The 115,343-nt window shown below is 66.9% G+C and carries 88 protein-coding genes, 3 tRNA genes, 2 pseudogenes and 1 riboswitch (1 of these 94 running past the window's edge); of the genes and pseudogenes, 63 read left to right on the top strand and 30 right to left on the bottom strand.

Annotated elements, in window-relative coordinates; genetic code table 11:
* Window positions 1–1,292: the 3' portion of a RecQ family ATP-dependent DNA helicase gene (locus JS528_RS03090; protein ID WP_214357648.1), read on the top strand. The gene continues 703 nt to the left of window position 1, outside the view; only the last 1,292 of its 1,995 coding nucleotides appear in the window; its start codon lies off the left edge, out of view; it ends in the stop codon at window positions 1,290–1,292.
* 55 nt (window positions 1,293–1,347) lie between these two features.
* Here the strand turns inward: JS528_RS03090 and JS528_RS03085 are convergent, their stop codons facing one another.
* Complete coding sequence (locus JS528_RS03085; protein ID WP_214357647.1) at window positions 1,348–2,514, bottom strand: serine hydrolase; 1,167 nt, start codon at window positions 2,512–2,514, stop codon at window positions 1,348–1,350.
* An 88-nt stretch (window positions 2,515–2,602) separates the two neighbouring features.
* Between JS528_RS03085 and JS528_RS03080 the strand changes: the two genes are divergently transcribed.
* Entirely contained in the window at window positions 2,603–3,106 is a 504-nt protein-coding gene (locus tag JS528_RS03080; protein ID WP_214357646.1) for an S-ribosylhomocysteine lyase, read from the top strand.
* Between the two features lie 131 nt (window positions 3,107–3,237).
* Here the strand turns inward: JS528_RS03080 and JS528_RS03075 are convergent, their stop codons facing one another.
* Window positions 3,238–3,954, bottom strand: a complete 717-nt coding sequence (locus tag JS528_RS03075) for a FadR/GntR family transcriptional regulator (protein ID WP_214357645.1) — start codon at window positions 3,952–3,954, stop codon at window positions 3,238–3,240.
* Window positions 3,955–4,135: 181 nt separating this feature from the next.
* On the opposite strand from JS528_RS03075, the gene JS528_RS03070 reads away from it, so the two are divergent.
* From JS528_RS03070 to JS528_RS03055, 4 genes are all read left to right on the top strand, one after another.
* On the top strand, window positions 4,136–5,551 hold the full coding sequence (locus JS528_RS03070; RefSeq protein ID WP_240541278.1) for a GntP family permease: 1,416 nt from the start codon (window positions 4,136–4,138) through the stop codon (window positions 5,549–5,551).
* A 121-nt stretch (window positions 5,552–5,672) separates the two neighbouring features.
* The gene (locus JS528_RS03065; protein WP_240541277.1) at window positions 5,673–6,272 is read left to right on the top strand and encodes a gluconokinase; all 600 of its coding nucleotides are present in this window, start codon (window positions 5,673–5,675) and stop codon (window positions 6,270–6,272) included.
* A 39-nt stretch (window positions 6,273–6,311) separates the two neighbouring features.
* Window positions 6,312–7,253, top strand: coding sequence for a phosphogluconate dehydrogenase (NAD(+)-dependent, decarboxylating) (gene gnd, locus JS528_RS03060; RefSeq protein WP_338069766.1), 942 nt, complete (start codon window positions 6,312–6,314; stop codon window positions 7,251–7,253).
* Window positions 7,254–7,550: 297 nt separating this feature from the next.
* On the top strand, window positions 7,551–8,036 hold the full coding sequence (locus tag JS528_RS03055; RefSeq protein ID WP_214357821.1) for a GNAT family N-acetyltransferase: 486 nt from the start codon (window positions 7,551–7,553) through the stop codon (window positions 8,034–8,036).
* Window positions 8,037–8,182: 146 nt separating this feature from the next.
* On the opposite strand, the gene JS528_RS03050 is transcribed toward JS528_RS03055, so the two are convergent.
* Window positions 8,183–9,634: an amino acid permease gene (locus tag JS528_RS03050; protein ID WP_214357642.1), complete on the bottom strand. Its 1,452-nt coding sequence runs from the start codon at window positions 9,632–9,634 to the stop codon at window positions 8,183–8,185.
* A gap of 353 nt (window positions 9,635–9,987) precedes the next feature.
* Here JS528_RS03050 and alr point away from each other — a divergent pair, with 353 nt between their 5' ends.
* The 8 genes from alr to JS528_RS03010 all read left to right on the top strand — a co-directional run bounded on the left by alr (window position 9,988) and on the right by JS528_RS03010 (window position 19,707).
* Window positions 9,988–11,352, top strand: a complete 1,365-nt coding sequence (gene alr, locus JS528_RS03045) for an alanine racemase (RefSeq protein ID WP_214357820.1) — start codon at window positions 9,988–9,990, stop codon at window positions 11,350–11,352.
* Window positions 11,353–11,365: 13 nt separating this feature from the next.
* Window positions 11,366–12,646, top strand: a complete 1,281-nt coding sequence (locus JS528_RS03040; protein WP_214357641.1) for a deoxyguanosinetriphosphate triphosphohydrolase — start codon at window positions 11,366–11,368, stop codon at window positions 12,644–12,646.
* 297 nt (window positions 12,647–12,943) lie between these two features.
* Window positions 12,944–15,025: a DNA primase gene (gene dnaG, locus JS528_RS03035; protein WP_214357640.1), complete on the top strand. Its 2,082-nt coding sequence runs from the start codon at window positions 12,944–12,946 to the stop codon at window positions 15,023–15,025.
* A gap of 366 nt (window positions 15,026–15,391) precedes the next feature.
* A complete protein-coding gene (locus JS528_RS03030) occupies window positions 15,392–16,045 on the top strand; it encodes a hypothetical protein (protein WP_214357639.1) in 654 nt (217 codons plus the stop codon).
* A complete protein-coding gene (locus tag JS528_RS03025) occupies window positions 16,042–16,269 on the top strand; it encodes a helix-turn-helix domain-containing protein (protein WP_214357638.1) in 228 nt (75 codons plus the stop codon). The genes JS528_RS03030 and JS528_RS03025 overlap by 4 nt, the downstream gene beginning before the upstream one ends.
* Before the next feature lie 228 nt (window positions 16,270–16,497).
* Window positions 16,498–17,373, top strand: a complete 876-nt coding sequence (gene pdxS / locus JS528_RS03020; protein ID WP_214357637.1) for a pyridoxal 5'-phosphate synthase lyase subunit PdxS — start codon at window positions 16,498–16,500, stop codon at window positions 17,371–17,373.
* 24 nt (window positions 17,374–17,397) lie between these two features.
* Window positions 17,398–18,036 (top strand): pyridoxal 5'-phosphate synthase glutaminase subunit PdxT, encoded by a 639-nt coding sequence (pdxT, locus tag JS528_RS03015; protein WP_214357636.1) that lies wholly within the window; start codon window positions 17,398–17,400, stop codon window positions 18,034–18,036.
* A 78-nt stretch (window positions 18,037–18,114) separates the two neighbouring features.
* Complete coding sequence (locus JS528_RS03010; RefSeq protein WP_214357635.1) at window positions 18,115–19,707, top strand: aminotransferase-like domain-containing protein; 1,593 nt, start codon at window positions 18,115–18,117, stop codon at window positions 19,705–19,707.
* 167 nt (window positions 19,708–19,874) lie between these two features.
* Here the strand turns inward: JS528_RS03010 and phnX are convergent, their stop codons facing one another.
* The 4 genes from phnX to JS528_RS02990 all read right to left on the bottom strand — a co-directional run bounded on the left by phnX (window position 19,875) and on the right by JS528_RS02990 (window position 25,797).
* On the bottom strand, window positions 19,875–20,657 hold the full coding sequence (phnX, locus tag JS528_RS03005; RefSeq protein WP_214357634.1) for a phosphonoacetaldehyde hydrolase: 783 nt from the start codon (window positions 20,655–20,657) through the stop codon (window positions 19,875–19,877).
* Between the two features lie 21 nt (window positions 20,658–20,678).
* The gene (locus tag JS528_RS03000; RefSeq protein ID WP_214357633.1) at window positions 20,679–21,887 is read right to left on the bottom strand and encodes a 2-aminoethylphosphonate--pyruvate transaminase; all 1,209 of its coding nucleotides are present in this window, start codon (window positions 21,885–21,887) and stop codon (window positions 20,679–20,681) included.
* A gap of 239 nt (window positions 21,888–22,126) precedes the next feature.
* Window positions 22,127–24,991 (bottom strand): extracellular solute-binding protein, encoded by a 2,865-nt coding sequence (locus JS528_RS02995; protein WP_214357632.1) that lies wholly within the window; start codon window positions 24,989–24,991, stop codon window positions 22,127–22,129.
* A gap of 5 nt (window positions 24,992–24,996) precedes the next feature.
* On the bottom strand, window positions 24,997–25,797 hold the full coding sequence (locus tag JS528_RS02990) for an ABC transporter ATP-binding protein (RefSeq protein ID WP_214357631.1): 801 nt from the start codon (window positions 25,795–25,797) through the stop codon (window positions 24,997–24,999).
* A gap of 452 nt (window positions 25,798–26,249) precedes the next feature.
* Between JS528_RS02990 and JS528_RS02985 the strand changes: the two genes are divergently transcribed.
* The 5 genes from JS528_RS02985 to JS528_RS02965 all read left to right on the top strand — a co-directional run bounded on the left by JS528_RS02985 (window position 26,250) and on the right by JS528_RS02965 (window position 32,816).
* Window positions 26,250–27,446: an SLC13 family permease gene (locus tag JS528_RS02985; protein WP_214357630.1), complete on the top strand. Its 1,197-nt coding sequence runs from the start codon at window positions 26,250–26,252 to the stop codon at window positions 27,444–27,446.
* A gap of 161 nt (window positions 27,447–27,607) precedes the next feature.
* Window positions 27,608–28,609: a LacI family DNA-binding transcriptional regulator gene (locus JS528_RS02980; RefSeq protein ID WP_214357629.1), complete on the top strand. Its 1,002-nt coding sequence runs from the start codon at window positions 27,608–27,610 to the stop codon at window positions 28,607–28,609.
* A 336-nt stretch (window positions 28,610–28,945) separates the two neighbouring features.
* Window positions 28,946–30,160, top strand: a complete 1,215-nt coding sequence (locus JS528_RS02975; protein WP_214357628.1) for an MFS transporter — start codon at window positions 28,946–28,948, stop codon at window positions 30,158–30,160.
* Between the two features lie 28 nt (window positions 30,161–30,188).
* Window positions 30,189–31,784, top strand: a complete 1,596-nt coding sequence (locus JS528_RS02970; protein ID WP_214357627.1) for an MGH1-like glycoside hydrolase domain-containing protein — start codon at window positions 30,189–30,191, stop codon at window positions 31,782–31,784.
* Window positions 31,785–31,946: 162 nt separating this feature from the next.
* On the top strand, window positions 31,947–32,816 hold the full coding sequence (locus tag JS528_RS02965; RefSeq protein ID WP_214357626.1) for a MurR/RpiR family transcriptional regulator: 870 nt from the start codon (window positions 31,947–31,949) through the stop codon (window positions 32,814–32,816).
* A 62-nt stretch (window positions 32,817–32,878) separates the two neighbouring features.
* Here JS528_RS02965 and JS528_RS02960 read toward each other — a convergent pair.
* A tRNA-Arg gene (locus tag JS528_RS02960) sits at window positions 32,879–32,952 on the bottom strand.
* 256 nt (window positions 32,953–33,208) lie between these two features.
* Here JS528_RS02960 and JS528_RS02955 point away from each other — a divergent pair.
* The 3 genes from JS528_RS02955 to JS528_RS02945 all read left to right on the top strand — a co-directional run bounded on the left by JS528_RS02955 (window position 33,209) and on the right by JS528_RS02945 (window position 36,836).
* Window positions 33,209–33,892: an ABC transporter ATP-binding protein gene (locus JS528_RS02955; protein ID WP_214357625.1), complete on the top strand. Its 684-nt coding sequence runs from the start codon at window positions 33,209–33,211 to the stop codon at window positions 33,890–33,892.
* 206 nt (window positions 33,893–34,098) lie between these two features.
* Complete coding sequence (locus JS528_RS02950) at window positions 34,099–35,262, top strand: CARDB domain-containing protein (RefSeq protein ID WP_240541305.1); 1,164 nt, start codon at window positions 34,099–34,101, stop codon at window positions 35,260–35,262.
* Window positions 35,259–36,836, top strand: coding sequence for an ABC transporter permease (locus JS528_RS02945; protein ID WP_214357623.1), 1,578 nt, complete (start codon window positions 35,259–35,261; stop codon window positions 36,834–36,836). The genes JS528_RS02950 and JS528_RS02945 overlap by 4 nt, the downstream gene beginning before the upstream one ends.
* A gap of 42 nt (window positions 36,837–36,878) precedes the next feature.
* Here the strand turns inward: JS528_RS02945 and JS528_RS02940 are convergent, their stop codons facing one another.
* Entirely contained in the window at window positions 36,879–39,035 is a 2,157-nt protein-coding gene (locus tag JS528_RS02940; RefSeq protein WP_420838173.1) for a 1-deoxy-D-xylulose-5-phosphate synthase, read from the bottom strand.
* A 208-nt stretch (window positions 39,036–39,243) separates the two neighbouring features.
* On the opposite strand from JS528_RS02940, the gene JS528_RS02935 reads away from it, so the two are divergent.
* From JS528_RS02935 to JS528_RS02910, 6 genes are all read left to right on the top strand, one after another.
* A complete protein-coding gene (locus tag JS528_RS02935; protein WP_214357622.1) occupies window positions 39,244–40,236 on the top strand; it encodes a zinc-binding dehydrogenase in 993 nt (330 codons plus the stop codon).
* A gap of 137 nt (window positions 40,237–40,373) precedes the next feature.
* Window positions 40,374–40,871, top strand: coding sequence for a 5-(carboxyamino)imidazole ribonucleotide mutase (gene purE / locus JS528_RS02930; protein WP_214357621.1), 498 nt, complete (start codon window positions 40,374–40,376; stop codon window positions 40,869–40,871).
* Complete coding sequence (purK, locus tag JS528_RS02925) at window positions 40,855–42,090, top strand: 5-(carboxyamino)imidazole ribonucleotide synthase (protein WP_214357620.1); 1,236 nt, start codon at window positions 40,855–40,857, stop codon at window positions 42,088–42,090. Before purE ends, purK begins: the two co-directional genes overlap by 17 nt.
* A 9-nt stretch (window positions 42,091–42,099) precedes the next feature.
* Window positions 42,100–42,513: a Fur family transcriptional regulator gene (locus JS528_RS02920; RefSeq protein ID WP_214357619.1), complete on the top strand. Its 414-nt coding sequence runs from the start codon at window positions 42,100–42,102 to the stop codon at window positions 42,511–42,513.
* 256 nt (window positions 42,514–42,769) lie between these two features.
* Window positions 42,770–43,726 carry a metal ABC transporter solute-binding protein, Zn/Mn family gene (locus tag JS528_RS02915; RefSeq protein WP_214357618.1) on the top strand — a complete coding sequence of 319 codons (957 nt, stop codon included), beginning with the start codon at window positions 42,770–42,772 and terminating at the stop codon, window positions 43,724–43,726.
* Window positions 43,727–44,085: 359 nt separating this feature from the next.
* Window positions 44,086–46,164, top strand: a complete 2,079-nt coding sequence (locus JS528_RS02910; protein ID WP_240541276.1) for an LTA synthase family protein — start codon at window positions 44,086–44,088, stop codon at window positions 46,162–46,164.
* A 168-nt stretch (window positions 46,165–46,332) separates the two neighbouring features.
* Here JS528_RS02910 and purD read toward each other — a convergent pair whose 3' ends face one another.
* The 3 genes from purD to purF form a co-directional block, all read right to left on the bottom strand.
* Window positions 46,333–47,604 (bottom strand): phosphoribosylamine--glycine ligase, encoded by a 1,272-nt coding sequence (gene purD / locus JS528_RS02905; protein WP_214357617.1) that lies wholly within the window; start codon window positions 47,602–47,604, stop codon window positions 46,333–46,335.
* A 66-nt stretch (window positions 47,605–47,670) separates the two neighbouring features.
* The gene (purM, locus tag JS528_RS02900) at window positions 47,671–48,708 is read right to left on the bottom strand and encodes a phosphoribosylformylglycinamidine cyclo-ligase (RefSeq protein ID WP_214357616.1); all 1,038 of its coding nucleotides are present in this window, start codon (window positions 48,706–48,708) and stop codon (window positions 47,671–47,673) included.
* A gap of 75 nt (window positions 48,709–48,783) precedes the next feature.
* Entirely contained in the window at window positions 48,784–50,316 is a 1,533-nt protein-coding gene (gene purF / locus JS528_RS02895) for an amidophosphoribosyltransferase (protein ID WP_214357615.1), read from the bottom strand.
* Window positions 50,317–50,671: 355 nt separating this feature from the next.
* Here purF and JS528_RS02890 point away from each other — a divergent pair, with 355 nt between their 5' ends.
* Entirely contained in the window at window positions 50,672–52,324 is a 1,653-nt protein-coding gene (locus JS528_RS02890) for a Y-family DNA polymerase (protein ID WP_214357614.1), read from the top strand.
* Window positions 52,321–52,539 carry a hypothetical protein gene (locus JS528_RS02885; protein WP_214357613.1) on the top strand — a complete coding sequence of 73 codons (219 nt, stop codon included), beginning with the start codon at window positions 52,321–52,323 and terminating at the stop codon, window positions 52,537–52,539. The genes JS528_RS02890 and JS528_RS02885 overlap by 4 nt, the downstream gene beginning before the upstream one ends.
* A 12-nt stretch (window positions 52,540–52,551) precedes the next feature.
* Here JS528_RS02885 and JS528_RS02880 read toward each other — a convergent pair whose 3' ends face one another.
* The gene (locus tag JS528_RS02880) at window positions 52,552–53,529 is read right to left on the bottom strand and encodes an aldo/keto reductase family protein (RefSeq protein ID WP_214357612.1); all 978 of its coding nucleotides are present in this window, start codon (window positions 53,527–53,529) and stop codon (window positions 52,552–52,554) included.
* A 284-nt stretch (window positions 53,530–53,813) separates the two neighbouring features.
* Window positions 53,814–54,440 (bottom strand): DNA-deoxyinosine glycosylase, encoded by a 627-nt coding sequence (locus tag JS528_RS02875; protein ID WP_240541275.1) that lies wholly within the window; start codon window positions 54,438–54,440, stop codon window positions 53,814–53,816.
* A gap of 142 nt (window positions 54,441–54,582) precedes the next feature.
* Here JS528_RS02875 and JS528_RS02870 point away from each other — a divergent pair, with 142 nt between their 5' ends.
* The gene (locus tag JS528_RS02870) at window positions 54,583–56,010 is read left to right on the top strand and encodes a Na+/H+ antiporter NhaC family protein (RefSeq protein WP_214357816.1); all 1,428 of its coding nucleotides are present in this window, start codon (window positions 54,583–54,585) and stop codon (window positions 56,008–56,010) included.
* Window positions 56,011–56,154: 144 nt separating this feature from the next.
* On the opposite strand, the gene JS528_RS02865 is transcribed toward JS528_RS02870, so the two are convergent.
* From JS528_RS02865 to purT, 3 genes are all read right to left on the bottom strand, one after another.
* Complete coding sequence (locus JS528_RS02865) at window positions 56,155–59,892, bottom strand: phosphoribosylformylglycinamidine synthase (RefSeq protein WP_214357611.1); 3,738 nt, start codon at window positions 59,890–59,892, stop codon at window positions 56,155–56,157.
* A 102-nt stretch (window positions 59,893–59,994) separates the two neighbouring features.
* On the bottom strand, window positions 59,995–60,747 hold the full coding sequence (gene purC, locus JS528_RS02860) for a phosphoribosylaminoimidazolesuccinocarboxamide synthase (protein WP_214357610.1): 753 nt from the start codon (window positions 60,745–60,747) through the stop codon (window positions 59,995–59,997).
* Between the two features lie 102 nt (window positions 60,748–60,849).
* Window positions 60,850–62,157 carry a formate-dependent phosphoribosylglycinamide formyltransferase gene (gene purT, locus JS528_RS02855; RefSeq protein WP_214357609.1) on the bottom strand — a complete coding sequence of 436 codons (1,308 nt, stop codon included), beginning with the start codon at window positions 62,155–62,157 and terminating at the stop codon, window positions 60,850–60,852.
* A gap of 197 nt (window positions 62,158–62,354) precedes the next feature.
* Here purT and JS528_RS02850 point away from each other — a divergent pair, with 197 nt between their 5' ends.
* Both JS528_RS02850 and JS528_RS02845 read left to right on the top strand, forming a co-directional pair.
* On the top strand, window positions 62,355–63,551 hold the full coding sequence (locus JS528_RS02850; protein WP_214357608.1) for a pyridoxal phosphate-dependent aminotransferase: 1,197 nt from the start codon (window positions 62,355–62,357) through the stop codon (window positions 63,549–63,551).
* Between the two features lie 9 nt (window positions 63,552–63,560).
* Entirely contained in the window at window positions 63,561–64,757 is a 1,197-nt protein-coding gene (locus JS528_RS02845) for a glycosyltransferase (RefSeq protein ID WP_214357607.1), read from the top strand.
* Here the strand turns inward: JS528_RS02845 and JS528_RS02840 are convergent.
* Complete coding sequence (locus JS528_RS02840; protein ID WP_214357606.1) at window positions 64,741–65,766, bottom strand: threonine aldolase family protein; 1,026 nt, start codon at window positions 65,764–65,766, stop codon at window positions 64,741–64,743. The two genes, JS528_RS02845 and JS528_RS02840, sit on opposite strands and share 17 nt — an antisense overlap.
* Before the next feature lie 654 nt (window positions 65,767–66,420).
* Here JS528_RS02840 and JS528_RS02835 point away from each other — a divergent pair.
* The 11 genes and pseudogenes from JS528_RS02835 (at window position 66,421) to gmk (ending at window position 79,035) form a co-directional block, all read left to right on the top strand.
* Window positions 66,421–66,496: transfer RNA gene (locus tag JS528_RS02835), tRNA-His, on the top strand.
* Window positions 66,497–66,850: 354 nt separating this feature from the next.
* On the top strand, window positions 66,851–67,222 hold the full coding sequence (rpsL, locus tag JS528_RS02830) for a 30S ribosomal protein S12 (RefSeq protein ID WP_003825774.1): 372 nt from the start codon (window positions 66,851–66,853) through the stop codon (window positions 67,220–67,222).
* Between the two features lie 5 nt (window positions 67,223–67,227).
* Window positions 67,228–67,698 carry a 30S ribosomal protein S7 gene (rpsG, locus tag JS528_RS02825; protein WP_033518539.1) on the top strand — a complete coding sequence of 157 codons (471 nt, stop codon included), beginning with the start codon at window positions 67,228–67,230 and terminating at the stop codon, window positions 67,696–67,698.
* 30 nt (window positions 67,699–67,728) lie between these two features.
* Window positions 67,729–69,855 carry an elongation factor G gene (gene fusA, locus JS528_RS02820; RefSeq protein WP_214357605.1) on the top strand — a complete coding sequence of 709 codons (2,127 nt, stop codon included), beginning with the start codon at window positions 67,729–67,731 and terminating at the stop codon, window positions 69,853–69,855.
* Between the two features lie 138 nt (window positions 69,856–69,993).
* On the top strand, window positions 69,994–71,193 hold the full coding sequence (gene tuf, locus JS528_RS02815) for an elongation factor Tu (RefSeq protein ID WP_214357604.1): 1,200 nt from the start codon (window positions 69,994–69,996) through the stop codon (window positions 71,191–71,193).
* A gap of 217 nt (window positions 71,194–71,410) precedes the next feature.
* On the top strand, window positions 71,411–71,968 hold the full coding sequence (gene efp, locus JS528_RS02810; protein ID WP_214357603.1) for an elongation factor P: 558 nt from the start codon (window positions 71,411–71,413) through the stop codon (window positions 71,966–71,968).
* Between the two features lie 66 nt (window positions 71,969–72,034).
* The gene (gene nusB / locus JS528_RS02805; protein WP_214357602.1) at window positions 72,035–72,448 is read left to right on the top strand and encodes a transcription antitermination factor NusB; all 414 of its coding nucleotides are present in this window, start codon (window positions 72,035–72,037) and stop codon (window positions 72,446–72,448) included.
* A 198-nt stretch (window positions 72,449–72,646) separates the two neighbouring features.
* Window positions 72,647–73,867 (top strand): glutamine-hydrolyzing carbamoyl-phosphate synthase small subunit, encoded by a 1,221-nt coding sequence (carA, locus tag JS528_RS02800; protein WP_338069760.1) that lies wholly within the window; start codon window positions 72,647–72,649, stop codon window positions 73,865–73,867.
* 1 nt (window position 73,868) lies between these two features.
* Window positions 73,869–77,252: a carbamoyl-phosphate synthase large subunit gene (carB, locus tag JS528_RS02795; RefSeq protein ID WP_214357600.1), complete on the top strand. Its 3,384-nt coding sequence runs from the start codon at window positions 73,869–73,871 to the stop codon at window positions 77,250–77,252.
* Between the two features lie 40 nt (window positions 77,253–77,292).
* Window positions 77,293–78,222, top strand: a pseudogene (gene pyrF / locus JS528_RS02790) (orotidine-5'-phosphate decarboxylase); the annotation flags it as partial.
* A gap of 228 nt (window positions 78,223–78,450) precedes the next feature.
* Window positions 78,451–79,035, top strand: coding sequence for a guanylate kinase (gene gmk, locus JS528_RS02785; RefSeq protein ID WP_240541302.1), 585 nt, complete (start codon window positions 78,451–78,453; stop codon window positions 79,033–79,035).
* Window positions 79,036–79,223: 188 nt separating this feature from the next.
* Here gmk and JS528_RS02780 read toward each other — a convergent pair.
* Window positions 79,224–79,640 (bottom strand): annotated as a pseudogene (locus tag JS528_RS02780) (thiamine-binding protein); the annotation flags it as partial.
* A gap of 5 nt (window positions 79,641–79,645) precedes the next feature.
* Window positions 79,646–80,455, bottom strand: coding sequence for a bifunctional hydroxymethylpyrimidine kinase/phosphomethylpyrimidine kinase (gene thiD, locus JS528_RS02775; protein WP_214357598.1), 810 nt, complete (start codon window positions 80,453–80,455; stop codon window positions 79,646–79,648).
* Window positions 80,456–80,574: 119 nt separating this feature from the next.
* Between thiD and JS528_RS02770 the strand changes: the two genes are divergently transcribed.
* Window positions 80,575–81,780: an ATP-binding protein gene (locus tag JS528_RS02770; RefSeq protein ID WP_214357597.1), complete on the top strand. Its 1,206-nt coding sequence runs from the start codon at window positions 80,575–80,577 to the stop codon at window positions 81,778–81,780.
* Between the two features lie 120 nt (window positions 81,781–81,900).
* On the opposite strand, the gene thiC is transcribed toward JS528_RS02770, so the two are convergent.
* Both thiC and thiM read right to left on the bottom strand, forming a co-directional pair.
* Entirely contained in the window at window positions 81,901–84,642 is a 2,742-nt protein-coding gene (gene thiC / locus JS528_RS02765; RefSeq protein ID WP_214357596.1) for a phosphomethylpyrimidine synthase ThiC, read from the bottom strand.
* A 120-nt stretch (window positions 84,643–84,762) separates the two neighbouring features.
* Entirely contained in the window at window positions 84,763–85,686 is a 924-nt protein-coding gene (gene thiM, locus JS528_RS02760; RefSeq protein WP_214357595.1) for a hydroxyethylthiazole kinase, read from the bottom strand.
* A riboswitch (TPP riboswitch) is annotated at window positions 85,680–85,788 on the bottom strand. Its footprint overlaps the gene before it by 7 nt.
* 251 nt (window positions 85,789–86,039) lie before the next feature.
* On the opposite strand from thiM, the gene JS528_RS02755 reads away from it, so the two are divergent.
* From JS528_RS02755 to dnaE, 10 genes are all read left to right on the top strand, one after another.
* Entirely contained in the window at window positions 86,040–87,515 is a 1,476-nt protein-coding gene (locus JS528_RS02755; RefSeq protein ID WP_214357594.1) for a glycine--tRNA ligase, read from the top strand.
* Window positions 87,516–88,766: a tRNA dihydrouridine synthase DusB gene (gene dusB / locus JS528_RS02750; RefSeq protein ID WP_214357593.1), complete on the top strand. Its 1,251-nt coding sequence runs from the start codon at window positions 87,516–87,518 to the stop codon at window positions 88,764–88,766.
* Window positions 88,767–88,923: 157 nt separating this feature from the next.
* Window positions 88,924–90,297: a cell division protein FtsZ gene (gene ftsZ / locus JS528_RS02745; protein WP_214357592.1), complete on the top strand. Its 1,374-nt coding sequence runs from the start codon at window positions 88,924–88,926 to the stop codon at window positions 90,295–90,297.
* 40 nt (window positions 90,298–90,337) lie between these two features.
* Complete coding sequence (locus tag JS528_RS02740; RefSeq protein WP_214357591.1) at window positions 90,338–90,856, top strand: cell division protein SepF; 519 nt, start codon at window positions 90,338–90,340, stop codon at window positions 90,854–90,856.
* A gap of 187 nt (window positions 90,857–91,043) precedes the next feature.
* Window positions 91,044–91,325: a YggT family protein gene (locus tag JS528_RS02735; RefSeq protein WP_214357590.1), complete on the top strand. Its 282-nt coding sequence runs from the start codon at window positions 91,044–91,046 to the stop codon at window positions 91,323–91,325.
* Between the two features lie 169 nt (window positions 91,326–91,494).
* Complete coding sequence (locus tag JS528_RS02730; RefSeq protein WP_214357589.1) at window positions 91,495–92,826, top strand: DivIVA domain-containing protein; 1,332 nt, start codon at window positions 91,495–91,497, stop codon at window positions 92,824–92,826.
* A gap of 19 nt (window positions 92,827–92,845) precedes the next feature.
* Entirely contained in the window at window positions 92,846–93,376 is a 531-nt protein-coding gene (lspA, locus tag JS528_RS02725) for a signal peptidase II (protein ID WP_214357588.1), read from the top strand.
* Window positions 93,373–94,317, top strand: a complete 945-nt coding sequence (locus JS528_RS02720; RefSeq protein ID WP_214357587.1) for an RluA family pseudouridine synthase — start codon at window positions 93,373–93,375, stop codon at window positions 94,315–94,317. The genes lspA and JS528_RS02720 overlap by 4 nt, the downstream gene beginning before the upstream one ends.
* Window positions 94,318–94,480: 163 nt before the next feature.
* Window positions 94,481–95,917, top strand: a complete 1,437-nt coding sequence (locus tag JS528_RS02715; protein WP_240541273.1) for an amino acid permease — start codon at window positions 94,481–94,483, stop codon at window positions 95,915–95,917.
* Between the two features lie 72 nt (window positions 95,918–95,989).
* Entirely contained in the window at window positions 95,990–99,541 is a 3,552-nt protein-coding gene (gene dnaE, locus JS528_RS02710; RefSeq protein WP_214357585.1) for a DNA polymerase III subunit alpha, read from the top strand.
* A 3-nt stretch (window positions 99,542–99,544) separates the two neighbouring features.
* On the opposite strand, the gene JS528_RS02705 is transcribed toward dnaE, so the two are convergent.
* The 7 genes from JS528_RS02705 to JS528_RS02675 form a co-directional block, all read right to left on the bottom strand.
* On the bottom strand, window positions 99,545–100,108 hold the full coding sequence (locus JS528_RS02705; protein ID WP_214357584.1) for a DUF6466 family protein: 564 nt from the start codon (window positions 100,106–100,108) through the stop codon (window positions 99,545–99,547).
* Window positions 100,105–101,139 carry a VWA domain-containing protein gene (locus tag JS528_RS02700; protein ID WP_214357813.1) on the bottom strand — a complete coding sequence of 345 codons (1,035 nt, stop codon included), beginning with the start codon at window positions 101,137–101,139 and terminating at the stop codon, window positions 100,105–100,107. Before JS528_RS02700 ends, JS528_RS02705 begins: the two co-directional genes overlap by 4 nt.
* Window positions 101,140–101,153: 14 nt before the next feature.
* Window positions 101,154–102,251 (bottom strand): vWA domain-containing protein, encoded by a 1,098-nt coding sequence (locus tag JS528_RS02695; RefSeq protein WP_214357583.1) that lies wholly within the window; start codon window positions 102,249–102,251, stop codon window positions 101,154–101,156.
* Window positions 102,251–102,793 (bottom strand): hypothetical protein, encoded by a 543-nt coding sequence (locus tag JS528_RS02690; RefSeq protein ID WP_240541272.1) that lies wholly within the window; start codon window positions 102,791–102,793, stop codon window positions 102,251–102,253. Before JS528_RS02690 ends, JS528_RS02695 begins: the two co-directional genes overlap by 1 nt.
* On the bottom strand, window positions 102,790–103,746 hold the full coding sequence (locus JS528_RS02685) for a DUF58 domain-containing protein (protein ID WP_214357582.1): 957 nt from the start codon (window positions 103,744–103,746) through the stop codon (window positions 102,790–102,792). The genes JS528_RS02690 and JS528_RS02685 overlap by 4 nt, the downstream gene beginning before the upstream one ends.
* Window positions 103,743–104,807 (bottom strand): AAA family ATPase, encoded by a 1,065-nt coding sequence (locus JS528_RS02680; protein WP_214357581.1) that lies wholly within the window; start codon window positions 104,805–104,807, stop codon window positions 103,743–103,745. The genes JS528_RS02685 and JS528_RS02680 overlap by 4 nt, the downstream gene beginning before the upstream one ends.
* 258 nt (window positions 104,808–105,065) lie before the next feature.
* Window positions 105,066–105,764, bottom strand: a complete 699-nt coding sequence (locus JS528_RS02675) for a uracil-DNA glycosylase (protein ID WP_214357580.1) — start codon at window positions 105,762–105,764, stop codon at window positions 105,066–105,068.
* Window positions 105,765–105,895: 131 nt separating this feature from the next.
* On the opposite strand from JS528_RS02675, the gene JS528_RS02670 reads away from it, so the two are divergent.
* From JS528_RS02670 to JS528_RS02635, 8 genes are all read left to right on the top strand, one after another.
* Window positions 105,896–106,636 carry a LytR C-terminal domain-containing protein gene (locus JS528_RS02670; RefSeq protein WP_214357579.1) on the top strand — a complete coding sequence of 247 codons (741 nt, stop codon included), beginning with the start codon at window positions 105,896–105,898 and terminating at the stop codon, window positions 106,634–106,636.
* Between the two features lie 194 nt (window positions 106,637–106,830).
* Window positions 106,831–107,049: a cold-shock protein gene (locus JS528_RS02665; protein WP_214357578.1), complete on the top strand. Its 219-nt coding sequence runs from the start codon at window positions 106,831–106,833 to the stop codon at window positions 107,047–107,049.
* 299 nt (window positions 107,050–107,348) lie between these two features.
* A complete protein-coding gene (groL, locus tag JS528_RS02660) occupies window positions 107,349–108,974 on the top strand; it encodes a chaperonin GroEL (RefSeq protein ID WP_214357577.1) in 1,626 nt (541 codons plus the stop codon).
* A 281-nt stretch (window positions 108,975–109,255) separates the two neighbouring features.
* Window positions 109,256–110,068: a TPM domain-containing protein gene (locus JS528_RS02655; RefSeq protein WP_214357576.1), complete on the top strand. Its 813-nt coding sequence runs from the start codon at window positions 109,256–109,258 to the stop codon at window positions 110,066–110,068.
* Window positions 110,069–110,213: 145 nt separating this feature from the next.
* Entirely contained in the window at window positions 110,214–110,945 is a 732-nt protein-coding gene (locus JS528_RS02650) for a response regulator transcription factor (RefSeq protein WP_214357575.1), read from the top strand.
* 311 nt (window positions 110,946–111,256) lie between these two features.
* The gene (locus tag JS528_RS02645; protein ID WP_420838177.1) at window positions 111,257–113,071 is read left to right on the top strand and encodes a sensor histidine kinase; all 1,815 of its coding nucleotides are present in this window, start codon (window positions 111,257–111,259) and stop codon (window positions 113,069–113,071) included.
* 170 nt (window positions 113,072–113,241) lie between these two features.
* Window positions 113,242–113,631, top strand: a complete 390-nt coding sequence (locus tag JS528_RS02640) for a cold-shock protein (protein WP_214357573.1) — start codon at window positions 113,242–113,244, stop codon at window positions 113,629–113,631.
* A gap of 8 nt (window positions 113,632–113,639) precedes the next feature.
* Complete coding sequence (locus tag JS528_RS02635; RefSeq protein WP_214357572.1) at window positions 113,640–114,959, top strand: DUF3027 domain-containing protein; 1,320 nt, start codon at window positions 113,640–113,642, stop codon at window positions 114,957–114,959.
* Window positions 114,960–115,020: 61 nt separating this feature from the next.
* On the opposite strand, the gene JS528_RS02630 is transcribed toward JS528_RS02635, so the two are convergent.
* Window positions 115,021–115,094 (bottom strand) — tRNA-Leu (locus JS528_RS02630).
* Between the last annotated feature and the right edge of the window lie 249 nt (window positions 115,095–115,343).

The following is a 115,343-nucleotide window of genomic DNA, read 5'->3' as shown; positions in this document are numbered from 1 at the left end:
CCGGCATCGTGTACTGCGCCACGCGCAAGCAGACCGAGGTGCTCGCCGAGACGCTCAACCGGTCGGTCCCGGCGCGTCCCGGCGTCGCCGCGGGGGTCGGCGCCCCGCCGATCGCCGTCGCCTACCACGGCGGCATGAGCCCCGAGGTGCGAGGCGCCGCGCAGCGCGACTTCGTCACCGACAGGGTGCTGGTCGTCGTCGCCACCAATGCGTTCGGCATGGGCATCGACAAGTCGAACGTGCGCTACGTCATCCACCACAACATGCCCGAGTCGATCGAGGCGTACTATCAGGAGGCCGGCCGCGCGGGCCGTGACGGCGAGCCCAGCCGATGCACGCTGTTGTGGAACGAGTCGGACATCGTCACCCGCCGGCGCTTGCTCGACAACGACAACGAGAACGAGCGCATGACCCCCGAGGAGCAGGAGATCGCGCGGCGCAACCGCCGTCGCCTGCTCGACGGGATGATCGGCTACTGCCGCACCACCGAATGCCTGCACCGCTACATGACCCGCTACTTCGGTCAGGAGGACGATCCGACGAGCGGTCCGGCGGGTACGACGGGCGGATGCGTCGCATGCGCGAACTGCGAGCGCACCTTCACCACCGTCGACGTGACCGCCATCGCCCGCGCCATCAGCCAGTGCGTGCACGACGTGGACCAGCGCGTCGGCTCCGGCAAGATCGTCAAGATCCTGCGCGGATCGCAGGCGCAGGACCTCGCATGGCTCAACCCGGCGGCCATGCCCACCTTCGGCATGCTCAAGGACGAGAACGAGGCGCGCATCCGCGACGTGCTGAGTCAGATGGCCACCGACGGATTCCTCTACATCGACGCCGGCAGGCTGCCGATCGTCAGGTTCGGCCATCGCGCCGCCGAGACCGTCGCGCCCGGGTTCCACTACGAGATCAAGCGCGTCGACCGCAAATCCGAACGCGCCGGCGCGGGGGCCGGGGGAGCGCGGTCGCGCCGTCCGGGAGCCGGAATCCCGGGCTCGACCGTCTACGGCTCGGCCGGCACCACCGGCCCCGTCGACCCGGACTCCTACGTGCCGAGCGAGGAGGACGACGCCCTGTTCGAGCGTCTGCGCGCGCTGCGCCGCACGATCGCCCAGGAGATCGGCAAGCCGCCGTACATCGTCTTCTCCGACCGCACCCTGCGCGACATGGCCCGCGTCAGGCCCGTCACCGACGCCCAGTTCCTCGCCGTCAACGGCGTGGGCGAACGCAAGCTCGGCCAGTACGGCAAACGCTTCATGGAGGCGGTCGCCGCGTTCAACGCCGGTCGCTGATGGGTCGCTGACCTCTCGTCGGTCGGCGACCGGTCTGCCGGCAATCGGCCGACGGTCACCTGTCGGCGTCGTCGAGCTGCGCGTCGATGTCGGCGAGGACGTCGCTCATGATCCGGGTCGCGGTGGACCTGCCCTGGTTCTGCGTGGCCAGGGCGACCGCGGCCTTGCCGTGCGGGGTCTCGACGACCGCGAAGTAGTTCCACGTGTTGCTGATGCCCTGTCCGCGATGCGCGTGGACGGTCATGTCGTCCGGGACCGTCACGCCCTCCGCGTCGACGTCGACGTTCATCAGGTCGGCGGCCCCGGCCGCGTCCACGGCGGCGAGCATGCGCACCGCATCGAACGTCGAGCTGCGGTTCTCGTGGCCGGCGGCGCTGGCCTGCGTGTCGCCGAAGTCGCGTTCCATGGTGGTGTCCTTGTAGCCGTGCCGCGTGAGCCACGCGTTCATCGCCTCGAAGCCGCCGAGATCGGCGATCGCCCGGTTGGCCGCGGCGTTGTCCATCGTGGACATCATCGACTGCGCCTCGGTGAGCGAGTCGCCGCCGTCCGTGCGCGCCGCGAGATAGACCGGCAGGTACAGGCCCGCCGAGACGAACTTCGTGCGTGCGGCCGCCGTGTTCGCCACGTCGGCCTCCGTGTAGCTGCCGTCGTCGTTGAGGAACATCGCCGAGACGGAGACGTCGGTCGACGAGTACTTGTCGGTGATCGACGACAGCGACTTCGAATCCGGCCTCGTCGCTCCGGACTCGCTTTCCGAACCGGACGACTTCGACGAGCTTGGTGAGCCGGTCGAACCGGAATCCGTCGTATCGGACGCATCGGAGCGTCCGCCCGGGGTCGAAACGGATGAAAGTCCCGGGCGGACGACGAACGCGAACACCAGCCCCAGCACGATCGCCACCGCCGCGATCGCCGCCACGACGCCGACCCATACGCGCCTGGCCTTGGCGCCGGCGCCCGCATCGGGCGTCGTGGACGGGACCGGGGCGGACGTGTCCGAAGCGGGGAAGCGGGAAGGCTGCGGGGGATTCGGCACCGCGGGCTGCACGGCCCGCCGTTCCGACGTGCCGGGAGGCATGGGGATCGCCGGAAGGACAGGGGTCGCCGGTGCCGGCGAAGCTGCCGGCGGTTCGGGCGCCGCGTCGGACACGCGTGCGCCGCAGTGCGTGCAGAACCGGGCGTCCGGTTCGAGCTGATGTCCGCATTCCATGCAGAAACGCATGTGGTCCCCTTTCCGTGTCCTTCCCGAGCGAAGGGCTACGTCCTATTATGGTATCCGTCATTCCGATGCAACGATAAGGGGGACGATCATGACCGAGGAAACGAACGAGAAGCCGGCGAAGCCCGTCGTCGAGAGCTTCCAGCTGGACCATACGAAGGTCAAGGCGCCGTACGTGCGCTACATCGACACGGAGAAGGGGCCGCACGGCGACGTGATCTCCAACTACGACCTGCGTCTCGTCCAGCCGAACGAGAACGCGATCCCGACCGCGGGCCTGCACACCATCGAGCACACCATCGCCGTGCTGCTGCGCGAGCGCATCGACGGCTACATCGACTGCTCGCCGTTCGGCTGCCGCACCGGCTTCCACCTGCTGACCTGGGGCGAGCACCCGACCGAGGAGGTCGCCAGGGCCCTCAAGGAGTCGCTCGAGTTCATCGCGTACGAGGCCACGTGGGACGACGTGCCCGCCACCACGATCGAGAGCTGCGGCAACTACCGCGACCACAGCCTGTTCACGGCGAAGGAGTGGTGCAAGGACATCCTCGCCAAGGGCATCAGCTCCGACCCCTTCGTCCGCAAGGTTGTCTGAAGCCCGTTCGTGGCGTTTTGCTGGAAGTGAGGTGAGGGGTCGCCGCCCGCGATACCCGACCGTAAGCTTGGCCGAGCGGCCTTGAGCGTGTCGGGTATCGCGGGCGGCGACCCCTCACCGTCCCGGTTCCTCTATCGGGTCGCGATGCGCGTGATCGCGTCGTCCGATTCGTCGACGATACGGCGCATCGCGGCCTCGGCGCCCGCGCCGTCGCCCTTGCGCACGAGCGCGGCGACCTCGCTGTGGAGGTCCAGCGCCTCCTGGTTCGCGGTCTTCGGCATCAGCTCGTGCTGGGTGCGCCCCTCGAGCGTGGCGACGACGACGTCGCCCAGATTCGCGATCATCAGATTCCCGCTCGCCTCGACCAGCGTGCGGTGGAACAGGCTGTCCGCGTCGAGGTACTCCTGTTCGTCGGCGTGGTCCGAATGCGAGACCATGCCGATCGCCGCCTCGGTCAGCGCCGCCCACTGCTCGTTCGTCGCGTGGGTCGCGGCGAGGCGTGCGGCCAGCGGCTCGATCGCCGAGCGCAGCTGCGACAGCTCGTGCAGCGCGTCGAGACGGTGCCGGCCGGACAGGCGCCACCGCACCACCTGCGGGTCGAACATGTTCCACTCCCGAATCGGGTTGACGGTCGCGCCCGCCTTGCGTCTGACGCTCACCAGCCCCATCGATTCGAGCACGCGCGTCGCCTCGCGCGTGACCGTGCGCGACGGGCTCTCGCCGCCCAGCTCCGGCTCGGGCAACCGTTCTCCGGAGGCGATGTCGCCGTCGACGATCGCCATGCCCCATTCATCCAGCAGCCGGTCGTGCAGCGGACGTTCGTTCGTGTCCTTCTTCTCCGTATTCATAGGACAAGTATCTCATAGGCCTGCGTTTATGGCATACATATCCGACACGCCGGCAGCAAATCGTATTGCGTAATCCAAAACGTTGGTCTATATTGAATGTCAACATACAAAAGGAATTGGTTGACAGAGTTTCGTCATCCAATTCAACGACTCAAAGAAGAGATGGATTATGAATACCTCCATGATTCTCGCGGCGGCCGATACCGCGGTGCACCTCAACGGCACCCAGCTCGGCATCAGCGTGGTCGCCAGCATCGTCGTCCTGATCCTGCTGGTCACCGTCGCCAAGCTGCATCCGTTCGTCTCCCTGCTGATCTCCGCGCTCGTCGTCGGCATCGGCTCCGGCTACGGCCCGGTCGCCACCGTCGAGAGCTTCTCGAACACCTTCGGCTCCACGATGGCCTCCGTCGGCATCCTCGTCGGCCTCGGCGCGATGCTCGGCCGCGTGCTCATGGACACCGGCGCCGCGGACTCGATCGTCGACACGCTGCTCGCCAGGACCTCCACGAGGATGATCCCGTGGACGATGGCCCTGATCGGCGCCCTGATCGGCCTGCCGATGTTCTTCGAGGTCGGCCTCGTCGTGCTCGTGCCCGTCATCATCCTCATCACCCGCCGCTCCAAGCTGCCGCTCATGCGCGTCGCCATCCCGACCCTCGCCGGCCTGTCCGTGATGCACGCCTGCATGCCGCCGCAGCCCGGCCCGCTCGCCGCCCTGAGCTGCTTCAAGAACGGCTCCGTCGGCGTCACCATGATGTTCGGCCTGCCGATCGCCGTGATCACCGCCGCGCTCGTCGGCCCGCTCTTCTCCAAGTTCGCCGCCCAGTGGGTGCCGGTCGGCGCCCCCGAGAACTTCGACACCGGCAGGGGCCGCGTCGACGCCGACGGCAACCCCGTCACCACCAAGCCGCCGTTCGCGCTGTCCGTGCTGTGCATCCTCATGCCCGCCATTCTGATGCTCGGCAACGCGATCTTCGAGATCGCCGCCCCCGAGCAGGCCGGCTCCGACGCCCTCTACGCCCAGATCTTCGCCTTCTTCGGCAAGCCCGCCATCGCCCTCGCCGTCGCCGTCGTCTTCGCGATGCTCGTGCTCGGCCGGACCACCCACATGTCCTGGAAGGCCGTCAACGACTCCCTCAAGGCCGCGCTGCCCCCGATCGCCGGCATCCTGCTCATCGTCGGCGCCGGCGGCGGCTACAAGGGCGTCCTCGTCGACACCGGCATCGGCGACATCATCGGCAAGTTCGTCGAAAGCTCCTCGATCTCGATCTTCCTGCTCGCCTGGCTCATCGCCGCGTTCGTCCGCGTCGCCACCGGCTCCGCGACCGTCGCGATCATCACCACCGCCGGCATCCTCGGCCCGGTCGTCGACCAGATGGGCGTGACCGCCCCGGCCATCGCGCTGCTCGTCATCGCCATCGGCGCCGGCTCCGTGTTCCTCTCCCACGTCAACGACGCCGGGTTCTGGCTCATCAAGGAGTACTTCGGCCTCGAGGTCGGCGAGACGTTCAAGACCTGGACCGTGCTCGAGTGCCTGCTGTCCGTGGTCGTGCTCGCCCTCGTGATGATCGCCAGCATCTTCGTGCCGCTGGTCTAGGCCGGCAGCATCCCCTCAACCAACACCGTCGCCGCCCGGTTTCCCCTTTCCCGGGCGGTGGCACCCCCACCCCAATCGCCATCGTCCATCATCCGCACCGCTTCAACGAAGGAAGACCATCATGACCGCCACCGCCGTCGCACCCACCGCCGAAACCGCCGAGTCCACGCTCGCCGAACGCATCATCGTCGAGAACACCGTCCCGAAGGACTACTTCGCCAAGACCAAGCCGATCATCGTCCTCATGGGCGTGTGCGGCTGCGGCAAGAGCACCGTCGCCACCCACCTGACCGACCACTACGGCATGAAGTACGCCGAGGCCGACGACTTCCACCCGCAGGCCAACATCGACAAGATGGCCGCCGGCCACCCGCTGACCGACGAGGACCGCTGGCCGTGGCTCGACACCCTCGCCTCCTGGATCGACGACCGCATCGCCGCCGGCGAGCCCGCCGTCGTCACCTGCTCGGCGCTCAAGAAGGTCTACCGCGACAAGCTGCGCCGCCCGGGCGTCGTGTTCGTCTACATGAAGGGCACGTACGACGAGGTCATGGAACGGCTCTCGCACCGTGAGGGCCACTTCATGAAGCCCGAGATGCTGCGCTCCCAGTTCGACATCCTCGAGGAGCCGGGCGCCGACGAGGTCCACATCGCCGCCCACATCGGACAGGGCACCCCCGATCAGGAGGCCGCGGCCGTCGCCGGCGCGCTCGCCCTCTGATCGCCCCTCGACAATCGTCATACAAAGACGTCACCAGACATCACAAGACACCACCACCAGAACACAACACCGAAGAAGGTAACCGAAATGCAGATGGGTATGATCGGCCTCGGCCGAATGGGCGGCAACATGGTCAAGCGCCTGCGCGAGGACGGCCACGAGATCGTCGGCTTCGACATGAACCCCGACTCCGGCCGCGACGTCGACTCGCTCGAGGCCCTCGTCGCCGCGCTCGACGCCCCCCGCGTCGTGTGGGTCATGGTCCCCGCCGGCGCCCCCACCGAATCCACGATCGAGAAGCTCGGCGAACTGCTCGAGGCCGGCGACATCGTCGTCGACGGCGGCAACTCCAAGTACACCGAGGACCGCGACCATGCGGCCGCCCTCGCCAAGCGCGGCATCGGCTTCCTCGACTGCGGCGTCTCCGGCGGCGTGTGGGGCGCCGAGCGCGGCTACGCGCTGATGATCGGCGGCGGCGACGAGGACTACGAGACCGTCCTGCCGATCTTCGAGAGCCTCAAGCCCGAAGGCGAGTTCGGCCTCGTGCACGCCGGCCCGGTCGGCGGCGGCCACTTCGCCAAGATGGTCCACAACGGCATCGAATACGGCATGATGCAGGCGTTCGGCGAGGGCTTCGCCACGATGCTGCGCAGCGAATACGTCACCAACCCGGCCGAGACGATGACCTCCTGGCGCACCGGCTCCGTGGTCGCCAGCTGGCTGCTCGACCTGCTCGACAACGCCACCAAGGACGATCCCGAGCTCAAGGATGTGCCGGCCGTCGCCAACGAGTCCGGCGAGGCCAAGTGGATGATCGAGGCCGCGCTCGAACTCGGCGTGCCCACCCCGACCACCGCCGCGGCCCTGTGGCAGCGTCAGGCCTCGCGCGGCGGCGCCGACGACATCCTGCGCGTCGTCACCGCGCTGCGCGCCCAGTTCGGCGGCCACGTCACCAAGGTCGACGAGATCGCCACCCACTGACCGGATTCCCTCCCCTCGACGGTGAGGGGAGGCGATCGTGTGGGGCGCGCGTGAACCGCCGCACGCCCCGCACGTGAGCCGCGTTGCTTCTCCTTCCCCTTTCCTTTCCATCGGTTTCGGCCCTCCCGCCCCGCACGGACGGGAGGGCCGAAACGCGTTTCCAGCCGAATCACAGACTTCACCCGGCGTTTGTGAGGCGGACGTGGTAGCGTAACCGCTCAGTCACACTAATTCCCGCCTACCGTGAGGTGAACCGTGGTCTCCAATACGTCCTCCCGGCGCTTCCGCCATGCGACCATGCGCGATTTCCCGCAGATGCTCAAGATCTACGCGCATGCCCGCGAGCTGATGGCGCGCAACGGCAACCCCACGCAGTGGGGCCACACGTTCCCGCGCGAGGAGGTCATCAGGGACGACATCGCCAACCAGCGCACGATGCTGCTGGTCGACACGCAGAACGGCCACGAGCGCATCCTCGCGCAGTTCGCGCTCTGCCCCGGCGAGGACCCCACCTACAAGCACATCGACGGCGCGTGGCTCGACGACGACGCCTACGTCACCATCCACCGCATCGCCTCGTCCGGCCTCGTCAAGCACGCGGCGCGCGACTGCATCGCGTGGGCGCTCAAGCACTACGGCAACGTGCGTGCCGACACGCACCCCAACAACAGGGCCATGCAGCACATCCTCGAGACCAACGGATTCGCCCGCTGCGGCCTCATCCAGCTCATCGACCGCCCCACCGACACCACCCGCATCGCCTACCAGCGCCACGAGTGGTGAGTCGCGGGGCTCGCATAGGAGCGGGAACCGCCCCCGGTCGGCGCGAACGGCTCGCCGACGGGGCGGACAATGCGAGGACGGGCCTCTTCCGGTGGGGAAGAGGCCCGTCCTTTCGCGTATGTTGCGTATGCGCCGTCCGCAGGCGGTCACTTCGCGGCGGCCGGCTCGACCGCCGGAGCCTCGGCGCCCTCGAGCTTGGAGTGCCTGCGGCTGTAGCCGAAGTAGACGACCAGACCGATGGCCAGCCAGATCGCGAACCTCACCCAGGTCTCCCAGTTGAGGCCGGCGATGAACACCAGGCAGAAGATGATGGACAATGCCGGCACGACCGGCACACCCGGGGCCCTGAAGCCTCGGTGCGCGTCCGGGGCGGTCTTCCTCATCCACAGCACGCCGGCGGAGACGATGATGAACGCGGACAGCGTGCCGATGTTCACCAGCTCGAACAGGATGTTGATGTTGATGAAGCCGCCGGCGATCGCGGTGAGGATGCCGAAGAACCACGTGCCCTTGAACGGGGTGCGGTGCTTGGGGTGCACCTCGCTGAAGAACCTCGGGAACAGGCCGTCGCGGCCCATCGCGTAGCAGATGCGCGACTGGCCGTACAGCTGGACGAGCATCACCGTGGTCATGCCGACGAGCGCGCCGATGTTGACGATCACCGCCAGCCAGTTCATGCCGGTGTACAGGATCACGCCGGCGACCGGCGCGTCGATGAACTTCGCGAACTCCTGGTAGGGCACGATGCCGGTCATCACCAGCGTCATGATGATGTAGATCACCGTGGAGACGGCCAGCGACAGCAGGATGCCGCGCGGCAGCGTTTTGTTCGGCTCGATGGTCTCCTCGGCCGAGGAGGACACGGCGTCGAAGCCGATGAAGCTGAAGAACACGATGGACGCGGCCGGCAGGATGCCGTACGGCTGCGTGGAGCCGGGCTGGAACGTGTAGATGCCGTACGGGGAGAACGGCTGCCAGTTGGACGGCTTGACGTACCACACGGCGCAGATGATGAACAGCGCGATAATGGCGAGCTTGATCAGCACCATGATGTCGTTGGTCTTCTTCGTCTGGTTGATGCCCACGGACAGCACCCATGTGATGAGCAGCACGACGACGAAGCCGGGCAGGTTGAAGTAGGTGGTCACGCCCGGCGTGGTGCCGTAGGCGGCCGTCAGCTCGACCGGCAGGCTCAGGCCGAAGCCCTCCAGCAGCTTATTGAAGTAGCCGGCCCATCCGGCGGACACGGTGGCCGCCTGCAGGGCGTATTCGAGGATGAGGTTCCATCCGATCACGAACGCGATGAGTTCGCCGAACGCCAGATACGCGTAGGAGTAGGCGGATCCGGACACCGGCGCCATCGACGCGAACTCGGCGTAGCACAGGCCCGCGAAGCCGCAGCAGATCGCGGCCAGCAGGAACGACACGGACAGCGCCGGGCCGGCGGTCAACGCGCCCTTGCCGGTCAGGACGAAGATGCCGGTGCCGATGATGGCGCCGATGCCGAGCATCGTCAGGTCGAAGGTACGCATCGTGCGCTTGAGAGGGGTGGAATCGGCGACAAGCTGATCCACCGTTTTCTTACGGAACAGATTCATGGTCTTCTCTCATGAATGAAGTGGAATGGGCTTGACCGGACGGAATTCCGGGACCCCGACACGCCTCAACGCCGGGAGTCTTGAAGTTACGGATATTGTTGCCCCCGCATATTACGGGCGGGAAAACGGCAAGCGAACCGTGTGAAGAGCGAGTGTACATGGACTGTCGGAGAAGCGGCGCGTCGCGTCTCATGATGCGTCGCCGCACGTGGACGCGCCCGACGCGCCGGCGCAGGGCGTACACGGCCGGAACCGCGCCGGTCCGCCGGCCGGCGGTGCGGCGCGTACGGGTCGACATGTGGCCGCGCCCGCGGACACGTCATGCTCGCGCGCCACAATAGGGCGTCATGACTATGCATGCAGCTGTGAGTGCAGCACCAGCAATCGAATTCAGCTCGGAACAGGGCAGGGCCAACTACGCGGCCGCCCGCCGTCGCTACCCCGCGCAGGCCATCGTCGACATGAGGGCCCTGCGCGACAACATGGCGCATCTGGTGAGCGTCGTCGGCGGGCCGAACTCCGGCACCGCCGTGATGGGCGTCGTCAAGGCCGACGCCTACGGCCACGGACTGCTGCCGGCCGCGCTCGCGGCGCTCGCCGGCGGCGCCACGTGGCTCGGCACCGCGCAGTCGCACGAGGCGCTGCTGCTGCGCAAGCTCGGCATCGGCCCCGACCGCTGCCACATCCTCACGTGGGTCTACAACGGCACCGAGGTCCCGTTCGACGAGCTCATCGCCAACGACATCGACGTCTCCGTCGGCTCCCTGCCGGGCATCGACGCCGTCGCCGAGGCCGCGCGCAGGCTCGGCAGGACCGCCCGCGTCCACGTGAAGGTCGACTCCGGCTTCGGCCGCAACGGCTTCACGCCCGCCGGCTTCGACGCCGCGCTCGCCAAGCTCGTGCCCCTCGCCAAGGAGGGGGTGCTGCACGTCGTCGGCCAGTGGAGCCACCTCGCCGTCGCCGACAGCCCCGACGTGCCCGAGTTCGTCGCCTCCACCGACCGTCAGATCGAGACCTTCAAGACGTTCACCGCCCGCATGGAGTCCGCCGGCATCGCCCCCGAGATCCGACACCTCGCCAACACGGCCGCGACGCTGGACCGCCCGGAGATCCACTTCGAGCTCACACGCCCGGGCATCGGCCTGTACGGCTACGAGCCCGACCCCGCGATGGGCACGCCGCGCGACTGGCATCTGACGCCCGCGATGCGCCTGCAGGCGCAGCTCGGCACCGTCAAGGACGTCGAGGCCGGCCACGGCATCTCCTACGGCCGCACCTACCTCACCCCCGACGACACGTCCACCGCGATCGTCCCGCTCGGCTACGCCGACGGCATCCACCGCTCCGCCTCCGGATTCGACATGCAGGGCGCCAAGCACGTGGAGAAGGAGGGCGGCCCGGTGCGCGTGATGACCACCGAGGGCCCGAAGCTCTACCGCGTCTCCGGCCGCGTGTGCATGGACCAGTTCATCCTCGACCTGCACGGCTCGGCCGCCGAACTCGGCGTGCACGAGGGCGACACGGTCGAACTGTTCGGCCCCGGCCGCGGCGAGGCGTTCGCCGAACCGACCGCCGACGACTGGGCCCGCGCCGCCGACACCATCAGCTACGAGATCTTCACCTGCCTGCGCAACCGCATCCCGCGCCTGTACGAGCACGCCGCCGAGGTGCTGCCGCCCGAGGACCTCGCCAAGCTCGACCCGGCCTCGCTGCTGTGATGTGAGCGCCCTCATGGCGGACGAGATCATCCCGGCGGGGGAGGGCTACACCGCCTTCGACGAGGAGCGGTGGGCGCCCGAACCCCCGAAATCCAAGTCGCGCACCGCGTTCGAACGCGACCGCGCGCGGCTCATCCACTCGTCCGCCCTGCGCCGCCTCGGCGCCAAGAGCCAGATCCTCGTCGCCGGCACCGACGACTTCGTGCGCACGAGGCTCACGCACACGCTCGAGGTCGCACAGATCGGCCGTCAGGTCGGCAAGCTGCTCGGCTGCGACCCGGACGTCGTCGACTGCGCCTGCCTCGCCCACGACCTCGGCCATCCGCCGTTCGGCCACAACGGCGAGCAGGCGCTCGCGCGCATCGCCAGCGACATCGGCGGGTTCGAGGGCAACGCGCAGACCCTGCGGCTGCTGACCCGCCTCGAGCCCAAGGTCATGCACCCCGACGGCCGGTCCGCCGGCGTGAACCTCACGCGCGCCTCGCTCGACGCGGCCGTCAAATACCCGTGGACGTTCGACCGGGCCGCCGAATACGCCCGGCTCAAGGGCGTCAAACCCAGCAAGTTCTGCGTCTACCCGGACGACGTCGACGTCTTCCGCTGGCTCAAGACCGACGCGCCCGAGGCGACCAGGCCGATGGAATGCCAGGTGATGGACCTGGCCGACGACATCGCGTACTCCGTGCACGACGTCGAGGACGCCATCGCCACCGGCGCGTTCAGGCCCATCGTCCTGACCGACCCGCGCATGATCGACCGCATCGTCGAATCCACGCGCGCATGGTACGGCGACGCGTGGGACCCCGATCTGCTGCTCGCCGCCTTCCGCCGTCTGCGCCGCCTCGACATGTTCCCGATGCACTTCGACGGCTCGCGCGCCTCGCTCGCCCAGCTCAAGAACATCACCTCCGACCTGATCGGCCGGTTCGCCTGGAGCGTCGAGGAGGCCACGCGCGACGCCTACGGCCCCGGGCCCCTGACCCGCTACTGCGCGAACGTCGTCATCCCCGACGAGACCGCCTACGAGATCGTCGCCCTCAAGGGCATCGCCGTCCACTTCGTCATGGCCCCGCGCCAGCGCGAGCCACTCCACATGGAGGAGCAGCGGATCGTCACCGACCTGATCGACGTGCTCATGAACGACTCGCCGCGCCCCGCCGACCTCCTCGAACCCCAGTTCCTCGAGGACTGGGACAACGCCGCGAACGACGGCGAGCGTCTGCGCGTCGCCGTCGACCAGGTCGCCTCCCTCACCGACGCCTCCGCGCTGGCATTGCACTCGATTCTGTTCTGACGTGAAGTCTGAGGCGTTGCGTTCTGTACGGTGTCCGGAATCGGCCGATAGGCATGATGCGCGACACACTCAAGGCCGTTCGGCCAAGCCTACGGTCGCGCATCATGCCTATCGGCCGATTCCTCCGTTCGTGTGAGACGTAACGTATCGCTGGAAGTGAGGTGGGGGCCGGCCCATGCGATGCGGGACCGTAGGCTTGGCCGAACGGCCTTGAGTGTGTCCCGCGTCGCATGGGCCGGCCCCCACCGGCCGCAGGGGCGCGACTGGACGGAACCGGCTGAGGTAAGGTAGGGCGTTATGGCCGGAATGATCAAGAAGGAAGACGTGGAGAAGGTGCGCGCAGCCGCGGACCTGTACGACATCGTATCGGCGAGCGTCTCCCTCAAACCCTCCGGCACCGGCACGTACGTGGGCCTGTGCCCGTTCCACGACGAGAAGACCGGCAGCTTCAACGTGCGCCCGTCCCTTGGCGTGTGGCACTGCTTCGGCTGTGGGCTCGGCGGCGACGTGTTCAAGTTCGTCGAGCAGCAGGAGAACATCGACTTCCGTGAGGCCGTGCAGCTGCTCGCCGACAAGTACCGCATCGAACTGCACTACGAGAACTCCGGCGGGGGCGGGGCGAACGAGCGCGCCGGGTCGAAGCGCGCGAGGCTCCTCGAGGCCAACGAGGAGGCGCAGCGCTTCTTCGTCTCGCAGATCATGACCAAGGAGGCGCTCGCCGCCAGGAAGCTCCTCGGCGGCCGCACGTTCAGCCAGGCCGACTGCGAGCGTTTCGGCTGCGGCTACGCGCCGCAGGGCTGGGACAATCTGGTCCGACACCTCGCGTCCAAGGGCTTCACGCAGCAGGAGATGCTCGACGCGGGCCTCGCCCGTCAGGGCCAGCGCGGCGTCTACGACTACTTCCGCGGACGCGTCACCTGGCCGATCCGCGACTCGACCGGCCGCACGCTCGGCTTCGGCGCGCGCAAGCTGTACGAGGACGACACGATCGCCGCGAAGTACATCAACACGCCGGACACGGCGCTCTATCGTAAGAACCAGGTGCTCTACGGCATCGACCTCGCGAAGAAGGCGATCGTCAGGAAGCGCCAGGTCGTCATCGTCGAGGGCTACACGGACGTGATGGCGATGCACCTGGCCGGCGTCGACACCGCGATCGCGACCTGCGGCACCGCGTTCGGCGCCGAGCACGCGAAGATCGTGCGGCGCCTGATCGCCGACGACTCGCTCGGCGCGGTCCAGCTCGTCGGCCCCCTGAAGGTCGAGGGGCAGCCGCTGAGCTCGCGCATCGTGTTCACGTTCGACGGCGACGCGGCCGGCCAGAAGGCCGCGCTGCACGCGTTCGGCCTCGACTCGGCGTTCCTGTCGCAGACGTTCGTCGCCGTCGCCGACGACAACCTCGACCCGTGCGACCTGCGGATCGAACGCGGCGACGAGGCGGTGCGCTCGCTGATCGAACACGCCAAGCCCCTGTACGACTTCGTCATCGACGCGGCGATCGGACGGTTCGACACCACGTACACGACCGGCCAGATGGGCGCGGTCAAGGCCGTGGCGCCCCTGGTCGCGCAGATCCGCGACCGCTCGCTGCTCGACATCTACACGCGCAAGGCCACGCGCCGCATCGGCGTGGACCTCGACATCATGCGCAACGAGGTCAACTCGGCCAGGCGTCGGCTGCACGTGCGCGAGGACGACGCGTACGCGCCGCGCCGCAGGTTCGGGGGAGCGGGCGGCGCCGGCGATGCCCGCGTCGAACCTGGCGCCAACCCGTACGCGAACCCGGCGCGCCGTCGTGAGCTCGAGCACCGCGACGCGACCGAGCAGACGTACTTCCGCATCGACGACGCCGTGTTCATCGCCGAACAGCAGTTCATGGCGATGCTCATCCAGGTGCCGCGCGCCGTCGACGCCAACTGGTTCGCGGCGCTCACGCTCGCGAACTTCATGACGCCGGTGTTCCGCACGCTCTACCAGGCGATCGCCGCCGCCGGCGGGCTGCCGTCGAACGACACCCCGCAGGGTCTGTGGATGCACAACCTCACCAAGGCCGGCGGGCCGATGCTCGAGCCGGTCATCAACGAGCTCGCCGTGATGCCGCTGCCGCTGCCGTCCGAAGGCCGGGGCGGCGCCGGACAGGACGCCCCGGCCGCCGACGCGCAGCTGCGCGCCCCCTCCAAGGCCGAGGTGCAGTACGCCAACGAGCTGCTCGCCAAGCTGCTCGACATGGGCATGATGCGTCGCATCGGCGCCGCCCGCCGCCGCATGGCGATGCTCCCGGACGGCGAGGAGAAGATCTCCCTTCTGGGCGAGATCACCCGGCTCGAGACCTCCCGCAAGGATCTGCAGGCCCAGGTCTACGGCAACAACGTCGGCTGAATCGTCTCCGGCCGTGCGCGTGGGCGTCCGGTTTGCCGTCGTAGTCGGTTCGTCCGCTCTGTAGTGCGCAGAGAACCGTTCTCAATAGCAAACGTGTGAGCCTTGACGCCCCGTCAATCGAACATGGAATGCGTTACAACGTTGCGGTTTCGTCGTTTTCCCCGATGTGCGGTTGTGTGTTTGTGTGCGTTCGGATCGCACGTTTGCTATTGAGAACGGTTCTCTGTTATGTATGTCCAACAGCAATAGTCGTTTAACATTAAAAAATTAACGACAAACGATAAATTATGGTATGATGGTCCCATCGGAAATCCCGATGACGGCCCATCCTTCCGGATCGGCCGCCGCGATGACGAGGAGGTCATCATGGACAGGACAACATCGAAGGCCGCGGCCCGCGGCCGTCTCGCCAAGGCGAGCTCGTTCGCATTGTTCATCGCCCGCGCCGGCGAGGTGCTCTACGTACTGTCCGCCGCGATCATGCTGATCCTCGAGGTGCTGTATTTCGCGTTGCCGGAGGCCTTCGTCGCGTCGGACGACGGATACGGCGCCTCGTATCCGATCGGCGGGGCGCGGCTCAACATCACCGGCGGGTATCTCGGCAGCGAGGTCAGACTGGCCCGATGGGGGTCGGACGGCACGACGATGGAGCTCAACCCGCCGTCGGTCATCATCGCCGGACTGACCGTCCTGGCCATCAGCGTGCTCATGGTGCTCACGTTCCACGAGGTCGCACGGATGTGCGTGGACATGCGGCGGTGGATGCGCGACCCCGACGGCACCACTCCGTTCGGTGTCGGTCTCGCGCCACGATTGATGCGCATCGGCACGTACCTCATCGCCGTGCCGGCCATCACCCTCGTCTCGGACGCGGCGTTGCTGGTCCTGACCGACATCGGCGGCAGCACGAACCCGATGGGCCTGTTCGTCTACCTGCTGCTCGGTATCCTCGCGATCCTGCTGTCGCGCGTCTTCGACTACGGCGCCGCGTTGCAGGAGGATGTGGACGGACTGCTATGACGGGCCGCATCGTATTGCGGCTCGACCGCATGATGGTGGAGCGCGGGCGGTCGCTCAACTGGCTGGCCGAACAGGTGGGCATCACCAACGTCAACCTGTCGAAGATCAAGAACAACAAGGTCTCGGCCGTCCGCTTCTCCACCCTCGCCGCGATCTGCGAGGCCCTCGATTGCCAGCCCGGCGACCTGCTCGAATACGTCGACGGCGACGCATCCGGCGACTGATTCCACGGCCCTCTCCCCGTCGGGAGGAGGGCCGTCCCCAATGTGGCCGGTCGTCGGTCGACGGTGCCGGATTGGCTGGGTGAAGAACTCCCTGATTGGCCCGGTCCAAATTGGACCGGTATGGGTGGGACTGCGGCTGCGCGTTCGATAATGAACGCCAACGGGCGTTGACCGCGAACAGCGCGGAAACGACCTCGTCCGATCATCATCTCACATGAAGGGAACACCATGACGCAGGATCGTGCGGAACTCAATCGTAATCTGGCCCAGATGCTCAAGGGCGGCGTGATCATGGACGTGACCACGCCCGAGCAGGCGAAGGTCGCCCAGGACGCCGGCGCATGCGCGGTCATGGCCCTCGAGCGCATCCCGGCCGACATCCGCGCCGCCGGCGGTGTCTCGCGCATGTCCGACCCGGCCATGATCAAGGGCATCCAGGAGGCCGTCTCCATCCCGGTCATGGCCAAGGTCCGCATCGGCCACATCGCCGAGGCCCGGATCCTCCAGGCCATCGACATCGACTACATCGACGAGTCCGAGGTGCTCTCGCCGGCCGACGACGTCTACCACATCGACAAGCGTCGGTTCGACGTGCCGTTCGTGTGCGGCGCGAAGAACCTCGGCGAGGCCCTGCGCCGCATCGCCGAGGGCGCGGCGATGATCCGCACCAAGGGCGAGCCCGGCACCGGCGACGTGATCCAGGCCGTGCGCCACATGCGCACGATGAACAAGCAGATCCGCGAGCTCGTGGGGCTTCGCGACGACGAGGTCTACGAGGCGGCCAAGCAGCTCGCCGTGCCGTACGACCTCGCCAAGTACGTGCACGACAACGGCCGTCTGCCGGTCGTCAACTTCGCCGCCGGCGGCATCGCCACCCCGGCCGACGCGGCCCTGATGATGGAGCTCGGCGCCGAGGGCGTCTTCGTCGGCTCCGGCATCTTCAAGTCCGGCGACCCGGCCAAGCGCGCCGCCGCCATCGTGCAGGCGACCGCCAACTGGCAGGACGCCGACCTGCTCGCCAAGCTCTCCGAGAACCTCGGCGAGGCGATGGTCGGCATCAACGAGGACGAGATCCAGACCATCATGGCCGCCCGCGGCGAGTGACCGTCCCCGAAAGGACAACGCATCATGGTCGTAGCCGTCCAATACATCTCCAAGGAGGAGTCCGACGACGCCGAGGCCGCGCGCCACGGCGTGACGGGCATCCTCGCCGTCCAGGGCGCGTTCGCCGAACACGCCGCAGTGCTCGACCGGCTCGGCGCCCCATGGAGGCTGCTGCGCGCCGCCGAGGACTTCGACGACTCCATCGACCGGGTGATCCTGCCCGGCGGCGAATCCACCACGCAGGGCAAGCTCCTGCGCTCGACCGGCCTGTTCGAACCGATCGCCGCGCACATCGGGGCCGGCAAACCGGTGTTCGGCACCTGTGCCGGCATGATCCTGCTCGCCCGCAAGCTCGACAACGATCCGAACGTCTACTTCGGCGCGCTCGACGCCGTCGTGCGCCGCAACGCGTACGGCCGCCAGCTCGGCAGCTTCGAGACGACCGCCGACTTCGGCGCGCCCGGCGACCCGGAGCGCATCGAGGGCTTCCCGCTCGTGTTCATCCGCGGGCCGTACGTGGTCTCGGTCGGGCCCGAGGCGCGCGTCGAGACCGAGGTCGACGGCCATCCGGTCGCCCTGCGCCAGGGCAACATCATCGCCACCGCGTTCCACCCCGAGCTCACGGACGACACCCGCATCCACGAGCTGTTCCTCGGCCTGTGACCGCGTCCGGCGCCGCCGGACTACACTGGGGGCGAATCGGCCGTTCGGGAACGACGTGACATCAAGGAGACGATCGATATGCAGCTGGATCTGAACCGGCGTTCCGGCGTGCCGATGTACCGGCAGCTCGCCGCCCAGCTGCGCGAGCAGATCGTCTCCGGCGCGCTCGCAGCCGGCTACCGGCTGCCGCCCGAACGCGAGCTCGCCGCGCGCCTCGAGGTCAACCGCACCACCGTGCTGCAGGCCTACCAGCAGCTGAAGGACGAGCATCTCATCGCCTCGCGCGTCGGCAAGGGCACGTTCGTGGCGTCCGTGGAATCCGGGGCGTCCGTGGGTCGGGAAGGGGACCCGCGGACACCCCGGACGACACGGACGCCCGCCGTCGTCCATACGATACGCGACGGCGCGGCTCCGGCCTCCGACGCGGCCGAGCCACCGGTCATCCGCCCGCCGTGGTCGGTGCTGTTCTCCGACTATTCCAACCGGTTCACCTACCATGACATCGCCGAGGCTGACCGCGCCCAGCGCGGCTCCGGCGGGCGGGACGCGCACGTCATCGACTTCGCCACCGGTTCGCCGAACCCGGCCGACATCCCCGACGACCTGCTGCGCGCCGTCAGCCTCGAGGCGTTCGCCTCCCATGAGTTCGACGGCCAGCCCGAGTCGCCGATCGAGGGCTTCGACGAGCTGCGCGACCTGCTCGCGCGCCACATGCGCGACCGGGGCGTGGGCTGCGACGCGCGCAACGTCATGGTCCTGTCCGGCTCCGAACAGGGGATCGACCTCATCGTGCGCGCGTTCGTCAACCCCGGCGACCACGTGCTCGTCGAACAGTCCACGTTCTTCCCCGCGCTGCAGACGTTCCGGTCGGCCGACGCCCGGATCGTCGGCGTGCCCGTCGACGCCGACGGCATGCGCACCGACCTGCTGGAGGGCTACTGCGCCCGGTTCCGTCCGAAGCTCATCTACACGATCCCCACGTTCCACAACCCGACCGGCACGACGATGCCGATGGAGCGCCGCCGCACGCTGATCGACGTCGCGCATCGCTACCAGTGCCTCGTCGTCGAGGACGACGCCTACGGCGACCTGTGGTACGGGTCGGCGGATGAGGGGCGTCCCGTACCGCTCGCCGGCATGGAGAACAGCGGATACGTGATGTACCTGTCCACGTTCTCGAAGACCGTCACCTCGGGTCTGAGGACCGGATGGGTCGTGGCCGACCCGCACGTCGTCGCGAGGCTGGCCGCGCTGCGGCGCATGGTCGACCAGCACACGAGCACGTCGTCGCAGCGCATCTGCCTGGAGCTGCTCAAGGAGGGGCGCATCGCCGGCCATGTCGCCGGGCTGACCCGCGCCTACCGCGCGCGACGCGACGCGACCGTCGCCGCGCTGGAGCGGTGGGCCCCCGACGGCATGCGCTGGAGCGTGCCGGCCGGCGGCTACTACGTGTGGGTCGCGTTGCCCGACGGCGTGCGCTCGCTCGATCTGCTCGCCCGTTGCCGCGCGCGGGGCGTCACGTTCATGCCCGGCGGCGTGTTCGACGTCGACGAGACCGACGACGCGCACATCCGACTCAACATGGTCCGCCCCGACGCCGCCGACGTCGCTCTCGGCGTGCGCGTCATCGCCGAGTGCACCCGGCGATGCGCAGAGAATCGTTCTCAATAACAGACGTGTGAGCATTGACGCCCCGTCAATCGAACATGAAAAACGCCGGAACGTTGCGGTTCCGGCGTTTTGCGTCGATGTGCGATTGTGCGGTTGCGTGCGATCGGCACACACGTTCGTCGTCACGGACGATTCCGTGCGCCGCCGCGCCGCCGCGGGGACGGAGCTCAGGCGATCTGACGCAGCAGCGCCGGCAGCTCGGCCATCGTATCGATGACCGCGTCGGCGCCGGCGGCGACGAACGCGTCGCGCGCCTTGGCGCGGGCCTTGGCCTTGTCCCCGTCGGACAGCGCCTCGAATTCGTCCCTGCTCAGCGCCATCTGCGAGCTGCCCTCGGTGACGCCCACGGTGAACACGCCGGCGTTCTTGCCCTCGCGGATGTCGGAGAGCGTGTCGCCGACCTTCGCGGCGCGGCGCACGTCGGTCACGCCGAGCTTCTCCAGATTGCGGAAGACCATGTACGGGTAGGGGCGGCCGAAGCCGTTCACACCGTCCGGGCTGATCCAGAAGTCCGGCGCGTAGCCGTTCTCGGCGGCCTTCGGCACGACGATCTCCATCATTTTGTCCGTGTAGCCGGTGGTCGAGCCGATCTTCAGGCCGTCGGCGCGCAGCTCGGCGACCGCGTCGACGACGCCCGGCTTCGGATCGGCGAAGCCGTCGAGGATCGACAGCAGCTTCGGCTCGAAGTGAGCGTAGACGGCGTCGGTGTCCGCGTCGGTCGGGGCGGCGCCGTGACGGTCCTCCCACGCGCGGGCGATGCGGTCCATGCGCAGCATCGTGGCGATGTGGTCGTGCTTGAGCATGCCCATGGGCTTCCTGGTCTCGGCCATCGTCGGCTCGACGCCGAACTCCTTGAACGCCTCCTGGAACGCCTTGACGGGGGCGAAGCAGCCGTAGTCCACGGTGGTGCCGGCCCAGTCGAAGATGACGGCCTCGAAACGGTTGGTCATGATTGTTCTCCCTTTCTCGGATCAGGCGGTGAGCCTGACGTTCGCCGGGGCGGCGGCCTTGATCGGCTCGCCGGCAGCGTCCATCGCGGCGATCGCCGCGGGCACGGAATCGGAGCCGGTGGCGGCGGTCAGCAGGCCGCGCTCGCCCATGTACAGGGCCAGCAGTTCGGTCACCTTCTCGATGTCATCGGTGTAGATCTCGCCGATGTTGCCCAGACGGAACGTGTCCTCGGTGGTGAGCTTGCCCGGGTAGATCGCGTAGCCGCGCTCCTTGATGAACTCGTACATGTCGTGGAAGTCGAACTTCGTGCCAGCCGGGTAGAGGAACGTGGTGATGATCGGGCCCTGGTTCGCGTCGAGGAAGGTGCGGAAGCCGAGGGCCTTCATGCGGGCGATGAGCAGGTCGTTGTTGAGCTGGTAGCGGGCCGAGCGGGCCGGGATGCCGCCCTCGGCGAACATCTCGTCGAGTGCCTTGGAGAAGGCGAGCACGACGTGGGTGGGGGAGGTGTAGCGCCACTTGCCGTTGGCCTTCTCGAGCGTGTTCCACTGGTCCCACAGATCGAGGGACAGCGAACGGGCCTTGCCCTTGGACGCCTCGAGCTTCGCCTTGTTGCAGATGATGAAGCTGAAGCCCGGCACGCCCTGGATGCACTTGTTGGCGGAGGAGACGAGGAAGTCGATGCCCCAGCCGGAGACCGGGATGTCCACGCCGCCGAAGGAGCTCATCGCGTCGACCATGAACGTGCAGCCGTGCGCCTTGGCGACGGTGGCGACCGCGGCGATGTCGTTGAGCAGGCCGGAGGTGGTCTCGGAGTGGATCATCGAGACGTGGGTGATGGACGGGTCGTTGCGCAGGTACTCCTCGACCTTGTCGGCGTTCGGGATGCGGTCGTACGGCTCGGCGTACTGCACGTAGTCGATGCCGGCGTGCTCGCAGATCTTGACCTGGCGGTCGCCGTATGCGCCGTTGGTGCACAGCAGGACCTTCTCGTCCCTGCCGATCACGGAGGTCAGCACGCTCTCGACGCCGAAGGTGCCGGAGCCCTGCATGAGCACGACGGTGTAGTCGGCCGGATCGCAGTGCGCGAGCTCGAGCAGCTGGCGGCGGATCTTCTGGGTGATCTGCTGGTAGTCCTCGTCCCACGTGCAGTGGTCGAAGAGCATCTCCTCCTTGACGGTGCGCGTCGTGGTCAGCGGGCCGGGGGTCAGCAGCTTGTATTCGTTAGCCATGATGGTGGTGTTCCTTTCCGTGGGTTCCGGAGTCCGGCTCCGGTTCGGTTGCTTGGGTTGCGTTCGTTGTTCGTGCGATGTGTTCGTTGTTCGTTCGATGCGATGCCGGTCGAAGCGGCCTGATGTCGTATCCGAGCGCCGAGTGTAGTCACGCACGTAATCGGAGAAAACTTCTACGTAGATTACGCACATGACTCGGAGTGTCGTATGTAGTTTTGTGAATCCCGTTTGCCTGGAGTTCATTCACCCTGCGCGATGCGCTTGCACTCGGACGAGAAGTCCTGGTGCTGCTGGAGCAGGTCCACCGTCAGGGGCTTGGGGAACGTCTTCGAACGCTTGGACGCGTTCGCCGGCGCCTTCTCGCCGACGTACAGCGGCGTCGGATACGTCTGCAGCAGCTCCCTGCGGCCCTTGTCGATGATGATTCCCGCCATCTTCTGCGCCTTCGGGTTGGTGGCGCGGCCCTTGTCGAGCACCGCCACCGACTCGGTGAGCGAGTAGTTGCCCTCGGTCGGGTCGACGTAGTCGATCGGCAGGCCCTTCTTCTTGTCCGCGACCGCCTGGTGGCGCAGGCCGAAGCCGATCGCCACCTCCTTGGCGCGCACGGACTTGAGCGGTCCGGAGCCGGACTGCTCAAGGTGCGGGCCGGCGTTGCGGTAGATGTCCGTGAGGATCTGCCTGCCCTTCTCGCCGGTGCCGTAGGCGTCGACGATGGCCTGGACCATCAGCCAGCCGGTGGACGAGCCCTCCATGTCGGGCACGGAGATGAGCCCCTTGTACTCGGGCTTGGCGAGGTCCGCGTAGCTGGTCGGGCGGGGCACGCCGGCGGCCTTGAGGGCCTCGGTGTTGATGATGATCGCGCCCTCCTGTGCGGTGGTCGGGGAGCGGTAGGCCGGGGCCTTCGAGTTCTCCGAGTCGCCGAGCAGCTTGGAGTGCACGTCGGTCAGGTCGGCGAACATGTGGTTGCGCTCCTGCGCCGAATCGACGTAGTAGGAGCTCATCGTGAGCATGTCGGCCTCGAGCGCCTTGCCCTCGGCGAGCATCTTGCCGCCGAGCTCGGAGGTGCCGAACTCCTGGATGATGTACTGGTCCTTGTATCCGTTGCGGTCGAGCGCGTGCTCGAAGGCGGTGACGGCCTCCTCGTCGGCGTTCGTGTAGATGACGACCTTGCCGCCGGCGGCGGCCGCGGAGGTGGAGACCGCGCCGAAGGTGACGAGCAGCGCCACGCACACGGCCGAGGCGATGCCGGTGAGGAACCCGCGGGCCCTGCGGTTGTTGTCGGTCGGCAGCTGGAACGTCGCCGCCGCGGCCGCGAGCTGGCGGCTGGGCCTGACGGTGCTGAACGAGGCCGCCACCTGCGGGGTCCTGACGGCCGCGCGCTCCTTGGCACGGGCCTTCGCGCGCTCCCTGGAGCGGTCGCGGGTGAGCAGGGCGATCAGGCCCTTGACCACGAGGTTCACGACGAGGATGAGCAGCGAGAGCACGAACACGTCGTCGAACTTGGCGATGTGCTGCAGGGCGGAGATTTTCGTGGTGATGACCTGCGTGCGGGCTCCGGTGAGGAACACGACCGCGGAGATCGTCACCATCGCGTTGACGAAGTAGTAGCCGAAGATCTGCAGCAGGGTCGGCCACGCGTTCGGCGTGACGACGCGCACCAGCGTCTTGATCCAGTTGTCGCCCATCAGCTTGGCCGTGGTCTCCCAGCCGGCATTCATCTTGGTCAGCGAGTCCTTGATCATCTGGTACGGGGTCGCGAAGTAGTGGATGATGTTCGCGATGATGAGGATCCAGAACGTGTTCTGCAGCGGCGAGCCTGAGAAGGCGAACAGGAAGGCGATGCCGAGGACCATGCCCGGGACCGTGTTGATGATCGCGGAGATCGAGTCGACCGAACGGCGTGCCCACGCGGGCAGCTTGGAGCGGGAGGTCACGAGGCCCGCGGCGTAGACGAACAGGCATCCGAAGATCGCGGTCATCGCGGCCACGTACAGCGAGTTGACGAACACCTGCGTCAGCTGGGAGTCGGTGAACAGGTTCGCGATGTGCGAGAACGTGAACCCGAGGTGGTCCGGCCACTCCTGGACGAACGGGATGAGCAGGATCACGAGGAACACCGACAGCACGCACACGAGCGTGACGACGGAGGCGATGCCGCACGCCCAGTCGCGGCGCCTGCCCTTGGGCAGGTCGACCTGCGAGATCTGCTTGTAGCGGATCGCGAAGCGCTCGAGCACGGTCATCAGGATGATCGAGATGATCGAGGGGATGAGCATGAACACGGCGATCACGGCGCCGCGGTTGAAGTTCGGGATGGAGCCGAGCATCTGGTTGAACAGCGTCATCGCCAGCACGTCGTACTCGCCGCCGACCGAGGTCGGGATGCCGTAGTCGGTGAACGCGAGGAAGAACGACTGGATGAACGCGACGGCCAGCGTGCCGACCAGCGGGCGCAGCACGGTGTTGAGGAAGGTCGTGACCGGCTTGTCGCCCATGATGTGCGAGACGATGATGAACTTCTTGTCGACGAACTGGAAGCTGTTGTTGATCAGCAGGAAGCAGGTCGGCAGCGTGTAGATCACGTAGCCCATCAGCAGGCCGTTGAAGCCGTAGATGTCGAACAGCGGATGGCCGATGAGCTGCGTGATCAGGCCGTTCTTGCCGAACGAGTAGATGATCGCGAAGCCGTACGTGATGGTCGGCAGCAGCATCGGCAGCTGGGCGAGGAGCGCCACGGCCTTCTTGAACCCGGCCGGCACGTTCGTGCAGTTGATGGTGTAGGAGAGCAGAAACGCGAGCAGGACCGCGATGAGCGCCGAGGCCGCGGAGACGGTCAGCGAGTTGACGATCGAGCGCGTGAACTCGGGGCGCGACAGGATCGTCGCGTAGTTCTCGAGCGTGCCCGCGCCGTTCGCGGTGGTGAACGAGCGGATGATCACGAGGATCATCGGCACGACGAGGAAGCCGATGAAGCACGCGGCGACGATCGCGAGCAGCGTCCACAGCTCGGTCTGCTTCGGCTTGGAGGGGCGCGCCTCGTAGTTGTGGATCTCGGGGCGGATGTTGGGCAGCTGTTTGCCAGCCTGGATGGATTCGACCGACATCGCGATCACGCCTCCTGTCCGGCGGCGGCGAGCTGGGCGTTGGCCTTGGCCGCGTCCGCGTCGCCCTCGTTGAACAGCGTGTAGATGTTGTTGCGCTTGACTTCGAGCTGGTGGAGGATGAACGTGCGCACGAAGTCGGACGCCGGGTGCTCGATGATGTTCTCCGGGGTGTCGAACTGGGCGACCTTGCCGTGGTTGATGATGAGGACCTTGTCGCTCATCGTGCAGGCCTCCTCCGGATCGTGGGTGACCATGATCGTCGTGAGCTTGTACTGCTCGACGATCTGCTTGATCTTGGCCTTGATCGACTCCTTGATCACGCCGTCGAGGGCGGACAGCGGCTCGTCGAGCAGCAGCAGCTTCGGCTTCATCACGAGCGTGCGGGCGAGGGCCACGCGCTGCTTCTGGCCGCCGGAGAGCTCGTCGATGCGCTTGTTGAGGTGCTCCTCGAGTCCGAGCAGGGAGATCAGCTCCTTGATCTCGGCCTCGGAGGAGATGCCGGGGTTGTTGCGCAGGCCGTACGTGATGTTCTCGTAGGCGGTGAGGTTCGGGAACAGCGCGTAGTCCTGGAACACGATGTTGAAGCCGCGCTTCTCCATCGGCACGTGGGTCAGGTCCTCGCCGTCGTACAGCAGCTGGCCGCTGGTCGGCTCGGTGATGCCGAGGATGATGTTGAGCAGCGTGGTCTTGCCGCCGCCGGACGGTCCGAGGATCGACATGATCCTGCCGTTGTCGAGTTCCAGGCTGATGCCGTTGAGGACGTGGGTGTCCCCGAACGACTTGGTGATGTTCTTCAGTTCGAGCATATTTCTTCGACTGCCTTCTTGGATGGCCGTGGATGGCCTTGGTGGACGCGGCTGGACCGCTTGCCGTCGATTCCATGTTCGGTCCGTTCGCTGCAGTTGCGGACAACTTCCGGGGAAAGCTCGAGGAAAGTATGGTGAACAGCGAGTGAAACTACACGGCATCCGTGTAGCCGCCGTAGTTTGGCGGGTCGCCGCCCCGCGACGGTCCTCCCCGCGAACGCTCTTCGGGGTCCCGGGACGGGGTGCATCGGGATGTAGTAATTCACTTCTCGTTCATTACCGATTCACCCGCTCCGTCGTCGAAAAGTCGGCGAACGAGCCCAATCGGCAGTAGCCGTGACGGTCGATTCGGCCGAAAACGGTCGGAAAACAGCACGCCGAGGCAACGTAGAACGGGCCGCCGGCCGGTAATATGATGACGGCAAAACCCTTGATACTCCACGGAGGAAGCGATGCGACGCTGGTTCGTCGAACTGCTCAAAAGCGAAACGATTCTGATTGTCGCGACGATACTCGCCATCATCTCCTGCTTCATCGTCCCGCCGGACGCCGACTACAAGGGCTACGTGCACACGAGCACGATCAGCCAGCTCATCTGCCTGATGCTCGTCGTGTGCGGCTTCCAGCGCATCGGCGTGTTCCGCATCATCGGCTCGCGTCTGCTGCACCACGTGAACACCGCGAGGGGGCTGGTCATCACGCTGATCTCGCTCACCTTCTTCTCCGCGATGCTCATCACCAACGACGTCGCGCTCGTGACGTTCATCCCGTTCGCGATCTCGGTGCTCATCATGGCGAACATGGAGGAGTACGCGGTGCTGGTCGGCACGCTGATGACGATCGGCGCGAACGTCGGCAGCATGCTCACCCCGATCGGCAACGCGCACAACCTGTATCTGAAGGCCCTGACCGGCATGCCCGCCGGCGAGATGATCGGCATCATGGCCCCGTACTCGCTCACCGCGGCGGTGATGCTCGTGATTATCTCGTGCGTCGTGTTCGGCTCGAAGCCGGTTTCCGAGTTCAACGCGCTCGACGGCGCCGGCATCGAGCAGGGCGTGCTCGCGCCGTCGGCCGGCAAGCACCAGCCCGACGAGATCCGCATCACCGGCTACGGCGCCGGCTACGGCGGCTGGCGCACGGTCGTCTACACCGTGCTGTTCGTCGTGTGCCTCCTCGCGGTGAGCGACTTCATCCCGCTGTGGGCGATGTGCGTGATCGTGTTCGCCGCGTTCCTCGTGTGCGACCGCAAGGTGTTCAAGAACGTCGACTGGGGTCTGCCGCTCACGTTCACGATGTTCTTCATCTTCATCGGCAACATGAAACGCGTGCCCGAGTTCTACGAGCTCGCGGCCGCGTTCGTCGGCGCCCATCCGCTCGAGGTGTCGGTCGTCTCCAGCCAGATGATCAGCAACGTGCCCACCACGATCCTCCTGTCCGGCTTCACCGACCAGTGGCGTCCGCTCATCATCGGCACGAACCTCGGCGGCATGGGCACGCTCATCGCCTCGATGGCCTCCCTGATCGGCTACAAGAACGTCACGCGCAGGTACCCGGAGAAGAAGGGCCGTTACCTCGCCGTCTACTCCGCCGTCAACGTCCTCTTCCTCATCGTCCTCGTGGGCCTGAGCTGGATCATCGAGCCGTGAGCGGGCGCCCGTCCGCGGATGGCCCCGGATGCGGCCGGGAAGCCGGCCGGCCTCTCCCCGGGGCGGGTGCGCGGACTTCGCGCCGATGATGATATAGCGTTTATGTTGTTGCGCCGGAACGTTGTTCCGGGAACGATCATCGACAGACTGGAGGGGCCGTCATGGCGACGTTGCGCGATGTGGCGAGGGAGGCCGGCGTGTCCGTCGCGACCGCGTCGGTGGTGTTGCGCGGTGAGCCCGGATTCAAGCCGGAGACCCGCGACCGCATCCTCAAGGCCGCCGAGAAGGTCCATTACACGGCCAACATCTCCGCGCGCTTCCTCAAGCAGGGAAGCAGCGGCATCATCGCGTTCGTCGTGCCCGAGCTGTCGAACCCGTACTTCTCGGACCTTGCATGGGCCATCTCCAAGGAGGCCGCCAGGCAGGGCTACCAGACCGTCGTGGTCCAGACCAACTCCTCGACCGAGTCGGAACGCGACTCCCTCAAACGGGTCAGCACGCCGATGTGCGACGGCCTGATCATCAACCTCCACAACATCCCGGAGGGCGAGCTGCAGTCGCTGATCGGCGGGCATCCGGCCGTGCTGTTCGAGGACTACGAGGACCATCCCCAGTACGACAACGTCTCCCTGCCTCTGGAGGCGTCGTTCAGGACCGCGTTCGCGTACCTCAAACAGCGCGGATACGCCCACGTGGCGATCGCCGGCGGGCGTCGCTTCGCGGCGGAGGAGTTCGCGCAGGCCGGCCGCAACACCGGTTCGATGCTGGCCGTGCGGGCGATGATCGCCGCCGGACTGGGGGAGGAGAGCGACACCATCCCCTGCGAATGGACCGTCGAGGGCGGCGCGAAGGCGGCCTCGACCATCGTGCAGGCCGATCTGGGATACGACGCGGTCTTCTGCATGAACGACCTCATCGCGTTCGGTCTGATCAGGGGATTGACGGACATGGGCATCCGCGTGCCCGAGGACAAGGCCGTCTTCGGATTCGACGGCGTGAGCCCCACCGCCTACTTCATCCCGCAGCTGAGCACCATCGCCGTCGACTTCGACGGCATGGCGCGCAGCGCGGTGTCCATGCTGATCGAGCGCATCAAGGGCGGCGACATGCCGGCCCGGCGCGAGACCGCCGGCTTCTCCCTGATCCGCGGCGGGTCCGCCTGACGTTCCTCCCCTCGTAGCCATCGTCGCCGCAGCCCGCGTCGTCGACGTGCGCGTTGCCGTGGGTCGTGGTCCCGTCTCGTCGCATTGAAGTGAAACGTTTCACTTAGATGGATTACAAGAACGTTTCAACACGCCGATTCGCATTCAAGGTCAAAAGGCCTATAAGCACTGGAATCTAGCCGCTCTTTACACGCTTATGCCTGTTTCGAGATCCAATAGTTAAACGTTCTTGTAAAACCGTGTTATGCTGAATGCGTCCACGGAAACGAAAGGAACCGCGCCCGGTGATGGGCGGCGCTCCCGTCTCCATACGGAATCGAATCCAAAGGAACAACCATGACAAAGGAAGTCAAGAAATACGGCCTCAACGTGCAGCTGGCCGTGCTGGCGGTGTCGCTGCTGCTGACCAGTTCCAACATCATCAACGGCATCCTGCCGCAGATCCGCGATGGCCTGCACGTCTCCAACGCGGCCGCCGAGCTGCTCTCCACCACGCCGTCGCTCACCGCCCTCGTCACCCTGCTGCTGAGCCCCGCGATGGCCCGCTTCTTCGGACTGAAGAACACCATCGGCCTCGGCGTCGTGCTGGTCGGCGTCTCCGGCGTGGTGCCGATGTTCGTCAACGACTACACCGTGATCCTCATCTCGCGCATCGTGCTGGGCCTGGGCCTGGGATGCTACAACTCGCTGGCCGTGGCCATCATCCAGGTGATGTGGTCCGGCGACACCCGTTCCACGCTGCTGGGCATCCGCGGCGCGTTCGAGAACATCGGCCAGATGATCCTGACGGCCTTGGTTGGCGTCCTGGCCAGCGCCTTCGGCTGGCAGGGGTCCTTCTCCGCCTACATCCTCGCGTTCGCCGCGCTCGCATGGTTCTGGATCGTGGTGCCGGACGTCAAGCTCGCCTCGGACGAGGGGACCGACGACTCCGCAGACGAGGGCGGGGACGTCTTCGCGGAGAAGTCCAACTACGTGGTCCTCACGTTGTTCGCGCTGTTCGCCGCCGGCTATCTCATCGCCATGCAGTCCGGCTTCGTGCGCTGGGCGGCCGTCACGCAGGAGGCCCTGGGCGCCGACTTCAACACGTCCACCGTCATGTCCATCGGCGTGGCCGCCGGCATCGTCTCCGGCTTCGGCTTCGGCGCGCTCAACAGGTTCCTCGGCGACATGAACACCCTGTACCTGGGCATCGCCATCGAGGCGCTCGGCTGCTTCCTCCTGTACTTCGCCGACGGCAGCTGGCCCCTGCTGGTCGCCTCGATCATCTGCTTCTACGTGCCCGGCCCGATTCTCGGACCTTGGCTGTTCAACCAGCTGCCGAAGTATGCGACCAAGTCCCAGCAGGCGTTCTGGTCCACCGCCATCATGATCGGCTTCCACGTGGGCATCTTCCTCGCGCCGCTCGCCATGACCGCCGTCGAGACGGTCCTCGGCAGCACGGACCTCGCCGTGTCCTTCCTGCCGTTCGGCGTCGCGCTGCTGCTCATCATCGTGGGCGTGTTCGTCCACACCCATATGCCGCGCCGGAAGGCCGACGGGGCCAAGGCCTAAAACCACGGAACCGCAAAGGAGACGAAACATGACCGAGGTGTACCAGCCGATCGAGGAATTCACCGTCCCCGGTCCGGTCCGCGACCCCGACGAGGTGATCGACGGCTACGTCGGCGCCTTCAACCGCAACGACGAGGAGCTGTACGTCCAGGACATCCCCGACGAGTCGGCCGCCGACTGGATGAAGCGCGAGGCGCCGTTCTTCGCATGCGCCGACCGCCTGCTGGAACGCGTCTACTGGTTCCGCTGGTGGACGTTCCGCAAGCACATCACCTCCACTCCGGAGGGGCGCATCATCTCCGAATTCCTGCCCGACGTCTACTGGGCCGGCCCCTACAACTCCATCAACTGCGCCAACGGCCACCACATCGCCGAGGCCCGGTGGCTCAGGGGCGGCCGCGACCTCGTCCGCGGCTACGCGAACTTCTGGTTCAGGGGATCCGGCGACGAACTGTCCTACTCCTCATGGGTGGTCGACGCGATCCGCCGCTACGCCGAAACCCGCGATGACGGGGACTTCGCCGTGTCGCTGCTCGACGACTTCGTACGGTTCTACCGCACGGTCGAGGAGCGCAACATGACCCGCTACGGTCTGTTCTGGTCGTACGACGACCGCGACGCGATGGAGGACTCCATCTCCGGTTCCGGCCTGCGCCCGACGCTCAACAGCTACATGGCCGCCAACGCCCTCGCCATCGCGACGATCGCCCGCTGGGGCGGTCGTGACGCGCTCGCCGACGAGTTCTCGGCGAAGGCCGCCTCGCTGACCGCGCTCATCCGGGAGGAGCTGTGGGACGAGGACGGACGGTTCTTCAAGGTGCTGCCGCTCGACGACCGGGACGGCATCCTCGCCGCGACCGACTTCGCCGACGTGGACCCGTCACGCAACGTGCGCGAGGAGATCGGCTACATCCCGTGGATGTTCGATCTTGCCGACGAACGACACGAGGACGCCTGGCGGTTCCTCGCCGATCCCGACCACTTCGGCGGCGCCGCGGGCATCCGCACCGCCGAACGGTGCCATCCGCGCTACATGAACCGCGACTCCGCCCACGAATGCCAGTGGAACGGCCCCTGCTGGCCGTTCGCCACCACGCAGACCCTCGACGCGATGATCGCCGAGATCCGCTCCGGTCGCGGCGGGGTCGCCCCGGGCGACTTCATGCGCGAACTGCGCCGGTATGCCGCGATCCACACCCGCCGGACCGCGGACGGCGAGGTCATCGACTGGATCGACGAGGACCTCGACGCCGACACCGGCGCGTGGATCTCCCGCGACCAGCTGGAGGCGTGGGAGTGGCGCGCGGACAAGGGCGGCTACGAGCGCGGCAAGGACTACAACCATTCCGCGTTCGCCGACCTCGTCATCTCCGGCCTCGCCGGCGTGCGGGTGGAGCCGGACGCATCCGGCACCGGGACGACATTGGTCGTAGACCCCATCGCCGACGGGCATGCGATGCCCTACTGGCGTCTGACCGGACTGCCGGTCGGCGGCACGACGGCCGACATCTGGTACGACCTGCTCGGCGACCACTACGGCCATGGCGCCGGACTGACCGTCATCGTGGATGGCCGCACCCATCACGACGATTCCGAACATCCGCGCATCGCCGTTCCGCTGTGACGTGCCGGACGCGCGATGCACCGGACGGGTCGGCCGGCATCCCGCAAAAGTTAACGCACGGTTCACTTTGCTGCCATCTGCAATCCGCCGCGGGCGCACCGACGTCGGTTAGGCTACGGAACTGTAGAGCATCATAGGCGTGACGTTGCAGGAGATGGGACCGTGCAGTCTTCGGTGGGAATTCGCGAGCGTATCGATCACGTGTATCCTTCGCTTCGCCCGGCCGAGCGGGCCGTCGCGCGTTACATCCGCGATCATATCGAGGAGGCGGCGGGTCTGACCGTCGGCCAGCTCGCGGAGGCGACGCACGTCAGCCAGCCCACGGTCATCCGATTCTCGCGCAAGCTCGGCTTCGGCGGCTACCGCGAGCTGCGGTACGTGCTGCGGCACCCCGAGGCGGAGCACCAGGTGACGTTCGACCCGCTCGAGGGATTCGATCTGAACCCGTGGGACAGCCCCGAGGACGTGCCCGCCAAGGCCGCCGCCGGCGCCGTCTCCCTCGTCGAGGAACTCCGTCGTTCGCTCGACGTCAAGGCGTTCCGCAGGGCGACCGCCCTGCTGGCCGACGCGCACGCCATCGATATCTACGGCGTCGAGAACTCGCTGGTCCCGGCGACCGATCTGTTCACGAAGCTGATGTATCTGGGGCTGGACTGCCGCCTCAACACGGACGCCTACCTGCAGCAGATCGGGGCCGGACACCTGCGTGACGATGACGTGGCCATCGCGTTCTCGCATTCCGGTTCGTCCGCGGACACGGTCAAGGCGCTGCGGCTCGCCAAGGCCGCCGGCGCCCGCACCATCGCGGTGACCAACCACGTCGGTTCGCCCCTCGCCGGGTCCGCCGACGTCACGCTGATCACCGGATCGAACTCCCAGACGATCTACGGCAACGCGATTTTCTCGCGCGTGGCGCACATCGCCCTCGTCGACATGCTCTACATGGGCGTGATCCTGTCCGACTACGGCCGCTTCTCGACCGCCCTCGACCAGTCCGGCCGCATGATCGCCGACCGCGAATACCGAGGCTGAGCCGATTCATCGAACGACAACAACGAAGCCCTTGGAACCTAATGATTCCAAGGGCTTTCTTGTGACCCCGGCCGGGCTCGAACCGGCGACCCTGAGATTAGAAGTCACATGCTCTATCCAGCTGAGCTACGGGGCCAAACCGGAACCATTGTAATGGCGGGGGTGGAAGGGCGCGCCGCAGCGAATCATCCCGTGGATGTATTGCGTTGTCCGAACGTATGATGCCACACTGGTGCCGAAGCGGTCCGTTTCGGATAGACTGGCGATAGAGACGGGGAGGTCCGCAACGGGACCGCGACGGGAAATGCGGGAGCGGACGAGCAGAGAACGGAGCGTCGATGGATGCGATGGCGCGGCAGCGCGACGGACAGGGCGGACGGCAAGGACGGCCGATGATCGAGGTGCGGCACCTGCGCAAGGAGTACCCCACGGCCGACGAGACCGTGGTCGCGCTCGAGGACGTGAACCTCAGCATTCCACGAGGACAGATCTGCTGCATCTACGGCGAGTCCGGCTCCGGCAAATCCACGCTTTTGAACCAGCTCGCCGGTATGGAGAAGCCCACGCGCGGAGGCGTCCGCATCGGGGGAGTGGTCGTCTCCAGGCTCGACGAGCGCGAGCTCGCCGCCTTCCGTCAGCGTCATCTGGGATTCGTGTTCCAGTCGTACAACCTGATGCCGAACCTCAACGCGGTCGAGAACGTCGCCATGCCGCTCATGTTCCGCGGCGTGCCGAAGGAGAAGCGCGAGGCCGTCGCCCGCGGCATATTGAGGCGCGTCGGCCTCGGCAAGCGCCTGACGCACTATCCGACGCAGATGTCCGGCGGCCAGCAGCAGCGCGTCGGCATCGCCCGCGCGTTCGTCGCCAAACCCGAGGTGGTGTTCGCCGACGAGCCGACCGGCAACCTCGATTCGAAGACCAAGCTCGACGTGATGGAGATGATCTGCTCGTTCGCACGCGACCTCGACCAGACCATCGTCCTGGTCACGCACGACGACAACATGGCCCGCTACGCCGACCGCATCGTCACGCTCCTCGACGGGCGCGTCGTCGACGACCGGCTGACCGGAAACTGAAACCATCGCGCGATTCCGCGCACCGCACGTCACGGGAAGACACAGGGAAGAAAGGGAACACCATGACCATCCGAGGAAAGCAGGAGCCCGCCGCGCGAGCGTCGATGGGATCGCGGGCGTCGCGCGTGGCGGCGACCGTGCAGCCGACCGTCCGCCGCGTCTCCGCGCTCGCGCACGTCGCAGTCGCCCTGCTCGCGACGCTCGCGATGACGTTCGCGCTCGCCGTCGCGTCGGCTCCGCTGAACGTCGTTGCATACGCCGACGACGCGACCACGTCCGGCGGCTCGTCGTCCGGTGCATCCGGCGGCGAGAGCGCCACGCCGATCGCCGGCCCCGTGCCCAACGTCATCATCACCAACTTCACGTACGGCGACGGATCGGTCGCCGTCGGCAGCGACTTCACCCTCTCGTTCACGTTCCAGAACAAGGGCAAGGTCGCGGTGAGCAACATGGTCGTCACCGTCGACGGCGGCGAGAACTTCGCGATCGCCGGCGGCACCAACACCTTCTACGTCGACGCGCTCTACGCCGGCCGTTCGGCCACGCAGAGCGTGCCGATGCAGGCGCTGTCGAGCGCGAAGAGCGGCGCGCAGGGCGTGACCGTGAGCTTCCGCTACGAGTACGTGGACTCCGGTTCGCGCTCCTCCGCCTCCTCGGACATCAGGATCTCCGTGCCGGTCTCCCAGCCCGACCGCTTCCAGCTCGACGACCCGGTGGCGCCCGAGGACGCGACCGTCGGCAACGAGACCACCATCACGATGAACTACGTGAACAAGGGCAAGGGCGACATCGCCAACGTCGAGGCGTCGATCGAGGGCGACGGCATCGAGACCGCCACGAAGACCCAGTACATCGGCAACGTGGCCTCCGGTGCGTCCGGTTCCATCGGCTTCGCGTTCACGCCCACCACGGCCGGTTCCCTCGAGGCCAAGCTGCACGTCGCCTACGAGGATTCCGACGGCAAGTCGCAGACCAAGGAGTTCCCCGTGACCGTGGACGTCGCCGAGGCCGCGCCGATGCCCGACGACTCCGGCATGGCCGTCGACGACCAGACGGCCGATCAGGGCGTGGCCTGGTGGGTGTGGGTCGTCGCCGCCGCGGTCGCGGTCGCGCTGATCGTGCTCGTCGTCGTGCTCGTGCGCCGCCGCAGGAAGAAGAAGGCGAAGAAGGCCGACATCGACGAGGAATGGGACGAGTGGACCAAGGACGACGGCGGGGACGATGCGAACGGCAAGGCGGGCGATGGCCCCGCGGCCGGTCCCGCGGTCGCGGCCGACCCCGAGGCCACGCAGCTGATCGTCCCGACGTCGCCCGCCTCCGCGTCCGAGACGGGCGCAGACTCCCGTCGCGCGCGCAAGGGGCGCGCATGAGATTCGCCGACATCCTGCGGCTGTGCGTGCAGAACCTGTTCCGACGCAAGTCGCGCACGTTCCTGACCGTGCTGGGCGTGATCGTCGGATGCTGCTCGATCGTGCTCATGGTTTCGTTCGGCCAGGGCATCAACGAGCAGAACGAGAAGATGCTCACATCGATGGGCGATCTGTCCATCGTCACCGTGTACACCAACGGCGGCGGCTACGGCGTGGGCATGAGCGGTCCGGGATCGTCCTCCGGTTCGAGCGAGTCCGCCAAACTCGACGACAAGGCGGTCGAGTCGTTCCGCTCGCTCGCCGGCGTCGACGGCGTGACCCCCGTGATGACGCTGCCCTACACCGTCACGGCCAAGGCCGGCGCAGGCGGACGCTACATCTACGACTCCGTGCAGATCATGGGCATCGACATGTCCCAGTTCGACAAGATGGGCTACAAGCTCAAGGACGGATCCAAGCCGGTCAAGGACGATCAGATCCTCGCCGGCGAATGGGTGACCTACGGCTTCATCGACTCGCTGCACAACGGTGCGACGCGCACGCACGCGGACGGCGGCTCCTGCACCTACAACGAGGCCACCGGCGAGTGCGAGCCGGACAAGGACGAGGAGCCGTTCTTCGATCCGCTCACCACGCCGCTCACCCTCGTCTCCGGCGCCAACTACGTCGGCGACCCCTATGTGCAGAACCTGTACGGCGGCGGCATGAGCGGCGCCGGTTCGACGGGCTCGACCTCCGGCGACTCCCAGACCGTCTCCCTCGACCTCAAGGTCACCGGCGTGGTCACCGGCGACTACAACAAGGGCTACGCCACATCGGACGGCCTCGTCATGGACCTGGGCGCGATGAAGGCGCTCATCGCGAAGATCAACGCGACCGGCTCCGGCGCGTCCTCGTCCGCGTCTTCGCCCGCGTCCTCGTCGACCTCGGCCACGAACTACGATCAGGTGCTCGTCAAGGCGTCCGACCTCTCGCAGGTGCCCGACGTCGAATCCCAGCTCAAGGCGATGGGCTACCAGACCTCCTCCTACGAGGACATCCGCAAGTCCCTCGAGGACCAGTCCCGCGCCATCCAGCTGATCCTGGGCGGCATCGGCGCGGTGTCGCTGCTCGTCGCCGCGATCGGCATCGCCAACACGATGGTCATGTCCGTCTCCGAGCGCACGCGCGAGATCGGCATCATGAAGGCGCTCGGCTGCTACGTGCGCGACATCCGCGTCATGTTCCTCACCGAGGCCGGCGCGATCGGATTCATCGGCGGCGTGATCGGCGCGGCGCTGAGCGCGCTCGTCTCGCTCGGCGTCAACATGGTCGGCATGTGGCTCGCCGGCGGATCGGGATCGAGTTTCCTGGGCTCCGGTTCGGGCGGTTCGGGCGGCGACCTGTCGTTCTGGACGCTGCTGCGGGACGCGGTCGTCGGCGGCGAGGACGTGACCCGCTACTCGGTCATCCCGTGGTGGCTCTACCTGTTCGCGGTGCTCTTCGCCACGTGCATCGGCCTGCTGTTCGGTTTCGGACCGGCCAACAAGGCCGTGAGGATCCCGGCGCTGGACGCCATCAGGAACGACCGATGAGCGGCGTTCCGCGGGGTCGACGGCCGGTCGGTCCCGCGGACGTCAGCCCCGCAGCGCCTCGCGCACGCGCGCCGCGACCGCCTCGACGGTCAGGCCGTAACGCTCGTTGAGCGTCGCGAGCGGGATGCGGTCGGTGAACTCCTTGTCCGCGCCGACGTTGATCACGCGCGGGTTCCGGTCGCCCCGGTCGCCCGTCGTGTCCGCCGTACGGTGATTCGCGTAGTACGCGGTCACCTTCTCGCCCCAGCCGCCCTCGAGCTGGCCGTCCTCCAGCGTGACGACGAGCTTATGGCCCCCGCGCAGCGACTCCAGCAGATTCATGTCCAGCGTGGTGCACTGGCGCGGATCGACGACCGTCGCATCGATGCCATCGGTACGGTCAAGCGCCTCGGCGACCCGCCACGCCAGCGGGTACGCGTTGCCGAGACCCAGGATCGCGACCTTGGATCCGTGGCGGGTCACCCGGTAGGAGAGCATGTCCCGGCTGCCGCGCCCGGCGGTATCCGCGGTCTCCGCGCCCTGCCCGGCCGCGTCCCGCGCCGCCGTGCGTCCCAGGTCCTCGCCCGCTCGCTCGGCCGCGAGGATCGGCTCACCCGGCACACGGATGACCACCGGGCCGTCCGGCGCGCCGACGGCCCCGTCCGGCGCCGTCGCCCACGTCAACGCCTCCAGATAGTCCTCGCGTGAGGTCGGCATCAGCATCGTCACCCCGGGGATGTTCGCGAACATCGCCACGTCGTACGCGCCGGAATGCGTGTTGTCCGAACCGGACAGGCCGCCGAGGAAGTCGAGGACCGTCACACGCGAGCGGTTGAGGCTCATCTCCTGGAAGAACTGGTCGTACGCGCGCTGGAAGAACGACGCGGTCGTCGCCACCACCGGCGTGCCGCCCGCCCTCGCGATGCCGCAGGCGTAGGTCACCGCGTGCGATTCGGTGATGCCGCAGTCCACGTAGTGTGCGCCCGCGCGCTCGCGGAACTCGTGCGTGATGCCGTTCGAGCCCGGTGTCGCGGGGGAGATGACCACCAGTCCAGGTTCGGTGGGGAAACGGCGTTCCAGTGCCGCCATCGCGAGCTTGCCGTAGTGCTTGCGCGGGTCCTCGGGGCGTCCGATCGCCTTGTCCGGCGTCTGCCAGTGCGACGCCTCGCACTGGCCCTCGTGCGGCGCGTGGTCGGACAGGTTGCAGTGGTCGGAGTGCCACGGCTCGCTGTGCGACACGTTGCCGGTCGCGTTGACGCCGGTGTCGGTCGCCCGCACGGTCCCGCGCCCGCCGCCGTGACCCGACGCACCGTCCGACGCGTCCGCGCCGGCGGCGAATCCCGCGCCTTTGAGCGTGTGGATGTGCACGACGACCGGATGGTCGATGCCCTTGACCTCCTCGAACGCGGCGACCAGCGCGTCCACGTCGTTGCCGTCGGCCACGTAGCGGTAGTCCAGCCCGAACGCGTTGAAGATGTTCGGCTGCGCCGTGCCGTTCGACGCCCGCAGCCGAGCCAGCGGCCCGTACATGCCGCCGAAGTCGCCGGCGATGGACATCTCGTTGTCGTTGAACACGATGATGAGGTTGCCGCCCTGCTCGGCCGCGTTGTTCAGCCCCTCGAACGCGATGCCGGAACTCAGGGAGCCGTCGCCGATGACGGCCACGACGTTGTCGATGTCCGGCCGGTCGGCGTCGGTCGGACCCGACGCGGCCCGCCCCATGTCGCGCGTCTTCGCCAGACCGCACGCCAGCGAGACCGACGTGCCGGTGTGTCCGAGCACGAACTGGTCGTGCTCGCTCTCGTCCGGGTTCGTGAACCCGGTCACCTCGTCGAACCGCGCCGGATCGAGGTATGCGGCGGCGCGGCCGGTGAGCATCTTGTGCACGTAGCTCTGGTGCGACACGTCGAAGACGATGCGGTCGCGCGGCGAGTCGAAGACGCGGTGCAGCGCGACGGTCGCCTCGACCATGCCGAGGTTCGATCCGATGTGCCCGCCGTGGGCGTGCCCGTACGCGAGCAGCGCCGAGCGGATCTCGGCGCACAGACGATGCAGTCCGGACCGGTCGAGCGCCTTGACGTCGGACGGTCCGGCGATGCGGGTCAGGACGTCGTATCCGCCGGCGTCCGCCGCATCGGCGACGTCCGCGCCGGCCGCGGACCGGGCATCCGCGACATGTCCGCCGCGCCCGCCGTCCGCACCGTCCATCGCACCGGTCATGCCCATCCCCATAAGTCAGACGCCCTTCCTGCTGTTTTCCTTGCCGACGGAAAAGCCTAGACGCATGGCCGAACTCCCCGCGCATGCCACGCGGCAATGCGCCCAACATCTCCGTATAACACGCCCGTCCCGTGCGACAATGGAACGCGGGAAGCCGCGGTGACGCCGCCGCGGCGCAGACCGCAGCACGCAAACGAAAGGAACGCCGATGAAGGCCGTATACGCTTCCACGATCGACAACGATGACCCGCTCGCCGCCCTGGCCGTGGGCGACATGCCCGCGCCCGAGGCCAGACCGTTCTGGTCGACGGTCTCGGTCAGGGCCGTGACCGTCAACCACCACGACATCTGGAGCCTCAAGGGCGTGGGTCTCGCCGCAGAGCAGACCCCGATGATCCTCGGCACCGACGCCGCGGGCGTCCTCGACGAGGACATCCCCGTGCGCAAGGGGTTGAAGGCCGGCGCCGAGGTCGTGCTCTACACGTTCGTCGGCACCGACGGCGCCGGCGTCATGCCGGGGGAGCGCCGCACGATCCTGTCGGAGAAGTATCCGGGCACGATGGCCGAGAAGGTCCAGGTGCCGTCCGCCAACGTGTTCGCCAAGCCCGCGAACCTCGACTTCGGCGAGGCCGCCGCGCTCGGCACCAGCTGGCTGACCGCCTACTCGCTCGTCTTCACATCGGCGAACGTCAGGCCCGGCGACACGATCCTCGTGCAGGGCGCGGGCGGCGGCGTCTCGACCGCCGCGATCCAGCTCGCGCACGCCGCCGGCCTCGAGGTGTTCGTCACCTCGCGCTCGTCGGACAAGCGCGAACGCGCCCTCGATCTCGGCGCCGACGCCGTCTTCGAGACCGGCGCCCGACTGCCGCGCAAGGTCGACGCCGTCATCGAGTCCGTCGGCGCCGCCACGTGGGGGCATTCGGTCAGGTCCGTGCGCCCCGGCGGCACGATCGCGGTCTGCGGGGCGACCACCGGCGACCAGCCCGGCGCCGAGCTCACGCGCGTGTTCTTCCAGGACATCCGCGTGCAGGGCAACACGATGGGCTCGCGCGAGGACTTCGCCCGTCTGCTGCGCTTCGTCGAGCACGCCGACCTGCATCCGGCGATCGACTCGACCTTCGACGGCCTCGATACGGCCCCGCAGGCGTTCGCCAGGGTGATCGGCGGCGACGTGTTCGGTAAGGTCGTGATCACGCTCTGACATCCGCCTGTCGCCCCGCGCGGCCCGTCCGCCCGCATCCGGCACCCGGCCGTCGCCGTCGCCGGCGCGGCCGGCGCGGACGGGCACATGGGGGAGTACAGTGAGACCGTATTCTCAATAACGCGGAGGTAATGATAATGACGGACATCAAGCCCGAAGTCGCCGTCGTCATGGGCTCTTCCAGTGACTGGGAGACCATGAAGCGCGCCTGCGACATCCTCGACCAGTTCGGAGTCGCCTACCACAAGCAGGTGATCTCCGCCCACCGCACGCCGGAGCTCATGGCCGACTTCGCGCACAACGCGCGCGCCAACGGCCTCAAGGTCATCATCGCCGGCGCCGGCGGCGCCGCCCACCTGCCCGGCATGATCGCCGCGCAGACCACCCTGCCCGTCATCGGCGTGCCGGTGCGCTCCCACGCCCTGTCCGGCTGGGACTCCCTGCTCTCCATCGTCCAGATGCCCGGCGGCATCCCGGTCGCCACCACCGCCGTCGGCAACTCCGGCGCCACCAACGCCGGCCTGCTGGCCGTCCAGATGCTCTCCGCGTTCGACGAGGGCCTGGCCAAGAAGCTCGAGGACTACCGCAACGAACTGAAGGAGAAGGTGGCCGAGTCCAATGCCCAGCTTGTTTGAGGAAACCCACGGCGCCACCCAGATGCTCCAGCCGGGCTCGACGATCGGCATCATCGGCGGCGGCCAGCTCGGCCGCATGATGGCCCTGTCCGCCAAGTACATGGGCTTCCGCATCGGCGTGCTCGACCCGACCCCCGACTGCCCGACCGCGCAGGTGGCCGACTTCCAGGTCGTCGGCGAGTACGACGACAAGACCGCCATCCACGATCTCGCCGAGAAGTCCGACGTCCTGACCTACGAGTTCGAGAACGTCGACGCCGAATCCATCGACGAGGTGCGCCATCTGGTCGCCGCACCGCAGGGCACCGACCTGCTGCGCGTCACCCAGGACCGCATCAACGAGAAGACGTTCATCAACAAGCACGGCATCGAGACCGCCCCGTGGCGCGAGGTCAACGACTTCGACGAGCTCGAGGCCGCCATCGACGACCTGCACTACCCGTGCGTGCTGAAGACCCGCTCCGGCGGCTACGACGGCCACGGCCAGCACGTGCTCAAAAACGACATGGACCTCGAGAAGATCCGCGCCCGCGGCGACCGCGGCGGCGGCTTCCCGCCCTCCATCCTCGAGGGCTTCGTCGACTTCGCGTTCGAGGCGTCGATCCTCGTGTCCGGCAACGGCAGGGACTACGTCACGTTCCCGATCGTGCGCAACGACCACCGCAACAACATCCTGCACATGACGATCGCCCCGGCCGAGGTCAGCTCCGAGATCGCGCGCACCGCGCACGAGATGGCCCTCGCCCTCGCCAAGGGCTTCGAACTCGCCGGCACGCTCGCCATCGAGCTGTTCGTCACCAAGGACGGCCGCGTCATCGTCAACGAGCTCGCCCCGCGTCCGCACAACTCCGGCCACTACACCATCGAGGCGTGCTCCATCGACCAGTTCGACGCGCACATCCGCGGCATCGCGGGATGGCCGCTCATCCAGCCCAAGCTCCTGAGCCCGGCCGTCATGGTCAACGTGCTCGGCCAGCACGTGCTGCCGACGCGCGCCCAGATCGCCACCCATCCCGAATGGAACGTGCACGACTACGGCAAGGCGCAGCTGCGCCACAACCGCAAGATGGGCCACATCACCGTCCTGACCGACGACACCGCCCGCACGGTCGCCGAGCTCGAGGCCACCGGCTGCTGGGACGACCTCAAGCCCTACGCGCGCCCGTTCGTGCAGCCGTCCGCGCCCGAGACCGCCGGCGCCGCCGGAACGGAGGCGTGAGCGACCCGCATGGTTGAACACATCGAACGCCAGACCAGGCAGAAGGACGCGATCCACGCGGCGCTCGCCGACTGCGACGAGTTCATCTCCGCGCAGGACCTGCACCGCCGCCTCGAGGACCAGGGCCTGAGGATCGGTCTGGCCACCGTGTACCGGCAGCTCAACGCGCTCGCCGATTCCGGCGCCGCGGACACGATCCGCCTCGACGGCCAGCAGCTGTTCCGTCTGTGCGGCGACGACGGCCATCACCATCATCTGGTGTGCCGCAAGTGCGGCAGGACCGTCGAGATCGACCCGCCCAGCGAGTCATGGCTGCGCAAGGTCGCCGAGGGCCACGGCTTCACCGTCGAGAGCCATACGCTCGAGGTCTTCGGCCTGTGCCCGGAGTGCCGCAAGGCCGGTTCCGGCGCGGCCGCCCGCTGACCGGCGGGCGCGCGTCCTTCCGCGCGTCCATGGAAAGCCCCGTCCCGTGACGGGGCTTTTTCCGTATCCGCGTCCCTTCATCCGTCCCTTCCGGGGCGTTCCTCCAGGTCCGTCCGTTTCGCATCATCTCCTCGACACGCCCATCCATTGATATTGATAACGATTCTCAATATGTGTTATGGTGGCGTACCGAAGGCCGGGCGGCATGGTCCGGCGCAATGGAGGACGGAACGTCCGAAGAGAGGAACGCACCATCATGAACCACAATCGCATCGACACGAACGCACACGGCCCGATCCGGGCCATCGCACGTCGCCTGACCGCGGCGATCGTCGCCGGCGTCGCGGCGGTCTCGCTCGCCGCGTGCGGCAACGCCGCGCCGTCGGCGTCGTCCGCCGCCTCCGGATCCGATGCCGACGGCCGCATCGAGGTCGTCGCCTCGATCAACCAGTGGGGGTCGATCGCCCGCGACCTCGGCGGCGACCACGTCGACGTCACCGACATCATGACCAGCACCAACGTGGAGGCGCACGACTACGAGCCCACCGCGCAGGACGTCGCGAAGTTCGGCGACGCCGAGGTGGCCGTCGTCAACGGCGCCGACTACGACCCGTGGGCCTCCAAGGCGGCCGGCTCCACCAAGGCCGAGCTAGTCGACGCCGCCGAGGTCGCGGGCGTGGAGGAGGGCGACAACCCGCACGTGTGGTTCTCCGCCAAGGTGCGCTCCGCGGCCGCCGACGCGATCACCGCCGCCTACCGGAAGGCCGACCCCGCCAACAAGGCCGATTATGACGAGCTCAACAAGGCATGGCACGCCAGGGAGGACAAGCTCGAGTCCAAAATCAAGGCCGTCTCCGCCACGACCAAGGGACTGCCGTACGCCGCCACCGAATCCGTCGCCTGGTACCTCGCCGACGACCTCGGCATGACGGACGCCACTCCGAAGGGCTACGCGCAGGCCTCCGCCAACGAGAGCGAGCCGACCGCCGCCGACATCAAGGCGTTCCAGGACGCTCTGAAGGCCGGCGGATCCATCAGGGCGCTCGTGCTCAACACGCAGGAGTCCAACTCCACCACCGATCGGATCGTTTCAGCCGCGCAGGAGGGGAACGTCCCGATCGTCGAGCTCACCGAGCAGATGCCGAAGGAATACGACGACCTCATCGACTGGATGGACGCGCTCGTCGACGCCTTCGCCGGCGCCGTCAAGTGACGCGGAACGGGCGCCGGGGCGGCCGGAACGACCCGCGGGGACTTCCCGCGGCGGCCGGATGCCGGAACGAATCCGTGACGAATCAGGGCGTCTCGGGGATGTCCCGGGGCACCTTCCGCATTAGAGTGGCAGGAGCGACAACGAAACGATTGGTCAGAGAATCGTGAGGAATCCTCCGTCCCTATGGTTTTCCCAAGGTTCGGGGGAGACAATGTCCGTTTGACCGTCGAACGCGGCGGTGCCGGTCGGATGATCGGACCGGCACCGGGCGTCGGCCGTCGAACGGAACGTCGAACGACAACGTCAACGGAACCGAGCGTATGGGTGAAGCAAGCAGTATGAATCAGGAATCGAATGCGATGAACGATGGGGACATGGCGGCGGGTGCCGCTCCCGCGGTGCAGCGGGATCCCGCCGATGCCGGACGACGTCGCTGGGGCATCGCCCCCAGACCGTTCCCCGGCTGGCTGTACGGCATCCTGTTCGTGCTCTTCGACGTCGCCGCCGTGGCGATCCTCGAGGTCGGCGTGAGCCTCGGCGCCTCCTCGCGCGTGACCCTGTCCAGTCCGGAGGTCGGCTGGGACTTCGTGGGCAAGATGTTCACCGACCTGAACTTCGTGTTCGTGCTCAACGTCCTGCTCGTCGGCGTGCTGTACCTCGCGCTGCTCATGCTGTTCAACCGGTTCTGGATCGCGGCGCCGGTGCTCATCGCGGCGGCCGTCATCGTCGCCGTCATCGAGCATTTCAAGATCTCGATCCGCTATGAGGCGGTGCTTCCCTCCGACCTCAACTTCCTCAAGGCCGACGCCGGCAACCTCATGGGCTTCATGCCCGCCGGCGCCCATTGGACGATTCTGGCGGCCATCGCCGTGTTCGCCGTGTTCGCCGCGCTGTTCGTGTTCCTGAACCATATCGACGCGCGCCGCGGGCGCATGTTCCGCGGCTCCGACCGACAGACCAGATCGATCAACGCGGTCGCGCGCCTGCTGCTCATCCTCGTGCCGGGCCTGTTCTTCGGCCTGTATGCGATGCAGGTGAGCACCGTCGGCTCGTGGGCGAAGAACCTCGCCACCGTCATGGGAGACAAGCCCTCGATGTGGGACTCCGTCTACGACGCGCAGCGCAACGGCCCGCTTGTCGCGTTCATGCGCCAGGTCAATCCGAAGGTGATGGACAAGCCGTCCGACTACTCCGAGGAGACGATGAAGCAGGTCGTCGCCCGATACCAGAAGGCCGCGAAGAAGATCAACGCCTCCCGCGGCAACAAGCTGACCGACTCGACCGTGATCTACGTGCTGTCCGAATCCTTCTCCGACACCTCGCGCGTGCCGGGCCTGAAGGTCAACAAGGATTCGATGCCGAAGATCCGCGCGATCAAGCAGAACACCACATCGGGTCTCATGCTGTCGTCCGGCTACGGCGGCGGCACCGCGAACCTCGAGTACATGGGGCTGACCGGCCTGTCGATGGCGAACTTCGACTCGTCGCTGACGAGCCCCTACCAGCAGCTCGTTCCCGGCGAGCACTGGACGCCGACCATCAACCAGATGTGGGGCGCCGCGAAGAACTCGATCGGCCTGCATCCGTACGAGTCGTCGATGTACTCGCGCGCCACGAACTACAAGAAGTTCGGCTTCTCGCACTTCTACACGCTCACCGGCCCGGACGTCATCTCGCACCAGGACCGCATCGACGACAGTCCGTACGTCTCCGACGCCTCCACCTACCTCAGCACCTTGGAGGAGGTGAGGAAGACCGACTCCAACCAGTTCCTGCAGGTCATCACGATGCAGAACCACATGCCCTACCACGAGTGGTACAAGGACAACGACTTCACCGCCGAATCCACCACCGGCACGCCGCTGGGCAAGGACGAGCAGGAGTCGATCCAGACCTACCAGAAGGGACAGGCGATCACCGACGAGGCCACCGCCGACTTCCTGGACGAGCTCGACAAGCTCGACAAACCGGTCACCGTGGTCTTCTACGGCGACCATCTGCCCGGCATCTACTCGTCCGCCAGCGAGGACGACGACAACTCGCTCGCCCTGCATCTGACCGACTACTTCATCTGGTCGAACAAGGCGTCCGGCGCGCAGGGCACGAAGATCAACAACGCCGCGTACTCGTCGCCGAACTTCTTCGTCGCGCAGGCGGCGCAGCACATGGATGCGAAGGTGTCGCCGTACCTCGCGTTCCTGACGATGATGCACCAGAAGATCGCCGCGATGGAACCGCCGGTCGTCAACAAGATCCAGGGCTGGGACCGCATCCCCGAAGGTCAGTCGATCTACCTCGACCACGCCGGCAACCCGATGGCCGAGAGCGACTTCGACGAGGAGACCAGACAGCTCCTCGCCGACTACAAGCTCATCCAGTACGACATCACCGACGGCCGCAACTACCTCAAGGACACCGGCTTCATGGACCTGCCGTAGCGGTTGGAGGAGCACGGATTCCCTTCCGGCGAAGGGAACCAGGTGCCCTGACATACGAAATGAGGCTCCCGGGTGGGAGCCTCATTTCATTCGTTCAGCCCATCAACGGTCCGAACGTGCGATGATGCGTGCGGCAGCAAGGCGCGCAACGCCGCTACCGCTCCTTCATCACGCGTTCAGCGCCTTGAAGCCGATGTCGTGGCGATAGAACATGCCCTTGGTGTCGAGCGCGTCGATGATCGCGTAGACCTTGTCCTGCGCGTCCTTGATGGTGGGCGCGGAGGTCTCGACGAACAGGACGCGGCCGGAGGAGGCGACGAGTTCGTCGTTCTCGTTCCTGGCGACGCCCGCGTAGTAGACGTGGGAATCCTCGTCGACGGGGATGGCGGGGATCTTCGCGCCCTTGACGACGTTGGTCGGGTAGCCGTCGGAGGCGAGGACGACGCCGAGGGTGACGCGTTCGTCGTCCCAGGTGAACTCCGGGGTCTCGCCGTCGAGGATCGCGCTGATGCCGGCGCCCAGATCGGAGGTGAGCTTCGGCAGGACGACTTCGGTCTCCGGGTCGCCGAAGCGGGCGTTGAACTCGATGACCTTCGGGCCGTCGGCGGTGGCGATGAGGCCCGCGTACAGGATGCCGGTGAACGGCGTGCCCTCCTCGGCCATGGCCTCGACGGTGGGGCGCACGATCGTCTCGATGGCCTCGTCGACGACCGACTGCGCGATCTGCGGGACGGGGCTGTAGGCGCCCATGCCGCCGGTGTTCGGGCCCTTGTCGCCGTCGTAGGCGCGCTTGTGGTCCTGCGAGATCGGCATCGGCCAGAACTCGGTGCCGCTGACGAAGCTCATCAGGGAGAACTCCTGACCCTCGAGGAAGTCCTCGATGACGACCTTGGCGCCGGCGGAGCCGAAGCGGTGGTCGATGAAGATGTCGTCGAGCGCGGCGACGGCGGTGTCCTCGTCCATCGCGACGGTGACGCCCTTGCCGGCGGCCAGACCGTCGGCCTTGACGACGATCGGGGCGCCGTGCTCGCGCACGTAGGCGACGGCCGGCTCGAGCGCGTCGAAGGTCGCGTACCTGGCCGTGGGGATGCCGTGACGCTCCATGAGCTGCTTGGCGAAGTCCTTGGAGCCCTCGATCTGGGCGGCGGCCCTGCTCGGGCCGAACGCCTTGAGTCCGGCGGCGGCGAAGTCGTCGACGATGCCCTCGATCAGCGGCACCTCGGGGCCGACGAACGCCCAGTCGTAGCCGTTGTCCTTCATGAAGTCGATCAGCGCCGCGTGGTTCGACTGGTCGATGTGCGTGGTGCGGATGCCGTCGAGCTCCATGCCCGGGTTGCCGGGGGCGACGGTCACCTCATCGACGCTGCCGCCGCGCTGCAGGGCGTGTGCGATGGCGTGCTCGCGCGCGCCCGAACCGATGACCAGAACCTTCTGTCCCATTGTCCTAAGTCCTTTCATTGATTGGGCTTCCCCGGTGAGGGGAAGCCCATGTACACGTTGTGCGAACTACTTGAGCACGATCTGCGTGCCGTCGGTGTCCTTGCCGATGCGGCCGATCACGTAGCCGGCCTCGCCGTTGGACTCGAGCAGCTTGACGGTCTCGTCGGCGCGGTCGGCGTCCACGGCCAGCACCATGCCGATGCCCATGTTGAAGATGTTGTACATCTCCATGTGGTCGATCTCGCCGGCCTTCTCGAGCACGTCGAAGATCGGCAGCACCGGCCAGGTGCCGAGGTCGATCTCGGCCGCGAGGCCGTCGGGGATCATGCGCGGCACGTTCTCGATGAAGCCGCCGCCGGTGATGTGCGCGACGCCCTTGACCACGCCCGCCTCGAACAGGGGCTTCAGGGCCTTGACGTAGATCTTGGTCGGGGTGAGCAGCACGTCGCCGAGCTTGGCGCCTCCCAGCTCGTCCAGCACGGTGTCCACGGTGTAGCCGGCCTGCTCGAACAGGGCCTTGCGCACCAGGGAGAAGCCGTTGGAGTGGATGCCGGTGGACGGCAGGCCGATGAGCACGTCGCCCTCGGCGATGCCGGAGCCGTCGACGATCCTGGACTTCTCGGCGACGCCCACGGCGAAGCCGGCCAGATCGTACTCGTCCTCGTCGTACATGCCCGGCATCTCGGCGGTCTCGCCGCCGATCAGGCCGGAGCCGGCCTGCACGCAGCCGTCGGCGACGCCGGCGACGACCTGCTCGAGCAGGGCCGGGTCGTTCTTGCCGCAGGCGATGTAGTCGAGGAAGAACAGCGGCTCGGCGCCCTGGGCGGCGATGTCGTTGACGCACATGGCCACGCAGTCGATGCCGATGGTGTCGTGCTTGTTCGCCATCTTGGCCACGACGAGCTTGGTGCCCACGCCATCGGTGCCGGAGATGAGGACCGGCTCCTTGTAGCCGAGGGAGGCGAGGTCGAACAGACCGCCGAAGCCGCCGATGCCGCCGACCACGCCCGGGCGGTTGGTGCGCGCCACGTGCGACTTGATGCGCTTGACGACTTCGTATCCGGCTTCGACGCTCACGCCGGCGTTCTCATATGCTTTGGGCATTGGGGGATTGGCCTTTCTTGGGTTCGGTGTTCGGTTGTTCTTCGATGAGGGGATTGCGGGCCGTGGCCGTCGCGCTCAGAGTTCGACTCCGGCGTCGCCGTCGGCCGACGGCTGCACGGTGTTGTACTCGTTGCCGATGTACTTGCTCTTGTACAGCGCGAACTCGGGCAGGCGCACGCGGTCCTCGGGGGTGAGGGACTTGAGGAAGTCGGCCTCGTAGTCGTCGAGGGCGGTGGGGTAGTCGCCGTTGAAGTAGGCGACGCACAGACCGCCGTACGGTGCGTCGGCGTTGAGGCCGATCGATTCGATCAGACCGTCGAGCGACAGGAACGCGAGCGAGTCGGCGCCGATGTACTCGCGGATCTCCTCGACCGACTTGTGGCCGGCGATGAGCTCGCGGGTGGTGGAGATGTCGATGCCGTAGAAGCACGGGTACTTGAGCGGCGGGGAGCTGATGCGCATGTGCACCTCGGCCGCGCCGGCCTCCTTGAGCAGCTGCACGATGCGCTTGGAGGTGGTGCCGCGCACGATCGAATCGTCGATGACGACGACGCGCTTGCCCTTGACCACGCCGCGTACGGCGGAGAGCTTCATGCGCACGCCCTGCTCGCGCAGCTCCTGCGTCGGCTGGATGAACGTGCGGGCCACGTACTGGTTCTTGATCAGGCCCATCTCGTTGGGCAGGCCGGACGCCTCGGCGTAGCCGGATGCGGCCGACAGCGAGGAGTTCGGCACGCCGATGACCATGTCCGCGTCGACGCCGGCCTCGGCGGCCAGGCGGGCGCCCATGCGCTTGCGGGCGGAATGGACGTTGACGCCGTAGATGTCGGAGTCGGGGCGTGCGAAGTAGATGAACTCCATCGAGCAGATCGCCAGCTGCGTGTTGTTCGTGTACTGCACGATGCGGTAGCCGTGGTCGTTGACGACGACGATCTCGCCCGGACGGATGTTGCGCACGAGCTCGGCCCCGACCACGTCGAGCGCGCAGGTCTCGGAGGCCAGCACGTAGGCGCCGTTCTTCATCTTGCCCAGGGAGAGCGGACGGAAGCCGTTCGGGTCGAGCGCGCCGATCATCGCGTGCTCGGTCATCAACAGGTAGGCGAAGCCGCCGTGCACCGTGTTGAGGGCCTCCTTGAGCTTGTCCATGAAGGTGCGCTGCATGGAGCGGCGGATGAGGTGCATGAGCACCTCGGTGTCCGAATTGGAGTGGAAGATGGCGCCTTCGTCCTCGAGCTTGCGGCGCAGCGACGGGCAGTTGGTGAGGTTGCCGTTGTGGCACAGGGCCACGTCGCCGTCGTGGAAGCGGAAGATGAACGGCTGGATATTGTCCGTGGTGCCCGATCCGGCCGTCGCGTAGCGCACGTGACCGATCGCATGGTTGCCCTTGAGTCGTTCGATCTCGCGCTCGTCGCCGAACACCTGGGTCAGCAGGCCCAGGCCTCGGTGGCCGATGAGGTGGCCGTGATCGTTCGCGACGATGCCGGCGCCCTCTTGGCCGCGATGTTGCAATGCATGGAGTCCGAAATAGGTGAGTCGAGCGGCGTCGGGGTGTCCCCACACGCCGAAGATGCCACATTCCTCGTGAATGTCTTCGAGTTCAGCCGACAAGCCAAAGCTCCTTCTCAAACGTGGTCAAAATGGAGTTCACTACCTGTTCACCCTACCAATCGCCGGCTACATCGGCGTGCTGGCGGACGGTCGCGCCGCGCCGCGCGTGCGGGTATCCCGCCCCGCTCCCGTCGCATCCTTCCGTCCGTGCGTCCGTCCGCTCCCTCGGTGCGGCCGGCGACACACGGAAGTCGAACATATGTTCGATTTTCTGGTATGGTGGGATGCGTTCCGATGGTGGTTTCCCCGGGCCCGCCTCCGTCGCCGATCATTCGGCCGGAGGCGCCGGCCTCGGTCGCGCCGTCGGATGCGCCGACGGTTCGTCGGCGTCCGGTCGATGGGCGGGGAGGGCGCGATGGGCGGAGGTTTCACGGTTCCTGCGCACGGTCACGTCTATATCGCCATCGACCTGAAATCCTTCTACGCGTCCGTCGAATGCCATGCGCGCGGGCTCGACCCGCTGACCACGCATCTGGTCGTGGCCGACGAGAGCCGCACCGACAAGACCATCTGCCTGGCCGTATCGCCGTCGCTCAAGGCGTACGGCATCCCCGGCCGCGACCGCCTGTTCGACGTGAGGAGCCGGCTGGCCGCCGTGAACGCCGAACGCGTGCTGCGCGCGCCCGGCCGCCGCTTCTCCGGCGAGTCGTGGAACGCGCTGGAGCTCGCCCGCGATCCCGGCCTCAAGGCGTCGATGGTCGTCGCCATGCCGCGCATGGCCGAATATCTCAGGATCAGCGCGGACATCTATGCGATCTACCTGCGGTACGCCGCGCCCGAGCACATCCACGTCTACTCGATCGACGAGGTGTTCATCGACGCGACGCCGTATCTGAAGGCCTCCGGGCTCACGCCGCACGGCATGGCCCGCGCCATCGTGTCCGACATCCTCGCCGGGACCGGCATCACCGCCACCGCGGGCATCGGCACGAACCTGTATCTCGCCAAGGTCGCGATGGACATCGTCGCCAAGCACATGACCGCCGACGCCGACGGCGTGCGCGTCGCCGAACTCGACGAGACGTCGTACCGGCGGCTGCTGTGGGACCATCGCCCGCTCACCGACTTCTGGCGGGTCGGCCGCGGATACGCGCGCAGACTCGAGAAGGCGGGCCTGATGACGATGGGCGACATCGCCCGCTGCTCGGCCGGCCGCGCCTCCGACTACTACAACGAGGAGCTGCTCTACCGCATGTTCGGCGTCAACGCCGAACTCCTCATCGACCACGCATGGGGCTGGGAGCCGTGCACGATCGCCGACATCAAGGCGTACGAGCCGGACGCGCATTCCACCAGCATCGGGCAGGTGCTCACCGGACCGGCCGACCACGCCACCGCGCTGCTCATCGTCAAGGAGATGGCCGACTCGCTCGCCCTCGAACTGACCGGCAGGGGCGTGTCCACGAACCGCGTCGCGCTCGCCGTCGGATACGACGTCGGCGCCGTGGATCCGGATCGGCTCGACGCCTGCGTCGACGATTCGTTGCGGGCCGTCGCCCGGCGCGCCGCCGAGGAGTACCGCGGGCCCGTGGCTTCGGACCACTATGGGCGCAGGGTGCCGAAGCCCGCCTCCGGCGCCATCGGATTGGGGGAGTACACCGCCTCCGCCGATCGCATCCGCGGGGCGATGGCCGCGCTGTTCGCGCGCATCGCCGACCCGTTGCTGCTCGTGCGCCGCCTCACCGTCATCGCCGTCGACCTGGCCACGCCGGCCGATCTTGCCGCCGGCAAACGCTACGAACAGCCCGATCTGTTCGCGGGCGGGCCCGTTGCGGATGGAGCGGCGGACGTCTCCGTGGGCGGGACTCCCATGATCGCCCCGCAGCCCGATCCCGACGATCGGCCGATGCGTCGTGGCGGGCGAGACCGGCGGATCGAGGACGTGCAGCGGGCGATGCTCGCCATCAAACGCCGCTACGGACGCAACGCCGTCGTCAAGGCGATGGACATGGAGCCCGGCGCCACCGGAATCGCGCGCAACGACCAGATCGGAGGACATCGCGCATGACCCTGCATGAGACCCACCGCTACGACGACATCATCGACATGCCGCACCATGTCTCGCGCCGGCATCCGCCGATGGCGCGCCGCAACCGCGCCGCCCAGTTCATGCCCTTCGCCGCCCTCGCCGGCTACGAGGACCTCATCGCGCGCACGGCGAAGAACGCCGCAACCGCGGCCGCCCTCCGGGACATGAGGGGCGACCGCGATTTCGGCGCATAGGGAACCTTCGAATCAGCCCACGTGGCGCTCGAAGCGGTGGAAGCCGGTGATCGCGTCGATCTCGGCCATCGCGTCGGCCGGGATGACGAAGCCGGCCGCCTTGAGGTTGTTCTCCAGCTGGCTCGGCTTGGAGGCGCCGGCGATCACGCAGCTGATCTCCGGGTGCTGCAGGATCCACGCCATCGACAGCACCGGCAGGTTCGTGCCGAGCTCGTCGGCCACCTTGCGCAGCTTCTCGACCTTGTCGAGGTTCTCGTCGGTCAGCAGATCGTTGATCTGGTGGTCGGACTGCCACGTGGCGCGCGATCCGGCCGGCAGCGGCTGACCCTTGCGGTACTTGCCGGTCAGCAGACCCTGGGCGAGCGGGGAGAACGTCGTGATGCCGATGCCGAGCTTGCGGCAGGTGCCCATGATCTCATGCTCGATGTAGCGGTCCTGCAGGTTGTATTGCGGCTGCACCACGGTGATCGGGTACAGGTTGTAGCGCTCGATGATGCGCTGCGCCTCCTCGAGACGGGCCGAGCCCCACTCCTCGGACACGCCGTAGTAGAGGACCTTGCCCTGGGCCACGAGGTCGCTCATCGCGCGCAGCGTCTCGGTCAGGTCGGTCGTCTCGTCGAAGCGGTGGCAGTAGTAGAGGTCGAGGTAGTCGAGCTTCATGTTCCTCAGCGTCTGGTCGATGCTCTCGAAGATGTGCTTGCGGGACAGGCCGCGGTCGTTGACGCCCGGTCCGGTCGGGAAGTAGACCTTCGAGGAGATGACCAGCTCCTTGCGCGGGTACTCCTTGAGCGCGCCGCCCAGGAAGCGCTCGGCGTCGCCGCCCGAGTAGGCGTCCGCGCAGTCGAAGAAGTTCACGCCCGACTCATAGGCGAGACGCACGATGTCGCGCGCCGTGTCGAGCTGCGCGTCGTTCGTCAGCTGCGTCACCCAGCTGCCCAGCGCGACCTCGCTGATCTTCAGTCCGGACTTGCCTACGTTGCGGTACTTCATTGTTGCTCCTTTGGTTCCGCGGTGCGTCGAAGCGGTGGCATTCATGCACGCGATCCCCGACGCGCCAGTGCTTTTATCGATAATGCCACGGGCGTTCGTGAACGCTAACGATTCTCATTGAAACAGTTCAACCGCACTTGAACGCAAACCTGCGGCGACCGTCCGGGCGTGTCGCGAATGGATGCGCCCCATTATCCCCGGCGCGCATGCGCCGTTCCTCCACGACGGAGCGGTCATACGGTCCGGTTCGCATGCGGTCCGGTCGGGAGGCGGTTTTCCGTCGGTCACATACTTGCGTCGGTCGGTGCCGTCGCCACCGGTAGTCCCGCCTCTCGGAACGCCTCGCGATAGACGTCGACCAGGCGTTCCAGACTCATCGACGCGTTCGCCGGGCTCGTCGACGGCAACGGCGTCGTCGGCACGTCGAACCCCATGCCGGCCAATCCCGGCGCGATGAGTCGCCGGTACAGCTGCGCCGCCTTCGCGCCCGTCGTGACTATACGGCCGATCGGCGCCCCGCCGAGAATCGGCGTCAGATCGTTCGGCACCGCGTTGCGGATGCTCGCGTCGGACGCCCCGACGATGTCGCACGAGGCGATGACGTCCCACAGCGCCACATGATGCCGCAGCGCGAACGCGCGGCGCGACGAGGGGGAGTCGCCGGCCAGATCCGTCGGATCGGCCGGATCGGCGAACAATGCCTCCATCACCGGCCAGAACCGGTTGCGCGGGTGCATGTAGTAGAACGCCGCCTCGCGCGACTTCGGGCTCGGCATCGACCCCAGCACCAGCACCCGCGAGTGCGCATCCCACACCGGCCCGAACCCATGCTCCACATGCGTCAGTCGTGCACCGTCCCCGACGGTCGTACCGTTCCGTGCATGCCCGTCGGTCTCCTCCCGTTGCATCATGCCATCCATCCTAGAGACCCTGCCCCGGATGGTCCCGCGCCGATTCGAGGGCCGGTCCGTGCATGAGCCGGAACCGACGGACAGCGACGGTGTCCGCTACCCTGATGTCCCGATGTGATCCGGAAAAGGAACGGGGATGGCCATGCTGGAAGCGATGGTGACGGTACTGTTCTGCGCGGCCCTGTTCGTCAGTGTCGCATTCGGCTGGTCGATCGTACCGGCGCTGCTGTTCGGCCTGCTGCTGTTCGTCGGCTACGGTCTGATGCGCGGAACGCCGTTGCCGGCGATGCTGCGTCACGCCGGGATGACGGTGCGCGCCGCCGGAACGATTCTGGTGACGTTCGCGCTCATCGGCATCCTCACCTCGCTGTGGCGGGCCAGCGGCACCATCGCGTTCATCGTCGTTCACTCGACCACGGCCATCCACGCCGCCACCGTGCTGCCGCTCACCTTCCTGCTGTGCTCGGGCATGTCCATCCTGACCGGCTCCTCGTTCGCGAGCATGGCGACGATGGGCACGATCTGCATGTCGTTGGGACTTGCGATGGGCGCAAGCCCGATGTGGCTCGGCGGCGCCATCCTCGCCGGCATTTATGTGGGTGACCGATGCTCGCCGGTCTCCACCAGTGCGCTGCTCGTCGCGCAGCTTACCCACACGAATCTGTTCGACAATATCGGACGCATGATCCGCACCGGTCTGGTACCGTTCGTCGCAAGCTGCGTGGTATATGCGATCGTCGCGATCACGGGAGTCGGGGGCGGCGGCATCGACGTGACGGGGACCACGGGCTCTCCGGGATCGTCGCATGCCTCGGACGGCATCGCCCCGTTGTTCTCGTCGTCGTTCCACCTGCACTGGACGACGCTGGTTCCCGCCGTGCTGGTGATCCTGCTCGCACTGCTCCGTGTCGACGTGCGTCTGACCATGTCGGCCAGCATCGTCGCCTCGGTCGCGGTATGCGTCGGTGTGCAGCATATGGGATGGAGGAACGTGCTGGAGGTGATCGTCCTCGGATACCATGCCGCCGACGCGCGTGTCGGAGCGCTGCTCGACGGCGGCGGCATCCTGTCGATGGCAAACGTGGCGGCCATCGTGTGCATCTCATCCGCGTATGCGGGCGTGTTCGCCGAGACGCACATGCTGGCGCGGGCCCAGTGCGCCATCGACGCTCTCGGCCATCGCATCGGCGCGACCGCCGCCACCATCGCCACGGCCGCGTGCATGGCGGCGCTCGCCTGCAACCAGACCCTGACCATCATGCTTACCCATCAGCTGTGCGCCGGAGTGTACGGGCAAGACGCATCCGAAAAGGCCCCGAGCGATGGCGTGGACGCCCGATCGAGGCAGGCCATCGACCTCGAGGACTCCGCCGTCGTCATCGCCCCGATGATCCCATGGTCGATCGCCGGCGCCGTGCCGCTCTCCACCATCGGCGCCCCGACCTCCAGCATTCTCGTCGCCGTGTTTCTCTATCTGCTGCCCCTCACCCGCCTGATTCGCCCGACCGCCGGTTCCCGATTTCGCGGCGCCGGAAATCGGGAACCGGAAACGCACGACATCGCACAGTGAGGATTTCGTGAAACGGCGGAACGACGCGGAATCGTATGTTCATCCGAACACGGTCCCGGTTCCCGATTCCGAGGAATGGAAAATCGGGAACCGCAGATATGAGAAAGGGAGACCCGAGGGCCTCCCTTTCTCATATCAGGCGTATCAGGCGAAGTACTCGACGCCGGCCTCGAAGATCGGCTGGTACTTGTCGCCCGGGACGTTCACGTACAGGCCGTTGCCGGAACGCTCCGAGTGGCCCATCTTGCCGAACACGCGGCCGTCGGGGCTGGTGATGCCCTCGATCGCGAGCATCGAGCCGTTCGGGTTCACCGACAGATCCATGCCCGGCACGCCGGACTCGTCCACGTACTGCGTGGCGATCTGGCCGTTGGCCTTGAGCTGCGCCAGCACCTCGTCGGAGGCCACGAAGCGGCCCTCGCCGTGGGAGATGGCGACCGTGTGCACGTCGCCCACGGAGGTCTTCGCCAGCCACGGGGACAGGTCGGAGGCCACGCGCGTGCGCACGAGACGGCTCTGGTGGCGGCCGATCGTGTTGAACGTCAGCGTCGGGCACTCGGCGGTCATGTCGACGATGTCGCCGAACGGCACCAGACCCAGCTTGATGAGCGCCTGGAAGCCGTTGCAGATGCCGAGCATCAGGCCGTCGCGGTTCTTGAGCAGGTCGCGCACCGCCTCGGTGACGGCCGGGGCGCGGAAGAACGCGGTGATGAACTTGGCGGAGCCGTCCGGCTCGTCGCCGCCCGAGAAGCCGCCCGGGATCATCACGATCTGGCTCCTGTTGATCTCCTCGACCAGCCTGGCGGTGGACTCGGCCACGGCCTGAGGCGTCAGGTTGTTGATGACCAGCGTGTGCGCCTCGGCGCCGGCGCGCTCGAACGCGGCCGCCGAGTCGTACTCGCAGTTGTTGCCCGGGAACACGGGGATGATCACACGCGGCTTGGCCACGCCCGCACCCGTGTACACGGTCTTCTTCTCGGCGTGGAAGTCGATCGTCTCGACGGTCTCGCCCTTCTCCGCGGCATGGGAACGGTACGGGAACACGGACTCGATGCCGCCCTCCCACGCGTTCTGCAGCTCGGCGAGGTCGATGGTCTCGCCGCCCGCGACGAACTCGTACTCGGAGGAGGTCACGCCGATCTCGCCCACCTCGACGAGGTTGGAGACGGCCGGGATCTTCTCGTTGTCCTTGAGCTCGACGATGAACGAGCCGTACGCCGGGGCGAACAGGTCGTCGACGGCGATGCCGTCGTTGAGCGTGACGCCGATGCCGTTGCCGACGGCCATCTTGAACAGCGCCTCGGCGGTGCCGCCGTAGCCCGGCGTGGACACGGCCAGCGCGGTGCCGAAATCGGTGAGTTCCTCGACCAGACCGAACGCGTCGAGCAGCGCGTCCTTGTCCGGCGTCAGTCCGTCGACAAGGGTACGCGGCGCGATGCGCACGATGCGGTGGCCGGCCCCCTTGAACTCGGGGGAGGTGGCGCGCTTCATGTTGCCCACGGCCACGGCGAAGGAGATCAGGGTCGGCGGCACGTCGAGCGCCTCGAACGAGCCGGACATGGAGTCCTTGCCGCCGATCGCGCCGGCGCCGAGGTCGATCTGCGCCATCAGGGCGCCCAGCACGGCGGCCGTCGGCTTGCCCCAGCGCTCCGGCTCGTCGCGCAGCTTCTCGAAGTACTCCTGGAAGCTCAGGTACGCCTTCTCGTGCTCGAAGCCGGCCGCGACCAGCTTGGCCAGCGATTCGACGACGGACAGGTAGGCGCCGGTGAACTGGTTCTTCTCCATGATGTACGGGTTGAAGCCCCAGGCCATCGCAGAGGCGGTGGTGGTCTCGCCGAACACCGGGAACTTGGCGACCATCGCCTCGTTCGGGGTGAGCTGCTTGACGCCGCCGAACGGCATGAGCACGGTGCCCGCGCCGATCGTGGAGTCGAAGCGCTCGGACAGGCCCTTGTTGGAGGCCACGTTGAGGTCGGTGACGAGCGCGTGCATGCGCTCGGACAGGGCGCCGGAACGCCAGGCGGCGGGCACCTCGTAGGACTGCTGCGCCTCGACGTGCACGGCCTGGTGCTTCGGGGCGCCGTTGGAGGCGAGGAACTCGCGCGAGAGGTTCACGATCTCGTCGCCGTTCCAGGTCATCACCATGCGCGGGTCCTCGGTCACGGTGGCGATCACCGTCGCCTCGAGGTTCTCCTCGCGTGCGTAGCCCAGGAACTCGTCGACGTCCTCGGCCGCGACGTCCACGGCCATGCGTTCCTGCGACTCGGAGATCGCCAGCTCGGTGCCGTCGAGACCCTCGTACTTCTTCGGCACGGTGTTGAGATCCACGTACAGGCCGTCGGCCAGCTCGCCGACCGCCACGGACACGCCGCCGGCGCCGAAGTCGTTGCAGCGCTTGATCAGGCGGCAGGCGTCGCCGCGGCGGAACAGGCGCTGCAGCTTGCGCTCGACCGGGGCGTTGCCCTTCTGCACCTCGGCGCCGTCGAGCTCGAGGGATTCGACGTTGTGCGCCTTGGAGGCGCCGGTCGCGCCGCCGATGCCGTCGCGGCCGGTGCGGCCGCCCAGCAGGATGACCTTGTCGCCCGGGGCCGGGGTCTCGCGGCGCACGTGGTCGGCCGGGGTGGCGGCCACGACCGCGCCCACCTCCATGCGCTTGGCCACGTAGCCGGGGTGGTAGATCTCGTTGACCTGACCGGTCGCCAGGCCGATCTGGTTGCCGTAGGAGGAGTAGCCGGCGGCGGCGGTCGTCACGAGCTTGCGCTGGGGGAGCTTGCCCTCGAGCGTCTCGGAGACCGGCACGGTCGGGTCGGCGGCGCCGGTCACGCGCATCGCCTGGTACACGTAGGAGCGACCGGACAGGGGGTCGCGGATGCAGCCGCCGATGCAGGTGGCCGCGCCGCCGAACGGCTCGATCTCGGTGGGGTGGTTGTGCGTCTCGTTCTTGAACAGGAACAGCCAGTCCTCGTCGTGGCCGTTGACGTCGACCTTCACCTTGACGGTGCAGGCGTTGATCTCCTCGCTCTCGTCGAGGCCCGTCAGGATGCCGTTCTTCTTGAGCCACTTCGCGCCGATCGTGCCCATGTCCATCAGGCACACGGGCTTCTCCTCGCGGCCGAGCTCGCGGCGCAGCTCGAGGTAGCGCTCGAACGCGGCCTTGACCGCGGCGTCGTCGATCTCGACGTCGGTCAGTCGGGTGCCGAACGTCGTGTGACGGCAGTGATCGGACCAGTAGGTGTCGATCACCTTGATCTCGGTGATCGTGGGCTCGCGGCCCTCCTCGGAGAAGTACCTCTGGCAGAACTCGAGATCGGCCAGATCCATCGCGAGCCCGCGCTCGTCGATGAACCGCTGGCCGGCCTCGGCGTCCATCTCGTTGAAGCCGGCGATGACCTCGACCTTGCCCGGGGTCGGGACCTGGGTCTTGAGGGTGTCCTTGACGGCCAGGCTCGCCTCGCGGGCCTCGACCGGGTTGATGACGTAGCGCTTGATCGCCTCGACGTCGGCGTCCGTCAGATCGCCCTCGAGCGCGTACAGCTTCGCGGAGCGGACGGTCGGACGCTCGCCCTGCGAGATCAGCTGGATGCACTCGGCGGCGGAATCGGCGCGCTGATCGAACTGGCCGGGCAGGAACTCGGTGGCGAACACCGAGGCGTCGCCGAAGTCCGGCAGATCGGCGTAGACGTCGTCCACCTGCGGCTCGCTGAAGACGGTCGGCGTGACCTTGTCGAACAGGTCCCTGTCGATGCCCTCGACGTCATAGCGGTTGACGATGCGGATCTTCTTCAGACCGGCGATGCCGAGAATGGTCTTGAGCTCGGTGTCGAGCTGCTGGGCCTCGACGTCGAAGCCGGGCTTCTTCTCCACGTACACGCGGAAAACCATGGGAATCCTTTCCTATGCGGTTTGGGAAGTCTTATGCGGAAAATGCGGGGAAAAAGAGCTGGCTCCCCTCATGGAGCCATGGAAGGGGAGCCAGCGGAAGAATCACTCGGCGCGTTCGATGCCCTCGGCCTCGGCCAGCTTGACCAGACGGCCGTAGATCTCCTCGTACGCGGGGATGATGTTGCCGAGATCGCGGCGGAACAGGTCCTTGTCGAGATGCTCGATCTTGCCGGACTTGTCCTTGAGGTCCCACAGGCGGCAGGTGTCCGGGGTGATCTCGTCGGCGAGCAGGATGGTGCCGTCGGAGGTCTTGCCCTCCTCGATCTTGAAGTCCACGAGCTGCACGTCGATCTTGGAGAAGATGTCCTTCAGACCGTCGTTGACGGCGCGGGCGATGCGGGAGATCTCGGCGAGCTCCTCCTCGGAGGCGAGGCCCAGGGCCACGATGCCGTCGTCGTTGATGAACGGGTCGCCCAGATCATCGGACTTGAGGCAGAACTCGAGGATCGGCTTCTTGAGCGGGGTGCCCTCCTCGACGCCGTAGCGCTTGGCGAAGGAACCGGCGGCGGTGTTGCGCATGATGATCTCGAGCGGGAACATGTCCATCTTCTTGACCAGCTGCTCGGTGTCGGACAGGCGCTTGATGAAGTGGCTGTCCACGCCGCGGGCCTTGAGCAGGTCGAAGATGACGGAGGTGATGTGGTTGTTCAGGTTGCCCTTGCCTTCGATCTGGGCCTTCTTCGCGCCGTTGCCGGCGGTCGCCTGATTCATGTATTCGACCCACAGCACGTCGGGGTCGTCGGTTGCGTACATCTTCTTGGCCTTGCCCTTGTAGAGCATTTCCAGTTTCTCCATTACTCGCCTTTCAGGAGTGGAATATCTGGGTGAACTAACGGTAAAAGGGTACCAATCGCCGGGGATAACGGCACCGCCCGGCGGCGGCGCCGTCCGGTGCCGCTACCGCACCTCGATGTCGAGCACGTCGGCCACACGGGCCGCCCTGGCGCGCGCGTCGTCCGCGGACGAACCGATCGCCAGCGCGACGGCCATGCGGCGATGACCATGCACCTCGGGCTTGGCGAAGATGCGCAGATCGGTGCCCGGCTCGGCGAGGGCGCCCGCCACGTTCGAGAACTCCGCCTCGCCGTCGCCGGCGACCACGATCGCATGGCTGGCCGCGACGGATCCCTCCGGCAGCGACAGCGCGACGTGATCGGCCGTGACCGGCAGGCCGAGGATCGCGCGCGCGTGCAGCGCGAACTCGCTCAGACGCTGCGAGGCCATCGTCACCATGCCCGTGTCGTGCGGGCGCGGGGAGACCTCGTTGAACAGCACCGAACCGTCGGTCAGCACGAACAGCTCCACGCCGAACACGCCCCAGCCGGTCTCGCCGGTGGCCCTCGCCTTGGCGACCAGCCCCTCGACGGCCGTGCGCGCGATGCGACCGGCCTCGGCCAGCACGGCATCGCTCGAGGACGCCGGCTGCCAGGACTCGCGGTAGTCGCCTGACTCCTGGCGCTGGCCGATCGGCGCGCACGTCACGATCCCCGCCGACGACGAGATCGTCAGTACGGTCAGCTCGTAGTCCAGCGGCGCCAGCGCCTCGACGATCACGCGCGACACGTCGCCCTCGTCGGCGGCGCGGCGGCCCTCCTGCGCCTCGGTCCACGCGGCGTCGATCGCATCGGCCGAGCGCACGACCGACTGTCCATGGCCGGACGAGCTCATGATCGGCTTGACGACGCACGGATAGCCGACCTCGTCGGCGCCCGCGCGCAGCTCCTTCAGAGAGCCCGCGAACCGGTACGGCGTGGTCGGCAGCCCCAGCTCCTCGTGCGCGATGACGCGCAGGCGCTCGCGATCCATGCAGATCGCCGCGATCTCGGCGCTCGGCACCACCTGGATGCCGCGGGCGGCGGCATCGGCCAGCTCGGACGTGGCGATGGCCTCGACCTCCGGCACCACGATGTCCGGCCTCACCTCATCGAACAGCGCGCGCAGCTCGCCCGCGTTCGCCATATCCAGCACCCGGGCCTCATGCGCGACCTGCTGGGCCGGGGCGCCCTCGTACGAATCGGCCGCGCACACCCACGCGCCGAGACGCATCAGCTCGATGGCGACCTCCTTGCCGAGTTCGCCGGAACCGAGGAACAGCACGCGCGTCGGATGCGCGCCCAGCGGCGTGCCCAGCGTGCGCCCGCGGTCATCGGCGCGGGAGAGGGGGGAAATGACGGAATCGTTGGAAATCTTCGCGTTATCGGTCATGCGGATATTCTCGCATCGCCCGTGGAACTCGTCGCGGCCCGTTCGCCCCGAGAATCCACCGGTCGGTAACGGGCTATAAGCAGCGCGTATAGACACGCCATTGCGGCCGGAACGGGCCCCTCATAGAGTGAATGTCACCGGTCGGTCGGTACTGACGATCGGGCCAACGTTTCTCAAGGGGTCTGCAAGGGGTTGCAATGGGGAAGGGCGATCCGTCGTTCATCGGAAATCTGATTTCGCGAAGGGCGACGGCACTGCCGCCGAACCCGTTCGCCGAGGCCGACGCGCGCGTCGCGGCGTCGATCCGCGCCGGACGGCACGTCATCGACCTGTCCAAGGGCAATCCGGACGGCACTCCGCCCGCGTTCATGCAGGACGCGCTCGCCCACGCCGCGCACGACCCGTCCTACTTCCGCTATCCGCCGTTCGACGGCATCCCCGAATACCTCGCCGCGATCCGCGACTGGTACGGCGAACGCTACGACGTCGCCCTTGACGAGCGGACGGATCTCCTCGCCGTCGCCGGTGCGTCCGTCGGCATCTCCACGGTGATCGACGCGCTGATTGACGAGGGCGACCTCGTCGTGGCCGTCGACCCGTACTACCCGCAGTACGAAGGATCGACCGCCGTCGCCAAAGGCGCATTCGCCACGATCCCCGCCGATCCGGCGCATGGGTTCCTGCCCGACCTCGACGCCGTCGATCCCGCCCTGTGGGACCGTGCGAAGCTGCTGATCCTCAACTATCCGAACAATCCGACCGGCGCCGTCGCGACCCCCGAATTCTACGAACGGGTCGTCGCGCTCGCGCACGAGCACCGGTTCGCGGTCGTGAACGACTTCGCCTACGCCGGCATCGAGTTCGGCGACGAGCCGTCGCCCAGCATCCTCGAGACGCCGGGCGCCGCGGACGTGGCCGTCGAACTCGGCTCCCTGTCGAAGATGTTCATGGTCGCCGGCTGGCGTGGCGGATGGATCGCCGGCAATGCCGACATCCTCGCGGCGTCCAAGGCCGTGCACCGCCAGACCACCGTTCTTGCGCCGAGCGTCATCCAACGGGCCGGCGCCGTGGCGCTGAACGGCGATCTCAGGTCCGTCGCCCGGCTGGCCGCAACGTACGGCCACCGGGCGCAGGTCCTCTCCGACGGACTGTGCGAGGACGGGCTCGACGTGGTCGAGGTCCATGGCGGCCTCTTCCTATGGGCGCGCGTGCCCGAAGGGTACGGCACCTCCGACGAGTTCACGACATGGCTGCTCGAGCACGCCGGCGTCGCAGTCATCCCCGGTTCCTGCTTCGGCCCGCATTCCGACGGCTATGTGCGCTTCAGCCTCCTCAGACCCGAGCCCGACCTCTACGAGGCCGTCTCCCATATCGGGCGCGTCCTGAAGTCGTAGACTGGAGCAATGCGTGAACACGGAGTTGAGGAAGCACACGGGGAATACGGGCAAGAGGAAGGCATCGACCGCCCGCTGACCATCGCGCTGGTGGTCGACACGGTCGGCAACCAGGGCAACGGCACCTCCAATTCGGCGCTGCAATGGGCAGCCGAACTGGAGCGTCAGGGACATCACGTGCGTCTCGTCGGCATCGGCGCCCCCGAGTACCCGGCGCGCGTGAACAGGGTGCCCCTGGTCTCATGGGTGGCCGCCAAACAGCAGATGCAGTTCGCCGAGCCGAGCGACACGCTGTTCCGCACGGCGTTCCGGGGCGTCGACGTCGTACATGTCTACATGCCGTTCAAATTCGGACGCCGCGCCGCGAAGGTCGCCCGTCAGATGGGCATCCCCGTGACCGCCGGATTCCACCTGCAGCCGGAGAACGTGCTGTACTCGGCCGGGCCGCTGCGCTACGTCCCGGGCGCGGAGAGGTTTCTCTACTGGCTGTTCCGCCAGTGGCTGTACAAGCGCATCGACCACATCCACACGCCCACCGAGATGACCGCGAGCCTGCTGCGCGAGCACGGGTACCGGGGCACGCTGCACGTGATCTCGAACGGGTACTCGCCGCGCTTCACCGCACGCGAGCCCGCCGATCCGTCGGCGCCGGCGCATGTGCCGTTCCGCGTCGTCGCCTCCGGGCGTCTCGCGCACGAGAAGGACCAGATCACGCTCATCAAGGCGATATCGATGAGCCGTCACGCCGGCGACATCCAGCTCGTCATCGCCGGCACCGGGCCGCTCAAGCGCTACCTCACGTTCCGCGCGCACCGCCGGCTCAAGCGCAGGGCCGACATCGGCTTCCACCGCAACGCCGACATGCCCGCGCTGCTCAGATCGTGCGATCTGTTCGTGCACTGCTCGATCGCCGACATCGAATCGGTGAGCGTCATCGAGGCGATGGCGAGCGGTCTCGTGCCGGTGATCGCCGCATCGGAGCTGTCCGCGGCGAGCCAGTTCGCGCTGCTCGACGAATCGCTGTTCCCCGTGCGCGATGCGGCTCTGCTCTCCCGACGCATCGACTGGTGGATCGACCATCCGTCCGAACTCGCGCGGTGGGGCGCCGAATACGCGACCCACACGCGCGAGCACTACTCGGTGGAGGCGTCCGTCCACAGGTTCGTCGACATGGAACGCGAGGCCATCGCTACAGCAGCGCGATGAGGGCGTCGGTCTCCTCGTCGGTGGTGGCCCAGCTGGTGCAGATGCGCATTACGGTGTGCGTGTCGTCGGCCTTCTCCATGAAGCCGAGACGCACGTTCCGCTCCAGCCGTTCGATGGTCGGCTGGTCGAGCGTGGCGAAGATCTGGTTGGTCGGCGCGTCGAAGGTCAGCGTGTAGCCCTTCTCGCGCAGCGCCCCGCGGATGCGGTCCGCCTGTTTGTTGGCGTTGCGCGCGATGCGGAAGTAGAGGTCGTCGGTGAACAGCGTGTCGAACTGGACGCCGAGCAGGAAGCCCTTGGCCAGAAGCGCGCCGTGCTGCTTGACGATGGTGAGGAAATGCCTCGGGGTATTGCGCTTGGTGAACACCACGGCCTCGCCGAACATCGCGCCGACCTTGGTGCCGCCGATGTAGAACACGTCGCAGATGTCCGCCAGCTCGGGCAGCGTCACGTCGCATCCGGTGGAGGTCAGACCGTAGCCCAGGCGCGCGCCGTCGACGAAGAACGGCATGTCGTATTTGTGCGCAACCTCGGCAAGGCGTTCGAGCTCGGCCTTAGAGTACATCGTGCCGTATTCGGTGGCGATGGAGACGTATACGCAGCCGGGGAAGACCATGTGCTCGTGGTTGCCGTCCGCGTAGAACGTGGCGCAGTAGTCGTCCAGCTCGTCGGCGTCCATCCTGCCGTCATGGTGGGGGAGGGCGATCACCTTGTGTCCGGAGTATTCGATGGCGCCGGCCTCGTGGACGTTCGGGTGTCCGGACTCCACGGTGACGACGCCCGCGTAGGACGGGGTGATGGCGTCGATGACGACCTGGTTGGTCTGCGTGCCTCCGACCATGAACCACACGTCCGCATCCGGCCTGCCGCACGCGGCGCGGATTTTCTCCTTGGCGGACGCGCAGATCTCGTCGGAGCCATAGCCGGGGTAGAGGTTGTCGTTGATGCGAGCGAGCGTGTCCAGGATCGCGGGGTGCGCGGCGCGCGAATAATCGTTTTCGAAGGAAAGCATGGTCACGAGTGTATGACCCGAATGCGTCTGACGTGTGTATCGGTCGGGTGATGTTGGGTCACGGGCGCCGCGAGGCAAAAGAGTGGCCCCGGAACCGAAGGGAAAAATTCCGGGGCCACTCTGTATGGGGAAGGAGGTGATGGAACGTTCGCCTCATCCTGCCTGACGTCGCACCGCATTGCGCGACGCTTCGGCTCACACAGTACAAACCATCGTTAGATCGGCGGCCCGGCGCCTGCGCCGTATGACCTGCGCCGCCCAGACCCGCGAACCGAGGTTCGCCGTATTCAGTTATCTTGAAGGCGTTGCGCCTGCGGTCTTACGACTTTCTGCGCCTCGTTGCGACCTGCCGAATTCTCGGCCGATCTTAAACTCCGGCCTTCACTTGCAGTATACCTCAATTCCGAACATCGACACGCATGTAGTCGGCTCATTTATGGTGCTCGATGCCAATGTTCCGTAGTGCTTTGATGTGATTTGATGAAATGGACAAAAGCGAACATGTGAGCGTTATCGATGTGTGGAAACGAACATTTTTCGATGATGTCCGGCGCTCCGGGCGAGCGCGACACGCCGGAGTTGGACAGCCCCGGAAACTCCTGTATAGTAACCACTCGTTGTCCAACACCGACGAAAGCCGGTGGAGAGCACATGGTGGCTATAGCTCAGTTGGTAGAGCATCTGATTGTGGTTCAGAAGGTCGCGTGTTCGAGCCACGTTAGCCACCCCATCGGGAGCCCCGAGGCGAAATGCCTCGGGGCTTTTCCGTTTTCCGCCGAGACCCCGTCGGGCTCCGTCGGCGGCTGCGTCACGGCGTGTCGTTTGTCGCGCTCCGACGTAATATAGATATTCGTGTGTGCCAGCGGCATGCCTTATGTGACAGGTGTGCGGGCTGGGATATCCCGCGAATCGCATGAATCGCGCGCAGCAATGCGGCGGCGAGAGACGAGCGGGCCATCGGGCCGGTGGGCAGTGGCTGACTTTCTTTCCGATTCGGGTGCGCCCGGAGCTTTCAGGGGAGTGTGGTCCACTGCGTCGCGGGCCTCACGGAAGCAAGAGATAACACTGAATCGGAGAATTCAAGTTGCCTACTATCGAACAGCTCGTCCGTAAGGGACGTTCGCCGAAGCCGAAGAAGTCGAAGACTTTGGCGCTCAAGGGCAGCCCGCTGCGTCGCGGCGTGTGCACCCGTGTCTACACCACCACCCCGAAGAAGCCGAACTCGGCTCTTCGTAAGGTCGCTCGTGTCCGCCTGTCCTCCGGCATCGAAGTCACCGCCTACATCCCGGGCGAGGGCCACAACCTGCAGGAGCACTCCATCGTGCTCGTGCGCGGCGGCCGTGTGAAGGATCTCCCGGGTGTGCGTTACCACATCGTGCGTGGCGCGCTCGATACCCAGGGTGTCAAGGATCGTAAGCAGGGTCGTTCCCTGTACGGAGCAAAGAAGGCGAAGTAAGAGATATGTCACGTAAAGGCCCCGCTAAGAAGCACGTCGTTCTGCCCGACCCGATCTACGGCTCGACCGTCGTGGCGCAGCTGATCAACAAGATCCTGCTCGACGGCAAGAAGTCCATCGCCGAGGACATCGTCTACTCCGCGCTCGACATGGTCAAGGAGAAGACCGACCAGGAGCCGGTCGCCGTCCTCAAGCGCGCTCTGGACAACATCCGTCCGTCCCTCGAGGTGCGTTCCCGCCGCGTCGGTGGCGCCACCTACCAGGTCCCGGTCGAGGTCAAGCCGAACCGCGCCAACACCCTGTCCCTGCGCTGGCTGACCGACTTCTCCCGCGCCCGCCGCGAGAAGACCATGGCCGAGCGTCTCGCCAACGAGATCCTGGACGCCTCCAACGGCCTCGGCGCTTCTGTCAAGCGTCGCGAGGATACTCATAAGATGGCAGAGGCCAACAAGGCCTTCGCTCACTACCGCTGGTAATTCAAGTAGAACGAGAGTTAAGGAAAACTCATGGCGCTAGACGTCCTTTCGGATCTCCACATGATCCGCAACATCGGCATCATGGCTCACATCGATGCCGGTAAGACCACCACCACCGAGCGTATTCTGTACTACACCGGCAAGAGCTACAAGATCGGCGAGGTGCATGATGGCGCCGCGACGATGGACTTCATGGCTCAGGAGCAGGAGCGCGGCATCACCATCCAGTCCGCCGCCACCACCTGCTTCTGGAACCGTCAGTCCCACGACACCAAGGACAAGTTCCAGATCAACATCATCGACACCCCGGGCCACGTGGACTTCACGGCCGAGGTGGAGCGCTCCCTGCGCGTGCTCGATGGCGCCGTCGCCGTCTTCGACGGCAAGGAAGGCGTGGAGCCGCAGTCCGAGACCGTGTGGCGTCAGGCTGACAAGTACGGCGTTCCGCGTATCTGCTTCATCAACAAGATGGATAAGCTCGGCGCGAACTTCTACTACTCCGTCGACACCATCAAGGAGAAGCTGGGCGCCACCCCGATCGTCATGCAGCTTCCGATCGGCGCCGAGAACGACTTCTCCGGCGTCGTCGACCTGGTCGAGATGAAGGCCTACGTCTGGAACGGCACCGAGGGCCTCGGCGCCAAGTACGACGTCACCGACATCCCCGCCGATCTCGCCGACAAGGCCGAGGAGTACCACGAGCAGCTCGTGGAGGCCGCGGCCGAGGCGAACGACGAGCTCATGGACAAGTTCTTCGAGTCCGGTGAGCTGTCCAAGGAGGAGATCCGCGCCGGCGTGCGTGCGCTGACCATCGCGAAGAAGGCCTTCCCGGTCTTCTGCGGCTCCGCCTTCAAGGACAAGGGCGTTCAGCCGATGCTGGACGGCGTCGTCGACTACCTGCCGTCCCCGGAGGACGTGCCGGCCATCAAGGGCTACAAGCCCGGCGACGAGTCCGTCGAGATCGACCGCAAGCCGGTCACCTCCGATCCGTTCTCGGCTCTGGTCTTCAAGATCTCCACCCACCCGTTCTACGGCAAGCTCGTGTTCGTGCGCGTCTACTCCGGCGCCGTCAAGCCGGGCGACTCCGTGCTCGACTCCACCCGTGAGAAGAAGGAACGCGTCGGCAAGATCTTCCAGATGCACGCCGACAAGGAGAACCCGGTGGATGCCGCCGAGGCCGGCAACATCTACACCTTCGTGGGTCTGAAGAACGTCACCACCGGCGACACCCTGTGCGCCATCGACGCCCCGATCACCCTCGACTCCATGACCTTCCCGGAGCCGGTCATCCAGGTGGCCGTCGAGCCGAAGACCAAGGCCGATCAGGAGAAGATGGGCATCGCCCTCGCCAAGCTGGCCGAGGAGGATCCGACCTTCCAGGTCTCCACGGACGAGGAGTCCGGCCAGACCCTGATCGCCGGCATGGGCGAGCTCCAGCTCGACATCATCGTCGACCGTATGCGCCGCGAGTTCAAGGTCGAGTGCACCCAGGGCAAGCCGCAGGTCGCCTACCGCGAGACCATCCGCAAGGCCGTCATGGACCAGGGCTACACGCACAAGAAGCAGACCGGTGGTTCCGGCCAGTTCGCGAAGGTCCTGATGAACTTCGAGCCGCTCGACACCACCGAGGGCAAGACCTTCGAGTTCGAGAACGCCGTCACCGGCGGCCACATCTCCCAGGAGTTCATCCCGTCCATCGAGGCCGGCGTCAAGGAGGCCATGGAATCCGGTATTCTGGCCGGCTTCCCGGTCGTGGGCGTCAAGGCCACCGTCACCGACGGCCAGATGCACCCGGTCGATTCCTCCGAGATGGCCTTCAAGCTCGCGGGCTCCATGTGCTTCAAGGAGGCCGCTCCGAAGGCCAAGCCGGTCATCCTCGAGCCGATCATGGCCGTCGAGGTCCGTACTCCGGAGGAGTACATGGGCGAGGTCATCGGCGATCTGAACCAGCGCCGTGGCAACATCCAGTCCATGAACGACGCCACCGGCGTCAAGGTCATCGACGCCAAGGTCCCGCTGTCCGAGATGTTCGGCTACATCGGCGATCTGCGTTCCAAGACCCAGGGCCGCGCCATGTTCTCCATGCAGATGGATTCCTACGCCGAGGTCCCGAAGTCGGTCTCCGACGAGATCATCAAGGCCCAGCGCGGCGAGTGACACGCGTAGCTACGTTGATTTGCGGTCAGTCTCCAGTCAGCGGTAATATCGTGTACCGCTGACTGGGTTCTGGCTTCTCAATGTGGCACGAAACCCAGAAACCCAGTAACCCTACGAAACGTCCAGGAGGACAAAGTAATGGCAAAGGAAAAGTACGAGCGTACTAAGCCGCACGTTAACATCGGTACCATCGGCCACGTCGATCACGGCAAGACCACTCTGACCGCGGCCATCTCCAAGGTGCTGCACGAGGAGTACCCGGACCTCAACCCGGAGTACGACTTCAACCAGATCGATGCCGCTCCGGAGGAGCAGCAGCGTGGTATCACCATCAACATCGCCCACATCGAGTACCAGACCGCGAAGCGTCACTACGCTCACGTGGACTGCCCGGGCCACGCCGACTTCGTGAAGAACATGATCACCGGCGCTGCCCAGATGGATGGCGCTATCCTCGTTGTGGCCGCCACCGACGGCCCGATGGCCCAGACCCGCGAGCACGTCCTGCTCGCCCGTCAGGTCGGCGTCCCGAAGATCCTGGTCGCCCTGAACAAGTGCGATATGGTCGAGGACGAGGAGCTCATCGAGCTCGTTGAGGAAGAGGTCCGTGACCTTCTCGACGAGAACGGCTTCGATCGCGACTGCCCGGTCATCCACGTCTCCGCCTACGGCGCTCTGCACGATGACGCTCCGGACCACGAGAAGTGGGTTGAGCAGATCAAGAAGCTCATGGACGCCGTCGACGAGTACATCCCGACCCCGGTCCACGATCTCGAGAAGCCGTTCCTGATGCCGATCGAGGACGTCTTCACCATCTCCGGTCGTGGTACCGTCGTCACCGGCCGTGTCGAGCGTGGCCAGCTGGCCGTCAACTCCCCGGTCGAGATCGTCGGCATCCGCCCGACCCAGAACACCACCGTCACCTCCATCGAGACCTTCCACAAGACGATGGACTCCTGCGAGGCTGGCGACAACACCGGTCTGCTCCTCCGTGGCCTCGGCCGTACGGATGTCGAGCGTGGCCAGGTCGTGGCTGCTCCGGGCTCCGTCACCCCGCACACCAAGTTCGAGGGTGAGGTCTACGTTCTGACCAAGGATGAGGGTGGCCGTCACTCGCCGTTCTTCTCCAACTACCGTCCGCAGTTCTACTTCCGCACCACCGACGTCACCGGCGTCATCGAGCTGCCGGAAGGCGTCGAGATGGTTCAGCCTGGCGATCACGCGACCTTCACGGTCGAGCTGATCCAGCCGATCGCTATGGAGGAGGGCCTGACCTTCGCCGTGCGTGAGGGTGGCCACACCGTCGGCTCGGGCCGTGTCACCAAGATCATCGCCTGATTTCGTTCAGCGATCGATTGACACGCTTGAACTAGCGCGTTGAAAGAACCCCGGGTTCCGTAAGGACCCGGGGTTCTTCCGTATCCGGCGGCGGGCACCGTGGCACCCTCCCGTCGTGCGGACATACGCGGACTGTGTCGCGGTAGAGGGGTGATGGCATAATAGCCAAGGCAATTTTCGAGTTTGTCCCTGAATCAAGAAACATAGGTGAGTAAACGTGGCACAGACTACCAATGACATCAAGAACGGTTCCGTTCTGAACCTTGACGGCCAGCTGTGGACCGTCCTCAAGTTCCAGCACGTCAAGCCGGGCAAGGGCCCCGCCTTCGTGCGCACCACCATCAAGAACGTCCTGTCCGGCAAGATCGTCGACAAGACCTTCAACGCGGGCATGAAGATGGAGTTCGAGACCGTCGACAACCGCAACCTGCAGTACTCCTACGAGGACGGCGACAACTTCGTGTTCATGGACATGACCACCTACGATCAGGTGTACGTCCCGAAGACCCTCGTCGACAGCAAGTTCCTGCTCGAGGGCACCGACTGCGTCGTGTCCTTCCACGACGGCACCCCGCTGAACGTCGAGCTGCCGGCCTCCGTCGTCCTGACGATCACCCACACCGAGCCGGGCCTGCAGGGCAACCGCTCCAACGCCGGCACCAAGCCGGCCACCGTCGAGACCGGCGCCGAGATCCAGGTCCCGCTGTTCATCAACGAGGGCGAGAAGGTCAAGGTCAACACCGCCGACGGCTCCTACCTGGGCCGCGAGAACTGATTCCTCTTCGGTTCCACACCCAGTCCCATTAGTCGATACCGGTAAAGCAAAGGACCTGAAGCTGCAATGGCACGTTCCACCGCCCGCAAAAGGGCTCTGAACACGTTGTATGAAGCGGACGAGAAGGGTCAGGACATCCTGTCCCTGCTCGAGGAGCGCATCGAGACTCCCGGCGCGCAGACGCCGCTGCCCGAGTACGCCATCGACCTCGTCCGTGGCGTGGCCGAGCATCTGAGCGAGATCGACTCCACCCTGGATGAGCATTCCACCGGGTGGAAGGTCAAGCGTATGGGTGTCGTCGATCGCAACATCCTGCGCATCGCCGCATGGGAGATCCTCTTCAACGATGACGTACCGGACAAGGTCGCCATCGACGAGGCGCTGTCGCTCGCCAAGACGCTGTGCGACGACGATTCGCCCGCATTCATCCACGGACTGCTGTCCGCCATCACCACGGCCAAGGAAAAGCCGATCGACTGATTTTTCATTGAACGCCTCCCCGTAATACGGGAGGCGTTTTTGTGAACGGGGACCTTCGCGACGGGCGAAGGACCCGTTGACGATCCATGAGCCTTTCGCCAGCGAAGGCAGGAGGATTCATGCGCGTTTTCCGCGCGTGTGAGTCTGCGCTGGCCTATAACCTACAGTTAGGATACCCAAGCGGAAAAGGGGGTTTTGGTGAGCGAGAACGCGAACTATGGCAAGGACGATGCTGTCCTTGTGTTGGAGGATGGGCAGGTGTATGTGGGCGAGCCCTACGGCGCCCGCGGCGCGACCACGGGCGAGATCGTGTTCTCCACCGGCATGACCGGCTACCAGGAGACGCTCACCGACCCGAGCTACGACCGTCAGATCGTGGTGCAGACCTTCCCCCACATCGGCGATACCGGCGTGAACCACGAGGATCCGGAATCCTCGCGCATCTGGGTCGCCGGCTACGTCGTGCGCGACCCCTCGCCGAACGTGAGCAACTGGCGCGCCGAAGGCAGCCTCGATGACGACCTCGTGGCCAACGGCATCGTGGGCCTGGCGGACATCGACACCCGCAAGCTGGTGCGTCACCTGCGTTCCGCCGGCGTCATGCGCGCCGGCATCTTCTCCGGCGACGCGCTCGTGGACGAGTCCGGCCGCGTCAGGGAGATCGACGAGCTGCTCGCGCAGGTCAGGGACACCCCGCAGATGCAGGGCCTGAGCCTGTACGACGAGGTCTCCACCAAGGAGGCCTACACCATCGAGCCGTGCGGCGAGTTCGAGGGCAGGGAGCCGCTGTACACCGTGGCCGCGGTGGACCTCGGCATCAAGGCGATGACCCCGCACCGCATGGCCGAGCGCGGCTGCCGCGTGCACGTCGTGCCCTCCACCGTCACGTTCGAGCAGATCGAGGATCTCAACCCGGACGGCGTCTTCTTCTCCAACGGCCCGGGCGACCCGGAGCAGGCCGGCCCGGAGGTCGATCTGCTGCGCAAGGTCCTGGACGCCGGCTACCCGTTCTTCGGCATCTGCTTCGGCAACCAGCTGCTCGGCCGCGCGCTCGGCTTCGGCACCTACAAGCTCAAGTTCGGCCACCGCGGCGTCAACCAGCCGGTCAAGGACATGACCACCGGCAAGATCGAGATCACCGCCCACAACCACGGCTTCGCCGTCGACGCGCCGATCGGCGAGACCGTCGACGCCCCGTTCGAGGACGGCAGGTACGGCAAGGTCTTCGTCAGCCACATCGACCTCAACGACGACGTGGTCGAGGGCCTGCAGTGCGTGGACATCCCCGCGTTCTCCGTGCAGTACCACCCGGAGGCCGCCGCCGGCCCGCACGACGCCGCCTACCTGTTCGACCGTTTCTGCGAGCTCATGAAGAACAACCCGCGCCAGGAGCGCGCCAACTCCAAGGAAGGTAAGTGATATGCCGAAGCGCACCGACATCAAATCCGTGATGGTCATCGGATCCGGCCCGATCGTGATCGGTCAGGCCGCGGAGTTCGATTACTCGGGCACCCAGGCATGCCGCGTCCTGAAGGAGGAGGGCATCCGCGTCATCCTCGTCAACTCCAACCCGGCCACCATCATGACCGATCCGGAGATGGCCGACGCTACCTACATCGAGCCGATCGCCACGCCGATCCTCGAGCAGATCATCGCCAAGGAGCGCCCTGACGCGCTGCTGCCGACCCTCGGCGGCCAGACCGCCCTGAACGCCGCGATGGCGCTCGGCGAGGCCGGCGTGCTCAAGAAGTACAACGTCGAGCTGATCGGCGCCTCCCTCGAGGCCATCGACCGCGGCGAGGACCGCGAGCTGTTCAAGAAGGTCGTCGACGAGGCGGGCGCCGAATCCGCCCGCTCCCGCATCGCCCACACGCTCGCCGAGGTGGACCGCATCGCCGACGAGTTCGGCTACCCGCTGGTCGTCCGCCCGAGCTTCACGATGGGCGGCCTCGGCTCCGGCATCGCGCACGACGAGGAGGAGCTGCACCGCATCGCCGGCGCCGGCATCCACTACTCGCCGACCGACGAGGTCCTGATCGAGGAGGGCATCGAGGGCTGGAAGGAGTTCGAGCTCGAGCTCATGCGCGACCGCAAGGACAACGTCGTGGTCGTCTGCCCGATCGAGAACGTCGACCCGGTCGGCGTCCACACCGGCGACTCCATCACCGTGGCCCCCTGCTTCACCCTCACCGACCGCGAGTACCAGAAGCTGCGCGATATCGGCATCGCGATCATCCGCGGCGTCGGCGTCGACACCGGCGGCTGCAACATCCAGTTCGCCATCCACCCGCAGACCGGCCGCATCATCGTCATCGAGATGAACCCGCGCGTCTCCCGCTCGTCCGCCCTCGCCTCGAAGGCCACCGGATTCCCGATCGCCAAGATCGCCACCAAGCTGGCCCTCGGTTACACGCTTGACGAGATCCGCAACGACATCACCCAGTCCACGCCGGCCTCCTTCGAGCCGACCATCGACTACGTCGTCACCAAGGTCCCGCGCTTCGCGTTCGAGAAGTTCCCGGGCGCCGACCCGACCCTGACCACCTCGATGAAGTCCGTCGGCGAGGCCATGGCCCTGGCCGGCAACTTCCAGGAGTCTCTTGGCAAGGCCATGCGCTCCATCGACAAGCGCCACATGGGCTTCAGCTGGGACGGCGAGAAGCCGTCGGCCGACGAGGTCGCCGAGCTGCTCACGGCCATCCACACGCCCACCGAGAACCGCTATCTGGAGCTCATGCGCGCCATCTGGGGCGGCGCGACCATCGAGCAGCTGTACGAGTCCACCAAGATCGACCGCTGGTTCCTCAAGCAGCTCACGCTGATCAACGAGACCGCCCAGGCCGTGCGCGAGGCCGAAACCCTCACCCGCAGGCTGCTGCGCCGCGCCAAGCTGGCCGGCCTGTCCGATCTGCAGATCGCGCACCTGCGCGGTCTCGGCGACGAGGGCGAGAACACGATCCGCGAGCTGCGCTGGACCTACGGCCTCAAGCCCGTGTACAAGACGGTCGACACCTGCGCCGCCGAGTTCGACGCGGCCACGCCGTACTACTACTCCTGCTACGCGGACGAGACCGAGGTCAAGCCGCGCGAGCGCGAGGCCGTGATCATCCTCGGCTCCGGCCCGAACCGCATCGGCCAGGGCATCGAGTTCGACTACACCTGCGTGCACGCGGTGCAGGAGCTCGGCAAGGACTACGACACGATCATGGTCAACTGCAACCCGGAGACCGTGTCCACCGACTACGACATCTCCGACCGCCTGTACTTCGAGCCGCTCACCTTCGAGGACGTGCTCGAGATCTACGAGGCCGAGAAGAGGATGGGCCCGGTCAAGGGCGTCATCGTCCAGCTCGGCGGCCAGACCCCGCTCTCGCTCGCCGCGCGCCTCAAGGCCGCCGGCGTGCCGATCCTCGGCACCACCCCGGAGGCCATCGATCTGGCCGAGAACCGCGAGCTGTTCGGCGAGGTCCTCAAGAAGGCGAAGATGAACGCGCCGCGCTACGGCACCGCCCTGAGCCTCGAGGAGGCCCAGGAGGCCGCCCACTCCATCGGCTACCCGGTGCTCGTGCGTCCGAGCTACGTGCTCGGCGGCCGCGGCATGGAGATCGTCTACGACAACGCCCAGCTCGAGAAGTACGTGAACCGCGCACTGGCCGAGGCCAAGGCCGATACGGTCGTCTCCGGCAGGCTCCCCTCCCCGCTGCTCATCGACAAGTTCCTGCAGGACGCCATCGAGATCGACGTCGACGCGCTGTTCGACGGCGAGGAGCTGTACATCGGCGGCATCATGGAGCACATCGAGGAGGCCGGCGTGCACTCCGGCGACGCCGCGTGCACCCTGCCGCCGTCGACGCTGTCCGACGACCAGATCCGTCGTCTGCGCGAGGGCACCTACGCCATCGCCAAGGGCTGCGACGTCAGGGGTCTGATCAACGTGCAGTACGCCTTCATGGCCAACACGCTGTACGTCATCGAGGCCAACCCGCGCGCCTCCCGCACTGTGCCGTTCGCCTCCAAGGCCACCGGCGTGGCGCTGGCCAAGGCCGCCGCCCGCATCATGGCGGGGGAGACCATCGCCGACCAGCGCGCCAACGGTCTGCTGCTGCCCAAGGGCGACGGCGGCGTCATGCACCGCGGCCAGCAGGTGGCGGTCAAGGAGTCCGTCCTGCCGTTCAAGCGCTTCCGCACGCCCGTCGGCAAGACCGTCGACATCCTGCTCGGACCCGAGATGCGCTCCACCGGCGAGGTCATGGGCTTCGACCGCGACTTCCCGCACGCGTTCGCCAAGAGCCAGCTCGCCGCGTACGAGGGTGGTCTGCCGACCCACGGCAACGTGTTCATCTCCGTCAACGACACCGACAAGCGACAGCTGCCGCTGATGGCCGTGCGTCTCGAGGAGCTCGGATTCACCATCTGGGCCACCGAGGGCACCGCCTCCGTGCTGCGCCGCTACGGCATCGAGTCGAAGATCGTGGACAAGATCTCCACCCGCGTGGACTCCGATCCGGAGGCTCCGGTTCAGGTCGTGCACGCCGAGGGCTCCGTCGGCAAGAACGTCGTCGAGCTCATCGAGGAGGGCGCGATCGACATGATCCTCAACACCCCGAACTCGCGCGGATCGCGCTCCGACGGCTACTCCATCCGAGCCGCCGCCATCGCCGCCGATCTGCCGCAGTTCACCACCATCACCGAGTTCTCCGCGGTGCTGCTGGCCATCGAGGCGGTCAAGCGCAACGACTACCAGATCATGAGCATCCAGGAGCACTCCAAGCAGCTGTTCGCGTTGGAAAGCAAGGACTTCTAAGGCATACGGCAAGAGGTTCACATAGGCGAAAGGAATCGCGATGAACGCCAGCACCCAAGAGGAACAGGACAAGGAACGACTCGCGCGGCACTCGGACTTCGGTCTGCGTCTGCGCAATTCGATGGACAAGTACGGTCCGTTGTGCGTGGGCATCGACCCGCACCGAAAGCTCCTGACCGATTGGGGCTACAACGTTGACGCCGACGGCGCGGAGATGTACTCCATGCGCATGCTGCAGGCCGCGAACGGCCGCGCCGCCGCCGTCAAGTTCCAGCTGCCGATGTTCGAGCGCTACGGCTCGAAGGGCTTCGCGGCGCTGGAACGCGTGCTGTACGCGGCACGTCAGATGGGCGTCATCACGATCGTCGACTGCCTGCACGGCGGCCTCTCCACCACGATCTCGGCCATCGCCGACGCCTACTTCAAGCCCGGCGCGCCGCTGCGCGCCGACGCGATCACGCTGCTGCCGTACTACGGCGCGCGTTCGCTGCAGGGCCTGATCGACGAGGCGCTCGACAACGGCCGAGGCGTGTTCATCGCCTCCCTGACCTCCAACGAGGAGGGCAAGAGCCTGCAGTCCGCCATCCGACAGACCGGTGACTTCGAGGGCAAGACGGTGGCCTACGGCATCGCGGCCACCGCCCAGAAGCACAACGAGAACATCGAGGGCATGGGCTCGGTGGGCCTGATCATCGGCGCCACCATCGGCCAGTGGATCAACGAGACCGGCGTCGACCCGGCCAAGTTCACCGGCCCGATCCTGTCTCCCGGCTACGGCTGGCAGGGCGCCGAGGCCAAGGATCTGCGCACCGTGTTCAAGGGCACCAAGGGCAACGTCCTGGTGACGGTCTCCCGCTTCATCGCCTCCCACGGACCGGACATCTCCGCCCTGTCCGAGGCCACCGAGGCCATCGCGCTGGACGTGCGCCAGGCGCTGCTCGAGGCCACCAGGATCGGCGACGAGGAGCAGGAGCGGAAGGAAGAGGAGACCCGGCACCCGGGTCAGCCCGTGCACACCACGCATTCCTCGTCCACCATCATCGACATGGGCGGGAAGCGCGACCATACGAACGATCATCAAGGAACGAACACCGTGACCGAAGACGCCATCGCAGATCAGACCGATACCGCCGCCCCCACGCCGACCGGAACGTCGGCGGACGTCGCCGAGACATCGTCCGATGCGGACGCCGATGCGCTGCACGGCGGCCGACTGCTCGTGCTCACCGGCCCCGCCGGCGTCGGCAAGGGTACCGTCGAGGTGGCGTTGCGTAAGAAGCATCCCGAGGTGTGGGTGTCCGTGTCCGCCACCACGCGCGATCCCCGCCCCGGCGAGGTCAACGGCGTGAACTACTGGTTCATGAGCGAGGACGAGTTCGCCGCCAAGGAACAGGCGGGCGAGTTCCTCGAGACCGCGCTGGTGCACGGCATGGCCCATTACGGCACGCCGCTCAAGCCGCTGGAGGAGCATCTCGCCGTCGGCACGCCGACGATCCTCGAGATCGATCTGCAGGGCGCACGCCGCGTCAAGGAGAAGGCCGCCGAACTCGGACTCGAGGTGATGACCGTGTTCATCGCGCCGCCGAGCTTCGACGAGCTGGTGCGTCGCCTGACCGGCCGTGGCACCGAGACCGAGGAACAGCGCCGGCGCCGCCTCGAGACTGCCAAGATCGAGCTCGCCGCCGAAAGCGAATTCGACGTGACCATCGTCAACGAGAAGGTCGAACAGGCCGCCGACGATCTGTGGAACGTCATCGCCAAGGAATACGGCATCGACGCCTGACGGAAGCGATACGGACATACGAATGGGGGGATGCGCCTTCGCGGTGCATCCCCCCATTCGCGTCGATCCCGACTCGGCCTCCGGACCGATCAGGGGACGCCGGGTCGGGATCGGGAAGAAAGACATCAGCCGACGGAACGCTGCGCGGTCTCGTCGCCTCCGTCGGCCCCGTCGGTCTCGCCTCGTCCGGCCCTGCGCTCGGCGATGATCGCATCGGCGAGCTTCGGCTTCTCGGCGAGCTGTCCGGTGAAGCCGGGGCGGATGTCCATGTGGAGCACGAGGCTCGTGCGGTAGCCCTGCCCGGCGAGCTTCTTCGCGGCCTCGCCGGCCACGTGCAGCACGTCGTCCAGATCGCCTTCGACGTCGGTGAACAGCGCGTTGGTCTCCTGCGGGAGCCCCGAGTCGCGGATCACCTCGATGGCCTGCGTGACGTACGGCGACACCTCGGAGCCGGCGCCGGTGACCGACACCTGAATGGCGGCCACGGTGTTGAGGTACGGCTTGCCGGTCCTCGGGTCGATCGGCACCTCCTGCCTAACGGCGAAACGGTCGGACACGGTGTTGAGCGCGTCCGACGCGTCGTGGTTCTGGTGCTGCGTCGTCATGTCCGTCACCTCCAGGCCCAGGCGTGATCCATCGGGCCCGAACCCTGCCCCAGGTCGAGCATCGCCTTCAACGCGCCGGTCAGGTAGTCCTTCGCGTGGCGGATCGCCTCGGGCAGCGCCTCGCCCTTGGCGAGGTTCGAGGCGATCGCCGAGCTCAGTGTGCAGCCGGTGCCGTGCGTGTTCGGGTTGTCCACGCGGTCGCCGTCGAACCAGGTGATCGTGCCGTCCGTCTCGGCGAGCACGTCGTTCGCGTCGTTGGTGTGGTGGCCGCCCTTGACGAGCGCCGCGCAGCCGTAGCGTTCGGTCAGAGCCCTCGCCGCGCGCTCCATCGAATCGGCGTCGGTGATCTCGAGTCCGGACAGGACCTGCGCCTCGGGGATGTTCGGCGTGATGACCGTCGCCAGCGGGAACAGCTTCGAGGTCAGGGCCGCGATCGCGTCGTCGCTGATGAGCTTCGCGCCGGAGGTGGCGACCATCACCGGGTCGAGCACCACGTTCGTGGCGTGGTGGAAGGTGAGGCGATCGGCGATCACGTCGATGATGTCGGTGGCGGAGACCATGCCGATCTTGACGGCGACCGGCGGGATGTCCTCGAACACGGCGTCGATCTGGTCGGCGAGGATGTTCGGCTCGGTGTCCTGGATGGAGCGCACGCCGGTGGTGTTCTGCGCGGTCAGCGCGGTGATGGCGCTCATGCCGAACACGCCGTTGGCGAGCATGGTCTTCAAGTCGGCCTGCATGCCGGCGCCGCCGGACGAGTCCGAACCGGAGATCGCGAGTACGGGGGGAAGGGTGGTTGATGCATGTGATGACATGGCTTTCAGTCTAGTCAACGCAAGCGGTTTCCGCACCTGTTTTTCCCTTGGTTTTCCTTGATTATTCGCCGTTCCTGTGATGTGATGGAGGGGCTTCGAGAACAAGGAAGGGAGAGCCCATGTCCAACGACGTGCTACGCCGCGACGGCGTGCTCGCGCGCATCACCGGATTCGACGAGGGACGCGTCGCGTACTACGCGGTGATGCCCAACGGCCGCACCACGCAGCTGACGTTCCCGCGTCAGGAGGTGTTCGACGTGGGCGACGTGCTGCTCGTCGGCGACGGCTTCTACACGAAGGTGCCGGCGGACGTGTGGCCGGTCAGACCGCGCGTCGGCGTCGTGCGCCGCGCGCTGGAGGACTGCGTCGTGCTCGAGACCTCCGACGGCCTCGAACTGCTCGAGGGGGACTATCCGACGAGCATCATGCCGGGCAACACCGTGGAGTTCACCGACCTGTTCGGCATCGAACGGGTGCTGTGGCCCACGCCCATCCGCCCCGGCGAATCCGACCACGACGACGACATCAAGCAGTACCGCATCACGCCCGGCACCGACCCGGGACTCACGTTCGACTCGTTCGGCGGCTACGAGCAGGTCATCACCCGCGCCAAGGAGCTCATCGAGACGCAGCTGGGCAACAGCGAGCAGATGCGCGCGATCGGCGCCAAGCCCATCAAGGGCGTGATCTTCACCGGCGCGCCCGGCACCGGCAAGACGCATCTGGCGCGCATCATCGCCAACGTGGCCGACGCGCAGTTCTATCTGGTCTCCGGCCCCACGATCGTGAGCAAGTACGTGGGCGACAGCGAGGAGACGCTGCGCATGATCTTCGCCGCCGCGCAGGCGGACAAACGCGCGATCATCTTCTTCGACGAGATCGACTCGATCGCCTCCTCGCGCGACACCGACACGAACGGCGTCGGCAAGCGGCTGGTCGCCCAGCTGCTGACCCTGATGGACGGCTTCGCGTCCAAGGGCAACGTGGTGGTCGTCGCCGCGACCAACCGCATTGAGGACGTGGACCCGGCGCTGCTGCGCCCGGGCCGCTTCGACTGGCAGATCCCGTTCCCGATGCCGAACGAGCACGACCGGCTCTCGATCCTGCGCGTGCAGGCGAGGACCCTCGCCACCGAGGGCGAGCTGCCCCTCGCGGACATCGCCCGGCGCACCGAGGGCTGGAGCGGCGCCGAGGTGTGCGCCATCTGGACCGAGGCCGCGCTCGTCGCCGCCAAGGACCGCCGCGGCGCGATCCGCGCGGACGACCTCACGACCGCGTTCGAACGCGTCGAACGCCGGCCCGAGCTGCGGGCGCACCGCGGATAGGCCGGCGGACCAACCATACGGCGAGAGGGGCGCGCCGCGCCCGATGTGGAAGGTCATCGGACGAGACACGCCCCTCTCTCTATGGCGGATCGTGCTATGCCGATCCGACGGTCACTTCCGTCACTCGGTGGCGGTCGAGTAGAGCTTGTTGCCTTGGGCGGCGTACTTCTCGCTCATCTGGTCGAGTCCGGCGCGGATCTCCTCGGGGCTCAGCACGTTGGCGGACACGACGCCGTCGGCCGCGGTCGGCTGGGCGGTGGCGGGCACGCCGGCGATGGACTCCTCGACGATCCGCTGCTGGGCGGCCTCGCCGCCGAACGCCTTGCGGATGTTCTGCGAGATGGCCATCGAGCAGAACTTCGGGCCGCACATCGAGCAGAAGTGCGCCATCTTGGCCGGCTCGGCCGGCAGGGTGTCGTCATGGAACGCGATCGCGGTGTCCGGATCGTAGGACAGGTTGAACTGGTCGAGCCAACGGAACTCGAAGCGGGCCTTCGAGATCGCGTCGTCACGGTCCTGCGCGTGCGGGTGATGCTTGGCGATGTCGGCGGCGTGGGCGGCGATCTTGTAGGCGATCACGCCCTGCTTGACGTCATCCTTGTTCGGCAGGCCCAGATGCTCCTTCGGGGTCACGTAGCACAGCATCGCGGTGCCGTAGCGGGCGATCTCGGTGGCGCCGATCGCGGAGGTGATGTGGTCGTAGCCCGGCGCGGTGTCGGTGGTCAGCGGTCCGAGGGTGTAGAACGGGGCGCCCTTGCACACGGCCTTCTCCAGCTCGATGTTCATGCGGACCGTGTCGAACGGCACGTGGCCCGGGCCCTCGATCATGACCTGCACGTCCTTGTCCCAGGCGCGCTGCGTGAGCTCGCCCAGGGTCATCAGCTCGCTCAGCTGGGCCGCGTCGTTCGCGTCGGCGAGGCAGCCCGGACGCAGGCCGTCGCCGAGCGAGAACGCGACGTCGTACTTGGCGAAGATGTCGCACAGCTCGTCGAAGTGCGTGTACAGGAAGCTCTCCTGGTGGTGACGCAGGCACCAGTCGGCCATGATCGAGCCGCCGCGCGAGACGATGCCGGTGACGCGGTTCGCGGTCAGCGGCACGTAGCGCAGCAGCACGCCGGCGTGGATGGTCATGTAGTCGACGCCCTGCTCGCACTGCTCGATGACGGTGTCGCGGAACAGCTCCCAGCTGAGCTTGGAGGCGTCGTCCTCGACCTTCTCGAGCGCCTGGTACATCGGCACGGTGCCGATCGGGACGGGGGAGTTCCTGAGGATCCACTCGCGGGTGGTGTGGATGTCGTTGCCGGTGGACAGGTCCATCACGGTGTCGGCGCCCCACTTGGTGGCCCAGGTGAGCTTCTCCACCTCCTCGTCGATGGACGAGGTCACGGCGGAGTTGCCCATGTTCGCGTTGAGCTTGGTCAGGAAGCGGTTGCCGATGATCATCGGCTCGGCCTCGGGGTGGTTGATGTTGCACGGCATGACGGCGCGGCCGGCCGCGAGCTCGGAGCGCACGAGCTCCACGTCGCAGTTCTCGCGCTCGGCCACGTACTTCATCTCCGGGGTGACGATGCCGTGGCGGGCGTACCACATCTGGGTGATCGGGTGGTCCTTGGCGCGCATCGGCTGGTGCGAGCGTCCGCGCCATTCCTTGGTCGCGCGGCCGCGCTTGATGGCGCGCTTGCCGTCGTCCTCGAGATTGCGGCGGCGGCCCTCGTACTCCTCGACGTCGCCGCGGTCGCGGATCCAGTCGAGGCGCAGGGGCTTCAGACCCTCCTTCGGATCGCACTTGGGGCCCTCGGTGTTGTAGTCGTGGAACGGCGGGTTCGGGCCGACGCCCGGGGTGTCGGACAGCTTGATCTCGGTGTACGGCACCTCGAGGTCGTAGGAGCCGTACTCGTAGGAGAACGGCACGGACTTGGTCTTGCGGATGTGCGCCTTGTCGCGCTGCTTGGAACCGCGGGCGGCGATGTCGACGCGCTGCTGCTTGGCGAGCTTCTGCGCGTCCTTCGCCTGCTTGGCGTTGGTGAACTTCCTCTCGGTGGCCTCGGCGCCGGCGGCGGCGTTGCCCTCCTGGGCGGCCTGCGTGTCGGCGGCCGGGGTGTGGGTGACGATGCGCGGCGCGTAGCCGTGCCTCGCATCGCCGCGCACGGCCTTCCAGCCGGAGACCATCGCGCGGGTGGCCTCCTCGGGGTTTTCGGCGCCGGCGATGGCGGAGACGGCAAACCAGCCGGCGGCCTTGGTGCTCGCGAGCATGTCCATGTCGGCCGCGGTCACGCCGCCGCCGACGACGACCGGGAACTCGGAGGCGGAGCAGATCGTGTTGATCTGCGCGGCGTCGAGCGTCTTGCCTGAGCCGTCGTTGCCGCCCACGGAGGCCTCCGGCTTGGTGGTGGAGACGTGCAGCGGGCCGGCGCCGATGTAGTCGATGCAGCCGTCGGGAAGCTCGTTGATGAGCTTGACCAGGCTCTCGGTCTCGGCCGACAGGCCGACGATCGCCTCGTCGCCGAGCAGGGCGCGGGCCTCGCGCGGCTCCATGTCGGTCTGACCGATGTGCACGCCGTCGACCTTGATGCCCTTGCGGCGGGCCTGCCAGACCACGTCGGCGCGGTCGTCGATGACGAAGGCCACGGAGTCGGACTTCTCGTTGTCCTCGATGATCTGCGCGATGTCGCGGGCCATGTCGGTCAACTCGGAGGCATCGGCCTTCTTGGCGCGCAGCTGGACGAAGGTCGCGCCGCCGCGCAGGGCCTGATCGACCACGTCGGTCAGCGGTCTGCCCTTGCAGTCCTCGGGGCCCACCACGAAGTAGGCGGACAGGTCGAAGCTGTCGCGCATCGACGCGTACGGGTATTCGTTGCTCATTGTTTGTCTTCCTTTGGGTTGGTTGATGGAAGTGTGGGTGGTTTCGACGGCCCCTGACGAGAACCGGGGGCGACCGTGCGGACGCCGTCGTCGGGTCCGCACGCACACGCCCGTCGGGCGTCAGGAGACCTGAATGGGGGAGGAGGCGACCTCGTCGGCCGTCACGTTCCACAGGGCGTCGAGGAACGCGACCTGGAACGATCCCGGGCCGTGGGAGCGCGTCTCGGCGATCTCGCCGGCGCGGTTGTACAGCGCGGTCGCGGCGAGCGCCGCGGTCAGCGGATCGGCCACCGCGAGGTAGACCGCGGTCACGCCGCCGAGCGAGCAGCCGGCGCCGGTGATCTTCGTCATCATCGCGCTGCCGCCGGGCAGGCGGTAGACGACGTCGCCGTCGGTCACGAGGTCGACGGCGCCGGAGACGGCCACGGCCGCCCCGCCGTTCGGCGCGGACGCGGCGAGGAAGCGCGCCAGACGCCTCGCCGCGTCCACGGCCGCGTCCACCTCGTCGACGGACTCGACGCCGGCGGGACGGGTGGCGTCGTCGGGGGCGATCAGCCCCCACATCGTCGCCAGGGCGATGATCTCGGAGGCGTTGCCGCGCACGACGGTCGGGGGAGCGGCGCGGAAGGAGCGCAGGATCTCGGTGCGCGTCGAGCCGATGCCGGCGGCCACCGGGTCGAGCACCCACTTGTGCCCGGACTTGTGGAACGCGCGCGCGATCCTCGGCAGCGCGTCCTTGTAGAACGGCAGCAGCGTGCCGACGTTGACGTAGTCGGCGCCGGCGATGGCGGCCGTGTCGATGACGTCGTCCGGCAGGAAGCTCATCGCCGCGGTGCCTCCCGCCGCGAGCTGCGCGTTGGCCACGAGGTTGATGGTCACGAAGTTGGTGAACGACTGCGCCATCGGAGTCGTGGACCGCACCGCCTCGGCCGCCGCCCTGATGCGCGAGCGCACGTCGGCGAGGCCGTCGGCGTCGTCTCCGGACCCGTTATAAGGGGAATCGATATCGCGTTCGTTGCGATGGATATGCGATGAGTCGCTCATGATTCACTGCTCCCTACGCTGGTCTTAACCAACAGGTTCAAAGGGTCGGGTCTCACGCCCATCTCAACCCGCCGAGTGCCGCGGGTTCCCCTGCATGTCTGTGTTATTGATCCTGACGCTATGCGTCAACATGGACAAAAATGTGACGCAATCGCACACATGCGTGTTCGGACTCTTGCGGGTAGCGCGTCCGCGTGGTAAAAGCGGGCTCCCGCGACCATGTCCCGACGTCCGGCGGAGGCGCCGGATCCGCGCCGTTCCCGCATGGCGCCGTCCGGTCCCGCCCGGTCGGCGTATGCAGGTAATCTGAAGCGGTTGTAAGACCCCAAACCGTTCAAACCAGAAGGTGCATTGTGGCTCAGTCCAAACTTGATGAAGTCGTATCCCTCGCGAAGCGTCGCGGTTTCGTGTTCCCCGCCGGCGAGATCTACGGCGGTACCCGTTCCGCCTGGGATTACGGCCCGCTCGGCGTCGCGCTGAAGGACAATATCAAGCGCGAGTGGTGGCGTTCGATGGTCGTCACCCGCCCCGACGTCGTCGGCGTCGACACGTCCATCATCCTGCCGACCCCGGTGTGGGTCGCCTCCGGCCACGTCGCCGTGTTCAACGACCCGCTGGTCGAGTGCCTCAACTGCCACAAGCGCAACCGCGCCGACAAGCTCCAGGAGTCCTACGCCGAGAAGCACGGCGACAAGCTGCCGGAGAACGGCATGGCCGACATCGTGTGCCCCGACTGCGGCACCCGCGGCAAGTGGACCGAGCCGCGCGACTTCAACATGATGCTGCGCACGCACCTCGGCCCGGTCGAGGACGAGAACAGCCTGCACTACCTGCGCCCGGAGACCGCGCAGGGAATCTTCGTGGACTTCAAGAACGTGATGACCTCCTCGCGTTCCAAGCCGCCGTTCGGCATCGCCAACATGGGCAAGTCCTTCCGCAACGAGATCACGCCCGGCAACTTCATCTTCCGCACCCGCGAGTTCGAGCAGATGGAGATGGAGTTCTTCGTCGAGCCCGGCACCGATGAGGAATGGCACCAGTACTGGATCGACGCCCGCACCCAGTGGTACCTGGACCTCGGCGTCAAGCCGGAGAACCTGCGTCACTACGAGCACCCGAAGGACAAGCTGGCCCACTACTCCAAGCGCACCGTCGACATCGAGTACAAGTTCGGCTTCCAGGGCTCCGACTGGGGCGAGCTCGAGGGCGTCGCCAACCGCACCGACTTCGACCTGTCCGCGCACGCGAAGCACTCCGGCGAGGACCTGAGCTACTTCAACCAGGCCACCGGCGAGAAGTACGTCCCGTACGTCATCGAGCCGGCCGCCGGCCTGACCCGCTCCCTGATGTGCTTCCTCGTCGACGCGTACGATGTGGACGAGGCCCCGAACACCAAGGGCGGCGTCGACAAGCGCACCGTCCTGCGTCTCGACCCGCGCCTGGCTCCGGTCAAGGCCGCCGTCCTGCCGCTGAGCAAGAAGCCGGAGCTGCAGTCCGTCGCCCAGGACCTGGCCGCCGACCTGCGCCAGCACGAGTGGATGATCGACTACGACGAGTCCGGCGCCATCGGCCGCCGCTACCGCCGCGAGGACGAGATCGGCACCCCGCTGTGCATCACCGTCGACTTCGACACCCTCGACGATCAGGCCGTCACCATCCGCGACCGCGACACGATGAACCAGGAGCGCGTCTCCCTGGACAAGGTCGCCGAGTACGTGGACTCCCGCATCGGCGAGCACCGCAGCCGCGTGCCGATGAAGCCCGTCGCCATGGGCGGCGAGGCCTGGCCGGATTCCGTGAAGATCAACGAAGCCGGTGGTCTGTACTAAGTGACTTCCGACAACGAAATCACGATCGACGAGCGCGGCGACTGCCTCACGGGGCAGGACCCGCGCTCGCCGCGTCATGCCATCGATGCGCCGACGGTCGCCGGCGCCGTCAAACCCGTCAGGCTCGGTCCGATCGAGGTGCCGACGCCGGTGGTGCTCTCGCCGATGGCGGGGGTCACCAACTGGCCGTTCCGCGTGCTGTGCGAGGAGTACGGGCCCGACGGGCTGTACGTGGCGGAGATGATCACCGCCCGCGCGCTCGTCGCCCGCAACCCCAAGGCCCTGCGACTGTGCCGCTTCGCGCCCACCGAGCGCGTGCGCTCGCTGCAGCTGTACGGCGTGAACCCCGCGATCGTCGAACAGGCGGCGAGGATCGTCGTCGACGAGCACATGGCCGATCACGTGGACCTGAACTTCGGATGCCCCGTGCCCAAGGTCACGCGCCGCGGCGGAGGCTCGGCCCTGCCGTGGAAGACCGACATCTTCACCGACGTGATCCGCCGCGTGGTCAGGGTGTGCGGCGAGGCGGACATCCCCGTCACCGCGAAGATCCGCGTCGGCATCGACCACGACCACGAGACCTTCCTCGAGGCCGGCCGCATCGCGCAGGAGGAGGGCTGCAAGGCCGTCACCCTGCACGCGCGCACCACCGCCGAATACTACGGCGGGCACTCCGACTGGAGCCGCATCGGCGAGCTCAAGGAGCGCCTCGAGATCCCCGTGTTCGGCAACGGCGACATCTGGGGCGCCGACGACGCCCTGGCGATGATCGCCGAGACCGGATGCGACGGCGTGGCCATCGGCCGCGGCTGCCAGGGGCGCCCGTGGCTGTTCGCCGACATCAGGCACGCGTTCGAAGGCTCCGACGAACGGTTCAACCCCACGCTGGGCGAGGTGTGCCGCGTGATCTCGCGCCACGCGCGTCTGCTCGTCGAGTTCTACGACGGCGACGAGCGCATGGCCGTGCACGATCTGCGCAAGCACATCGCCTGGTACCTCAAGGGGTTCCCGGTCGGCGGGTCCACGCGCAAGGCGTTCATGGAGTGCGAGAGCCTCGAGGACGTCGACCGCGAGATCGGCCGGCTCGACCCGGACGTGGAGTTCCCGCCCCGCGTGATCGACAAGCCGCGCGGCCGCGTGCGCTTCGCCAAGAAGGTCCATCTGCCCTACGGCTGGCTCGATTCGCGCACCACCAGCCACGAGGAGCGCGAGACGCTCTTCGGCGACGACCCGATGGACGCGAGCTACTAGGCCGCCGATCGGGTCGCGCATGCGGCATGCGCCGGCACACACTGCAACAACAAGGATTCCACACCCCATAATTGCGCTACACGCGCGAAAATATCACACAATACGGCGTGGCCCTGCGCTAGTCTAGGGTGTAACCGTGAAGTGACAGGAGCACAACGTGAGCGAGATCGCCCAGAACGAGGAGTTGAACGACAGGACCAACATCAAGGTCGTCGGCGTAGGCGGTGCCGGTGGCAACGCCGTCAACCGCATGATCGCCGAAGGTCTGCAGAATGTCGAATTCATCGCAGTCAACACCGATGCCAAGGATTTGCTGCGCTCCGACGCCGATGTGAAGATCTCCCTGTCCGACCAGTCCAGCCGTGGCCTCGGCGCGGGCGCCGACCCGGAGAAGGGCGCCAAGGCGGCCCAGGACCACCAGTCCGACATCGAGGAGGCCGTCAAGGGCGCCGACATGGTCTTCGTCACCTGCGGCGAGGGCGGCGGCACCGGTACCGGCGCCAGCCCGATCGTCGCGCGCGCGGCCCACCAGCAGGGCGCGCTGACCATCGCCGTGGTCACCCGTCCGTTCTCGTTCGAGGGCCCGCAGCGCTCCGCCTCCGCCGAGCTCGGCATCGACAACCTGCGTCAGGAGGTCGACGCCCTCATCGTCATCCCGAACGACCGACTGCTCGAGCTGTCCGACCGTTCGATCACGATCATGGACGCCTTCAAGACCGCCGACTCCGCGCTGCTGTCCGGCGTGCAGGGCATCACCGACCTGATCACCTCCAACTCGTACATCCACGTGGACTTCTCCGACGTCACCGCCATCCTGCGCGGCGCCGGCACCGCGCTGTTCGGCATCGGCTCCGCACGGGGCGAGGACCGCGCCACCCAGGCCGCCGAGCTGGCCATCAGCTCGCCGTTGCTCGAGGAGAGCATCGAAGGCGCCCACGGCGCGCTCATCAACGTCGCCGGCCCGACCGACATCGGTCTGCAGGAGGCCTCCGCCGCCGTCGAGCTGGTGCGCAAGGCCATCCACCCCGAGGCCCAGATCATCTGGGGCCTCGCGCTCGACGACGCCTACGGCGACGAGGTCCGCGTCACCGTCATCGCCGCCGGCTTCGACACCGTCAAGCAGGCCGCGGCCAACGCGGCCGCCGCCGGCATCCCGGCCGCCGTGCCGCCGCAGCGCACGGCCCCGGTCCAGCAGCGTCAGCAGCCCGCGCAGACGGCCCAGCCGCAGCAGACCCAGCAGCCGGCGCCGTCCGCGGCCCCGGCCCAGCAGAACCCCGCGCCGCAGGCCGCACCGGCCCAGCCGCAGCAGCCGGCGCCGACGCAGACCGGCCAGATCCCGGCCCAGCAGCCGGTCGCCCCGGCCGCTCCGGTCCAGCCGCAGGTGCAGCAGCCGACCACGTCGCCGTTCACCTTCGCCCCGGCCCCGGGATACCCGTCCTCGCAGCAGTTCCCGCAGCAGCCCGCGTACCCGTACACCACCCCGGACGCGAACGACCCGGGTGATCTCGACATCCCCGACTTCCTGCGCTGAGCCGCGGACGAGACCCCGAGACCAAAGAAAGGATTGAGACATGGCCGGATTCATGAAGAACGCGATGTCCTATCTTGGCATGTCGGACGTGGCCGAGGACGATGACGATTTCGACCTCGCCGAGGAGCCCGATACGCCGGTTGCCCCGGCGGCATCCTCCTCCGCGGCGTTCGACTCGGAACGCGTCGTGACCCCGATGCCCGCCTCCAAGCCGGCGTCCTCCGGCCCGACGCTGTCCTCCGGATCCACCACGCGCAGCGCGAATCCGTTCCAGAGCCGCATGAACCGCATCACCACCATCCATCCGAAGTCCTACGAGGACGCGCAGATGGTCGGCCGTGCGATCCGTGACGGCGTGCCCGTCGTGCTGAACCTGACCGGCGTGCCCGAGGCCGTGGCCTACCGCATCGTGGATTTCTCCGCCGGTGTGGTGTTCGGCGTGCACGGCTCCATGGAGCGCGTCACCCCGCGTGTGTTCCTGCTGAGCCCCTCCCAGGTGAACATCAAGGTGGAGGAGCCCATCACCGCGAACAGCGCCCACGATCTGTTCACCGAGTGACGTGTCGTCGGCGGGAACCGATCGTCCCGCCGGATCCCGACCCCGGACCGTATGACGAGCGCCGCATGATCCCATCGATCATGCGGCGCTCGTCGTTTGCCCCGTCGCCCTTCGCTCTCCCGTCCCCTCCAGTTTGTTCACAGCGAACGTCCCGCGGACGCTCCATGACGCTTGATACGGTGTCCGTATGCTGTTTCTCATCCTCATGCGACTGCTCGACGGCCTCATCGACGCCTACATCACCGTGCTGTTCATCCGCATGATCCTCGACTGGGTGGCGTTCCTGTCCCCGAGGTGGCGTCCGCGCGGCTTCGTCTACACGGTCATCGACGTCATCTACCGGATCACCGATCCGCCGCTCAACTGGCTGCGCCGCTACATCCCGCCGCTGCGGCTCGGGGCGGTCGGCATCGACATGAGCTTCATCGTGCTGTACTTCCTGCTGGTCGTGCTGCGCGTCCTGATCTGACGATCCGGGGAAAGCCGCGGGAGGGGCCATACCCCCCTATCACCTCGTCCAACATGCCCCGAATGTTCCGCAAACGCCACGAAAACTCCATAAAAGCTCAGGGTACGTGGTAAGGTCATGTTTGATACCAACGTAAGCGAGGCACAGCCCCAAAGCGAGGTGTAGATTTATGGCTCTGTTGACGCCGAAAGACATCAGGGAGCGCACGTTCCAGACGGTGCGTTTCAAGGAAGGATATGACGTCGACGAGGTCGACGATTTCCTTGACCAGGTCACCGAGACCGTCGAAGCACTCGGCAAGCAGGCCGTTGCGGGCGGACAGGCGACCCAGTCGTTGGGCCCGGACGTCACCGCACTCAACCAGAAGATTTCCGATCTCAACGCCCAGGTGCAGCAGCTGCAGAACGAGAACAAGCAGCTGAAGGATGCAGCGAAGCAGGACGCCGGCAAGGGGGATCAGAACGCTCAGGTCGTCGCCGCCAAGCTGTCCGAGGCCGAGGAGTCCAACCGCGCCCTCACCTCCCAGAACGAGCAGCTCAAGGCCCAGACCGACCAGCTGAACGCGCAGATCGACCAGCTGACCGCCCAGGTCGCCCAGGCCTCCGGCAACCAGGACGCGGTCGCTCAGCAGATCGCCGCCATCCAGAAGGAGCGCGACCAGTTCCGCGCCCAGAACGAGGACCTGTCCCGTCAGGTGGCCGCCTTCCAGCAGCAGGCCGCCGGCGTGCAGCAGCAGGCGCAGCAGATCGCCGACCTGACCCGTCAGCTCGAGGAATCCAAGCAGCGTGAGAACCAGCTGCGCGAGCAGGTCTCCAAGGTCGAGCCGAGCACCGAGACCGGCTCCCTGCAGAAGATCGCCGGCGCCGCGGCCGGTGCGGGCACCGAGCCCGAGCGCGCCACCGCCATGCTGACCCTGGCCATGCAGCTGCACGACCAGTACGTCGACAAGGGCAAGGCCAAGGCGAAGGAGATCGCCGAGAAGAGCCAGCGCGACTACAACGACCTCATCGGCAAGGCGAACGACTACAACGATCGCACCCGCACCGAGGCCGACGACTACAACAAGCGCATCCACTCCGAGGCCGACGCGTACTCCGATCGCACCCGTTCCGAGGCCGACGCGTACTCCGTCAAGACCCGTCAGGACGCCGACACCTACATGACCGACAAGCACAACGAGGCCGACCAGTACGAGGCCGAGGTGCAGCGTCGCGCCGCCGACTACGACAAGAAGGTCCGCGCGGACGCCGTCGCGTACGACAAGAAGCTGCGCGCCGAGTCCGATGGCTACAGCAAGAAGACCCGCGCCGCCGCCGACGACTACGCCGATCAGGTGCGCACCAACCTCACCAACGAGTCCAAGCTCATCGAGGGCAACATCCAGGGTCTCAAGCAGTTCGAGGCCGAGTACCGCGCCCGCCTGACCGACTTCCTCGGCCAGCTGGTCAACCAGGTCTCGGACACGAACAACTACAGCCGAACCGAGCAGTCCGGCGAGTGATCTCGAACTGATCCGCTCCATGGAAAAGATTCGAAAGGGACGGCTGCGCACGCGCGCGGCCGTCTTTGCTTGTGTCGCGATGGTCGCGCTGATCATCGACCAGCTCACCAAGCTGTGGGCGCTGGACGCCCTGGGTGACGGCCGCACCGTGCCGGTCGTCCCGGGGCTCCTGTCGCTGACGCTGGTGCGTAATCCGGGCGCCTCGCTCGGCTTCGGCTCGGGAGCCACATGGATGATCTCCCTGCTCGCCGTCGCCGCGTGCGTGGCGCTGGTCGTGCTGGCCGTGCGCACCATTTCGCTCGGATGGACCGTCGCGTTTGCCTTCGCGTTCGCGGGCGCGTTCGGCAATCTCATCGACCGCATCGCCTACGCCGAGGGCTTCCTCGACGGCAAGGTCGTCGATTTCCTTGACTACGGCTGGTCCGTGGGCAACGTCGCCGACGTGTATCTGGTCGTCGCCGGCGTCGCCATCGTGATCATGATCCTCATGAACGTGCCGTTCAGTCAGAAGGAGCTCGACGAACGATCGGGAAAGGGCGAGACGGCATGAGTCGTCTGGTCCCGGCCCCCGACGCGCTCATCGGCAAGCGCTTCGACGTCGCGATGGCCAAGATGCTGGGCGTATCCCGCTCCAAGGCCGCCGAACTCATCGACTCCGGTCAGGCGCGCGTGCTCGACCGGAACATCGCGAAATCCGGCACCCTGCAGTCCGGCGAGACCGTCGAGTTCGATCTGGTCGAGGAGCGCAAGGAGCCGGAGCCGATCGCCGACGACATGGCCGTCGTCTATGAGGACGACGACGTGGTGGTGGTCGACAAGCCCGTCGGCGTCGCCGCTCACGCCTCGGTCGGCTGGACCGGCCCCACCGTGCTCGGCTCGCTGCGCGACCGCGGCGTCCACATCACCTCGTACGGCGCCGCCGGACGCGAGGGCATCGTCTCGCGCCTCGACGTCGGCACGTCCGGGCTCATGCTCGTGTGCAAGTCCGATCTGGCGTACGTCGAGATGCGCCGTCAGTTCGCCGAGCATGAGGTCGTCAAGACCTACCACGCGCTCGTGCAGGGATCGCTCAAACAGGACAGGGCGACCATCGAGGCGCCGATCGGCCGCGCGAAGGTCTCCGACTTCCGCTTCTGCGTGACCCCCGCGGGCAAGCCCGCCGTCACGCACTGGGACGTGATGGAGCGGTTCGGGGGAGAGGCGACGCTGGCGTCGATCAACCTCGAGACCGGACGCACCCACCAGATCCGCGTGCACTTCTCCTCGATCGGCCATCCGCTCGTCGGCGACCACATGTACGGCGCGAATCCGGTGCTCGCCGCCGAGGTCGGCCTCGACCGCCAGTGGCTGCACGCCATGCAGCTCGAGTTCCGCCATCCGCGCACGCGCGTATGGACCACGGTCAAATCGCAGTATCCGGCCGACCTCGCGCACGCGCTGGACGTCATGCGCGCACGCCACGCGGACGACGACATGGTCGCCGCCGACTGAGCGCGGAACATCCATCGGCCCGGCCGATGCGGACGATAACCGGCCATAGATTCTTCGTATGACCGGAAACGGCCGCTCCATAATCCCCTTCCCCTGCGGGCCGGGCATTCGTGCGACGATTGCTCCGAATCACCACAACGGCAAGGACATACGGGAGGGGAATATGACCGCCAGTCTCGAATCGCACGACGGCGACGGCACGGTCGCGAACGAACAGGGGAGCCGCACCGGTCTGCAGCGCAAGATGGAGACCCGGCACCTCATGATGATCTCGCTCGGCGGCGTCATCGGCACCGGCCTGTTCCTGAGCTCCGGCTACACCATCCACCAGGCCGGGCCGATCGGCACGATCCTCGCCTACGCAATCGGCGCGCTCAACGTGTACATGGTGATGCTGTGCCTCGGCGAGCTCGCCACCGCCATGCCGCAGACCGGATCGTTCCACGTGTACGCCGGCCGGTTCATCGGCCCCGGCACCGGATTCACCGTCGCCATCATCTACTTCCTCGCATGGATGGGCGCGCTCGGCTCCGAGTTCACCGCCTCCGGACTCATCATGCAGAAATGGTTCCCGAACTCGCCCGCGTGGGCGTGGAGCGCTCTGTTCATCGTGCTCATCTTCACGCTCAACGCCCTGTCCGTGCGCTCGTTCGCCGAGGCGGAGTTCTGGTTCGCCGGCATCAAGGTCGTCGCCATCATCGCGTTCATCGCGATCGGCGCGCTCGCCATCGTCGGGATCCTGCCGATCGCCGGATACTCGCACGCGCCGGGACTGACCAACCTCGTCAAGGACGGCGTCTTCCCCAACGGCTTCGCGCCGGTCTTCTCGACGATGTCCACCGTCGCGTTCGCGTTCTCCGGCACCGAGCTGCTGGGCGTCACCGCCGGCGAGACGAAGGATCCGGCCGAGAACATCCCGAAGGCCATCCACACCACGTTCTGGCGTCTCGCCATCTTCTTCATCGGCTCGATCGTCGTCATGTCCGCGCTGATCCCGTGGCAGAAGGCCGGTGTCGACAAGAGCCCGTTCGTGCTGGTGTTCGAGGCGATCGGTCTGCCGTTCGCCGGCGACCTCATGAACTTCGTCGTGCTCACGGCCATCCTGTCCGCCGCGAACTCCGGCCTCTACGCGTCCACCCGCATGCTGTGGTCGCTGTCCAACGAGCATATGATCCCGAAGGTCTTCTCGCGCACCACCCGCAGCGGCGTGCCGCTCATCGCCCTGTGCACCGCGATGGCCGGCGGTCTCATGGCGCTGCTGTCGTCCGTGACCGCCGCGTCCGCGATCTATCTGGCGCTCGTCTCCAGCGCGGGCATCGCCATCGTCATCGTGTGGGTCGTGCTCGCCGTGTGCGAGATCCGGTTCCGCCTCGAGCTGAAGCGTTCCGGCCGCGACGCCGGCGAGCTCGCGTTCCGCACGCCCTGCTGGCCGGTCGTGCCGATCCTCGCCCTCGTGCTCTCCGGCGGCACGCTGGTGCTGTCCGCCGTGTACGAGTCGATGCGCTCGTCCCTCGTCACGATGGCCGTCATCATCGCGATCTGCTACGCGGTCCACTGGGCGCGCGTCCTGTGGAGGCGCCGTTCGGCCCGCGAGGCCTGATCCCGGCGGCCGGGGCCGGAGGGATCCTTCCGGCTCCGGCCGCTGAACACGCCATGCGGTAGTGTGGAACGCATGGCAAATTCGGGAAACTTCGTGCATCTGCATAACCACACGCACTATTCGCTGCTCGATGGAGCGTCCAAGATTCCCGACCTGGCGAAGTACGCGGCCGAACTGGGCATGCCGGCGATCGGCATCACGGACCACGGCAACATGCACGGCGCGTACGAGATGTACACGAACTGCGTGGCGGCCGGCGTCAAGCCGATCATCGGCATCGAGGCGTACGTGACGCCGGAGACCGCCCGTCAGGACAAGTCCCGCGTGCACTGGGGCACCGAGGACCAGCGTCGCGACGACGTCTCCGGCGGCGGCCTGATCACCCACATGACGATGTGGGCGGAGAACGACGAGGGCCTCGTGAACCTCATCAAGGCGAGCTCGGTGGCGAACCTCGAGGGCCGCGTCCAGCGCTATCCGCGTATGGACAAGGAGGTGCTGGCCACCTACTCGAAGGGAGTGATCGCGTCCTCCGGCTGCCCGTCGGGCATCATCCAGACGCGTCTGCGCCTGGGGCAGTTCGACGAGGCGCTGCGCGCGGCCGGCGAGTTCCAGGACATCTTCGGCCGCGACAACTTCTTCATCGAGCTGATGGACCATGGCCTGAGGATCGAGAAGCAGGTCACCTCGGACCTCCTGACCATCGCGAAGAAGCTCAACGCGCCGCTGCTGGCCACGAACGACTCCCACTACGTGCACGCCGAGGACGCGGAGGCGCAGGACGCGATGCTGTGCATCAACTCCGGCTCGCACCTCGACGACCCGGATCGCTTCAAGTTCGACGGCACCGGCTACTACATCAAGCCGGCCGAGGAGATGCGCGAACTGTTCCGCGAGTTCCCGGAGGCGTGCGACAACACGATCGAGATCGCGGAGCGCTGCAACGTGATCTTCGACGACCACGAGGACGGCGCGTTCATGCCGCAGTTCGACTGCCCGGAGGGCTGGGACGAGGCCTCGCTGTTCCTCAAGAAGGTCGAGGAGGGTCTGGAGCGCCGCTACGACGGCAACGTGCCCGAGCACGTCTCCAAGCAGGCGGACTACGAATGCGGCGTGATCTGCCAGATGCAGTTCTGCGGATACTTCCTCGTGGTGGCCGACTACATCCAGTGGGCCAAGGACCACGGCATCATGGTGGGCCCGGGCCGAGGATCCGCGGCAGGATCGATGGTCTCGTACGCGATGGGCATCACCGAGCTCGACCCCCTGGAGCACGGCCTGATCTTCGAGAGGTTCCTGAACCCGGAGCGCGTCTCCCTGCCGGATATCGACGTCGACTTCGATCCGGACGGGCGCCTCGACGTCATCAGATACTGCGGCGAGAAGTACGGCACCGACAAGGTCGCCCAGTGCGTGATCTACGGCGTCATCAAGACCAAGCAGGCCCTCAAGGACTCGGCGCGCATCATGGGCTACGAGTTCGCGATGGGCGACAAGATCACCAAGGCGCTGCCGCCGAGCAAGAACGGCAAGGACGCGAGCCTCAAGGAGATCTTCGACCCGACCTCCAAACGCTACGACGAGGCGCGCGAGTTCCGCGAGCTGTACGAGTCCGACCACGACGCGCACATGATCGTCGACAAGGCGAAGACCATCGAGGGACTGATTCGTCAGACCGGTGTGCACGCGTGCGCGACGATCATGGGTAGCGAGCCGATCACCGACACCTCGCCGCTGCTGGAGCGCACCGACGGCACGATCACCACCACGTTCGAGTACCACACGTGCGAGACGCTGGGACTCGTGAAGATGGACTTCCTGGGCCTGTCCAACTTGACGGTCATCCAGGACACGCTCAAGAACATCGAGGCCAACGGCAAGCCGGCCGTCGACTACACGAAGATCCCGCTCGACGACAAGCCCACGTACGAGCTGCTCTCGCGCGGCGACACGCTCGGCGTCTTCCAGCTCGATTCCGACGGCATGCGCTCCCTGCTCAAGATGCTCAAGCCCGACAACTTCAACGACATCTCCGCATTGATCGCCCTGTACCGACCGGGCCCGATGTCGATGGACTCGCACACCAACTACGCCAAGCGCAAGAACGGCCTGCAGAAGATCACCCCGATCCATCCCGAGCTCGACGAGCCGTTGAAGCAGGTCCTCGACGAGACGTACGGCCTGATCATCTACCAGGAGCAGGTGCAGTCGGCCGCCCGCATCCTGGCCGGCTACTCGCTGGGCAAGGCCGACGTGCTGCGGCGTGCGATGGGCAAGAAGAAGCCGGAGGTGCTGGCCAAGGAGAAGATCCCGTTCTTCGCCGGCATGAAGGAGCACGGCTACTCGGAGGAGTCGGCCCAGGCCGTGTGGGACATCCTCGTCCCGTTCTCCGGCTACGCGTTCAACAAGGCGCACTCGGCCGCCTACGGCCTGATCTCGTATTGGACGGCGTACCTCAAGACCCACTACCCGGTCGAGTTCATGGCCGCGCTGCTGCAGGGCACGAAGGACAACAAGGACAAGACCGCCCTGTACCTGGGCGAGGCTCGCCGCATGGGCATCCAGGTGCTCTCGCCGGACGTCAACGAGTCCCAGTTCGCGTACTCGGCCGTCGGAGACGTCGTGCGCTTCGGCCTGGGCGCGATCCGCAACGTGGGCGAGAAGGCGGTCAACGACATCATCGCCGAACGCGAGAGCGCGCGCGGCCGGTTCGTCAACTTCATGGACTTCATCCGCCGCGTGCCGCTGACCGCGCTCAACAAGCGCCTCGTCGAGTCCCTGATCAAGGCCGGCGCGTTCGACTCGATCGACCCCAACCGCCGCGCCCTGTTCCAGATCCACGAGACCGCCATCGACTCGGTCGTGGGCCTCAAGCGCAAGCAGGCCGAGGGACAGTTCGACCTGTTCTCCGACGACGAGGACGGGGGAGCGGAGGCGATGGGCGACGCGTCCGTCAGCGTGCCCGACGTCGAGGAGTGGGACAAGAAGACCAAGCTCAACTTCGAACGCGAGATGCTCGGCCTGTACGTCTCCGACCATCCGCTCTCCGGCATGACCGCCGTGCTCGCGGGACTGCGCGAGATGTCCATCGCACACCTCATCGACCGCGCCAGGACGATGGGCGACGGCCAGCAGGTCACGCTCGCCGGCCTCGTGACCAGCGTCGACCGTCGCGTGTCCAAGAAGGGCAACGCGTGGGCGATCGTCACCATCGAGGATCTGGAGAGCTCTATCCAGTGCCTGTTCTTCGGCAAGGTGTACGAGGCCGCGGCCGCCGAGCTCGCCGTCGATCAGGTGGTGCAGATCCGCGGTCAGGTGGAGCTGCGCGACGAGACCGTCTCCCTGAGGGCCACCGAGATGCAGGTGCCCTCGCTCGAGGCCGAGGACGAGCGGCCCCTGGTCATCACGCTGCCCGAGGTGGCGCTCGACCGGCCGCATATGATGCGGCTCGGCCAGGTGCTCACCAACCATCCGGGCTACTGCGAGGTCAAGCTCGCGATCATGGACGCGAAGGGCAACGCGGAGGTCATGACCTTCGGCGACCGGTTCCGCGTCAAGCGCGACACGTCGCTGTTCGCCGAGATCAAGATCCTGTTCGGACCGAGCTGCCTGCCCGCCGCGTGACGCTCACCACGGCTTGGTGGTCTGATTCTGCTTGGACTTCTGATCGGCGTCCTGCCTGGTGGATTCGCTGGTGTCGGTGGACTGCTGGTTCGATTTGAGCAGCTGCTCGACCTGCGCCTTCTGCGCATCGGTCAGGCCGGAGCCGTCCGATTGACGGTTGTTGCGCTGGTTGTCCGTCGCGGCTCCGGTCGCATCGTCCGACGCGCCGCCGGATCCCGACGAGCCGCCGCCCTGCTGCTCGGCCAGACGCTGCTCGATGAGTTCGGTCAGACGATGCGAGACCTCGGTGTTCGTCTCGAGCGACGCCCTGATGCTCGGCAGCAGCACCGCGCGCAGCGCGGCGGCGTCCTCGAACTGGGCGTCGGTCTGCTGCTGGCTCGCCTTGAGCGTGGACAGATCGGCGTCCTCCTTGGCGATCGCCTTGATGTTGCGGGTCAGGGTCGCGGTCGCCTGATTGAACCGGCCCACCGTGACGAGGTTCGCCCCGGCGAGGCCGGCCGCGACGAGCGCGAGCACGGCCAGCACGATCAGCGCGACGCGTACGGGAAGGGATGCCCGGGACTTCATATCAGCCTCCTCGAGAGCACGAACTGCGCGCCCGCCTCCCAGGCCAGCAGCACGGCCATCGCGATGGCCAGCGGCCAGACGACCGGCGTCGCGCGGGTACGGGATTTGGTGGTCGTCGTGACCTTCCACTCCTTCGACGCCTTGGCGGACATGCCGTCCCTGACCGTCTTCGACGCGGAGGTCGGCAGATACGAGCCGCCCATCTCGTCGGCGATGTCCTTGAGATTGCCCTCGTCCATCTTCGAGACGCCCGGCTGACCGGTGTCGGGGTCGGTCACCCACTGCTGGTCGGTGCCTGAGGAGGCGTTCGATCCGCTCACGCCGTCGGCGATCATCGGGATGTTGCCGCCTTCGGTCGATCCGACGCCCACGGTGAACGCGTCGGTCAGATAGCTGCGCAGCGTCGAGAACGTGCGGCGCGTACGGGTGGAGGTCTGCTCGCCGTCGGTGATCAGATACAGCACGATCGCGTCGTCGGGATGCTGGTCGCGCATCTGCTTGAGCGTGGAAACCAGCTGGTCGAGCGGTGCGTCGATCGACGATCCCGCGGACACGCTTGTCGCCTCGGGCGCGAGCGTCGAGGCCCAGTTGCGGATCGCGGGGGCGTCCGGGGTGAGCGGCACGTCCAGCGTGCCGGACGCGCCGAACCGGACCGCGGCGAAGCTCGCGTCCGCGTACATGGCCGTCACGTCGTCCACGGCCCTGCGCGCCGCGTCGAGTCGGGTGATCGTCTCGTCGGAGCCGTACCTCGCGTCCGTGACGGCCATCGAGCCGGTCACGTCGACCGCGACGACCACGTCGGTGGCGTTCACCGCGCGGGACGTGGTCGTCGACGTGACGCTCGGCGTGAGCACCATGAGCGCCGCGACGAGGCACATGAGGACGCGCCTGACGCAGGAGGCCGTCGTCTCGTCGCCGGAGAGGCCGCGCGCGCGGCGCACGATCTCCACGGCGGCGAACAGCGCCATCAGAGCCGCGACGGGTCCTCCGACGGGCCATCCGAGCGCGGGGGAGAGCGTCAACGATGTCAGCGAGTTCATGACGTTCATCGCTTCAACCTCCAGACGGTCAGCATCCACAGTCCAAGCACCGCGACCAGTGCGAGCGTCCACCACTTGGGGTCGTCGACGACAGCGGCCTGGTCGGCCCTGCGGTTCTGCGCCTCGCGGCGGCCATCGATGTCGCGCACCAGTTCGTCCACGCTTTTGCCTCCCGACTGCGTGAGGAACACGCCGTCATGGGCCTCGATGAGTTGCTTCATGCGCGTGGTCGTGTTCTCGCCCTCGCTCGCCCGCGGGCCGGAGAACAGGCCGTCGACGGTGATGCCCGCCTTGGCCGTCAGATCGAGCGCCTGTTCGAGCGTATAGGTCGGCTCCCCGGACACGACGTTGTCGGTGGCGAGCACGATCGACGCGGCGCGCGTGCGTCTCGAGGCGGCATCCGACGCGTCGGCCGAGGCCGAGGACGAGCCGTCGGAGCCGTACGTGAATCCGGGCAGCATCGCCGCGCAGGAGACCACGCCGTCGCCGATCAGCGACGTCGTGTCCTTGCGGTTCTGCGTGCCCTCGAGCCAGTCCGAGATCCTCTGGTAGTCGGCGTCGCTCATCTTGTCGATGTCGTCCTGCGATTCGACGCCCTTCAGCGTCTTCGACGCCTCCTCGAGCTGTCTGGAGACCAGATCGTAGTCGTCGGTCAGCGGGAAGACCGTGCGCGAGGTCGAATTGAAGATGCTCATGCCGATGCGCTCGCCCTGGAAATGCGAGACGAGATCACGGTACGTGTCGATCACCTGCCGGTCGTACGGCAGCGTCGATCCGGACACGTCGAGACACAGCACGATGTCGCGGCTCGCCGAACGCTCCTCGCTGCGGTCCACGGTCGAGGGACGGGCGATCAGCGCGAGGACGAGCAGCGACGCCGCGGCGAGCAGTGCGACGGCAGCGCGGTTCAGCCAGCGCCACCGGCGGAACAGACGGGAGGCGAGCTCGGTGTTGAGATCGTCGTCCAGCGAGAACACGCGTGCGGCGTCGCGTTCGTCGCGGGGGCGACGGGCGCGGCCGAACACGACCGTCAGCACGACGATCGCGGCCACGACGAGCACGCCGGCCAATGCGGCCCAGGGCCATTGCCAGGACAATTGCATCAGCGCGACCACCTTTCCACCAGATTCGACACCCAGCCGGCCGCCTCCTCCACGCTCGCACCTCCGGCGTCCGGATGGGCGGCGCCGTCGGCGAACTCCGGCGGGTACAGGGCCGAGATCGTCATGCGCAGCAGATCGAGCCCCTGCTTCGTCGACTGCGTGCGCGGCTCGCGGCGGATGTCGGCGAGCGTATGCGACGTCAGGTCGCGGCCCGACGCCTCGGACGCGTAGTCGCGAGCGATGGACGCCAATTCGGCGAACGCCTCCTCGCGGTCCAGCGCCCCGGAACCGTGACGCGACACCACGTCGTCGATGCGGCGATGCCAGGCGCGGCGATCCTGTGCCTCGGCGTGCGCGCCTCGGGGGACGGACCTGACACGCGTGCGGCGCGGACGCGACAGCAGCACCGCGCATGCGATCAGCGCGATCGCGAGCAGCACGCACGCGCCGGCCGCGATCGCAAGCGGCGTCGTCATGTCGATGGGTCCCACGGGCCTGAGCCCGGCATCGGCAAGGACCACGGTCATGGTCGTTCCCCTCATGCGGCACCTCCCGGTGCGTCCGATCCCCCCAACGCGAGTTCCGGGGCGGGCGCGAGCTGGTTGCGGGTCCGCCCGGCGAGTGCATGCGAGATCAGCGCGATGAACGCGTCGAACATGTCCTCGCTCGACCCGGCGCGGATCACATGGCCCCCCACGCGTTCGAGCTCATGCTCCAGCGCCGCGGCCATGTACGCGCGGTGCGTGTCCACCTGCGCCGCCGCCCGGGCGCTCGCGAAGAACGCCGGCAGACGGCGTCCGCCCACGCCGTCGAGGATGCGCATGGAGGCCGGGGCCGCAAACGGGTTGAGCGTCGCCACGTCGATGAGCACGATCGGATGGGTGCGCGCGATCAGACGCACGGCCCGCATGTGGCGTTTGGTCAGCGCGTGCTCGTCGGTGGCGAGCACGATCAGCGCGCGGCGGTCCTTGACGCGGCGCGCGTAGTCGAGCATCGCGTCGATGTTGCGGCCATGCGTCCACCGGCGGCGCAACGCGCCGTCCAGCGTGCGTTCGAACTGCGCGAAGCCGCCGTTGAACGGCACGCGCGTGATGCTCGCGGCGTCGCAGAACACCAGCGAGATGTCGTCCGACCGGCGCAGCGACAACGCCGCGAACATGCGCAGGGCGTTCGCGGCGACCTCGTAGGCGCGCTCCCCGGACGCGCACGAACCGGTCATCTCGCGTCCGACGTCGAGCAGCATCCACACCCGCGATGTGACCAGACGCTCGCGGTGCACCACCATGGGGCGGCCCTGCCGGGCGCTGGTCTTCCATTCGATGAGTCGCGCCTCGTCGCCGGGCTCGTAGGCTCGCACGTCCATCAGGTCATCCGAGCCGCCCGCGCGACGCGAGGCATGCTCGCCCTCGATCACGCCCAGCGCCTTGCGGACGGTGGGCAACGTCAGCTGCGTCCCCAACGCCTCGATCTTGGCTCTGATCGGATCGTCGATCATGGAACGGGAACCGCCTGCACGATGCGGTCGACCACCTGATCGGCGTTCACGCCGTCGGCCAGCGCCTCGAACGTGAGCACGATGCGATGGCGCAGGATCTCGCGCATATGCGACTTGAGATCCTCCGGCACCACGTAGTCGCGGCCCGCGAGCAGCGCACCGGCCTGTCCGATGCGCACCAGGGCGATCGAGGCGCGCGGCGAGGCGCCGAGACGGACCAGCGAGCCCAGGCCCTGCACCGGATGCGAACCGGCACCGCGCGACGTCGCGGCCACATCGGCCGCATAGCGCATGATCGCGTCGGAGACGTGCACGCGGCGGGCGGCGTCGCGCAGGAACTCCACGTCGCGGATCGAGATGCGCTCGGAGGCCAGCTGCGCCGGATCAAACACGTCCGAGCCGCGGCGGGTGAGCAGCGCCAGCATGCGCGTCTCCTCGTCGGGCGTCGGATAGGTCATCAGCGCCTTCATCATGAAACGGTCCATCTGGGCCTCGGGCAGCGTGAACGTGCCCTCCTCCTCGATGGGGTTCTGCGTGGCGATGACCATGAACGGCCTGGGCAGCGGGATGCGCTGGCCGCCGATCGTGGTCGCTCCCTCGGCCATCGCCTCGAGCATCGCGGACTGCGTCTTCGCGTTGGAGCGGTTGATCTCGTCGAGCAGCACGAAGTTCGCGTGGATCGGGCCGATCTGCGTGGTGAACTTCTGCGTGGCGAAGTCGAACACCTGCGTGCCCACCAGATCGGAGGGCATGAGGTCCGGCGTGCACTGCACGCGCTTGAACGTGCCCGACACGGATGTGGCGAGCGTCTGGGCGGCCGTGGTCTTCGCCAGTCCCGGCACGGATTCGATGAGGATGTGGCCGCCGGCCACCAGGGTCAGGATCAGGGATTCGCGCAGGTTGTCCTGACCGACGAGGGTCTGCGCGAAGCGGGAACGGATGCGATCGGCCAGAGCCTTGGCCCTTGCGACGTCATCGGCGGTCAGTGCGCCCGATGCGCTCGCCGTCGGCACCAGAACGGGCTGCGGGGGCGTCGAGGGTTTCGGAGGGAAAATTGCCATGCGTTCCACTGTACTAGGTGCGATGACGGCGGGTGGTCGGCGTTGACCGGCGATATGCGATGCACGACACGCTCGAGGCACCCGGCGTTGCCGGGCCGTCGCAGCATAGCTGCTCCCCTCGCCTATGGACGGTCCACTGGACCGTCCATTTCACGGCTCGGCAGCCAAGCCTACGGTCGCGCATGGCATATCGCCGGTCAACGCCCCGTCCGCGACGTATCGGCGGCGGCGGATCGCATGGCCGGATTCGTTGGATCGTCAGGGCAGCTGCCAGTCGACGGGATCGGCGCCCATGGCGATCAGAGCCTGGTTCGCGCGGGAGAAGGGGCGGGAACCGAAGAAGCCGCGCGAGGCGGACAGGGGGCTCGGGTGCGGGGACTTGATGATGACCGCGTTGGTCAGCAGCGGCTCGAGGGTCTGCGCGTTGCGGCCCCACAGGATGGCGACCAGCGGACGCGGCTTGCCGGTGGCCGGATCGATGCGGGCGTTGAGCGCGCGGATCGCGGCCTCCGTGACCTCCTCCCAGCCCTTGCCCTGATGCGAGTTCGGGCGGCCGACGCCCACCGTCAGACACCTGTTGAGCAGCAGCACGCCGCGTTCGGTCCACGGCGTCAGATCGCCGTTGGACGGGACGGGCACGCCGAGATCGGAGACCAGCTCCTTATATATGTTGATCAGGCTCTTGGGCAGCGGGCGCACATCGGGAGCCACGCAGAAGCTCAGTCCCACCGGATGACCCGGCGTCGGATACGGGTCCTGACCGACGATCAGCACCTTGATCGAGTCGAAGGGGATCGTGAAGGCGCGCAGGATGTTGTGGCTGGCGGGCAGCCAGTGGCGGCCGGCGCGGTTCTCCTCGCGCAGGAAGTCCCCCATGCGGTGGATGGTCGGCTCGACGTCCGCCAGCGCGGCCGCCCAACCGGGTTCGACGAGTTCGCTCAGTGGTTTGACGCTCATGATGTTCACTTTACGCGCAAAACCACGGCGAACGTGCATATCCGGTGCCGGCCCGTGCGCCGTCATTGCGGCCGGGGAGGCGCTGACGTTACACTCATGGATAGTCCGTATCAGATGGAGGAATGAACAGCATGGCGAAGAGCGACAAGGACAAAGGCGAATCCTACGAGCCGGACGCTTTCGACAATCCGCCGAAGGGTCCCGCCGGCGTGCATCGCGGCAGCCGATCCCTGGTCTCCCGCCTCGCGCCGTTCGTGGTCGTCGTGCTGATCGCCGCATTGTGCGGCCTTGTGGCGTGGGGCTTCTTCTCCGGAGAGATGAGCCACATCACATGGCCGTGGTCATCCTCCGATACGTCGCAGACGGCTTCCGACACCTCGTCGTCCAAGAAGTCCGGTTCGTCCTCGTCGACTTCGTCGTCCTCGTCGTCCTCGGATTCGTCGAAGTCCTCGGATTCCTCATCGTCCTCGTCCGACACCTCCGGCGGCGACGAGAAGACCGCCGACGAGAAGGCCAAGGAGGAGGAAGCCGCCAAACAGGCCGAGGAGGCCAAGCAGGCGGCCGAGGCCGAGGCGCAGAAGCAGGCCGAGGAGGCCGCGGCCCAGCCGAACAAGGCCACCGCCGTGCGCGTGATCAACGGCACCCGCACCTCCGGATACGCCGCCTCGCGCAAGAGCAAGCTCAACGCGGCCGGATACACGAACGTGGTGGCGGCGAACCCGCAGGGCAACCTGCCGAGCTCCACCGTGGTGTGGTATCTCAACGACTCCGACAAGGCCACCGCCGAGGACGTGGCCAGCACCCTTGGCATCTCCAACGTGCAGCAGGCCTCGGGCATCTCCACGGCCATCGTGGTCGTGCTGCTGAGCTGAGCCGCCGGCCGAGGGCCTCGTCATACGGGGAAATCCCAAGAAATGCGTTGCTGCGTGGACCCCGCCTTGTTGTTGTTTTGGGTCGCGTCTATACTGACCCTTTAGTCGCGAGGCGGGGGGAGCGCGGTGTTGTGGTTGTAAGTCCCTCCGTGTCGGGAGAGATATAGAGCTCACACAGCTAAGGGAAGTGCAACATGGCGCAAGGAACCGTAAAGTTTTTCAGTAACGGCAAAGGATATGGCTTCATCACGCCGGAAGGCGGCGGTGAGGACGTGTTCGTCCACTACTCGGTGATCCAGGGCGAGGGGTTCAAGACCCTGGATGAGGGAGACAAGGTCGAATACGAGGCCGAAAAGGGCCCCAAGGGCATGCAGGCCACGAAGGGTCACCAAGCTGTGATCTCGCGCGAGTGAGACATCGCCCAATATAAATGAACAGGTTCGTGAGGTTGAGGCGTCGGACACCTCAGGTTTGCCCCGGTCGGTATGACGGGGCTTTTTTCATGCCTTTTTCCGGTCGGCGTCGCGGTCGGTTTCATGCCCAAAGCGCAATCGCCGAGACCGATGTTGGCACTCGGCGGGGCAGAGTGCTAATGTCACAGTTAGCACTCGGAGGTCGAGAGTGATAACCCGCAGCTGACGGCGGGCGGTCGCGCTGGACGGTACGGGTGAGTAACCGGAACCGAATGAAGCCATTTGGAGGAATACGAACCATGGCAAAGATCATCGCTTATGATGAGGAAGCCCGTCAGGGCATGCTGGAGGGCCTCGACAAGCTCGCCAACACCGTCAAGGTCACCCTGGGCCCGAAGGGCCGCAATGTCGTGCTCGACAAGACCTACGGCGCTCCGACCATCACCAACGATGGCGTCTCCATCGCCAAGGAGATCGATCTCGAGGATCCGTACGAGCGCATCGGCGCCGAGCTGGTCAAGGAAGTCGCCAAGAAGACCGACGACGTCGCCGGCGATGGCACCACCACCGCGACCGTGCTGGCCCAGTCCCTCGTGCACGAGGGCCTGAAGAACGTGGTCGCCGGTTCCAACCCGATCGCGCTGCGCCGCGGCATCGAGAAGGCCACCGAGGTCATCGTCAAGGAGCTCGTCGCCGCCGCCAAGGACGTCGAGACCAAGGACCAGATCGCCGCCACCGCGACCATCTCCGCCGCCGATCCGGAAGTCGGCGAGAAGATCGCCGAGGCCCTGGACAAGGTCGGTCAGGACGGCGTCGTCACCGTCGAGGACAACAACCGCTTCGGTCTGGACCTCGACTTCACCGAGGGCATGCGCTTCGACAAGGGCTACATCGCCCCGTACTTCGTCACCAATGCCGACGACCAGACCGCCGTGCTTGAGGATCCGTACATCCTCCTGACCTCCGGCAAGGTCTCCAGCCAGCAGGACGTCGTCCACGTGGCCGAGCTGGTCATGAAGACCGGCAAGCCGCTGCTGATCATCGCCGAGGATGTCGACGGCGAGGCGCTGCCGACCCTGATCCTCAACAACATCCGCGGCACCTTCAAGTCCTGCGCCGTCAAGGCCCCGGGCTTCGGCGACCGTCGCAAGGCCATGCTGCAGGATATGGCCATCCTGACCGGCGCTCAGGTCGTCTCCGACGAGCTGGGCCTCAAGCTCGACTCCGTCGACGTGTCCGTGCTGGGCCACGCCAAGAAGGTCATCGTCTCCAAGGACGAGACCACCATCGTTCAGGGCGCCGGCTCCAAGGAGGACATCGACGCCCGCGTCGCGCAGATCCGCGCCGAGATCGAGAACACCGATTCCGACTACGATCGCGAGAAGCTGCAGGAGCGTCTGGCCAAGCTGGCCGGCGGCGTCGCCGTCATCAAGGTCGGTGCCGCCACCGAGGTCGAGGCCAAGGAGCGCAAGCACCGCATCGAGGACGCCGTTCGCAACGCGAAGGCCGCCATCGAGGAAGGCCTGCTGCCCGGCGGTGGCGTGGCCCTCGTCCAGGCCGCCAAGAAGGCCGAGTCCGATGAGGCCGTCACCTCGCTGACCGGCGAGGAGGCCACCGGCGCCGCCATCGTGTTCCGCGCCATCGAGGCCCCGATCAAGCAGATCGCCGAGAACGCCGGCGTCTCCGGCGACGTCGTGATCGACAAGGTCCGCTCCCTGCCCGACGGCGAGGGCTTCAACGCCGCCACCGACACCTACGAGGATCTGCTGGCCGCCGGCGTCACCGACCCGGTCAAGGTCACCCGTTCCGCCCTGCAGAACGCCGCCTCCATCGCCGGTCTGTTCCTGACCACCGAGGCCGTCGTCGCCAACAAGCCGGAGCCGAAGGCCGCCGCCCCGGCCGCCGGCGCCGACATGGGCTACTGATCGGAGACGCTCCGGTCGTAGACGCAGACCGCGGGGACCATCCCCGCGGTGTCTGATGTGAAGGGTCCCGATTCCCGTCGTGGGAATCGGGCCCCTTTCGTCGTCTCCGGCGCAATGCGCGCGGGCGAAACGGGGAGTATGCGGCGGACGTGCATACAACCGGCCGCGCAGGCGCTAATGTGGGGTACATGACTTTCGCACGATTCGCAATGTCCGCAACGCCCGACAGGTCCCGGTGCGGTCGGACCGTCCGCCGTCCGTCCATCCTGGCGGTCCTCGCGATGCCTCTCATGTGTCTCGCGGTCATGCTGCCGTCCGTATGGCTCGCACCGACGGCCATGGCGGTGCAGACGGGCACGATGACCAACAAGATCACCGATCCGCAGAACCTGCTCGGCTCCAACGTCTCCGCCGTCACGGACAAGATCAAGGAGACGGAGGAGACCACCGGCGTGCACGTGCGGCTGCAGTACGTGGAGAGCTTCGGCACCGACGCCAAGCCGTCGACGTGGGCGAGCCGGGCCCTCGAGGCCACCAACCCCGATCCCAACACCGTCCTGCTCGCCGTGGCCTCCGGCGACGGCAACCTCGTCGTGGCGGTCTCGTCGAACTCTGACGAGTGGCTGCGCGACGAGGCCACCGTGGACGAGCTCAGCAAGGCGGCCACCGCGCCGCTCGCCAAACAGAACGACCAGAACTGGTCCGGCGCGGCGATCGCCATGATGAACGAGATCAAGCAGCAGAAGCAGACCTCGACCAACTCGCGCACCATCAGGATCGGCGTCATCGTCATGGGCGTGGTGCTGGTCCTGCTGGTCATCGTCATCGTGATCACGGTGGTCGTGCGTCGCCGCCGCGGGGGGCGGAAGTCGTCCGGGGGAAAGACCGCGAAGGGCGGGAAGGCCTCGGGGAGGACGCCGTCGTCGGAACCGTCGGAACGGCCCGGACCGTCCGAACCGTCCGAGGGGGAGACGACCATGGCCGATCTGCTCGGCGCCATCGAGAAGGAGGGGGCGAGCGGCGAGAAGCCGATGACCCGCCGCGAGCTGCGCGAGGCGCGCAAGGGCAAACGCGGGTTCCCTCGCAGGAAGTGATCGGCGAACGATCACGCGACGATAAGGGGAAACTCGGGAACGAGGACCGCCGCCGTACGGGGCCGCGGTCCTCATTCCGTAATCAGCAAAGAACGCACAGATGGCTTTCAGGAAACCCTCAGACAGAGAGTACAAGCTGGGAGCCATGAGCAAGCCTATTGAAGCAAACATCGTCGTGGTCGACGACGAACCGTCCATCCGTGAACTGCTGGTCGCCTCGCTCCATTTCGCGGGCTTCGAAGTGAACACCGCGGCCTCCGGGTCCGAGGCCATCGAGGTCATCGAGAAGGTGCGTCCCGATCTCATCGTGCTCGACGTCATGCTGCCGGACATCGACGGCTTCACCGTCACTAGGCGCATCCGCCAGGAGGGCATCGACTCCCCGGTCCTGTTCCTCACCGCGCGCGACGACACCCAGGACAAGGTCATGGGCCTGACCGTCGGCGGCGACGACTACGTCACCAAGCCGTTCAGCCTCGAGGAGGTCGTCGCCCGCATCCGCGCCATCCTGCGCCGCACCCGCGAACAGGAGGAGGATGATCCGATCATCCGCGTGGCCGACCTCGAGATCAACGAGGACTCCCACGACGTGACCCGCGGCGGCCAGACCATCGATCTGAGCCCCACCGAATACAAGCTGCTGCGCTACCTGATGGACAACGCCGGCCGCGTGCTGTCCAAGGCGCAGATCCTCGACCATGTCTGGCAGTACGACTGGGGCGGCGACGCGGCCATCGTCGAAAGCTACATCTCCTACCTGCGCAAGAAGGTCGACGGCATCGAGATCACCGATGAGAACGGCGAGAAGCGCAAGGCCACGCCGCTGATCGAGACCAAGCGCGGCATCGGCTACATGATCCGCGAACCGAAGTCATGATCGTCCATCCGAAGACCATGCCCGCCGAGCCCCGGCCGACGGAGTCCCAGGCCGGAGGCGTGCCCGGCGCGACGGCGAACCGCCCCAAGGCGGCTCCGCCCAGGGACGGGGCCTGGCGCAGGTTCTCCCGGTTCTTCCTCGACAGGGTCGACCGCGTCTCGCTCAGCGCCAAGCTCGTGGCCTGCACGCTGGTCATCCTGATCGTCGGCACCATCGGCATCTCGGCGACCATCCGTCAGCTGGTCAGCAGCTATCTGCTGGACAAGACCGACTCGCAGATCATCTCGCAGCGCGAGCTGGTGTTCCAGAACATGAACCAGCTGGGGGAGAACAACGGGCTCAACAGCTACTTCGTCGAGGTGCGCACCGCCAAGAACGGCAAGCTGACCGGCCAGTCCGAGACGCATCTGTACCCGGTGCTGCAGGGGAACATCGTCTCGATGCCGCAGCTGCCGTCCAACAGCCAGGTGACCAAGGACATGCTTGGCAAGCCGTTCACCACGGACGCCGTCGTCACCACCCTCGACGCGATGAATCCGGGTACGCAGAGCCCCGCCGACCCCAATTCGGGATCATCCGGAACCGACGGCGGTGGCTCCTCCGACGGCACGTCCGGCGACGGTTCGTCGAACGGGGACGGAAGCACCGGCGCCACCGCCGACGACGGCTCCGCATCGGACGGCGCCGCCGATTCCTCCGCCGCGCCCGCCGTGCCCACGGCCGCCACCTCGACCCCGACCCGCAAGACGCTGCAGACGGCCAAGGCGCCGTGGCGCGTCGTCGCGTTCCAGTGGCAGAACACGAAGACCGGCGAGGTGATGGGCGTCGTGTTCATCGGACTGTCGCTGTCCGATCAGATCGACATCATCAACACGCTCACCAGGTACTGCATCACCGTGGGCATCGCCATCGTGCTGCTCGGCGGATCGCTCTCCGCGCTGATCATCCAGCGCACGCTCGACCCGCTCAAGCGCATCGAGAAGACCGCGGCCAAGATCGCGGCCGGCGACCTGAGCCAGCGCGTGCCGTCCGCTCCGGAGAACACCGAGGTCGGCTCGCTGTCCGCGTCGCTCAACATGATGCTCGCACGGATCGAACGCAGCTTCCACGAGCAGGAGCAGACCACGGCGAAGATGAAGCGGTTCGTCTCGGACGCGAGCCACGAGCTGCGCACCCCGCTCGCGGCCATCCACGGGTACGCCGAGCTGTACACGATGCAGCGCGGCATGCCGGGGGCTCTCGAACGCGCCGACGAATCCATCGCCCACATCGAGAAGTCCAGCCAGCGCATGACCGTGCTGGTCGAGGACCTGCTCTCGCTCGCCCGACTCGACGAGGGGCGCGGCATCGACATGACCCAGACCGTGTCGCTGACATCCCTGGTGACCGACGCGGTCGACGATCTGCATGCGCTCGATCCGAACCGCGAGGTCACGCGCGGCACCGTCACGTTCGAACCGTCCTCCGACATGGCGCATCCGAGCATCCTCGGCATCGAGGGAGACCGGATGACCCCGGTCACGATCACCGGCGACGCCTCGCGTCTGCGCCAGGTCGTCACCAACATCGTGGGCAACATCCACCGCTACACGCCGGACGACTCGCCGGCCAGGGTCGGACTCGGCGTGGTGGCCGCCTCGATCGCCCCGGAGCAGCTGTCCCGCATGCCCTCGAACGACGATTCGATGAAGCGGTTCCTCGAGGCCGCCGAGGTCGGTCACACGATGCACACCGGCACCAACTACGCCGTGCTGCGCTTCGAGGATCACGGCCCGGGCGTGCCCGCCGAATCCCGAGCGCAGATCTTCGAGCGTTTCTACACCGCCGATCCGTCGCGCGCCCGCGAAAAGGGCGGCACCGGTCTGGGACTCGCCATCGCGCAGTCCGTGGTCAAGGCGCATCGCGGATTCATCTGCGCCACCGAAACGCCGGGCGGAGGCCTGACCTTCACGATCATGCTGCCGTTGGGCCCCGTGGAGCCCGCCGCCGCGACCGGCGCGGCCGCCGGAACCGGAACGGGTGCCGTCGCGCCGGTCGCCAAGGACGGCACCGCGAAGTCGAAGTCCAAGCAGGGCCGGGACAAGACGAAGGACCGGTCCAGGCGTGGAGGCTGGTTCTCCCACTGACCGCGGAAACGCTTCGAACGGCGTGCTCGGGGCCGCGTCATCCGGAAACGGAAGGCGCGGCCCTTGCCGTATCCGGGGCGCCCCGCACGCTTCGCCGAGGGCGTGTGACGGGGCGATGCGGTAGAATGAATCGGCTTAGCAATACTGGAGTAGGAAAGTGAGAGTGTACGATGCCCACCGGTCGAGTTCGTTGGTTCGATGCCGCCAAGGGTTATGGCTTCATCACCAGTGAGGAAGGCAGGGATGTGTTCCTGCCCGCGGCCGCGCTGCCAGCCGGCACCACCACGTTGCGCAAGGGCGCCAAGGTGGAGTATTCCGTCGTCGAGGGCCGCAGGGGACCGCAGGCCATGGACGTGACCACCATCGCCACCGCGCCGTCCCTCGTCAAGGCCACCCGTCCGAAGCCGGACGACATGGCCGCGATCTGCGAGGACCTGATCAAGATGCTGGACGCCGCCGGCAACACGCTGCGCCGCCACCGCTACCCCTCCTCCGCCGAGAGCCGCAAGCTGGCCACGCTGCTGCGCGCCGTGGCGGACAACTTCGACGTACAGGACTGAAGTCGCATATGACCGATAACAGCGAAACCAGCATCACCGACGCCGCGGAGCAGGAGACGCGCGAGTCGCGGGTCGATCCGCGCGACCTCGCGCGCGCCGTGGCCATCGAGGTGGCCGAGGAGCCGGAGCAGGTCGGCGACGTGGTCGACGCCATCGACCTGGGCGACGGCGTGACCGACTTCCGCATCGCCGCCCACATCCGCGGCTACGAGGGATGGCAGTGGTCGGTGACGCTGTACCACGACGAGGAGCTCGACCATTGGACGGTCAACGAGTCCTCGCTCATCCCCACGGCCGACGCGCTGATGCCGCCGGCCTGGGTGCCGTGGAAGGACCGTCTGGAACCCACCGATCTGGCGCCCACCGATTCGATCGGCACCGATCCCGACGACCCCCGTCTCGAGGAGGGATTCCGCAGGACGCAGCCCGCGCCGGAGACGAAGGGCGACGACGATGCCGAGGCGGAGCATGCGGATGCCGCGCCCGACGCGACGGACGCCGGTTCGGATGAGGGTGTGGAGCCGTCGGATGACTCCGACGCCACTCCGGCCGTCGATTCCGAGGAGGACGTCGACGAGGTGGTCGAGGAGTTCGATCTGTCCCGCCGACACGTGCTCTCCCCGCTGGGCCGTGCGCAGACCGCCAAGCGCTGGTACGAGGGCCCGCGCGGTCCGAAGGCCATGAGCACCAAGACCGCCGCCGGCAACCTGTGCTCGACGTGCGGCTTCTTCGTGCCGCTCAAGGGCGAACTGAACCTCATGTTCGGCGTGTGCGCGAACAAGTGGAGCCCCGACGACGGCCGCGTCGTCTCCCTCGACCACGGCTGCGGCGAGCATTCCGAGATCGATCCGCCGGAGCCGAGCCGTCTGTGGGTGCAGTCGAAGCCCGCCTTCGACGACCTGCACATCGACATCATCGCCCAGCGCCCGCGCGAGGACCGCGCCCAGGTCGAGCTTCTCGAGGCGCAGGACGCCGACGAACCGAACGACGATGCCGAGACCGACGACATCATGGACGTCGCCGACGAGCACGACATCGAGGAGAACACCGAGATCGACGCCGACTCCGAGGACGTGGCGGAGAACACCGTCCCCGATGACGGCCCCGAACTCGAGACCGTCGTGGCCCTCGACGCCTCCGCCGACACCGATGACACGGACGATCCGATCGACACGGAGTCGCCGACGGATGAAGCGGCGGATGAGACGGAACCCAAGGAGCCCGTCGAGTCGGACGACGACGGTCAGCCGTCCGATGCGGCATCCCCCGAGACCGAGACGGGCGAGACCGATGGTCCCGATACGGACATCGACTCCGAGACGGAGTGAACGTCCCCGCGAAACGACGAAGGCCGTGTGATCACCACGATCACACGGCCTTTTCGATCGGTGCCCCCGGTGGGACTCGAACCCACACTGCGCAGATTTTGAGGCTGCTTCCTCTACCAATTGGGATACGGGGGCATCCCGTGCCCGAAGGCACTCGTGATAATGTACCACATTTGCACGACCATGTGCGCGGCAACATGCATGAAACGCCATCCGCGGCATTTTCCGGGTTATAGGCCAAAATGTGTGTCTGTTTGGGCTTGTGAGGCCTTGTGCTGATTGGCGTTTCGCTGGTTTGAATGTGGTTGCCGGGACTTTCAAGGCCGGCCAGAATGTGTGTCCGCAATGGGCTGCGAGGCCTTGCGGCGCAAGGCTTTTGTGGAG

Source organism: Bifidobacterium santillanense (genome assembly GCF_018555385.1).
Lineage (GTDB): Bacteria > Actinomycetota > Actinomycetes > Actinomycetales > Bifidobacteriaceae > Bifidobacterium > Bifidobacterium santillanense.
The sequence above is the reverse complement of the archived record's forward strand: the minus strand, read 5'-3'. Positions and strand labels throughout refer to the sequence as shown.

Excerpts from the sequence above, each read along its gene's own strand:
- JS528_RS02915 (WP_214357618.1), top strand. The coding sequence starts at position 42,770 with ATGAACCACAATCGCATCGACACGAACGCACACGGCCCGATCCGGGCC.
- tuf (WP_214357604.1), top strand. The coding sequence starts at position 69,994 with ATGGCAAAGGAAAAGTACGAGCGTACTAAGCCGCACGTTAACATCGGT.
- purT (WP_214357609.1), bottom strand. The coding sequence starts at position 62,157 with ATGACCGATAACGCGAAGATTTCCAACGATTCCGTCATTTCCCCCCTC.
- JS528_RS02675 (WP_214357580.1), bottom strand. The coding sequence starts at position 105,764 with ATGAGCGTCAAACCACTGAGCGAACTCGTCGAACCCGGTTGGGCGGCC.
- JS528_RS02975 (WP_214357628.1), top strand. The coding sequence starts at position 28,946 with ATGACAAAGGAAGTCAAGAAATACGGCCTCAACGTGCAGCTGGCCGTG.
- lspA (WP_214357588.1), top strand. The coding sequence starts at position 92,846 with ATGGAAAAGATTCGAAAGGGACGGCTGCGCACGCGCGCGGCCGTCTTT.
- JS528_RS02985 (WP_214357630.1), top strand. The coding sequence starts at position 26,250 with ATGCGACGCTGGTTCGTCGAACTGCTCAAAAGCGAAACGATTCTGATT.
- JS528_RS03075 (WP_214357645.1), bottom strand. The coding sequence starts at position 3,954 with ATGAATACGGAGAAGAAGGACACGAACGAACGTCCGCTGCACGACCGG.
- pdxS (WP_214357637.1), top strand. The coding sequence starts at position 16,498 with ATGACGCAGGATCGTGCGGAACTCAATCGTAATCTGGCCCAGATGCTC.
- dnaG (WP_214357640.1), top strand. The coding sequence starts at position 12,944 with ATGGCCGGAATGATCAAGAAGGAAGACGTGGAGAAGGTGCGCGCAGCC.
- JS528_RS02650 (WP_214357575.1), top strand. The coding sequence starts at position 110,214 with ATGAGCAAGCCTATTGAAGCAAACATCGTCGTGGTCGACGACGAACCG.
- JS528_RS03040 (WP_214357641.1), top strand. The coding sequence starts at position 11,366 with ATGGCGGACGAGATCATCCCGGCGGGGGAGGGCTACACCGCCTTCGAC.
- JS528_RS03085 (WP_214357647.1), bottom strand. The coding sequence starts at position 2,514 with ATGCGTTTCTGCATGGAATGCGGACATCAGCTCGAACCGGACGCCCGG.
- JS528_RS03010 (WP_214357635.1), top strand. The coding sequence starts at position 18,115 with ATGCAGCTGGATCTGAACCGGCGTTCCGGCGTGCCGATGTACCGGCAG.
- purM (WP_214357616.1), bottom strand. The coding sequence starts at position 48,708 with ATGCCCAAAGCATATGAGAACGCCGGCGTGAGCGTCGAAGCCGGATAC.
- JS528_RS02665 (WP_214357578.1), top strand. The coding sequence starts at position 106,831 with ATGGCGCAAGGAACCGTAAAGTTTTTCAGTAACGGCAAAGGATATGGC.
- JS528_RS02850 (WP_214357608.1), top strand. The coding sequence starts at position 62,355 with ATGGGGAAGGGCGATCCGTCGTTCATCGGAAATCTGATTTCGCGAAGG.
- JS528_RS02635 (WP_214357572.1), top strand. The coding sequence starts at position 113,640 with ATGACCGATAACAGCGAAACCAGCATCACCGACGCCGCGGAGCAGGAG.
- JS528_RS02875 (WP_240541275.1), bottom strand. The coding sequence starts at position 54,440 with ATGATGCAACGGGAGGAGACCGACGGGCATGCACGGAACGGTACGACC.
- JS528_RS02695 (WP_214357583.1), bottom strand. The coding sequence starts at position 102,251 with ATGCAATTGTCCTGGCAATGGCCCTGGGCCGCATTGGCCGGCGTGCTC.
- purD (WP_214357617.1), bottom strand. The coding sequence starts at position 47,604 with ATGGGACAGAAGGTTCTGGTCATCGGTTCGGGCGCGCGCGAGCACGCC.
- JS528_RS02770 (WP_214357597.1), top strand. The coding sequence starts at position 80,575 with ATGTCCAACGACGTGCTACGCCGCGACGGCGTGCTCGCGCGCATCACC.
- JS528_RS03080 (WP_214357646.1), top strand. The coding sequence starts at position 2,603 with ATGACCGAGGAAACGAACGAGAAGCCGGCGAAGCCCGTCGTCGAGAGC.
- JS528_RS02885 (WP_214357613.1), top strand. The coding sequence starts at position 52,321 with ATGACCCTGCATGAGACCCACCGCTACGACGACATCATCGACATGCCG.
- JS528_RS02690 (WP_240541272.1), bottom strand. The coding sequence starts at position 102,793 with ATGAGGGGAACGACCATGACCGTGGTCCTTGCCGATGCCGGGCTCAGG.
- nusB (WP_214357602.1), top strand. The coding sequence starts at position 72,035 with ATGGCACGTTCCACCGCCCGCAAAAGGGCTCTGAACACGTTGTATGAA.
- JS528_RS02980 (WP_214357629.1), top strand. The coding sequence starts at position 27,608 with ATGGCGACGTTGCGCGATGTGGCGAGGGAGGCCGGCGTGTCCGTCGCG.
- JS528_RS02735 (WP_214357590.1), top strand. The coding sequence starts at position 91,044 with ATGCTGTTTCTCATCCTCATGCGACTGCTCGACGGCCTCATCGACGCC.
- JS528_RS02940 (WP_420838173.1), bottom strand. The coding sequence starts at position 39,035 with ATGACCGGTGCGATGGACGGTGCGGACGGCGGGCGCGGCGGACATGTC.
- pdxT (WP_214357636.1), top strand. The coding sequence starts at position 17,398 with ATGGTCGTAGCCGTCCAATACATCTCCAAGGAGGAGTCCGACGACGCC.
- JS528_RS02840 (WP_214357606.1), bottom strand. The coding sequence starts at position 65,766 with ATGCTTTCCTTCGAAAACGATTATTCGCGCGCCGCGCACCCCGCGATC.
- thiC (WP_214357596.1), bottom strand. The coding sequence starts at position 84,642 with ATGAGCAACGAATACCCGTACGCGTCGATGCGCGACAGCTTCGACCTG.
- JS528_RS02955 (WP_214357625.1), top strand. The coding sequence starts at position 33,209 with ATGATCGAGGTGCGGCACCTGCGCAAGGAGTACCCCACGGCCGACGAG.
- JS528_RS02995 (WP_214357632.1), bottom strand. The coding sequence starts at position 24,991 with ATGTCGGTCGAATCCATCCAGGCTGGCAAACAGCTGCCCAACATCCGC.
- JS528_RS02730 (WP_214357589.1), top strand. The coding sequence starts at position 91,495 with ATGGCTCTGTTGACGCCGAAAGACATCAGGGAGCGCACGTTCCAGACG.
- JS528_RS03065 (WP_240541277.1), top strand. The coding sequence starts at position 5,673 with ATGACCGCCACCGCCGTCGCACCCACCGCCGAAACCGCCGAGTCCACG.
- JS528_RS02950 (WP_240541305.1), top strand. The coding sequence starts at position 34,099 with ATGACGTTCGCGCTCGCCGTCGCGTCGGCTCCGCTGAACGTCGTTGCA.
- thiM (WP_214357595.1), bottom strand. The coding sequence starts at position 85,686 with ATGAGCGACTCATCGCATATCCATCGCAACGAACGCGATATCGATTCC.
- JS528_RS02845 (WP_214357607.1), top strand. The coding sequence starts at position 63,561 with ATGCGTGAACACGGAGTTGAGGAAGCACACGGGGAATACGGGCAAGAG.
- JS528_RS02720 (WP_214357587.1), top strand. The coding sequence starts at position 93,373 with ATGAGTCGTCTGGTCCCGGCCCCCGACGCGCTCATCGGCAAGCGCTTC.
- alr (WP_214357820.1), top strand. The coding sequence starts at position 9,988 with ATGCATGCAGCTGTGAGTGCAGCACCAGCAATCGAATTCAGCTCGGAA.
- purC (WP_214357610.1), bottom strand. The coding sequence starts at position 60,747 with ATGGAGAAACTGGAAATGCTCTACAAGGGCAAGGCCAAGAAGATGTAC.
- JS528_RS02670 (WP_214357579.1), top strand. The coding sequence starts at position 105,896 with ATGGCGAAGAGCGACAAGGACAAAGGCGAATCCTACGAGCCGGACGCT.
- JS528_RS03050 (WP_214357642.1), bottom strand. The coding sequence starts at position 9,634 with ATGAATCTGTTCCGTAAGAAAACGGTGGATCAGCTTGTCGCCGATTCC.
- JS528_RS03025 (WP_214357638.1), top strand. The coding sequence starts at position 16,042 with ATGACGGGCCGCATCGTATTGCGGCTCGACCGCATGATGGTGGAGCGC.
- purE (WP_214357621.1), top strand. The coding sequence starts at position 40,374 with ATGACGGACATCAAGCCCGAAGTCGCCGTCGTCATGGGCTCTTCCAGT.
- purK (WP_214357620.1), top strand. The coding sequence starts at position 40,855 with ATGCCCAGCTTGTTTGAGGAAACCCACGGCGCCACCCAGATGCTCCAG.
- carB (WP_214357600.1), top strand. The coding sequence starts at position 73,869 with ATGCCGAAGCGCACCGACATCAAATCCGTGATGGTCATCGGATCCGGC.
- phnX (WP_214357634.1), bottom strand. The coding sequence starts at position 20,657 with ATGACCAACCGTTTCGAGGCCGTCATCTTCGACTGGGCCGGCACCACC.
- JS528_RS02990 (WP_214357631.1), bottom strand. The coding sequence starts at position 25,797 with ATGCTCGAACTGAAGAACATCACCAAGTCGTTCGGGGACACCCACGTC.
- JS528_RS02945 (WP_214357623.1), top strand. The coding sequence starts at position 35,259 with ATGAGATTCGCCGACATCCTGCGGCTGTGCGTGCAGAACCTGTTCCGA.
- dnaE (WP_214357585.1), top strand. The coding sequence starts at position 95,990 with ATGGCAAATTCGGGAAACTTCGTGCATCTGCATAACCACACGCACTAT.
- JS528_RS02685 (WP_214357582.1), bottom strand. The coding sequence starts at position 103,746 with ATGATCGACGATCCGATCAGAGCCAAGATCGAGGCGTTGGGGACGCAG.
- JS528_RS02705 (WP_214357584.1), bottom strand. The coding sequence starts at position 100,108 with ATGAAGTCCCGGGCATCCCTTCCCGTACGCGTCGCGCTGATCGTGCTG.
- JS528_RS02655 (WP_214357576.1), top strand. The coding sequence starts at position 109,256 with ATGCCTCTCATGTGTCTCGCGGTCATGCTGCCGTCCGTATGGCTCGCA.
- JS528_RS02910 (WP_240541276.1), top strand. The coding sequence starts at position 44,086 with ATGAACGATGGGGACATGGCGGCGGGTGCCGCTCCCGCGGTGCAGCGG.
- JS528_RS02870 (WP_214357816.1), top strand. The coding sequence starts at position 54,583 with ATGCTGGAAGCGATGGTGACGGTACTGTTCTGCGCGGCCCTGTTCGTC.
- JS528_RS02715 (WP_240541273.1), top strand. The coding sequence starts at position 94,481 with ATGACCGCCAGTCTCGAATCGCACGACGGCGACGGCACGGTCGCGAAC.
- JS528_RS02935 (WP_214357622.1), top strand. The coding sequence starts at position 39,244 with ATGAAGGCCGTATACGCTTCCACGATCGACAACGATGACCCGCTCGCC.
- JS528_RS02920 (WP_214357619.1), top strand. The coding sequence starts at position 42,100 with ATGGTTGAACACATCGAACGCCAGACCAGGCAGAAGGACGCGATCCAC.
- JS528_RS03000 (WP_214357633.1), bottom strand. The coding sequence starts at position 21,887 with ATGGCTAACGAATACAAGCTGCTGACCCCCGGCCCGCTGACCACGACG.
- groL (WP_214357577.1), top strand. The coding sequence starts at position 107,349 with ATGGCAAAGATCATCGCTTATGATGAGGAAGCCCGTCAGGGCATGCTG.
- fusA (WP_214357605.1), top strand. The coding sequence starts at position 67,729 with ATGGCGCTAGACGTCCTTTCGGATCTCCACATGATCCGCAACATCGGC.
- thiD (WP_214357598.1), bottom strand. The coding sequence starts at position 80,455 with ATGTCATCACATGCATCAACCACCCTTCCCCCCGTACTCGCGATCTCC.
- JS528_RS02890 (WP_214357614.1), top strand. The coding sequence starts at position 50,672 with ATGGGCGGAGGTTTCACGGTTCCTGCGCACGGTCACGTCTATATCGCC.
- JS528_RS02740 (WP_214357591.1), top strand. The coding sequence starts at position 90,338 with ATGGCCGGATTCATGAAGAACGCGATGTCCTATCTTGGCATGTCGGAC.
- JS528_RS02645 (WP_420838177.1), top strand. The coding sequence starts at position 111,257 with ATGAACCAGCTGGGGGAGAACAACGGGCTCAACAGCTACTTCGTCGAG.
- JS528_RS02865 (WP_214357611.1), bottom strand. The coding sequence starts at position 59,892 with ATGGTTTTCCGCGTGTACGTGGAGAAGAAGCCCGGCTTCGACGTCGAG.
- rpsG (WP_033518539.1), top strand. The coding sequence starts at position 67,228 with ATGTCACGTAAAGGCCCCGCTAAGAAGCACGTCGTTCTGCCCGACCCG.
- JS528_RS03055 (WP_214357821.1), top strand. The coding sequence starts at position 7,551 with ATGCGCGATTTCCCGCAGATGCTCAAGATCTACGCGCATGCCCGCGAG.
- JS528_RS02880 (WP_214357612.1), bottom strand. The coding sequence starts at position 53,529 with ATGAAGTACCGCAACGTAGGCAAGTCCGGACTGAAGATCAGCGAGGTC.
- JS528_RS02970 (WP_214357627.1), top strand. The coding sequence starts at position 30,189 with ATGACCGAGGTGTACCAGCCGATCGAGGAATTCACCGTCCCCGGTCCG.
- JS528_RS02680 (WP_214357581.1), bottom strand. The coding sequence starts at position 104,807 with ATGGCAATTTTCCCTCCGAAACCCTCGACGCCCCCGCAGCCCGTTCTG.
- JS528_RS03070 (WP_240541278.1), top strand. The coding sequence starts at position 4,136 with ATGATTCTCGCGGCGGCCGATACCGCGGTGCACCTCAACGGCACCCAG.
- JS528_RS02640 (WP_214357573.1), top strand. The coding sequence starts at position 113,242 with ATGCCCACCGGTCGAGTTCGTTGGTTCGATGCCGCCAAGGGTTATGGC.
- JS528_RS03030 (WP_214357639.1), top strand. The coding sequence starts at position 15,392 with ATGGACAGGACAACATCGAAGGCCGCGGCCCGCGGCCGTCTCGCCAAG.